The organism is Listeria aquatica FSL S10-1188 (assembly GCF_000525795.1).
Classification (GTDB): Bacteria; Bacillota; Bacilli; order Lactobacillales; family Listeriaceae; genus Listeria; species Listeria aquatica.
In genome coordinates this window covers 1-115,343 of record NZ_AOCG01000012.1, presented here as the reverse complement: position 1 = coordinate 115,343, position 115,343 = coordinate 1, and the positions used below count along the sequence as shown (strand labels likewise).

83 protein-coding genes, 1 other RNA gene, 31 pseudogenes, 1 riboswitch and 1 other annotated feature (1 of these 117 running past the window's edge) are annotated in these 115,343 nt (G+C 39.8%); of the genes and pseudogenes, 25 read left to right on the top strand and 90 right to left on the bottom strand.

Annotated elements, in window-relative coordinates; translation table 11 throughout:
* A protein-coding gene (locus MAQA_RS09610; protein ID WP_036073450.1) for a M3 family oligoendopeptidase crosses the window boundary here: on the top strand, positions 1 to 806 show its final stretch. Its footprint begins 997 nt before the window's first position; the window shows 806 of its 1,803 coding nt (coding positions 998-1,803); the start codon falls outside the window, past its left edge; it ends in the stop codon at positions 804 to 806.
* A gap of 51 nt (positions 807 to 857) precedes the next feature.
* Here MAQA_RS09610 and MAQA_RS09605 read toward each other — a convergent pair whose 3' ends face one another.
* From MAQA_RS09605 to MAQA_RS09570, 7 genes and pseudogenes are all read right to left on the bottom strand, one after another.
* A complete protein-coding gene (locus tag MAQA_RS09605; RefSeq protein WP_036073742.1) occupies positions 858 to 1,562 on the bottom strand; it encodes a 5'-methylthioadenosine/adenosylhomocysteine nucleosidase in 705 nt (234 codons plus the stop codon).
* A gap of 44 nt (positions 1,563 to 1,606) precedes the next feature.
* Positions 1,607 to 2,251: a YrrS family protein gene (locus MAQA_RS09600; protein ID WP_036073447.1), complete on the bottom strand. Its 645-nt coding sequence runs from the start codon at positions 2,249 to 2,251 to the stop codon at positions 1,607 to 1,609.
* A gap of 36 nt (positions 2,252 to 2,287) precedes the next feature.
* A complete protein-coding gene (gene greA, locus MAQA_RS09595; protein WP_036073444.1) occupies positions 2,288 to 2,767 on the bottom strand; it encodes a transcription elongation factor GreA in 480 nt (159 codons plus the stop codon).
* 176 nt (positions 2,768 to 2,943) lie between these two features.
* Positions 2,944 to 3,583: pseudogene (gene udk / locus MAQA_RS09585) on the bottom strand (uridine kinase).
* A pseudogene (locus tag MAQA_RS09580) lies at positions 3,580 to 4,219 on the bottom strand (O-methyltransferase). The pseudogenes udk and MAQA_RS09580 overlap by 4 nt, the downstream one beginning before the upstream one ends.
* Positions 4,220 to 4,252: 33 nt before the next feature.
* Positions 4,253 to 5,320: pseudogene (gene mltG / locus MAQA_RS09575) on the bottom strand (endolytic transglycosylase MltG).
* Between the two features lie 137 nt (positions 5,321 to 5,457).
* Positions 5,458 to 5,658: a hypothetical protein gene (locus tag MAQA_RS09570; protein WP_036073442.1), complete on the bottom strand. Its 201-nt coding sequence runs from the start codon at positions 5,656 to 5,658 to the stop codon at positions 5,458 to 5,460.
* A gap of 147 nt (positions 5,659 to 5,805) precedes the next feature.
* On the opposite strand from MAQA_RS09570, the pseudogene MAQA_RS09565 reads away from it, so the two are divergent.
* Positions 5,806 to 6,463: pseudogene (locus MAQA_RS09565) on the top strand (DedA family protein).
* Positions 6,464 to 6,504: 41 nt separating this feature from the next.
* Here MAQA_RS09565 and MAQA_RS09560 read toward each other — a convergent pair.
* The 6 genes and pseudogenes from MAQA_RS09560 to MAQA_RS09535 form a co-directional block, all read right to left on the bottom strand.
* On the bottom strand, positions 6,505 to 6,828 hold the full coding sequence (locus MAQA_RS09560) for a DUF1292 domain-containing protein (protein WP_036073439.1): 324 nt from the start codon (positions 6,826 to 6,828) through the stop codon (positions 6,505 to 6,507).
* Positions 6,829 to 6,839: 11 nt separating this feature from the next.
* Positions 6,840 to 7,260, bottom strand: a pseudogene (gene ruvX, locus MAQA_RS09555) (Holliday junction resolvase RuvX).
* Positions 7,257 to 7,529, bottom strand: coding sequence for an IreB family regulatory phosphoprotein (locus MAQA_RS09550; protein ID WP_036073437.1), 273 nt, complete (start codon positions 7,527 to 7,529; stop codon positions 7,257 to 7,259). Before MAQA_RS09550 ends, ruvX begins: the two are co-directional and overlap by 4 nt.
* Positions 7,530 to 7,671: 142 nt before the next feature.
* A pseudogene (alaS, locus tag MAQA_RS09545) lies at positions 7,672 to 10,309 on the bottom strand (alanine--tRNA ligase).
* A gap of 290 nt (positions 10,310 to 10,599) precedes the next feature.
* Complete coding sequence (locus MAQA_RS09540) at positions 10,600 to 11,295, bottom strand: ABC transporter ATP-binding protein (RefSeq protein WP_036073739.1); 696 nt, start codon at positions 11,293 to 11,295, stop codon at positions 10,600 to 10,602.
* 8 nt (positions 11,296 to 11,303) lie between these two features.
* Positions 11,304 to 12,861 (bottom strand): annotated as a pseudogene (locus tag MAQA_RS09535) (ABC transporter permease).
* 153 nt (positions 12,862 to 13,014) lie between these two features.
* On the opposite strand from MAQA_RS09535, the gene pieR reads away from it, so the two are divergent.
* Together pieR and pieS are read left to right on the top strand one after the other, a co-directional pair.
* A complete protein-coding gene (pieR, locus tag MAQA_RS09530) occupies positions 13,015 to 13,713 on the top strand; it encodes a two component system response regulator PieR (RefSeq protein ID WP_036073435.1) in 699 nt (232 codons plus the stop codon).
* A gap of 6 nt (positions 13,714 to 13,719) precedes the next feature.
* A complete protein-coding gene (pieS, locus tag MAQA_RS09525) occupies positions 13,720 to 15,153 on the top strand; it encodes a two component system sensor histidine kinase PieS (RefSeq protein WP_036073433.1) in 1,434 nt (477 codons plus the stop codon).
* Positions 15,154 to 15,267: 114 nt separating this feature from the next.
* Here the strand turns inward: pieS and recD2 are convergent.
* The 7 genes and pseudogenes from recD2 to MAQA_RS09490 form a co-directional block, all read right to left on the bottom strand.
* Positions 15,268 to 17,660 (bottom strand): annotated as a pseudogene (gene recD2, locus MAQA_RS09520) (SF1B family DNA helicase RecD2).
* A 22-nt stretch (positions 17,661 to 17,682) separates the two neighbouring features.
* A complete protein-coding gene (locus MAQA_RS09515) occupies positions 17,683 to 18,351 on the bottom strand; it encodes a tetratricopeptide repeat protein (protein ID WP_036073430.1) in 669 nt (222 codons plus the stop codon).
* A complete protein-coding gene (locus tag MAQA_RS09510) occupies positions 18,344 to 19,090 on the bottom strand; it encodes an alpha/beta hydrolase (RefSeq protein WP_036073429.1) in 747 nt (248 codons plus the stop codon). Before MAQA_RS09510 ends, MAQA_RS09515 begins: the two co-directional genes overlap by 8 nt.
* A 112-nt stretch (positions 19,091 to 19,202) precedes the next feature.
* Positions 19,203 to 20,318, bottom strand: a complete 1,116-nt coding sequence (gene mnmA, locus MAQA_RS09505; RefSeq protein WP_036073426.1) for a tRNA 2-thiouridine(34) synthase MnmA — start codon at positions 20,316 to 20,318, stop codon at positions 19,203 to 19,205.
* Positions 20,315 to 21,478 (bottom strand): annotated as a pseudogene (locus tag MAQA_RS09500) (cysteine desulfurase family protein). Before MAQA_RS09500 ends, mnmA begins: the two are co-directional and overlap by 4 nt.
* Positions 21,479 to 21,589: 111 nt before the next feature.
* Positions 21,590 to 21,779, bottom strand: a non-coding RNA gene (gene ssrS / locus MAQA_RS09495) — 6S RNA.
* 70 nt (positions 21,780 to 21,849) lie between these two features.
* The gene (locus tag MAQA_RS09490; protein WP_036073422.1) at positions 21,850 to 23,124 is read right to left on the bottom strand and encodes a replication-associated recombination protein A; all 1,275 of its coding nucleotides are present in this window, start codon (positions 23,122 to 23,124) and stop codon (positions 21,850 to 21,852) included.
* Positions 23,125 to 23,268: 144 nt separating this feature from the next.
* Here MAQA_RS09490 and cymR point away from each other — a divergent pair, with 144 nt between their 5' ends.
* On the top strand, positions 23,269 to 23,700 hold the full coding sequence (cymR, locus tag MAQA_RS09485; RefSeq protein ID WP_036073420.1) for a cysteine metabolism transcriptional regulator CymR: 432 nt from the start codon (positions 23,269 to 23,271) through the stop codon (positions 23,698 to 23,700).
* A 69-nt stretch (positions 23,701 to 23,769) separates the two neighbouring features.
* On the opposite strand, the pseudogene MAQA_RS09480 reads toward cymR, so the two are convergent.
* A pseudogene (locus MAQA_RS09480) lies at positions 23,770 to 25,924 on the bottom strand (MMPL family transporter).
* Positions 25,925 to 25,976: 52 nt separating this feature from the next.
* Positions 25,977 to 26,579, bottom strand: coding sequence for a TetR/AcrR family transcriptional regulator (locus tag MAQA_RS09475; RefSeq protein WP_036073417.1), 603 nt, complete (start codon positions 26,577 to 26,579; stop codon positions 25,977 to 25,979).
* Positions 26,580 to 26,780: 201 nt separating this feature from the next.
* On the opposite strand from MAQA_RS09475, the gene MAQA_RS09470 reads away from it, so the two are divergent.
* Both MAQA_RS09470 and MAQA_RS09465 read left to right on the top strand, forming a co-directional pair.
* On the top strand, positions 26,781 to 27,989 hold the full coding sequence (locus MAQA_RS09470) for an ammonium transporter (RefSeq protein ID WP_036073415.1): 1,209 nt from the start codon (positions 26,781 to 26,783) through the stop codon (positions 27,987 to 27,989).
* A gap of 165 nt (positions 27,990 to 28,154) precedes the next feature.
* Positions 28,155 to 28,535 carry a hypothetical protein gene (locus MAQA_RS09465; protein WP_036073414.1) on the top strand — a complete coding sequence of 127 codons (381 nt, stop codon included), beginning with the start codon at positions 28,155 to 28,157 and terminating at the stop codon, positions 28,533 to 28,535.
* Positions 28,536 to 28,610: 75 nt separating this feature from the next.
* Here the strand turns inward: MAQA_RS09465 and aspS are convergent.
* Together aspS and hisS are read right to left on the bottom strand one after the other, a co-directional pair.
* Positions 28,611 to 30,381: pseudogene (aspS, locus tag MAQA_RS09460) on the bottom strand (aspartate--tRNA ligase).
* Positions 30,381 to 31,662, bottom strand: a pseudogene (gene hisS, locus MAQA_RS09455) (histidine--tRNA ligase). Before hisS ends, aspS begins: the two co-directional pseudogenes overlap by 1 nt.
* A 72-nt stretch (positions 31,663 to 31,734) precedes the next feature.
* Positions 31,735 to 31,957, bottom strand: a binding site (T-box leader).
* Between the two features lie 147 nt (positions 31,958 to 32,104).
* Here hisS and MAQA_RS09450 point away from each other — a divergent pair.
* Positions 32,105 to 33,388, top strand: a complete 1,284-nt coding sequence (locus tag MAQA_RS09450; protein WP_036073412.1) for an N-acetylmuramoyl-L-alanine amidase family protein — start codon at positions 32,105 to 32,107, stop codon at positions 33,386 to 33,388.
* A gap of 54 nt (positions 33,389 to 33,442) precedes the next feature.
* Here the strand turns inward: MAQA_RS09450 and dtd are convergent.
* The 29 genes and pseudogenes from dtd to MAQA_RS09300 all read right to left on the bottom strand — a co-directional run bounded on the left by dtd (position 33,443) and on the right by MAQA_RS09300 (position 68,231).
* Positions 33,443 to 33,900 (bottom strand): annotated as a pseudogene (gene dtd, locus MAQA_RS13780) (D-aminoacyl-tRNA deacylase).
* 13 nt (positions 33,901 to 33,913) lie between these two features.
* Complete coding sequence (locus tag MAQA_RS09435; RefSeq protein WP_036073408.1) at positions 33,914 to 36,130, bottom strand: RelA/SpoT family protein; 2,217 nt, start codon at positions 36,128 to 36,130, stop codon at positions 33,914 to 33,916.
* A gap of 132 nt (positions 36,131 to 36,262) precedes the next feature.
* Complete coding sequence (locus tag MAQA_RS09430; RefSeq protein ID WP_036073406.1) at positions 36,263 to 36,784, bottom strand: adenine phosphoribosyltransferase; 522 nt, start codon at positions 36,782 to 36,784, stop codon at positions 36,263 to 36,265.
* 28 nt (positions 36,785 to 36,812) lie between these two features.
* A pseudogene (gene recJ / locus MAQA_RS09425) lies at positions 36,813 to 39,124 on the bottom strand (single-stranded-DNA-specific exonuclease RecJ).
* Between the two features lie 26 nt (positions 39,125 to 39,150).
* Positions 39,151 to 39,567 carry a LapA family protein gene (locus MAQA_RS09420; protein WP_077913593.1) on the bottom strand — a complete coding sequence of 139 codons (417 nt, stop codon included), beginning with the start codon at positions 39,565 to 39,567 and terminating at the stop codon, positions 39,151 to 39,153.
* A gap of 78 nt (positions 39,568 to 39,645) precedes the next feature.
* Positions 39,646 to 41,913, bottom strand: a pseudogene (gene secDF / locus MAQA_RS09415) (protein translocase subunit SecDF).
* A gap of 215 nt (positions 41,914 to 42,128) precedes the next feature.
* A pseudogene (locus MAQA_RS09410) lies at positions 42,129 to 42,377 on the bottom strand (post-transcriptional regulator); the annotation flags it as partial.
* A 147-nt stretch (positions 42,378 to 42,524) separates the two neighbouring features.
* Complete coding sequence (yajC, locus tag MAQA_RS09405; RefSeq protein ID WP_036073404.1) at positions 42,525 to 42,860, bottom strand: preprotein translocase subunit YajC; 336 nt, start codon at positions 42,858 to 42,860, stop codon at positions 42,525 to 42,527.
* 38 nt (positions 42,861 to 42,898) lie between these two features.
* Positions 42,899 to 44,038 (bottom strand): tRNA guanosine(34) transglycosylase Tgt, encoded by a 1,140-nt coding sequence (gene tgt / locus MAQA_RS09400; protein WP_036073402.1) that lies wholly within the window; start codon positions 44,036 to 44,038, stop codon positions 42,899 to 42,901.
* 95 nt (positions 44,039 to 44,133) lie between these two features.
* On the bottom strand, positions 44,134 to 45,162 hold the full coding sequence (queA, locus tag MAQA_RS09395) for a tRNA preQ1(34) S-adenosylmethionine ribosyltransferase-isomerase QueA (protein WP_036073400.1): 1,029 nt from the start codon (positions 45,160 to 45,162) through the stop codon (positions 44,134 to 44,136).
* Entirely contained in the window at positions 45,163 to 46,170 is a 1,008-nt protein-coding gene (ruvB, locus tag MAQA_RS09390; protein WP_036073398.1) for a Holliday junction branch migration DNA helicase RuvB, read from the bottom strand.
* Between the two features lie 11 nt (positions 46,171 to 46,181).
* The gene (gene ruvA, locus MAQA_RS09385; RefSeq protein WP_036073395.1) at positions 46,182 to 46,784 is read right to left on the bottom strand and encodes a Holliday junction branch migration protein RuvA; all 603 of its coding nucleotides are present in this window, start codon (positions 46,782 to 46,784) and stop codon (positions 46,182 to 46,184) included.
* A 170-nt stretch (positions 46,785 to 46,954) separates the two neighbouring features.
* A pseudogene (locus MAQA_RS09380) lies at positions 46,955 to 48,302 on the bottom strand (aldehyde dehydrogenase).
* Positions 48,303 to 48,358: 56 nt separating this feature from the next.
* Positions 48,359 to 49,084, bottom strand: a complete 726-nt coding sequence (locus MAQA_RS09375; RefSeq protein WP_036073392.1) for a YebC/PmpR family DNA-binding transcriptional regulator — start codon at positions 49,082 to 49,084, stop codon at positions 48,359 to 48,361.
* 115 nt (positions 49,085 to 49,199) lie between these two features.
* Entirely contained in the window at positions 49,200 to 50,762 is a 1,563-nt protein-coding gene (gene rny / locus MAQA_RS09370; RefSeq protein ID WP_036073389.1) for a ribonuclease Y, read from the bottom strand.
* Between the two features lie 324 nt (positions 50,763 to 51,086).
* A complete protein-coding gene (recA, locus tag MAQA_RS09365) occupies positions 51,087 to 52,136 on the bottom strand; it encodes a recombinase RecA (RefSeq protein ID WP_036073387.1) in 1,050 nt (349 codons plus the stop codon).
* 240 nt (positions 52,137 to 52,376) lie between these two features.
* Positions 52,377 to 53,644: pseudogene (locus MAQA_RS09360) on the bottom strand (competence/damage-inducible protein A).
* Positions 53,645 to 53,751: 107 nt separating this feature from the next.
* Positions 53,752 to 54,331, bottom strand: a pseudogene (gene pgsA, locus MAQA_RS09355) (CDP-diacylglycerol--glycerol-3-phosphate 3-phosphatidyltransferase).
* A 95-nt stretch (positions 54,332 to 54,426) separates the two neighbouring features.
* Positions 54,427 to 55,429, bottom strand: a pseudogene (locus MAQA_RS16615) (helix-turn-helix domain-containing protein).
* Positions 55,430 to 55,470: 41 nt separating this feature from the next.
* Positions 55,471 to 56,202: an elongation factor P 5-aminopentanone reductase gene (gene ymfI, locus MAQA_RS09345; protein ID WP_036073385.1), complete on the bottom strand. Its 732-nt coding sequence runs from the start codon at positions 56,200 to 56,202 to the stop codon at positions 55,471 to 55,473.
* 107 nt (positions 56,203 to 56,309) lie between these two features.
* Complete coding sequence (gene yfmH / locus MAQA_RS09340) at positions 56,310 to 57,599, bottom strand: EF-P 5-aminopentanol modification-associated protein YfmH (protein ID WP_036073384.1); 1,290 nt, start codon at positions 57,597 to 57,599, stop codon at positions 56,310 to 56,312.
* Positions 57,592 to 58,863 (bottom strand): EF-P 5-aminopentanol modification-associated protein YfmF, encoded by a 1,272-nt coding sequence (gene yfmF / locus MAQA_RS09335; protein ID WP_036073382.1) that lies wholly within the window; start codon positions 58,861 to 58,863, stop codon positions 57,592 to 57,594. The genes yfmH and yfmF overlap by 8 nt, the downstream gene beginning before the upstream one ends.
* A gap of 135 nt (positions 58,864 to 58,998) precedes the next feature.
* Complete coding sequence (locus tag MAQA_RS09330) at positions 58,999 to 59,949, bottom strand: ABC transporter permease (protein ID WP_036073729.1); 951 nt, start codon at positions 59,947 to 59,949, stop codon at positions 58,999 to 59,001.
* Positions 59,950 to 59,951: 2 nt separating this feature from the next.
* The gene (locus MAQA_RS09325; RefSeq protein ID WP_036073381.1) at positions 59,952 to 61,013 is read right to left on the bottom strand and encodes an ABC transporter permease; all 1,062 of its coding nucleotides are present in this window, start codon (positions 61,011 to 61,013) and stop codon (positions 59,952 to 59,954) included.
* Positions 61,006 to 62,547 (bottom strand): ABC transporter ATP-binding protein, encoded by a 1,542-nt coding sequence (locus MAQA_RS09320; protein ID WP_036073380.1) that lies wholly within the window; start codon positions 62,545 to 62,547, stop codon positions 61,006 to 61,008. Before MAQA_RS09320 ends, MAQA_RS09325 begins: the two co-directional genes overlap by 8 nt.
* 337 nt (positions 62,548 to 62,884) lie before the next feature.
* Positions 62,885 to 63,946: a BMP family lipoprotein gene (locus MAQA_RS09315; protein ID WP_036073379.1), complete on the bottom strand. Its 1,062-nt coding sequence runs from the start codon at positions 63,944 to 63,946 to the stop codon at positions 62,885 to 62,887.
* A 249-nt stretch (positions 63,947 to 64,195) separates the two neighbouring features.
* The gene (locus tag MAQA_RS09310; protein WP_036073378.1) at positions 64,196 to 66,520 is read right to left on the bottom strand and encodes an FtsK/SpoIIIE family DNA translocase; all 2,325 of its coding nucleotides are present in this window, start codon (positions 66,518 to 66,520) and stop codon (positions 64,196 to 64,198) included.
* 144 nt (positions 66,521 to 66,664) lie between these two features.
* On the bottom strand, positions 66,665 to 67,237 hold the full coding sequence (locus MAQA_RS09305; RefSeq protein ID WP_036073376.1) for an ATP-dependent Clp protease proteolytic subunit: 573 nt from the start codon (positions 67,235 to 67,237) through the stop codon (positions 66,665 to 66,667).
* 76 nt (positions 67,238 to 67,313) lie between these two features.
* Positions 67,314 to 68,231 carry a YitT family protein gene (locus tag MAQA_RS09300; protein WP_036073375.1) on the bottom strand — a complete coding sequence of 306 codons (918 nt, stop codon included), beginning with the start codon at positions 68,229 to 68,231 and terminating at the stop codon, positions 67,314 to 67,316.
* A gap of 258 nt (positions 68,232 to 68,489) precedes the next feature.
* On the opposite strand from MAQA_RS09300, the gene trhO reads away from it, so the two are divergent.
* Positions 68,490 to 69,458, top strand: a complete 969-nt coding sequence (trhO, locus tag MAQA_RS09295; RefSeq protein WP_036073374.1) for an oxygen-dependent tRNA uridine(34) hydroxylase TrhO — start codon at positions 68,490 to 68,492, stop codon at positions 69,456 to 69,458.
* A gap of 20 nt (positions 69,459 to 69,478) precedes the next feature.
* Here trhO and fni read toward each other — a convergent pair whose 3' ends face one another.
* Together fni and MAQA_RS09285 are read right to left on the bottom strand one after the other, a co-directional pair.
* Positions 69,479 to 70,570, bottom strand: a complete 1,092-nt coding sequence (gene fni / locus MAQA_RS09290) for a type 2 isopentenyl-diphosphate Delta-isomerase (RefSeq protein ID WP_036073373.1) — start codon at positions 70,568 to 70,570, stop codon at positions 69,479 to 69,481.
* 15 nt (positions 70,571 to 70,585) lie between these two features.
* Positions 70,586 to 70,948 (bottom strand): DUF1033 family protein, encoded by a 363-nt coding sequence (locus MAQA_RS09285; RefSeq protein ID WP_052008557.1) that lies wholly within the window; start codon positions 70,946 to 70,948, stop codon positions 70,586 to 70,588.
* A gap of 128 nt (positions 70,949 to 71,076) precedes the next feature.
* Here MAQA_RS09285 and MAQA_RS09280 point away from each other — a divergent pair, with 128 nt between their 5' ends.
* From MAQA_RS09280 to yidC, 3 genes are all read left to right on the top strand, one after another.
* Positions 71,077 to 71,358: an acylphosphatase gene (locus MAQA_RS09280; protein ID WP_036073372.1), complete on the top strand. Its 282-nt coding sequence runs from the start codon at positions 71,077 to 71,079 to the stop codon at positions 71,356 to 71,358.
* 86 nt (positions 71,359 to 71,444) lie between these two features.
* Positions 71,445 to 71,726 (top strand): hypothetical protein, encoded by a 282-nt coding sequence (locus tag MAQA_RS09275; protein WP_241463201.1) that lies wholly within the window; start codon positions 71,445 to 71,447, stop codon positions 71,724 to 71,726.
* Between the two features lie 23 nt (positions 71,727 to 71,749).
* Positions 71,750 to 72,571 carry a membrane protein insertase YidC gene (yidC, locus tag MAQA_RS09270; protein ID WP_036073369.1) on the top strand — a complete coding sequence of 274 codons (822 nt, stop codon included), beginning with the start codon at positions 71,750 to 71,752 and terminating at the stop codon, positions 72,569 to 72,571.
* 46 nt (positions 72,572 to 72,617) lie between these two features.
* Here the strand turns inward: yidC and MAQA_RS09265 are convergent, their stop codons facing one another.
* The 4 genes from MAQA_RS09265 to MAQA_RS09250 form a co-directional block, all read right to left on the bottom strand.
* Complete coding sequence (locus MAQA_RS09265; RefSeq protein WP_036073366.1) at positions 72,618 to 74,108, bottom strand: HAMP domain-containing sensor histidine kinase; 1,491 nt, start codon at positions 74,106 to 74,108, stop codon at positions 72,618 to 72,620.
* Complete coding sequence (locus MAQA_RS09260) at positions 74,105 to 74,785, bottom strand: response regulator transcription factor (RefSeq protein WP_036073363.1); 681 nt, start codon at positions 74,783 to 74,785, stop codon at positions 74,105 to 74,107. The genes MAQA_RS09265 and MAQA_RS09260 overlap by 4 nt, the downstream gene beginning before the upstream one ends.
* 208 nt (positions 74,786 to 74,993) lie before the next feature.
* The gene (gene gndA / locus MAQA_RS09255) at positions 74,994 to 76,412 is read right to left on the bottom strand and encodes an NADP-dependent phosphogluconate dehydrogenase (protein WP_036073360.1); all 1,419 of its coding nucleotides are present in this window, start codon (positions 76,410 to 76,412) and stop codon (positions 74,994 to 74,996) included.
* 117 nt (positions 76,413 to 76,529) lie between these two features.
* Positions 76,530 to 77,630: a M20/M25/M40 family metallo-hydrolase gene (locus MAQA_RS09250; RefSeq protein ID WP_036073357.1), complete on the bottom strand. Its 1,101-nt coding sequence runs from the start codon at positions 77,628 to 77,630 to the stop codon at positions 76,530 to 76,532.
* Between the two features lie 120 nt (positions 77,631 to 77,750).
* On the opposite strand from MAQA_RS09250, the gene prli42 reads away from it, so the two are divergent.
* Positions 77,751 to 77,846 carry a stressosome-associated protein Prli42 gene (prli42, locus tag MAQA_RS14470; RefSeq protein WP_115752573.1) on the top strand — a complete coding sequence of 32 codons (96 nt, stop codon included), beginning with the start codon at positions 77,751 to 77,753 and terminating at the stop codon, positions 77,844 to 77,846.
* 140 nt (positions 77,847 to 77,986) lie between these two features.
* Here the strand turns inward: prli42 and MAQA_RS09245 are convergent, their stop codons facing one another.
* From MAQA_RS09245 to MAQA_RS09145, 22 genes and pseudogenes are all read right to left on the bottom strand, one after another.
* Complete coding sequence (locus MAQA_RS09245; protein WP_036073355.1) at positions 77,987 to 79,285, bottom strand: dihydrolipoamide acetyltransferase family protein; 1,299 nt, start codon at positions 79,283 to 79,285, stop codon at positions 77,987 to 77,989.
* Between the two features lie 17 nt (positions 79,286 to 79,302).
* On the bottom strand, positions 79,303 to 80,286 hold the full coding sequence (locus tag MAQA_RS09240) for an alpha-ketoacid dehydrogenase subunit beta (protein ID WP_036073353.1): 984 nt from the start codon (positions 80,284 to 80,286) through the stop codon (positions 79,303 to 79,305).
* Between the two features lie 3 nt (positions 80,287 to 80,289).
* Positions 80,290 to 81,288: a thiamine pyrophosphate-dependent dehydrogenase E1 component subunit alpha gene (locus MAQA_RS09235; RefSeq protein WP_036073351.1), complete on the bottom strand. Its 999-nt coding sequence runs from the start codon at positions 81,286 to 81,288 to the stop codon at positions 80,290 to 80,292.
* Positions 81,289 to 81,321: 33 nt separating this feature from the next.
* A pseudogene (gene lpdA / locus MAQA_RS09230) lies at positions 81,322 to 82,750 on the bottom strand (dihydrolipoyl dehydrogenase).
* A gap of 14 nt (positions 82,751 to 82,764) precedes the next feature.
* Positions 82,765 to 83,130: pseudogene (locus MAQA_RS16170) on the bottom strand (butyrate kinase); the annotation flags it as partial.
* Positions 83,118 to 83,783: a butyrate kinase gene (locus tag MAQA_RS09225; RefSeq protein WP_277619972.1), complete on the bottom strand. Its 666-nt coding sequence runs from the start codon at positions 83,781 to 83,783 to the stop codon at positions 83,118 to 83,120. The pseudogene MAQA_RS16170 and the gene MAQA_RS09225, both read right to left, overlap by 13 nt.
* Positions 83,784 to 83,999: 216 nt before the next feature.
* Positions 84,000 to 84,817, bottom strand: a pseudogene (locus MAQA_RS09220) (phosphate acyltransferase).
* A 174-nt stretch (positions 84,818 to 84,991) separates the two neighbouring features.
* Positions 84,992 to 86,683: a DNA repair protein RecN gene (recN, locus tag MAQA_RS09215; protein ID WP_036073725.1), complete on the bottom strand. Its 1,692-nt coding sequence runs from the start codon at positions 86,681 to 86,683 to the stop codon at positions 84,992 to 84,994.
* Positions 86,684 to 86,700: 17 nt separating this feature from the next.
* Positions 86,701 to 87,150, bottom strand: coding sequence for a transcriptional regulator AhrC/ArgR (ahrC, locus tag MAQA_RS09210; RefSeq protein WP_036073348.1), 450 nt, complete (start codon positions 87,148 to 87,150; stop codon positions 86,701 to 86,703).
* Between the two features lie 219 nt (positions 87,151 to 87,369).
* Positions 87,370 to 88,206, bottom strand: coding sequence for a TlyA family RNA methyltransferase (locus MAQA_RS09205; RefSeq protein WP_036073345.1), 837 nt, complete (start codon positions 88,204 to 88,206; stop codon positions 87,370 to 87,372).
* 4 nt (positions 88,207 to 88,210) lie between these two features.
* Positions 88,211 to 90,106, bottom strand: coding sequence for a 1-deoxy-D-xylulose-5-phosphate synthase (dxs, locus tag MAQA_RS09200; RefSeq protein WP_036073343.1), 1,896 nt, complete (start codon positions 90,104 to 90,106; stop codon positions 88,211 to 88,213).
* 203 nt (positions 90,107 to 90,309) lie between these two features.
* Complete coding sequence (locus MAQA_RS09195; protein ID WP_036073340.1) at positions 90,310 to 90,510, bottom strand: cold-shock protein; 201 nt, start codon at positions 90,508 to 90,510, stop codon at positions 90,310 to 90,312.
* Between the two features lie 167 nt (positions 90,511 to 90,677).
* A pseudogene (locus MAQA_RS09190) lies at positions 90,678 to 91,554 on the bottom strand (polyprenyl synthetase family protein).
* A 5-nt stretch (positions 91,555 to 91,559) separates the two neighbouring features.
* On the bottom strand, positions 91,560 to 91,790 hold the full coding sequence (gene xseB / locus MAQA_RS09185) for an exodeoxyribonuclease VII small subunit (protein ID WP_036073338.1): 231 nt from the start codon (positions 91,788 to 91,790) through the stop codon (positions 91,560 to 91,562).
* Positions 91,762 to 93,132, bottom strand: coding sequence for an exodeoxyribonuclease VII large subunit (gene xseA, locus MAQA_RS09180; protein ID WP_036073723.1), 1,371 nt, complete (start codon positions 93,130 to 93,132; stop codon positions 91,762 to 91,764). The genes xseB and xseA overlap by 29 nt, the downstream gene beginning before the upstream one ends.
* Positions 93,104 to 94,003, bottom strand: a complete 900-nt coding sequence (folD, locus tag MAQA_RS09175) for a bifunctional methylenetetrahydrofolate dehydrogenase/methenyltetrahydrofolate cyclohydrolase FolD (protein ID WP_036073336.1) — start codon at positions 94,001 to 94,003, stop codon at positions 93,104 to 93,106. Before folD ends, xseA begins: the two co-directional genes overlap by 29 nt.
* A 108-nt stretch (positions 94,004 to 94,111) precedes the next feature.
* Positions 94,112 to 94,495 carry a transcription antitermination factor NusB gene (gene nusB, locus MAQA_RS09170; protein WP_036073334.1) on the bottom strand — a complete coding sequence of 128 codons (384 nt, stop codon included), beginning with the start codon at positions 94,493 to 94,495 and terminating at the stop codon, positions 94,112 to 94,114.
* Positions 94,496 to 94,526: 31 nt separating this feature from the next.
* Positions 94,527 to 94,934, bottom strand: a complete 408-nt coding sequence (locus MAQA_RS09165; RefSeq protein WP_036073331.1) for an Asp23/Gls24 family envelope stress response protein — start codon at positions 94,932 to 94,934, stop codon at positions 94,527 to 94,529.
* Positions 94,935 to 94,936: 2 nt separating this feature from the next.
* Entirely contained in the window at positions 94,937 to 96,301 is a 1,365-nt protein-coding gene (gene accC / locus MAQA_RS09160; protein ID WP_036073329.1) for an acetyl-CoA carboxylase biotin carboxylase subunit, read from the bottom strand.
* A 13-nt stretch (positions 96,302 to 96,314) separates the two neighbouring features.
* Positions 96,315 to 96,795 (bottom strand): annotated as a pseudogene (accB, locus tag MAQA_RS09155) (acetyl-CoA carboxylase biotin carboxyl carrier protein).
* 139 nt (positions 96,796 to 96,934) lie between these two features.
* Positions 96,935 to 97,493 (bottom strand): annotated as a pseudogene (gene efp, locus MAQA_RS09150) (elongation factor P).
* 102 nt (positions 97,494 to 97,595) lie between these two features.
* Positions 97,596 to 98,657, bottom strand: coding sequence for a M24 family metallopeptidase (locus MAQA_RS09145; protein WP_036073326.1), 1,062 nt, complete (start codon positions 98,655 to 98,657; stop codon positions 97,596 to 97,598).
* A 154-nt stretch (positions 98,658 to 98,811) separates the two neighbouring features.
* Here MAQA_RS09145 and MAQA_RS09140 point away from each other — a divergent pair, with 154 nt between their 5' ends.
* The 4 genes from MAQA_RS09140 to MAQA_RS09125 all read left to right on the top strand — a co-directional run bounded on the left by MAQA_RS09140 (position 98,812) and on the right by MAQA_RS09125 (position 101,174).
* On the top strand, positions 98,812 to 99,774 hold the full coding sequence (locus MAQA_RS09140) for a DUF1385 domain-containing protein (protein ID WP_036073324.1): 963 nt from the start codon (positions 98,812 to 98,814) through the stop codon (positions 99,772 to 99,774).
* A 1-nt stretch (position 99,775) separates the two neighbouring features.
* Positions 99,776 to 100,045: a hypothetical protein gene (locus tag MAQA_RS09135; RefSeq protein WP_241463178.1), complete on the top strand. Its 270-nt coding sequence runs from the start codon at positions 99,776 to 99,778 to the stop codon at positions 100,043 to 100,045.
* A 60-nt stretch (positions 100,046 to 100,105) separates the two neighbouring features.
* On the top strand, positions 100,106 to 100,486 hold the full coding sequence (locus MAQA_RS09130) for a rhodanese-like domain-containing protein (protein ID WP_036073321.1): 381 nt from the start codon (positions 100,106 to 100,108) through the stop codon (positions 100,484 to 100,486).
* Positions 100,487 to 100,676: 190 nt separating this feature from the next.
* On the top strand, positions 100,677 to 101,174 hold the full coding sequence (locus MAQA_RS09125) for a pentapeptide repeat-containing protein (protein ID WP_052008556.1): 498 nt from the start codon (positions 100,677 to 100,679) through the stop codon (positions 101,172 to 101,174).
* Between the two features lie 40 nt (positions 101,175 to 101,214).
* On the opposite strand, the gene gcvPB is transcribed toward MAQA_RS09125, so the two are convergent.
* The 3 genes from gcvPB to gcvT are packed head-to-tail and all read right to left on the bottom strand — an operon-like array spanning position 101,215 to position 105,152.
* Entirely contained in the window at positions 101,215 to 102,675 is a 1,461-nt protein-coding gene (gcvPB, locus tag MAQA_RS09120; protein WP_036073317.1) for an aminomethyl-transferring glycine dehydrogenase subunit GcvPB, read from the bottom strand.
* A complete protein-coding gene (gene gcvPA / locus MAQA_RS09115; protein WP_036073315.1) occupies positions 102,672 to 104,030 on the bottom strand; it encodes an aminomethyl-transferring glycine dehydrogenase subunit GcvPA in 1,359 nt (452 codons plus the stop codon). The genes gcvPB and gcvPA overlap by 4 nt, the downstream gene beginning before the upstream one ends.
* 33 nt (positions 104,031 to 104,063) lie before the next feature.
* Positions 104,064 to 105,152, bottom strand: coding sequence for a glycine cleavage system aminomethyltransferase GcvT (gcvT, locus tag MAQA_RS09110; RefSeq protein ID WP_077913604.1), 1,089 nt, complete (start codon positions 105,150 to 105,152; stop codon positions 104,064 to 104,066).
* 82 nt (positions 105,153 to 105,234) lie between these two features.
* Positions 105,235 to 105,325, bottom strand: a riboswitch (glycine riboswitch).
* Positions 105,326 to 105,677: 352 nt separating this feature from the next.
* On the opposite strand from gcvT, the pseudogene comGA reads away from it, so the two are divergent.
* The 6 genes and pseudogenes from comGA (at position 105,678) to comGF (ending at position 109,168) form a co-directional block, all read left to right on the top strand.
* A pseudogene (comGA, locus tag MAQA_RS09105) lies at positions 105,678 to 106,689 on the top strand (competence type IV pilus ATPase ComGA).
* Entirely contained in the window at positions 106,676 to 107,707 is a 1,032-nt protein-coding gene (gene comGB, locus MAQA_RS09100) for a competence type IV pilus assembly protein ComGB (RefSeq protein WP_036073313.1), read from the top strand. The pseudogene comGA and the gene comGB overlap by 14 nt, the downstream one beginning before the upstream one ends.
* A gap of 17 nt (positions 107,708 to 107,724) precedes the next feature.
* Positions 107,725 to 108,037: pseudogene (gene comGC, locus MAQA_RS09095) on the top strand (competence type IV pilus major pilin ComGC).
* On the top strand, positions 108,027 to 108,461 hold the full coding sequence (gene comGD, locus MAQA_RS09090) for a competence type IV pilus minor pilin ComGD (RefSeq protein ID WP_052008555.1): 435 nt from the start codon (positions 108,027 to 108,029) through the stop codon (positions 108,459 to 108,461). The pseudogene comGC and the gene comGD overlap by 11 nt, the downstream one beginning before the upstream one ends.
* Entirely contained in the window at positions 108,448 to 108,735 is a 288-nt protein-coding gene (locus tag MAQA_RS14570; RefSeq protein ID WP_036073308.1) for a hypothetical protein, read from the top strand. The genes comGD and MAQA_RS14570 overlap by 14 nt, the downstream gene beginning before the upstream one ends.
* Positions 108,695 to 109,168: a competence type IV pilus minor pilin ComGF gene (gene comGF / locus MAQA_RS09080; RefSeq protein ID WP_036073305.1), complete on the top strand. Its 474-nt coding sequence runs from the start codon at positions 108,695 to 108,697 to the stop codon at positions 109,166 to 109,168. Before MAQA_RS14570 ends, comGF begins: the two co-directional genes overlap by 41 nt.
* Before the next feature lie 192 nt (positions 109,169 to 109,360).
* Here the strand turns inward: comGF and MAQA_RS16425 are convergent.
* From MAQA_RS16425 to rpmG, 6 genes and pseudogenes are all read right to left on the bottom strand, one after another.
* A pseudogene (locus MAQA_RS16425) lies at positions 109,361 to 110,244 on the bottom strand (YqgU-like beta propeller domain-containing protein).
* Positions 110,245 to 110,571: 327 nt separating this feature from the next.
* Complete coding sequence (locus tag MAQA_RS09070; protein WP_036073303.1) at positions 110,572 to 111,552, bottom strand: ROK family glucokinase; 981 nt, start codon at positions 111,550 to 111,552, stop codon at positions 110,572 to 110,574.
* The gene (locus MAQA_RS09065) at positions 111,527 to 111,787 is read right to left on the bottom strand and encodes a YqgQ family protein (RefSeq protein WP_052008552.1); all 261 of its coding nucleotides are present in this window, start codon (positions 111,785 to 111,787) and stop codon (positions 111,527 to 111,529) included. The genes MAQA_RS09070 and MAQA_RS09065 overlap by 26 nt, the downstream gene beginning before the upstream one ends.
* Positions 111,784 to 113,345, bottom strand: a pseudogene (locus tag MAQA_RS09060) (rhomboid family intramembrane serine protease). Before MAQA_RS09060 ends, MAQA_RS09065 begins: the two are co-directional and overlap by 4 nt.
* A gap of 115 nt (positions 113,346 to 113,460) precedes the next feature.
* Positions 113,461 to 114,000 carry a 5-formyltetrahydrofolate cyclo-ligase gene (locus MAQA_RS09055; RefSeq protein WP_036073300.1) on the bottom strand — a complete coding sequence of 180 codons (540 nt, stop codon included), beginning with the start codon at positions 113,998 to 114,000 and terminating at the stop codon, positions 113,461 to 113,463.
* A 48-nt stretch (positions 114,001 to 114,048) separates the two neighbouring features.
* A complete protein-coding gene (gene rpmG, locus MAQA_RS09050; protein ID WP_003719608.1) occupies positions 114,049 to 114,198 on the bottom strand; it encodes a 50S ribosomal protein L33 in 150 nt (49 codons plus the stop codon).
* Positions 114,199 to 114,394: 196 nt separating this feature from the next.
* Between rpmG and MAQA_RS09045 the strand changes: the two genes are divergently transcribed.
* On the top strand, positions 114,395 to 114,778 hold the full coding sequence (locus tag MAQA_RS09045; protein WP_036073297.1) for a hypothetical protein: 384 nt from the start codon (positions 114,395 to 114,397) through the stop codon (positions 114,776 to 114,778).
* 46 nt (positions 114,779 to 114,824) lie between these two features.
* Positions 114,825 to 115,309 (top strand): annotated as a pseudogene (locus tag MAQA_RS16420) (endolytic transglycosylase MltG).
* Positions 115,310 to 115,343: the final 34 nt, after the last annotated feature.

Below are 115,343 nucleotides of genomic sequence, written 5' to 3'. Positions count from 1 at the left end.
CCAAGATGGCTGAATTTGCTAAACATGCTTTTTCAAATCGCTGGATTGAGGCAGAAGATCGGGATAATAAACGTCCAGGCGGCTTTTGTACAGATTTCCCAGTAGAAAAAGAAAGCCGAATTTTCATGACTTACGATGGTGCGCCGTCAACGGTTGCCACTCTGGCGCATGAACTTGGACACGCCTTCCACTCTTATGTGATCCGAGATGAGCCTTATGAAAACACAGATTATGCAATGAATGTGGCCGAAACAGCTTCCACTTTTGCAGAAATGATTATCGCGGATGCTTCCGTAAAAGAAGCAGCGACAAAAGAAGAAAAAATCACTCTTCTTGAAGATAAAATTGGTCGAAGTATCGCCTTTTTCATGAACATTCATGCACGTTTTCTTTTTGAAACACGCTTTTATGAAGAGCGCAAGAAAGGGATTCTCTCAGTGGACGATTTGAATCGCCTTATGGAAGAAGCCCAACGTGAAGCTTACTTGGATTCGCTTGAAGAATATCATCCGCAGTTCTGGGCATCTAAGCTTCATTTCTACATTGCAGATGTGCCATTTTACAACTTCCCTTACACTTTCGGATACCTCTTCTCGCTTGGCATATACAGCCGGGCAATGAATAGTGGTGAAAGTTATGAAGATGCTTACATCGCGCTTTTGAAAGATACCGGCGCCATGACAACTGAAGAACTAGCGAAAAAACATCTCGATGTCGACCTTACAAAACCCGATTTTTGGCGCGAAGCTGTCGATATTACAATGAAAGATGTGGAAGAATTCTTGGAACTTACGAAGGATATTTAAATTGGCATAAAGAAACGCGACAAGGTGCTTGTCGCGTTTCTTTTTATATGTTTAGATACCTTTACGCAGGAGCGCTAAAATTGACTCAGATGAAGCTTTAGCAGCGATTTCTAAAAATTCATCAAACGACATCGCGGCTTCTTGGTCAGCCACATCAGAAATAGCTCGAATCACTAAAAATGGAACTTTGAACCGGTAAGCTACTTGAGCAATGGCCGCTGCCTCCATTTCAACTGCACACATATCCGGAAATGAAGCGAATAAAGCCTCTCTTTGTGTTTCTTGTGAAATGAACGAATCGTTCGTTACAACGAGTCCGTAAACTGCTTTATTGCGAGTCTCTTTAAAATGTTCCTCGTATATTTGCTCTGCTTTTTTTAGTAAAGCACGATCGCCTTCATAAATAGCAGGCATTTGCGGAACTTGACCAAAGCGATAACCAAAAACTGTGGCATCAACATCGCCGTATGTCAGGCGATCAGATAAGATGACATCCCCTACTTTCAAATCTGATCCGATTCCACCGGCAGATCCAGTATTGATGATCACTTTTGGCGTGTAGCGATCACAAAGGATAGCTGTTGATACAGCAGCATTTACTTTTCCAATTCCAGATTCGACAAGGACAACTTCTTGCCCTTCAAGTTTCCCTTCATAAAACTGTGCACCTGCAATTTCAACGGTTCTGCGTTCGGTCATAGCATCGCGCAAAATTTGGACTTCCTCTTGCATGGCACCGATAATTCCAATCATTATGATCCTCCTCATGAAAACAAAAACGCCAGGTCGCAACCAGACGTTTATCGCTTGTCGTTTTCTTTCAATTTTTCAACCTTTTTTGGTTCCCAGCCTTTACCATCTTTCCACTTAATGTAAACACGGTATGTTTCATCTGGCTTATCTTTGCTTGAAATCGTACCAATCGATTCCGTTGCTGGGTCTTTCCCTCGTCCGACAAACCAAAGTGTCATATTATCGCTTGCAATATCTGTTGCCTCAGAAAAAGCTTTAATCTTCTCTTTCCAGTCCATGCTTGTTGCGTCATAAGAATTGATATGTTCCCCCGATTGACTCGTTCCAACCGGTTTCCAGTTTTTCTTGATTACTTCTGAAACATTGGGGTCATCGCTTTTCGAGGTTGTTTCTTTCTCACTGGATTGATCTTTTTCAGATTTGGCTTGTTCTTTTTTATCCTTGTTTGAAAGATTGGCATCTTCCTTCTTTTGAACGGAAGATGCCGTTTTTGTTGCGGGGGCGTCATTTTTATTTTCAGTCGCAAATATGACAAAATAAACAGAACCAATAATCAGTAAAGAAACAATGATGATTAAAATATTTAAAACCAAATTTGTTTTCTTACGCTTGGTATTCGTTTGTACACGAGAACCTTCTACATTGTTTTGTTTAACCCAGCGATTTTTATTTTTAGATTGTCTTTCAACCATAGGATTTCACCACCTTATTCGCATGTACCTAGGAATTTAAGCTTCGATTTTAATGATTTTAACAGTCATTTCACCGCCTGGAGTTTGAATCGCTACTTCTTCCCCTACATTATGTCCTAAAAGTCCCTTAGCGATCGGTGAATCATTAGAAATGCGTCCGTTGAATGGATCAGCTTCTGCACTGCCGACGATTGTATAGGATTCTTCATCTCCATCAGGGATTTCTGTAAACGTTACTTTTTTACCAAGAGTAACGGTATCATTGTCAACTTCTGAGCCATCAATGATGTGAGCGTTGCGGAGCATATTTTCAAGCGTCGTGATTCGTCCTTCAACAAAAGCTTGCTCGTCTTTTGCAGAATCATACTCAGAGTTCTCAGAAAGATCCCCAAAATCACGCGCGATTTTAATCCGTTCTACAACTTCCTTACGTTTTACCGTTTTTAGTTCATTTAATTCTTGTTCTAATTTTGCTTTCCCTTCAAGCGTCATGGGATATACTTTTTCAGTTGCCAAATTTGTTCTCTCCTTTGATATCGTATCGATAAGTATAGAAAAGTACGGAGATCAGCGCCCCGCACTTTTTTGAAAATCTGCTGTTCTAGAAAAAGCATCTGCTTTCTCAAAGTCATTATCTTATTTACTATCAGCATTTTACCGCAAACGCTCTGCTTTTTCAAGCAAGCATCTTTCTAGCGATGAAGATTTTCTTCCAAAACAACAGCAATCTTTGTTGTCATCAGGTCGATCGCAACATGATTTTGTCCGCCTTCTGGAATAATAATATCCGCATATTTTTTTTGTTGGTTCGATAAACTCATTATGCATTGGTTTTACGACGTTTAAATATTGATCAATAACAGAATCAAGCGAACGCCCGCGGTCCTTAATATCACGCATTAAACGCCTGATAATCCGAATATCATCATCGGTATCAACATACACCTTGATATCCATCAAGTCCCGCAATCGCGGATCTTCTAAAATCAATATCCCTTCTAATATGATAACTTCACGTGGTTCCTGATGAATCACTTCATCTGAACGATTGTGAACTGTATAATCATAAACAGGCTTTTCGATTGCTTCATAACGTAAAAGTTGTTGCACATGTTCAATCAATAAATCCGTATCAAAAGCTAGCGGATGATCATAGTTTGTTTGAAGTCGTTCATCAAAAGATAAATCTGACTGGTCTTTATAGTAAAAATCCTGTTCCAGCATCAAAATGGAGCATTCTCCAAAATGCTCATAAATTTTTTTGCAGACACTCGTTTTTCCTGAGCCAGAACCGCCAGTTACCCCAACGACCACTGGTTTTCTTTTCATCATCCGTCTCTCCTTCTCGTGACCGCGAGTCCGTCTCCAAGTGGAATGATACTCGTTACAAACTCGGGCTGATCCATCAAAAAGCCATTAAACTTGCGCATTTTTTTTCGCGATTCTCGCCTTCTTCTGCACTTCAGGAAGTTCATCCAGTGCAAGTCCTTTAAATAGAACATTGTCACTATAAATCACGCCTTTAGCGGTCAGATGTGGACTATATAAATCAAAAAACTTTTCATATTGAGCTTTGGCAGCATCAATAAAAATCGCATCGAAAGGTCCTTTGCTTCCAAGCTTTTCAAAATCTAAAAGCGCATCTCCAAGCACAAGCTCCACTTGGTTTGTCCCAAATCTCTCTACATTTTCTTGTGCAACGGAAAAACGATCTTCATCACGTTCAATTGTAATAATTTCTGTTTCGGGCAATACTTCTTGCATTCTAAGTGCCGAATAACCAATTGCAGTACCAAGCTCCAAAATTCGTTTAGGCTGCTGAATAGCCATAATTTGAAGCATGGCATGCAGTGAATCTTTTTCCATAATTGGAACCGCTTCTTGCTTTGCATACTCTTCTATTTCAAGAAAAAAAGGTGAGCTTGCGGGAATCTGTTCCAATAAATAATCATGAATGAACGCATCCATCAGTTTAAAAATCCCTTCCATTCTGTCTAAAAATCAATTTCCATTGATGTGCTCTTCTTTTAATTTGTTATGTTCTTCAAGTGTCTTTGAAAAATAGACCTTTCCTGTTTTGGTGTTTGCTAGGAAATACAAGTAATCTGTTTTAGCAGGGTAAAGCGCTGCTTCAATAGACGATTTCCCGCTATTAGAAATAGGACCTGGCGGCAAGCGTTATTTAAATACGTATTATAGGGTGACTCAACTTTTAAATCTTTATATAAGGTACGAGATTTATGCTTTCCAAGTGCATAAAGAACAGTTGGATCTGTTTGCAAACGCATTTTTTCATCTAGCCGATTATAAAATACACTTGCGATCGTTTTCCGGTCAACATTTTCTGTAGCTTCCTTTTCGATAATGGAAGACATCGTTAACAGTTCATGGACACTCTTCTTTTGTTTTTTAAGTTCTTCTCGGTAAGGCGCAAGATTTAGTTGTGTCGCTTTTACCATTTCTTCAAGAATAGTATCAATTTTCGGCTCTGCTTCTTTAAATTCATATGTCGCCGGGTAGAGATAACCTTCAAGTGGATGCTTAATAGCTTGATTCAACACATCTTTTGTCACCGTATCAGGATAACTTTCTATCATTTTCTCGACAAAAGTGTGATCGTCCATTTTGGCTAACACATCTTTTTTCTTGAGTGTCGGTGCATATTGAACAATCCGATCTGCAATTTGATCGAGTGAATAGCCTTCTGGAACTACTAACCGTTCTGGGACTGCCGTTTTTCCAGATTTTAAGACATTGACAATTTTTTCAGTATCCATGGAAGGACTTAATTCATATCTGCCTGCTTTTAAATTCATTTCATTGGTATACTTTACATAATAAGAAAACAAAGTCGCACTGTTGATGACTTTTTCATCTTCTAAAATGTTCCCAATTTTTTTTGGCGTTTGCCCCAGCAGGAATTTCTACCACTATTTTTTCTTTGCTATCCGAATTTTTGGCATCCAGTTGTTTTTTTACATAAAAATAGCCTGCAATCGTGATTATAACAAGAATGAGTACGATGAGTGAGATAATGATCGTAATCCTTTTACCCTTTGAACTTGCCAAGCATGATCCCTCATTTCTTAATCTTTGTTCAGTTTATTATAACGATTTTTTTTCTCGTGTGACTATCTCTTTTTCGACTAAACACGAAAATTTCTGAAAGAGTCTTCCCCTTTCAGAAATTTTAAACGCCTATTAAATTACGCATCCATTGATTCAACGGATTCGATGTTTCGTTTATAAAGTCGAATTGAGCGCCCCATATCGTCGTCAATCAAGAAAGTTCCTTCTCCTGTTGGTACAAGCGCATCAGTGATCGCTCGCTTTTGTGATTCACTCTCGACGGTTTTTTCATAAGAACGTCCGCTTACCATATGTACAGTTACTACAAATTTTTCCATTTTTAGCCTTCTTTCTTCGAATTTCGACTATATTTATACTAACAAAGATTCTCTTATTCGTCACTTCAAAAAGATTCCATCGTTTTTTTTTACATTTGTGCTATAATAAAAAAAGTTAACAACTGAACACATTAAAGGAGTCTTGTCATGTTACACACGTTAATCCAAAGCCTGCAAGATTTTGTCATGTTTCTGATCGATACTCTTGGTCATTTCGGCATTTTTCTTGCCATGTTGATCGAAAGTGTTTGCATTCCGCTTCCAAGTGAAGTGATTATGCTTTTTGGTGGTTTTATGGCGGAAGCAGGAAAACTGAATTTTTGGCTAGTCGTTTTTGCAGGTATCCTTGGAAATCTTGTCGGATCTTGGATTGCTTACTACATCGGGAAAAAAGGCGGTCGCGCACTCGTGCTTCGATTCGGGAAATATATTTTCTTAAACGTCAAACACCTCGATCAAGCTGAGCACTGGTTTACTCGCTACGGGGCATCTGCTGTTTTTTTTCGGCCGAGTCTTACCAGTTATCCGAACTTTTATTTCCTTACCAGCAGGTATTGCTAAAATGAATTTAACCAAATTTACCATTTATACGATCTTAGGCTGTATTCCTTGGAATATTTTCTTAACGTGGCTTGGATTTACCCTCGGATCTAACTGGTCTGTTGTTGAAAAATACACACGGCCTATCAGCTACCTTATTCTCGTACTGTGCATCGCTTTCGTTGTCTGGTTAGCTTACAAGATTTGGAATAAACGAGCTCGTAAAGAAACAAAAAAAAGACATGTAGCTTCTGATGCGGCTTGAGATACTCAAGCCGTGTTTTCTTGAAGCAACATGTCTTTTGCTTATTCTTCGTCTTCGTCTGCTAAAAAAGTAGCAAGAAGCTCTTCAATCATATCCCACTCTTCGTCCGTTTCAACGGGTTTTAAGTTACCCTCTTTCCCGTTTTCACTTTGTTCATAGGAAGATGCTAAAATTTCGATTTCTTCATCCTCAGATGCCCCTGCAGGGAAATAAAGCACGTAAGATTTTCCGAAATCATCTGAATCAAAGTCAAACAAAATTTCGTATTTTTCTTCTACGCCTTCTTCGTTTGTAATCCAAATGATGTTTTCTTCTTCCCCATGATTATGTTCATGGTTGTGCTCGTGGTTATGGTTTTCTGCCATTACTTTTCACCTCATTTATTATTTGCATCCAAAAAGGATTGTAAAATCATCACTGCTGCAAGCTTATCAATCACAAGCTTGCGTTTTTTTTCGACTGACATCCGCTTCAAGAAGAGTTCGCTCGGCAGCTTGTGTTGTCAATCGTTCATCCCACAAGACCACCGGAATCCCCGTTCTTGCTTCAAGAACTTCGGCATATTTTTTTGAGCTTTCAGCACGGCTTCCAAGTGAATTATCCATATTTTTCGGAAGACCAACGACAATTTTTTCAACGTCATTTTCTTCTGCAAGTTCCTTCACTCGGTTATAACCAAACTGTTTAGCAACTTCGTCAATTGAAATGGTTTCAATTCCCTGGGCCGTCCAACCGAGCGCGTCACTAATCGCAACACCAACTGTTTTCGAACCCACATCCAGTCCCATAATCCTCATTTTTCACCAATTTCATTGTTTTTAAGATAAGCGCGGACAAGCTCTTCGATGATTTCGTCACGTTCTAACTTGCGAATCAAATTCCGCGCGTCTTGATGCCTTGGGATATAAGCCGGGTCGCCAGAAAGAAGATAACCAACAATTTGATTAACTGGATTATAGCCTTTTTCCTGCAATGCAAGATAAACTTGCTTCATAATTTTTCGAACATCTTCTTCGATTGAATCGTCTCCAAAATTATAGAACATGGTTTGATCTTTTGTACCCATAACGTGTCTACACCTCTATTCCTTCACTTTCCCATCTATTTTACACTAATCTTTCGACATTGACAAAGGAATACGCCACACTTAACCTAATTTTAATATTTCAAGAAAAAAAGAACGCAAATTCGCGCTCTTCTTTCCGAAATTAGCCTTGCATATTTTGAATAATAGTAGGAACTTCAGCAAGTGCTTTTTCTAGCTCCGCTGGGTTTTTCCCACCAGCTTGCGCGAGATCAGGTTTACCCCCGCCATTTCCGCCACAAAGTTGTGCAACTTGTTTGATGATGTTCCCCGCATGAAGTCCGCTTGCCATTGCGTCTTTTGAAACAGCGGCAATCAAATTAACTTTTTCGCCAGAAGTAGCCCCTAATACAAGAACTCCTCCGATATTTTTTTCTTTTCCAGTTATCAGCAAATTGACGTAACGCTGCCATATCTTTTGCCGCTACTTGTTTAGCAATCACATTGATGCCACCAATGTCTTCCCCACTTTCAAAAATAGCACCACTTGCTGCATTTGCCAGTTTTGATTGGAGCGATTCATTTTCACGGCGCGCCTCGCGCAATTCAAGCTGCAATTGTTCGATTTTTGTCAAGACTTCTTTTGGACTCGTTTTAAGTTTTGCTGCAGCATCTTTTAATTGCTGTTCTTGTTCTGTTACAAAGTGATAAGCCGCTTCTCCAGTTACTGCTTCGATTCTCCTTGTTCCAGCACCAATCCCCGTTTCTGAAAGGATCTTGAATTGCCCGATTTCAGATGTGTTTTTGACGTGCACACCACCACAAAGTTCAATGCTATAGTCTCCAATTTGAACAACGCGAACAATGTCGCCGTATTTTTCACCAAAGAGCGCCATTGCACCAAGCGCTTTTGCTTCATCGATCGGCATTTCATCAATCGAAACGGTCAACTGCTCCCAAATTTTTTCGTTTACAATTGCTTCCATTTGTTGTAGCTCTTCTTCTGTAATTTGTCCAAAGTGCGAGAAGTCAAAGCGCAGGCGATCTGGGGCAACAAGCGATCCAGCTTGATTCACATGCTCACCTAATACGTCTTTAAGTGCCCGGTGAAGCAAATGAGTTGCGGTATGATTTTTCACCGTTTTTCTTCGCTCTTCCGCGTTAACTGTAAGTTTCACATGATCCTGCGATTTCAAAATACCTTCTTCTACAACGATTCGGTGAATATTTTGCTTGTTAGGAGCTTTTTGAACATCTTTTATATAAGCAAGACCCGTTTCACTTTGAACAGTTCCGTGATCAGCTACTTGCCCACCACTTTCAGCATAAAATGGCGTTTCTTTAAAGATAGCTTCCACTTCTTCACCAGCTTTTGCTTCTTCAACAAGTTCATCGTTTTGAATCAAATAAAGAATTTCAGAAGCATGAACCGTTGTTTCATAGCCGACAAAAACACTTTCTTCCGTTAGACTTTGTAAAAGTTCACCTTGCACTTTCATGGACTGCACATCTGCACGCGCTTTTCTCGCGCGCGCACGTTGTGCTTCCATTTCTTTTTCAAAGCCCGCATGATCCACTTGTAGCGAATGATCAAGCGCGTATTCCTCAGTCAATTCAACCGGGAAGCCATACGTATCATAAAGTTTGAAAATGTCTTTTCCTTCAATAATTTGATTCCCTGTTTTTGCTTTTGCAATCAGCTCTTCAAGAATTGCAAGCCCTTCATTAAGCGTTTCATGGAAGCGTTCTTCTTCTGTACGAATCACTTTTTCAATAAAGTCTTGTTGATTCTCTACCTCTTTATAGAACGAATTCATGATTCTACCGACAGTTGGTACGAGCTTATACATAAACGGTTCATTAATACCAAGAACTTTTGCATAACGAACAGCTCTACGAAGCAAACGACGAAGCACATAACCTCTACCCTCGTTCGATGGGAGCGCCCCGTCACCAATAGCAAAAGCAACAGTCCGGATATGATCAGAAATAACCTTAAAGGCTACATCTTTTTCAGGAACCACTCCATATTTTTCGCCAGAAATTGTTTCAACTTCACGAATGATTGGCATGAACAAATCTGTTTCAAAATTAGTTGGTGCATTTTGGATAATCGAGACCATACGTTCTAGTCCCATCCCCGTATCAATATTTTGTTTAGGTAGTTCCGTGTAGCTTCCATCTGTATTGTGATTAAATTGCGAGAAAACCAAATTCCAAATTTCTAGGTAACGTTCATTTTCGCCACCTGGATAGAGTTCTGGGTCATTAGGGTCATTTCCAAACGCTTCACCGCGATCATAGAAAATTTCACTATCTGGTCCACAAGGTCCGCCCCCAATGTCCCAAAAGTTATCTTCAATCTCCACAATACGGTCACTTGAGAGCCCAATTTTTTCTTTCCAAATCTTTTTCGCTTCAGTGTCTTTTGGATAAACGGTCACATATAACTTATCAGCGTCAAAGCCAATCCACTCTGGACTAGTAAGAAATTCCCAAGCGAAAGTAATCGCCCCTTCTTTAAAATAATCTCCGATCGAAAAATTCCCTAACATTTCAAAAAAAGTATGGTGTCGAGCCGTTTTCCCGACATTTTCGATATCATTTGTACGAATAGATTTTTGTGCATTTACAAGACGCGGATTATCTGGAATTACAGAACCATCAAAATATTTTTTCATGGTTGCAACCCCACTATTGATCCATAAAAGAGTCGGATCATTTACCGGAACAAGTGATGCACTCGGTTCAACCGTATGTCCGTGTTGTTTAAAATAGTCAAGAAACATCTGTCTAACTTCACTGCTTGATAAAGTTTTCATTTCATTTTCCTCCCTTAACAAATAAAAAAGCCTTGCAATCGTTGCATCAGGGACGAAATTTTCGCGGTACCACCCTGTTTGCAACGACACAAGACTTGTATCATTACCTCTTCATGTCTTTAACGCAAGACTTACGTTTTTTTTTGCGCAAGAGAGCAATTTTAGTTCTTCCCTACTTTTCTTTCAGCCGTGGAAAAGTTCTCTTCTGAGGTTCAATTACTAAAATCATATTCTTACAAAAATAACCATAATTTCTATATCTAAAATTATAGAGAAGCTTATGCTTGTTGTCAACTGTTAATTATAGCAGAATCTTTCATTCCTACTGTTTGAAATTGTCCATTTCGAAGTGTTAATTTCACGTCGGAAACTTTGGCGATTTCCGGATCATGCGTCACCATGATCACTGTTTTCCCATCTACATGTGCGAGATCTTGAAACAGTTTCACAATTTCCTTACTAGTTCGCTCATCTAGATTCCCTGTTGGCTCATCTGCAACGATTAAATTTGTCTCTGTGCTGAGAGCTCGTGCAATCGCGACGCGTTGTTGCTGTCCACCGCTTAAAGTCAGTACTTTTTGCCTTGCTTTGACTTCATCAATCCCAACTTTTTCAAGAAGTTCAAGTGCGACTTCTTTCTTATTTGGATAGGAGACTTTAGTAATTTCCATAGCCGTTATCACGTTTTGTAGCGCCGTCATATATGTCAACAAATTATAGCTCTGAAAAACAATAGAAACAAATTGATTACGATAAGTTGAAAGACCAATCTCTAGAAGTGAACATCCTTCATAAAAAATTTCTCCTTCATTAGGTTTATCAAGACCACCTGCAAGTGATAAAAAAGTCGTTTTTCCAGAGCCAGAACTTCCCACTACTGTATAAAAAGTTTCTTCATAGAAAGAAAAATCTAAATCCTCAAGAATTGCTTCTTCCTTTGTTTTATACCAATAACCAATTTTTTCAAAGGTTAAAATTTTCTTCATCTTCATCACTACTCCTGTTTAGTCAATATCGTTTTAGGATTCATACGTAAAATGCTCGTCCCTGGAATCACAACAGAGATGAAAGCAATTAAGAATCCAATTCCTGCCATCTTACCAATTTCAGCCGGAGTCACCTGAATATCCAATTTCTTGATTTCCTCTTGATTTTTCGTCAAGTTTTCGAAACTGCTAGAGACACTTCCAAATGGGCCTCCCCCACTAGGACCATTCCCACGATGATCTTGGCCACTTTGTCCTGTTGAATTCCCCGACGTTGAGTTCGTTTCCGCTGTTTGACTATTCTCTTGATTAAGTAATTGATTTCCCGCTACTTGTGCCACAAACGGACTAGCAAGACCTGCCACAATAAACGAGATCATTGCTACAATAAAAATCTCTACAAAAAATTGCCCTAACAATTTTGTTTTCTTTTCACCAATGGATAGCAACACGCCCATTTCATATTTTCGTTCGCGAATTTGCATCATCACGAGTAGCGCCAACATCAAAACACCTGCAATAGAAACGATATAAACGACATTTTTTGAAAAAGATGCGACGTTTTCAATAGGTCCAATCATCTGCTTATATAAACTGTCGTTTGCATCAAGCTTAAACTCATCCCAATCAATTGTATTCATCTTTTTCGCTTCTTTTTGAAAGGCAGTGATATTAGTCGCATCATCCATCGTATAAACTGCAGAGTCAACTGTTCCTTCATATTTGGCACCCTTAAGCGTATTAGCGATGGTATAAGGTACGTAGATTTTATTGTAGGGATTTAAAAATGAAAAATTATTTGCCATTCCATTATTACTACTTGAAGAATCACTTGATTTGTAAATGCCAACGATTTTTAAAGTAACAGAAGTTTTTTCATCACTGGACTGAATTTTAATGGAATCACCAATTTTCCACTTATTTTGGCTTGCAAGTGTCTTTTCAACAAGTACAACTTTTTTTATTTTCATCTGCTTTTGTTAACGCTCGACCACTTGTTAATTTTGCAGACTTTTCACTAAAATCTGTAGAACTAGCCGAGTCGAGTACGCCGCTTACGCTTAAATCTGCTTGAATCATCTGCGGACGATTTTCAGTTGAATTTCCGCCTCCAAGCCTACCCTCTTCACCCGTATTATTTGCAGAATCACTACTTTCCTCTTGCGAACTGTCACCACTTGATTTCACTGGATCAAAATCCTCCGCAAGCGCTTGGGTACTTGAATAAAGATTGTAACTCGTTACATGATTTAATTTTGCCAAACTTTCAGCCGCTGAAGTCTTTACAGGAGTTGTGTTAAACGAAGGAGCTTTTCTTTCACTAGAATTAGAAGATGAGTTTTCTGAATTTTGTTCTGCTTGCTCCATCTGTTTTTCTCTATCGTAGCTAAGGGTCACTGTTCCCCTAAGTTCTTTTCTTGCTAACTCGCTGGCTTTATTCGCAGCTGATTGAATTGTAAAACCAGATAAAACTAAAACGGAAACAATCGTAAAAATAATAAAAAGTAAAATAGACCGCCCTATTCTCGCTTTTAAACTCCAATAAGCACGCTTGATAAAATTCATATTCGTTCCTCCATTTCTTCGGTTACAAATTTTATCTTAAGCACCATTTATGAAAAAAGCATGAACAAATTGTGGTTATACTTTTAAACTTATCGTAAAGACTTGCGAAATGAATACTTTTAAGATACTTTTAAAGAGTAAGGAGTGTAGCTGATGCGACTATTAATGATTGAAGACAATGAAAGTGTTACTCAAATGATGGAATTATTTTTCTTAAAAGAACAAATTGATGTGACTTTTGTTCATGATGGTAAAGTGGGCTATGAGCGATTTTTGAAAGAAACATTCGACTTATTGATTATAGACTTGATGCTCCCCTCGATGGATGGTATGACGATTTGTCGTAAAGTTCGAGAAGTAAGCGATATTCCGATCATCATACTTACAGCAAAAGAATCTGAATCAGATCAAGTACTTGGACTTGATCTCGGGGCGGATGATTATGTGACAAAGCCATTTAGCCCGCTTGCATTAATCGCCCGAATCAAAGCTGTTTCAAGGCGTTTAGCCCCAGCCTCTAATGACGATAAGATACTGAGCGGAACGACACATTCACTTCAAACCGAATACTTTCAAATTGATAAGACAACCCGTGAAGTTCTTTATAAAAATGTCCCACTTGAAGCACTTACACCGAAAGAATTCGATTTATTTTACTTTTTGATAGAGCATCCTCGCCAAGTTTTTTCACGCGAACAATTACTAGAGCGAGTTTGGGGGTATCAATTTTACGGAGACGAACGAACTGTTGATGTACACATTAAACGTCTCCGCAAGAAAATCGCAACGGAGGAACATTTATTTTTGCATACCATTTGGGGGGTAGGCTATAAATTTGATGAAACGGATTGATGTGAGTTGAAATTTAAATATGTTTATCAACTGTTTGCAACGCAATTTATTATTTTGCTGGCGACTTGTTTACTTATCGGCTTGCTTATCTCTAATTTTCTAAAAGATTATTTATACGAATCACAAGTGGAGCTATTAACAAAATATGGAGAAAAAATCAGTAGTGAAATTCGTTTTGCTGGAGATGAGAACATGCGGACGACTTCACTAGAAGCTTATCAGCACGCACTTGATGTTGACCATATTCGATATACAATTCTTAATAATCAAGAACAAATTGTGTTTCCCACTTCCGACAGACCACTCCCGCCCGATTTTAAAATTTCAAAAGAGGCTTCTAAAAATCTCAAAAAAGGCGAAACCGTAACGATTAAAGTCGATAATCGTTTTAATCAAGAAATGTCTGTTGTGTATGTCCCGATTTTATCAGGCAAAACCTTTCTTGGCTCAGTTATTTTGAACTCTCCGATCAGCGGGACAGAAAAAGTCATCGGAGCAATTAATCGTTACATGTTTTTCACGATTCTTTTATCGGTAATCATCGCGCTTGTTTTAAGTGCTATTTTAGCTAAATTGCAAGTGAATCGAATTAATCGCTTACGTGAAGCAACAAAACGAGTGATTAGCGGGGATTATGAAACGCGATTAAACGAAAATAACTGGGATGAAATTGGCGCACTTTCCTCAGATTTTAATAAAATGACAGAAACCTTAGCCACCTCAAAGGAGGAAATAGAACGTCAAGAAAAACGGCGCCGACAATTTATCGCAGATGTTTCTCATGAAATGCGAACACCGCTTACAACCATTTCCGGACTCACTGAAGGACTTGTTAATAATGTCATTCCAGAAAGTGAAACTAATCGTGTTATTCATCTTATTGATAAAGAATCACGTCGTTTGACAAAGCTTGTTAATGAAAACTTGGATTATGAACGAATCCGTGCCAATAAAATCAAACTGGAAAAATCTCGCTTTTCCGTTCAGGCTTTATCAGAAGTATTAGTTGAACAGCTTGAACCACTTGCTCAGCTGAAAAGTGATAAGCTTATCCTTGACATTGAAACCAATCTCCTTGTCTTTGCTGATTATGATCGTCTTACCCAAATTTTATTGAACATTTTAAAAAATAGCATTCAATTTACGGAGAATGGTACCATTACATTATGCGGACGAAGCGATTATAAAGAAACGATACTAGAAATTACTGATACTGGAACTGGCATGGACCCAGAAGAATTGGAACAAATTTGGGACCGCTTCTATAAAGCAGACTTATCTCGCACAAATACGAGTTTCGGAGAATCAGGTATTGGTCTTTCCATTGTAAAACAACTCGTAAAAGCACATGACGGCAGTATTACTGTCACAAGTAAACAAGACCAAGGCACCACTTTTGTAATTCGATTGCCAAATTTTTCTGATCTAGAAGAATATTAAAAAGAAGCTGAGACAAGAAATGAGACTAACTAGCCAAAAGTAAAAGAACAGCAATCGTTCAATGAAATGACATCATTGACGATTCTGTTCTTTTTTGTTTTCGGTCTAAATTCTTTATGCCATAAATTCATAAGGCGAAATCTCATTCATTCCAATCATCGGATCAATTTCAGTCAAATTTTCTGTAGTCAAAATTTTGAGGCTCGACTGCCTTGCAAGATCTTCTTCACTCACAAGCCTGCTTTCAAGCGTTGTTTTGCGCGAAGTATCATTCACACGTTCTACTCCCATCCGAAACGCCTCTTCTTCTCCGCAAAGAATCAAAAATTGTTGACTTCTCGTCACTCCTGTATAAAGTAAATCTCGGCGAAGCATTCGGTAATAGCTACGCACAACGGGCATTATCACAATCGGGAATTCACTCCCCTGCGCTTTATGAATCGAACAGCAATACGCATGTGTAAGTTGATTAAATTCCTGCTTGTAATAACTCACCTCTGTTTGATCGAACTGAACTGTAATCATATCTTGCTTTTCTGTATTTTCTTTAGCATATTGCATCGAAACGATTTCCCCAATGTCTCCATTAAACACGTTTTTCTCCGGTTGATTGACAAGTTGTAATACTTTATCATTCACACGATACTTGACATCGCCATAAGAAATCTCCTTGCGCTTTCCTGAATCATTAGGATTAAAAATTTCTTGTAAATTTCGATTCAAAACGTTAATCCCTGCAGGACCTCGATACATCGGAGCTAGAACTTGAATATCACGAGCGCGAAACCCTTTTTCTTTAGCGTTTTGTACAACCTGATCGACAACCTCAGCAATTTGATTGACCGAACAATGAAAAAAAGAACGATCTTTACTATTTTTAGTGAAATCTGCTGGTAAAAAACCTGCTTTAATATCGTGTGCCATTTGGATAATGGAGGACCCGTCTTTTTGACGATAAATATCTGTCAACTCAACTGTTGGCGCAATTTCAGAACGCAAAATATCACGTAACACTTGGCCGGGACCAACTGATGGTAATTGGTCTTCATCTCCAACAAGAATCACTTGGATATGACTTGGAAGCGCTCGGAATAGCTGATTGGCAAGCCAAATATCGACCATTGACATTTCATCAACGATCAAAAGTCGCCCTTCAATCGCCCGCTCAGAATCATCACTTAAATCCTCTTGCCCATTCATCCCCAGTAACCGGTGAATGGTCATGGCCGGAAGACCCGTTGATTCACTCATTCGTTTAGCAGCACGCCCGGTTGGAGCAGCCAGTAAGACGGGAAATGCGTCTCCATCTTTATAAGCATGGGGATCAAGGCTGACCCCGTGCAGTTCACTAAAGAGTTCTACAATTCCTTTAATTACTGTCGTTTTCCCAGTCCCTGGTCCACCAGTTAATACTAGCATTGGAGAAGTTAAAGCTGTTTTTTAAAGCTTCTTTTTGGGAATTCCCATAGGAAACCCCGATTCGCTCTTCAAGTTCACCAAGTGCAAGTAAAAATTCAGATTCTGGAAATTGTTCTTCGTACTCTGTTTGCTTCATAATTCGTTTCATGTGGTGCGCGAATCCGCTTTCGGCAAAATAAAGGGATGGCAAATAAATTCGCGTATTTTCCATTACGACTTTATCTAGGTCTCCTAGGGCGGTTAATTCTCGGTCTATTTCTTCTTGCAAAACTGGTTCTGGTGCGCTTTCCATTAGCAAACTTCGTGTTTTTTCAATCAGTTCGTCTCGTTCCGAATACACATTGCCATCACGAATAGAATCCGTATCAAGCGAAAAAAGCAAGCCAGCACGAATTCGGTCGGGGTGATTTCCATTTAAGCCTAGTCTGCGTCCTAGTTCATCCGCTCGCTGAAAGCCAATTCCTTTCACATCTTCAATCAACTTATAGGGGTTTTTTTCAAGTATTTCAAGTGCATTTTGTTTGTAAACTTGAAAAAATTTTCATCGAAAGTTGTGGTCCAAAACCGTAGTCATTTAAACCAATCATGACATGTTCTAATCCTTGATTTTCGCGTAGAGTAGCAAGCAATGAATCTGCAGTGTTTTTCGGTAACTTCGGCACTTCGCTAAGCCGATCCGGATCATTTAGCATAATGCTGATCGCATCTTCACCCAAAACAGCTACGATATTCTCCGCTGTTTTTTTGCCGATTCCTTTAAAAAGTTCCCCTGAAAGATAAGCAACAACACCTTCTCTTGTTTGTGGCATCTCTTTATGAAACCGCTCTGCTTTAAATTGTTGTCCAAATTTCGCGTGTTCTTGCATTTTTCCATAAAAAAGATAAACTTCTTGTGGTTCGAGCTTCGGAAAAACTCCCGTTACGATGATATCGCGCTCATCCCAGTCCGTGTTCGTTTCTTTTACTTCAATTCGCGTTACAGAAAATAGATTATCAGGATTATGGAAAATCATCTGCAAAACTTCGCCCTTTATGAACTTTTCATCTGCTTCATCACCAAATAGAGCAAGTGTTTCTTGATTGTTCATTTTCCCATCTCCTTTTCCATTTTTATTCTGTGTCGTTTGGAAGCTCACGAATAGCATCTAAAGCATTCTGCGCAAGTAAATGCTCTGGCTCACTTTGAAGCGCTTGTTCAAAGTATTCCTCTCCCAGTTTCAAATCGCCTTGCCATGCAAGATAAACAGCACCAAGATTATAAAGGGCATCCGCATCCCCTGGCTTAAGCATCAATGTTCGTTCAAGTTGTGTCACGGCTTCTTCATAAACACCTTCTTTTGCAAGTGCGATCGCATACTGAAAGACAGCTTCACCGTCCTCTTCATTAAGTTCTACACTTCGTAAGAAATACGGGAGCGCCAGCGCATTTTGATCCATTTTCGTAAAACTAAGTCCGAGCATAAAAAAGACATCACTATTTTCCATTCCTTCAGTGGTAGCTTCTTTAAAAGCATTGGCCGCATCTTCATAGCGCTCTAGTTCGAAGTAAAGATTTCCTAAACTATAGTAAGCTGCTGGAACATGATCATCGAGTTCAATAGCTCGTTTATAAAACTGTTCCGCTCGGTCAAAATCATCGAGTGACAATAAGACATTTCCAAAATTAATATAGCCAACTGGGTCACTTGGATTTTCTTCGATCACTTCCGTAAACATTTTAACAGCTTCCTCTAGTTTTCCTTCTTGCATATATTTAATTCCTACTTGATTTTTATCCATTTGTCTGATCCCTCATTTCATCGTACTTGAGCCACGAAATAATCGCAGCGCTCGTTTCCTTTGTTTGCTGTTCTACAGAAATTTTTGCTTTCCGGTCTCCATTTTGTTTACCATAAGCGCCAAACTGCGCGTGATTCCCACCCTTTATTTTGAAAAACGTGGTCTTTTTCGGCAAGTAGCGCTTATTTTGACCATATTTTTTCCAATTCAAAACACCATCATTTGTTGCTGTAATCGAAAGGGCCTCGAGTTTTGTTTCTTCAAGGCTCCCCTTTTTATCTGGATAGCTCGCAAGATAGAAAACGCCTTGTAAGTCTTTTGCGTGCTCTTTTGCAAAACGCGAAGCCATCACGCCTCCAAGTGAATGTCCACCAATCACAAAATGCTCGTCACTATTTTGTTTGATAATCTCTTCCGCTTTGTTTTTTCCAAATACTGCCAAATCAAGCGGCATCTCAGGTATATAGGTTTTATAGCCAGCATCTGCAAGCGAACGAGCAAGTGGTGCATAACTAAGGGCATCTACAAAAGCGCCTGGATATAAAATAACACTTGTTTTCTTGGCGCTTCTTTTCGGTTCAAAGATCAAAGTATCATTGGACTCAAAAATAGCCACCTGCTTTGTTTCTTGTGCTTTCTTTTCTGCATAATCACTTGATGACGTATTAAAATAAAAATAGCCCCACGCAATAAGCAGGACAAGAACAACAATACTTGAAAGCCCGATTAATTTTTTCATATCCAACCTCTTTTCACCTGTTCGTTTAACATTTTACCATATTTCACCTCAAAAAGCCGTGAGCTAGGCACAAAAAAAAGGAAATCCACTTTAAAAATGGATTTCCTAATCATCAACCTACATAATCTAATTGCTTTGTATCTTTCCAAACCGTATCAATCGTCGCGCCGCCAAGACAGATTTCCCCATCATAGAATACAACAGCTTGACCAGGTGTAATTGCTCGTACCGGTTCATCAAACACGACTTTTGCCTTCCCATCTGCTAAGAGATTGACCGTTACACCAGTATCTTTTTGTCTGTAACGGAATTTAGCAGTCGCGCGAAAAGTAGCAGGTTTAGGTTCATTCGATGTGAACGAAACATCTGTCGCTATTAACGAACTAGAATATAAGCTGTCATCGTGGAACCCTTGTACCACATAAAGAACATTTCGTTTTAAATCTTTCCCAGCAACGAACCACGGGTCACCGTCTCCACCAATTCCAAGGCCATGACGCTGTCCAATCGTATAATACATTAGTCCATCGTGTTTACCCATTTCTTTTCCGTCAAAAGTCTGCATAGAACCAGGTTTTGCAGGTAGATACTCACTCAGAAATTCCTTGAAGTTTCGTTCTCCAATAAAACAAATTCCCGTACTATCTTTTTTCTTAGCCGTTGCAAGTCCTGCTTCTTCAGCAATTCGTCTCACTTCACTTTTTTCCATACCACCAAGCGGAAACATTACGTGAGAAAGTTGTTCTTGAGAAAGTTGATTTAAAAAGTAAGTTTGATCCTTATTTTCGTCTACGCCACGAAGTAGCTTCACTTCACCATCTACTTTTTCAACACGCGCATAGTGCCCTGTTGCCACATAATCCGCCCCGAGGCTTTCTGCATGTTCCAAAAATGCTTTAAATTTAATTTCTTTATTACACATGACATCAGGATTTGGCGTTCGCCCAAGTTCATATTCCGCTAAAAAGTAACGGAACACCTTATCCCAATATTCTTTTTCAAAATTGACTGAGTAATAAGGAATACCGATTTGATTAGCTACACGGATGACATCTTCATAGTCTTCCGTTGCCGTGCATACACCAAATTCATCCGTATCATCCCAGTTCTTCATAAATATACCAATCACATCATATCCTTGCTGCTTTAACAGATAAGCCGTAACAGAAGAATCCACTCCGCCAGACATGCCTACAACAACACGAATTTGATTGTTCGCTTTTGTCACACTCGCTCTTCCTTTCTTTTTGCAAGTCGCAACACCACTTGACTAATCGTCTCAGCAGCCTGCGTAATTTCTGCTTGATCGTTTCCAAGACCAAAACTGATTCGTAACGTTTCTGTAATGCCGGGATGATCTTCTCCAAACATTGCAACGAGTACATGCGAAGGGTCGACCGAACCGGCCGTACAAGCTGACCCACTCGAAGCTTCAATTCCTTCCATGTCCAAATTCATGAGCAGTTGCTCAATTTGAACACCAAAGAATCGTACACTAAACACATGTGGGAGCGTTTCCTCATCTAGTCCGTTTATTTCAAAAGCCAAACCATTTTTTTTGAAAAATAGCCGCCATATTTTGTTTAAAGTCACGGTAAAGTTCTACCTTAGCAATTCGTTCAGCCCGCATAATAGCTAAAGCTTCCTTAAATCCAGCAATTCCCGCTAGGTTTTCCGTTCCTGCCCGACGTTTTCGTTCTTGTTCGCCGCCATGAAACGGAAATTCAAGTTTTGTTCCTTCTTTGACATATAAAAAACCAACGCCGCGCGGGCCATTTATTTTATGAGCGGATACAGAAAGCAAATCAACCCCAAGCTTACTAACCTGCAAAGGGATAAGACCAAAAGCTTGAACAGCATCCGTATGGAAAAGCGCCTGATGATTTTCCAGCAACTCGCCGATTTTAGCAATCGGCTGCAATGTGCCCATCTCATTATTCCCATACATGATAGAAACTAAAATCGTATCATCTGTGAGTGCTTCTTTAAAAGCTTGAAGCTCTATTTGACCATTCGAATTGACTGGCAAATACGTCACCTGGAACCCCTTCTTCTCCAAATATTCCATCGCGCGTAAAACAGCATGATGTTCAATCTTTGAAGTGATGATGTGCCGTCCATTCGTAGAATTCGCAAGTGCAGCTCCAATTATAGCTGTATTATCACTTTCCGTTCCACCACTTGTGAAGACAATCTCTCGCTCCTCGGCTCCAATCTCCTCCGCAAAAACTGTCTCGCTTCATCTAGTTTTTTTCGGGCCGATCTTCCTGCCGCGTGAATGCTTGATGGATTCCCGTATTCATTTGTCATCACATCAAGCATAACCTGACTCGCATTTGGATGGATCGGACTGGTAGCCGCATGATCAAGATAAATTGTTTTTTTCACAACACATCGCGCCCTTCCTGTGATTCATCATTTTAATCGTTTTTTATTGTAACAACAAATCCTTTTGAAAGCAATCTTATTCGCTTACAAATTGTTAGTTAGAAGACAAAAAGAAACCCCAATCGTACCGTTTGGAGCCCCATCCTTTGAACCCGCCGTATAAGCAGGTGGGTACTCTGTCGAGCGTTTTGCAAGTCCTCGTGAAAAGGCATGTGCGCCGCGTTCGAACACCGAGTTCCCAAGGTAAGAAAGATTGTTCGGTTCAAAAATAGTAGGCACTATACGTATACATTAGGGTTTCTTTTTATATGGTTAGAATAGCACAAATTCTCTAAAATAGCAATTTTGGAAAACTATAAAAGTAGTTTAATTTACTTCTTGTTTTGATTAATCTTTTGGTAAACTTCTGCGAGCGTTTGTTCAAACTTCGAATTTGTTTTGGGCTCATAGTAATGCTGATGCTTGATCGAATCCGGCAAGTATTGTTGATCCACCCAAGCATTTTCATAGTTATGCGGATATTTATAGTCAAGCGCTCTTCCCAATTTTTTCGCGCCCGAATAATGACCATCACGCAAATGATCGGGAACTTCTCCACTTTTACCCGCTCGAATATCACTAAGAGCTGCGTCAACAGCCATAATTGCCGAATTCGATTTTGGAGAAAGACAGAGTTCAATAACAGCATTTGCTAGCGGAATCCTCGCTTCAGGTAACCCAACTTTTTCAGCCGTTTGAACAGCCGCAAGAGTGCGTGCCCCCGCTTGCGGGCTCGCCAGTCCGACATCTTCATAAGCCATGACAAGTAAACGTCTAGTGATACTCACGAGATCCCCTGCCTCAATCAATCTTCCCATATAATGAAGCGCAGCGTTCACATCGCTACCTCGAACAGATTTTTGGAAAGCACTTAAAACGTCATAATGGGCGTCACCATCTTTATCGTGAGCAAGGCTTTTTCGTTGTAAACATTCTTCTGCAACTTCTAGCGTCACATGAATACTTCCTGATTCATCTGCTTGAGAAGAAACAACGGCAAGCTCCAGTGCATTTAGCGCGCCACGAACATCTCCATTACTCGCTGTCGCAAAATGCGTTCTTGCCTCATCATCTAGCACAACCGCGTATTCCCCGAGCCCCCGCTCAGAGTCCGAGAGCGCCCGGTCAATAGCTAGTTCGATCTCTGAGATGGCTAGTGGTTTTAATTCAAAAATCTGCGTTCGGCTACGAATCGCTGGATTAATAGCGATATAAGGATTGCTCGTTGTCGCGCCAATCAAGATGATCGCGCCACTCTCCAAATGAGGTAGCAGAAAATCTTGTTTCGCTTTATCAAGTCGGTGCACTTCATCTAAAAGCAAAATAACCGTACCGCTCATTTTAGCTTCTGCTGCTACGATTTCCATATCTTTTTTATTGTTCGTCACCGCGTTCAGTGTACGAAAAGCATATTCTGTGCTTCCAGCAATCGCACTTGCAATCGATGTTTTTCCGATTCCAGGCGGACCATATAAAATCATAGACGACAGCTTTTTTGCTTGTACCATGCGGTAAATAATTTTGTCTTTTCCAACCAAATGCTCTTGTCCAATTACTTCATCAAGCGTTCTTGGGCGCATTCGGTAAGCTAAAGGTTCCATTGCCATAACACTCAATTCCTCCATTTTTTCTCTTCATTCCATTATATCATAAGAAAACCAGCAGTTCTTTCATTGAAACTGACTTCTCACTTCGCTATAATAAATATGAATTCAAAGTTTACTTATCTGAATTATGGAGGTTTATCGAAAATGAAAATCACTACTAAGGGCCGCTACGGGTTAACCATCGCGCTTGAGCTTGCGCGTGAAGTTGGAAATGGACCGATCTCCCTCCGAAGCATCGCAAAGAAAAAGAACCTGTCTGAGCACTATCTGGAACAGCTTATCGGTCCGCTTCGAAACGCAGGACTTGTAAAAAGCATTCGAGGCGCGCATGGCGGCTATATTTTAAACGGTGATCCAAAACAAATCACTGCAGGCGACATCATTCGGACACTTGAAGGACCGATTGTACTTGTCGAAAGCATTGAAAACGAAGAAGCTGCTCAGCGTGAACTTTGGACACGCATGCGGGATGCCGTAAAAAATGTACTCGACCAGACTTCGCTTGCTGATTTAATCGCACATGAAAATACGTCGGAAGAAACCACACTACAAGAGGGTTATATGTTCTATATTTAAGCTATTTAAATAAAAGACAAGAAGTTCCAAGAGGGCTTCTTGTCTTTTTCCTTTTATCATAAAAAAACATTATCTTGATTTGAAAAGTCTTTTAATGCTTGGCCAAAAAGCCCATTTTCCAAGTAGAACGGTAAGCGCCGGCACAAGTAAAGGTCGAATAAGAAAAGTATCAACTAGAATACCCAACGCTGTTATCAAACCAAATTGCACAAGAAGCTCAATCGGGAGTGTAGTCAAAACAAGGAATGTTGCCGCTAAAATAACTCCGGCAGAAGTAATTACTCCCCCAGTTTCATGTACTCCTTCTTGTACAGCCTTACTAATCGGCATTTTATATGCATTCTTCCAAATGCTCGAAACCATAAATATATTGTAATCCTCGCCAAGCGCTACGATAAAGATAAATGCATATAATGGAATCAAGCCTGAAATGGCGTCAACCCCAAAGAAGTTATGCAAAATTAGCCACCCCATACCAAGAGAAGCAGCATAGGAAAAGAGCACTGTCAAAACAAGATATATCATAGCGACAATAGACTTCAAATAAATAAGCAACAAAACACTAATAAGTACTATAACAAGTGGAATTACTATTTTTTCATCAGTTTTTGAAACAGAACGCTCATCAAATTGGGTAGCAGTTTGTCCAGATATATAAACTTGGCTATCATCCCCCTTTATGGCTTGTTTTAATTTAGGGATTTTGTCCATCGCTTCTTTACTATAAGGGTTTTCATTCAAAATGACTGAATACTTTACAAAAGATTTATTTTTCGAGCTAGGTTCAGCTGAGCTTACTGATTTCACACCTTCGATTTCTTGAAGCGCCTCCTGATCACCACTCTGCCCATTTTTCACTATGACGGTAAGAGGGGCAAGATAACCCGCTCCAAAATGGTCTTCAATTAATCGAAAGCCTTCCTTAGAAGGCATGTCATCCGGGAAACTCGAAAGTGTATCATAACTATAATTAATTTGCGTAACCTGAAATGAAGCCATTCCAAGAAGTACAACAGAGAAGAGTATAATGATAATTGGATGCCTAACTGCTATTTTACCGATCATATCCCACACTCTATTCTCCTTCTTATTTTCTTTTGATGGATGTGGGACAAAAGGCCAAAAGGAAACGCGACCAAAAACTCCTAAAAGTGCTGGAACTAAACTTAAAGAAGAAAGTAGCATAACTAAAATAGCTAAACTAAAAGGAATTGCGAAATTATGGAATGAGCCGTATCTTGCAGCAAGAAGTAGTAGCAAAGCACACATCACTGTTAATCCGCTGAGAAGTATAGCTCCTGATACACCTCTAAAAGCCAAACGTAAAGATTTAAATCGATCCTGTTCGATTTTCAGAAAATGTCGGTACCTTGAAATCAAAAATAAACAATAATCAGTCCCTGCTCCAAATAGTAACACAGTCATAATCGAAAGCCCTTGAGAACTATAAGTTATAATTCCTTCTTTTCCGAGAAAACCAAGAATAGGCGTTATAATTAAATAAGCCATCCCAACAGCAATTAGAGGAATCAATGCTAAAATAGGAGAACGATAAATTAATAATAAAATAAGTAATACAATACACACTGTAGCAATTAATAAAGAAACATCTGCATCCTTAAAAAGTTCTGAAGCATCTACGCTAATTCCCGCTGCCCCAGTAGCGCGTGCAATCAGTTTCTTTTCACTATCAAGATTTGTCTCAAAAGGGTTATTTTGAAATATATCATCTGTTCTTTTTTTTTAATTCACTAATAGCTATTTTTATTTTTTCTGAACTAGTTCCTTCATCCATAATCACAGTTTGGATAAAAGATGTTTTATCATGAGAGAGTTGCTTCAAAAGGACTTGTGGCGGTACCTTTTCAAGTGAAACCAGCTGATTTTGATTTGGAATTGGTTTGTTTTGTAAAGAGGCATTCAGTTCTTGAATCTTCTCCAAATCGGATACTGAAAGACCTTCGTTTCTTGTCCACGTTATCAATAAAGGAATTCCATTATTTTTTTTAAAATAATGATCTTCAACTTTTTCTGCAACTACCGAGGGTTCCGACTTCGATAAATCATGCGCTGTATCTTCTTTATATGTTGAGGCATTTGGCAGGATGAATTGCAAACCTAAAGCTACAACGATCCAAATAGCAATGATTGCAAAACGCCCTTTTTTTCCACTAATTATTTTTGCTATCCCGTCTTTAATTTTCAAAATAAATCCCCCCCTTATTCTATTCATTTATCAATTGATAAATGAATGGTTAAAAAAAAGAAGCACTTTACTATACCTCTTTTTTCATAAATCCAAACAAAATCAAATAGATCCTTTTCGATACTTTTTCTCTAATTTCCTTAGTCGATAGCAAATTTACAGGCATAAAAAGTGGAGTAATTGCTGACAAAAAATATTCTGTCGCTTCTTTAGATGTAAGCTGGCTTTCTATATCTCCATTTTTAACAAAATCTGCAAAAATTGTTTCTATAGGTAAAAAATAGCTTCTATACCATAAATCATATAATACTTTCTGGTTTTCTTTTTTCAACTCATTTAAAATATCATGGACCATTAATAAAATATTAGTTGGATGTTTTTCAATTAAATTTAGTACAACTATATTAAGTTTAGCTTCACAATTTATCTTTTTATCTAAAATGTTCTTCATGTCAGATTGAATGTCAGCAGTTAGATTTTTCACAACCTCAAGATAAAGAACTTCTTTATCTTGAAAATGATGATACAATGCCGGCTGAGTAATTTTAGCAGCCAAAGCTATCTCTCTAGTAGTTACAGCTCGATAGCCTTTTTTCATAAAAAGAGTCTTCCCAGCATCTAAGATTTTCAAACGGGTTTGAACCATTTCTTCCGCTCGACTTCTTCTAGCCATCTTAACCCCCTCCTTTTTTATTTCATCTTACCTTCTATAATGTTTTTTTTTCAAACCAGCCTACATTTATGTTATATATTCTAACAAAAATAACAAGAAAACAAATAATACTTGCAAATATATTTTTATTATGTATGATTATATCATGAAGAAAAATCATTCATGTTATATAATATAACATAGAATAAAGGAGAGCTGATTATGGAGTCTGTTTTTATGTTTTTCTGCACATTATTAGTTTGGATAATGACACCAGGAATTGCATTATTTTACGGAGGAATGGTTCGACGCAAAAACGTGCTAAGTACTGCGATGTATAGTTTTAGCTCCATGGCCATCGTTTCTATTCTATGGATTTTAATCGGCTATTCGCTTGCCTTCTCACCAAATAACGCTTTTATAGGCGGTCTCGAGTGGAGTTTTCTTCATGATGTTGGTTTTTCCAGTTCAACACTTTACAGCGATTCAATCCCACACTTGTTATTCATGATGTTTCAAATGACATTTGCCGTTTTGACGGTTGCAATCATATCTGGTGCTTTCGCTGAACGAATGAATTTTCCTGCCTATCTCGTATTTATTCTTCTTTGGTCTTTACTCGTTTATGCACCCGTTGCACACTGGGTCTGGGGCGAAGGTGGGTTCTTGCGTGAGCTTGGAGCACTTGATTTTGCAGGTGGCAACGTTGTCCATATCAGTTCTGGCGTGACGGGACTTGTTCTAGCCATCATGATTGGTCGCCGCAAAGAAGCGGATACTGCCTCCCCTCATAATTTACCTCTTGCTTTAATCGGCGGTATCCTTGTCTGGTTTGGGTGGTATGGCTTCAACGTTGGAAGTGCCCTCACCATTGATCACGTAGCTATGACTGCTTTCGTCAACACAAACACGGCCGCTGCAGCGGGAATTATCGGTTGGGGAACCGTTGAATGGATTATGCATAAACGCCCTACTATACTCGGTACCATTTCTGGAGCTATCGCTGGACTTGTATCCATCACGCCAGCAGCTGGCTTTGTCAGCATAATAGCGTCCCTTCCTATCGGCTTTATCGGTGGAATGCTTTGCTTTTGGGGCGTTTCTTGGTTAAAAGGAAAAGTGAAATATGATGATGCGCTTGACGCGTTTGGATTACATGGAATAGGTGGCATTTGGGGTGGCATCGCAACCGGCTTGTTCGCTTCAACCAAAATCAATCCAAACGGAGCAGACGGCCTTTTCTCTGGTCATTACGCTCTACTTTTTAAACAAATTGCTGCAATCAGCGTAACCGTTATATTCGTTTCTATTCTTACGATCATCATCGTTGCTCTCATCCGCTTATTTATTCCTATCCGAGTCAATGAAGAGCAAGAAACAAACGGACTCGACTGGACTTTACACGGAGAAAATGCTTACCACGACCGCTAAACTTTAAAAATTAGATATAAAAAAGAGATTTCCATGAGTAAATCCTCAAAAACGCCTTTCAATTCTAAAAAAACAATGAGAAATCGCTTGTTTCTCTTCCCAGAAGCCATTTATGCGTTATAATGGGATAGAGATGTTATTAGATTGGAGGCGCAAAGAAGTTATATGCGTAAAATCCCTATATTTACGCTGATTGCCATTTTGCTACTTGGCGGAGGTTACTTTTACTATCAACACGCTTCTTCAAAAGTAAATTTAACGTTTAGCTTTAATGTCAGCAAAAAAGACACGGATAAAAAAACAATCAGCGGTACAATTGACGGTGCAGGAAGTACGATCGTTACCCTGCCTGTTTCAAAAAATCTTTTAAATTCCGTAAAAAAAGGAAATCATTATAACATAGAAGCGACATTCTACAATAAGAAACATGTCGATAAAAAAACCAGCAAAAAACTGGAAGGACCATTTTGGTCGAATGAAAACAATAAAGGCTTGCTTGTCAATAAAGTAAAAGTTGACAATTTAGAAAAAATAACCAATCAATAAAAAAACGTGAGTTGCGGGAACTCACGTTTTTTGTTTGACAAAAAAAGCATCGGCTGAACTAGCCGATGCTTTTTATTAAGATTCTTCTTCTACTTCTAAGCCTAATTCTTTTAGCTGTGCATTGCTAACCGTACTAGGTGCTTGAGTAAGGAGATCAACCGCACTCCCCGTTTTAGGGAATGCGATGGTATCACGCAAATTGTTGCTTCCCGCTAAGATCATTACAATTCGATCAAGACCAAGTGCGATCCCGCCGTGAGGAGGAGTACCATATTCGAGCGCATTCATCAAGAACCCAAACTGTGCTTCTGCCTCTTCATCACTGAATCCGAGCGCACGAAGCATTTTTTTGTTGGACCTCTTTTTTGTAAATCCGAAGTGACCCCCCGCCGATTTCGTAACCATTTAAAACAATATCATAAGCTTCCGCCATCGCATCTGCAGGGTTTGACTCTAGTTTTTCAATATCTTCTTCTCGTGGTAGAGTAAATGGATGGTGGGCAGAGACAAATCGCTCTGCTTCGTCATCATATTCGAATAACGGCCAATCCGTTACCCACAAAAAGGCGAGTTCCTTTTCATCATAAAGCTCCATGTCTTTCCCTAGTTTTGTTCGAAGGGCACCAAGTGAAGCCGCTACTGTTTCTTTTGTGTCTGCCGCAAACAACAATAAGTCGCCTGCTTCCGCTTCAAGAACCTGCCGCAACTCGTTTTGCTTCTCAGCATCAAAAAACTTCGCAATCGGTCCTTTTAGTTCTTCTTGCTCTACTTTCATCCAAGCAAGACCTTTTGCCCCATAAGTCGCAACAAATTCACCTAGTGCGTCAATTTCTTTACGCGAATACTTTTCAGCAGCTTGTTTAGCATTAATCGCTTTAACTTCCCCGCCTGCTTCAAGCGCCCCAGTAAAGACTTTAAATGAAACGTCCTTCACAACTTCTGAAACATCTGTAAGTTCTAGCCCAAACCGAACATCTGGTTTATCACTTCCGAAACGTCTCATCGCCTCTTCATAAGTCATTTTTTGGAAAGGTCGAGGAATTTCAATCCCCTTCACTTCTTTTACAACTGCCGTTAGCATAATTTCCGTTATTTCTTGAATTTCTTCTTTACTCAAGAAGCTTGTCTCTAGGTCCACTTGCGTAAATTCAGGTTGACGATCACCTCGAAGATCTTCATCTCGGAAACAACGGACAATTTGATAATACTTATCAAATCCGGCCGTCATCAGTAACTGTTTCAAAATTTGCGGTGATTGAGGTAATGCATAAAAACTACCTGGATAGATCCGACTAGGAACTAAATAATCACGTGCACCTTCTGGCGTACTCTTCGTCAAATAAGGCGTTTCAATATCATAAAACCCTAATTCATTCAGTTTTTCACGAAATACACGGGTAACATGATGACGCATTTTAAAAATAGCCGTCATTTCTGGGCGTCTAAGATCTAAATAACGATATTTAAGTCGCAGTTCGTCGGAAACATTTATTCCATCTTCAATGTAGAAAGGAGGAGTTTTCGAGCGATTTAAAATCGTCACTTCACTTGCAAGAACTTCAATCTTCCCTGTTTTAAGCTTGTCATTAACCGCTTCTTCACGTCTTAATGCCACTTCTCCTTTAACCGAAATGACGAATTCAGAGCGGATCTCTTCTGCAACTGAGAGCGCTTCACTAGAAAGCTCAGGATTGAAAACGACTTGAACAATCCCCTCGCGATCCCGTAAATCGATAAAAATGAGTCCTCCTAAATCACGGCGTTTTTGTACCCAACCATGCAGGGTAACGATTTCACCTTGATTTTTTTCAGTTAGTTCTCCACAATAAGTCGTTCTTTTTTCCATTATTTGTCCCCCTCAGCTTGTTCTTCAAGCGTTGTAATTAATTCAGTTTCAGTAACGAGGAACTGCTCACCCGTAGCCATATTTTTCAAGCTATATTCGCCTGTTCGAATTTCGTCTTCACCGATGATTACTGTATATCTTGCTTTCTTGCGATCCGCATCTTTAAGTTGTGCTTTTAATTTCCGTTTTTGGTAATCTTTTTCGGCACTTATATCGTGATTTCGAAGCGTGCTAACTAGTTGAACAACTTTTTCATCTGCTTCCTCTTGTGCGGAAATCACATAACAAATGAGCGGGTTCGATTCCGGGATCTCTACTTGAGCTTTTTGAAGCGCAAGCAAGACACGTTCAACACCCATCCCAAAACCAATCCCTGGTGTATCTGGTCCATCAAATTCTTGCACAAGACCGTGATAACGACCGCCACCGCAAAGCGTTGTCTTAGCACCAAAGCCTTCTTCATCACTCATAATTTCAAATGTAGTGTGATTATAGTAGTCTAATCCCCTTACAAGCGTCGGATCCACTGTATAAGAAATCCCAATCGTATCGAGAAATTCTTTTACCTTTGAAAAGTATTCCTCAGACTCTTCATTTAAAAAGTCCAAAATAGAAGGAGCGCTTTTCACAAGCGGATGTTCATGATCCGTTTTGCAATCAAGGATCCGAAGCGGATTTTTATAAAGTCGTGCTTGGCAATCTGAGCAAAATTCATCAATTTGTGGTTCAAAATGTGCAATTAACGCTTCTCGGTGTTTTAAGCGACTTTCTTTATCTCCTAGGCTATTAATGACAAGAGAAATGTTTTTCAGGCCAATTGAGCGGAAAAAAATTCATAGCAAGTGAAATCACTTCTGCATCAATGGACGGGTCATCGCTCCCAATTGCTTCAAGGCCCATTTGTGTGAATTGACGCTGCCTTCCACCTTGTGGGCGCTCGTAGCGGAACATAGGACCATTATAATAAAGTTTTATGGGTTGGTTTACTTCACCAAACATTTTATGTTCAACAAAAGAACGAACAACTGAAGCAGTTCCTTCAGGACGTAGTGTTAGACTTCTTCCTTTTTTATCTTGAAAAGTATACATTTCTTTTGTCACGATATCCGTTGAATCACCCACGCCACGCTCAAAAAGTTCGGTATGTTCAAAAATTGGTGTTCGAATTTCGCTATAACGATAAGTTTCGCAAATCGAACGAAATTTATTTTCTAAAAAGTGCCAACTGCCAATCTCATTTGGTAAAATGTCTCTTGTTCCGCGAGGTAATTGAATTTCCATGGTTGTTTCCTCCTTAGTTCAATCTAATTTTATTCAAACATATAAAAACTCCCGCCCCTTGTCATTTAACTAACAAGGGACGAGAGAGAAATTCACCCGTGGTACCACCCTAATTGGAATCCTAGATTCCCACTTTTCCATAACGCTGGATTCGCGTTTCAGTCTACTTTACATCCTTCGACTGAAACCTCAGAAGTGTCTTTCCATAACCTTTCACCACAGATTTCTTTCAGCCAAATGAAATCCTCTCTTTTCTGGGAGTGAAGCTTGTACTTTTCTTCGTCACTGGTCAGTATATGAATTATTTTTAGATTACTAGAAAACGGCAAGAAAGTCAATATCAGCCAAGTTTTTTCTAAAAAGTAGTTTAAGGTTTCACACAAACGCATTTTATGGTAACATTTGAATGAGTTAACTTTTACTTTGGGGGTGTTTCGATTTCGTGCGAAAGAATTTCATATTGATTTCGATTTTATCGACAGCACTCATTGCAGCTGGAATTTTAGTGACCTTTGCAATGGCCCATGCCAATTCGGTCAGCGTCGAAGCTGACGTTGTCAACGTTCGGAGCGGCCCTGGTCTTGCCTATGATGTCACAAGTCAGGTTCGGAAAAATGATGTGCTTCAGGTAATCGGAGAAGAAAATAAATGGTATAAAGTTCGTCTTGAGGACGGAAATAGCGGCTGGGTAGCGAGCTGGCTCGTTAAGAATACATCAGTTAGTGCTGCAAGTAACAGTATCGCCGTAGTTTCTTCTGAAGGTGGATTAAATGTAAGAGAAAAACCGAGTACCGACAGTGCCGTGCTTGGCATGTTAAATACAAATGACCAAGTCAACGTTGTAAGTGAACAAAATGGTTGGGCTCAAATTCAATACCAAGGTCGAAACGCTTGGGTAAGTTCAGATTACATAACGATTCGAAACTCTACGACAAAAAGCGCTTCAAAAGACCTGCAAAGCATTTCGATTCGTGAAAACGAAACGAATATTCGCAATAAGCCAGATCTAAGCGGCAGCGTTCTTGAAAAAGCTGATTCTGGGGAAACTTATGAAATCGAAGGCGTTCAAGGCGATTGGTATCAAGTCAAAACTTCAAATGGAAGTACCGGATACGTGGCGAACTGGGTTGTTGATATTTCTTCTGGAGGAGAGACGCCACAAAAATCAAAAACAACAAAACTTTCGGAAGCAACTATTGTTCTCGATCCGGGACACGGTGGGAATGATCCAGGTGCAAAAGGCGATAAGGGAACCGTTGAAAAAAGCGCAACCTTAAAAACTGCTAAAGCAATTCGTTCCAAGCTTGAAAGTGCTGGTGCTAAAGTTGTGATGACACGAAACAAAGATGAATATGTTTCGCTTCGCGATCGCAATAAAACCGCTGCAAAAAATCAGGCTGATGTCTTTATTAGCATCCACTTTGATAGCGTTGAAGATAGCGCTGATGGAAGTGTTAGCGGACAAACCACTTATTATTACAAAAAACGCGATAAAGAACTGGCGAATACGATAAACGATAGTTTAGGTGATGCGTTATCTATTTCTAACCGGGGTGCACGAGTTGGTGATTACTATGTAGTACGTGAAAACGAACAACCTGCTCTCCTTCTTGAACTTGGCTATCTTAGCTCACGTCAAGATGAAGATCGAATCAATTCAAGCTCTTACCGCAATCAAATTGCAGATGCTGTAACAGAAGGTTTAGCCAATTACTTTACCAACTAAAACTAAAAAAAAGTAGCGCTTCTCATAAGCGCTACTTTTTTTTGTATCTATATATTATTTAGCAAGTTCATCCGAATCGAGCATAATGGTAACAGGGCCATCATTTGTAATCGTGACTTGCATCGAAGCACCAAAAACCCCAGTTTCCACATTTAAGCCAAGTTCTTGTTCAAGTTTTTCATTAAAGAGTTGATAAAGTGCCTCTGCTTCATTTCCAGGCGCTGAATCTGTAAAACTCGGTCGCCTTCCCTTTCGAACATCGGCATAAAGCGTAAACTGAGAAACACTTAAAATGCCAGCACCAACATCTAGAAGTGATAGATTCATTTTCTCATTTTCGTCTTCAAAAATACGCAATCCAGCAATTTTTTTTCACCAATACATCAATTTCTTTTTCTTGTATCTGTATGAGTGAATCCAACTAGCAGACAAAGGCCGAATGGGATTTCCCCTGTAATTTCACCATCAATCGTAACACTTGCTGATTTCGTTCGCTGAAGTAAGACACGCATTTTATCTCCTCCTTTAATTCATCAATCTTCGTACCGTATAAACATCAGGAATTTGTTTGATTTTATCGACTACCCGTTGCAGGTGGGCGATATTATGAATTTGAAGTGTCAAAACAAGAGTCGCCATTTTATTTTGATCTACCTTGGCGTTAACCCCATTGATATTCGACGTCAAGCTATTCACAACTTGCAAAATATCGTTTAATAAGCCACTCCGGTTATAGCCAAATACTTCAATATCAACATTATAATCCGTTTTTGATTTTTCATCAGCATCTTCCCACTCTACGTCAATCAAACGATCTGTTTCCGTAGACTGGACATTTGGACAGTCTTTCCTGTGAATAGAAATTCCCCGTCCTTTTGTAATATAGCCGACAATTTGATCACCTGGAACTGGATTACAACAACGAGATAATCGAATTAATAAATTCCCAACGCCCTGAACCACAACCCCTGCATTGTGTTTAATTTTAAGTTTCTCATTGTTTTGCTCTGCTGAGTTATTCTTTTGCTCCGCCTGTGTTAATAGTTTTTCTGTTTGTTCTTCTTGCTCTCGCTCTTTCCGTTCTTTTTCCGAAAGGCGATTCGCAACTTGGAGCGCTGTAATGCCGTTATATCCAACAGCAGCAAACAAATCGTCTTCCTGAGCAAAATTCAATTTGTCGATAATGCGTTTCATATTTTCTTGCGTCATAAATTTCTTCGGTTCATAATCCATTTGCCGAAGTTCTTTTTCAACCATGTCACGGCCTTTTTCGATATTCTCTTCTTTATCTTGGCGTTTAAAGAACTGACGGATTTTGTTTCGCGCTTGTGAAGTTTGAACAAGTTTGAGCCAGTCACGACTTGGTCCATAGGAATGTTTGGACGTCAAAATATCAATGATATCGCCTGTTTTTAATTTATAATCAAGCGTCACGATTTTCCCGTTTACTTTCGCACCAATCGTTTTATTTCCAATTTCCGTATGAATTCGATAAGCAAAATCAAGTGGCACAGAACCATTTGGAAGCTCAAACACATCGCCTTTTGGAGTGAAAACATAAACCACATCGGAAAACAAATCTAGTTTGAGCGATTCCATAAATTCTTCCGCATTATCTGACTCATTTTGATATTCAAGAATTTCACGGAACCACGTCATTTTGTTATCGAAAGAAGTTTTAGAATTCACGACTTTGCCTTCTTTATAAGCCCAGTGCGCAGCAACCCCGTACTCTGCAATTTGATGCATTTCCTGCGTTCTAATTTGCACTTCAAGTGGCTCACCTTGTGGTCCAATAACTGTCGTATGAAGCGATTGATACATATTTGATTTTGGCATAGCAATGTAATCTTTAAAACGCCCAGGCATCGGTTTCCATCTCGTATGAATCACACCAAGGACGGCATAACAATCTTTGATGCTACTGACGAGAATTCGAACAGCCAATAAGTCATAGATTTCATTAAACTGTTTATGTTGTTCTGACATTTTTCGATAAATGGAATAAATATGTTTTGGACGCCCTGAAATATCCGCTTCAATATGCAATTCTTTTAAATTTTCTTCCACCCCGTCAATCACATCTTGTAAATAGCGTTCCCGCTCACCACGTTTTTGCTTCATCAAATGAACAATCCGGTAATATTGTTGCGGATTTAAATAGCGCAGTGCCGTGTCTTCAAGCTCCCACTTAACACGACTGATCCCAAGCCTATGAGCAAGTGGAGCAAAGATTTCAAGTGTTTCTGTCGCAATTCGGCGCTGCTTTTCAACTGGCAAATGTTTTAACGTCCGCATGTTATGCAAACGGTCCGCAAGTTTGATTAAAATGACACGAATGTCTTGCGCCATCGCAATAAACATCTTCCGGTGATTTTCTGCTTGTTGTTCTTCATGCGATTTATATTTAATTTTCCCGAGTTTAGTCACCCCGTCGACAAGCATCGCTACTTCCTCACCAAAAGCCTCACGCAAATCATCAAGTGTCACCTCCGTATCTTCCACAACATCATGCAAAAAACCAGAAGCAACCGTTTGTGGATCCATATGAAGCTCGACTAAAATACCGGCGACTTGTACCGGATGAATAATATAAGGCTCCCCTGATTTACGAAACTGTTCGCTATGTGCATCACGGGCAAATTTATAGGCTTTTTCAACTATAGAAAGATGTTCCTGATTCATATAGTGAGAAGCCATTTCAATCACTTGTTCAGCCGTTAAATTTTGATCTTTCGCCATTTTTATCCACCCCTTTTGTTCAGCCAGAAAAGATTCTTGCTTTCATTATACACGACTAAATATTCTTTAGAAAGCAGTTTTAAAGTCTGATAAAGAAAAAACCACTTTCTAAACGAAAATGGTTTTCTTTCTTTAAAAATCCATCAAAATTAAACGATCATAACCATTTAATTTTTCATGCCCATGAAGTTCTGTTAATTCAATCAAGAAGGCACAACCGGCAACTACGCCACCAAGTTTTTCAACTAGCTTAATCGTCGCTTCAATCGTTCCACCAGTTGCAAGCAAATCATCCGTGATCAGCACTCGTTGCCCCGGCTTAATCGCATCTTTGTGCATCGTAAGTGTATTCGTCCCGTATTCAAGCGCATATTCCATCTCAATCGTTTCGCGAGGTAATTTTCCAGGCTTGCGAACAGGAGCAAAGCCGATGCCAAGTGCATAAGCGACTGGACACCCAATGATAAAGCCACGCGCTTCAGGTCCAACAATCAAATCAACTTCTAGTTTTTCCGCATATTTCACGATTTGATCAGTCGCAAATTTATAAGCTTCTCCATCATTCATAAGTGGTGTAATATCTTTAAAGACAATGCCTTCTTTTGGCCAGTCCTCAACAATCGCCACATAATTTTTCAGTTCATTTAAGTCCATGTTTGGTTTCCTCCAAGTTTTAGAGCTATTACTCCATGATCTGCTTCATCCAATTGAGTAAATCTGAATAACTGGCGTAAAGCAGTTTTTGTCGTGTTTCCAGTTCGCGTTCTTTCCGCTGATACAGTTCCGCTTCCTCTAAGTTTCGTTTCCCTGCTGTTTCTTGAAGCGTCATCACATCACCTTCCATTTTAACAAAATTCAGTTCAAAAAACACGCCTGACATAAACTCAATTTGTTGTTTGCTCCATCCAAATTTTCGGGTCAATGCTTCTTCATACTGACTTAGCGAAAATGGTTGGAATTTTTTAATGAGTCCGTAAAGCGAAGCGAATGCTTTTCTGTCAGGCAAGCGATCCATCTCATTATTTTCTCCAGAATTAAAATGAAAGTAAATTTTTTCTGGCTGAATTTCCTGCACTATACGTTCAAGCTGACCCACTTCTTGTGGAATATCAGCAAAAATGACTTCCTCAGATTTGGGTAGTAAAGACGGGTCAACTGAATCACTAAACGCAACCACCGTTTCTTCCAAATTCGCAAGCGCTTGTTTACTTGACTCTTCAAAACAGATAAAAATACGCTCACTTTTTTTTCTCGCGAAGTAATTGATTCCATTCCGTGCGGTTCCGGACATCAAACACTTGCCAGTGCGCAACAGAAAGGTCCACAAGACGTAGCTGCGGCTTTCGCACATTATTCCACTCATTAACCGAAAGTTCCCCGACAACATCCACTTCCGCAGCCGGAGAAAGCTCAGACACAAGGTGACCGATGTTAAATCCAACCGCATCTAATGAAACTCCATCTTTTTTCAAGAAGGTTTTTAAGATGCGTCTTATCCGCTCCAATTTGCTTCGTCCCCTCAAGATGCACACCTGCAAATTTGAATAGCGGTTTGGGGTTCCCAGTTCCAAACGGTGCCATTTGTTCCACCATTTGAATGAAAGATAAACTAGCTGTTTCAAGTGAAATAGTATCTTCAATAAGAAGCGCCGGCTTCAAATCTTCTTGAGAAAGCTTGGCGGCTTGCTTTTCCATATTTTCCGTAAACTCAAGGATTGCATCCACACGTAGCGTCAGTCCAGCAGCCATCGGATGCCCTCCAAATGCTTCTAAAAGGTCGCGGTTTTGATCAAGCTCTTGATAAAGGTGAAAAGCCGGAACACTTCGTCCCGAACCTTTGGCAAGTCCAGTTTCTTCATCAATTGCAAGACAAATCGTTGGCCTTCCAAATTTCTCAACGAGACGCGAAGCAACAATTCCCAAAACCCCCGCGTTCCAGCCCTTAGCAGACACAACAATCATGCTTGGCATTTTCACCATCTCTTCAACCATTTGAGAAGCCTGTTTTGTCATATCTTGAACGAGTGCACGGCGCTCTTTGTTCGCTTCATCAATCAATTGCGCGAGTTCATCTGCTTCTTCGTCCATCTGCGCAAGAAGGAGTTCACAAGCTGGATCTGCATCTCCTAGCCTTCCCACCGCGTTTAGTCGAGGCGCGAGGCTAAAACCAATCGTTTCCTCAGTCGCTTCATGTAACTTAGCTCCTGCCTTTTTAGCAAGAGACTGTAGTCCAAGATTCGGAGTGCTCCGAAGAACTTGAAGTCCTTTTTGAACAAGTAACCGGTTCTCATCAGTTAATGAAACAAGATCTGCGACCGTTCCAACCGCAACAAGGTCAAGTAACTCTTCAGGCTCTTCGCCAAGCAGTGCGTGCGATAACTTATAGCTAACCCCCACTCCCGCTAGATCATGAAAAGGATACTCTGAAAGCGGGTGGCGCGGATGAATCACAGCGACGGCTTTCGGAAGGGTTTCTCTTTTTTCGTGGTGATCAGTCACAATCACATCCAAATCGATTTCTTTTGCAAAGTCCATGACATCAAGCGCCGCAATTCCGTTATCCACTGTGATTAAAAGGTCATATCCTTGATTTTTAATCATTTGAAAGGCCTCTTTATTAGGTCCATATCCTTCTGTGAAACGGTTGGGAATATAAAAATCGACTTGAGCACCTAATTTTTCAAGCGACTTAAATAAAACGGCAATGCTTGTCACACCGTCTGCATCATAGTCCCCATAGATCATTATTTTTTCATTTTGATGAATAGCTTGTTTAATTCGTTCCACTGCAATATCCATTTCTTTCAGTAAAAATGGATCGTAGGCAGAAAATTTATCTGGATGGAAAAATTTATCTAGCTGCCCTTTTGTTGTAACTTTTCGCTTCGAGAGCATTTCTGCGAGAACAGGCGAAACGCCCAACTCTTCGGCAAGTAAGGCTATTTTATCTTTCGCGATTTCTTCTGTTTTCCAAATGTATTTTGAATGAATCACAATCGTTCCACCTTTCAACCCTCCTATTATACCGAACTTTCCCTTATTTTGACAGCAGAATTTCTTTTATAAGGAAACAAAAAAAGCCAAACCCTTACAGGGTTGGCTTTTTTTGTTTCTTCTTTCGTTTCTTTTTTATCCCCAACGTCAATCGTTGACTTTTTGCCATGCATAGCTTCGGCCGCTGCAAGTTTGCGAGATAGCTCCGTATTTTCTTCTTTCAAATGTTTGATTTGTTTATTTCCGCTTCGTACCTTAGCAATATTCAAGAAGAAAATGATCAAGCAACCAATTAAAACTGATCCCAAAATAACTAATACAAGTGGCCACTCAGCCTTGGCAAATAAGAAATTCACCTGGACTGAATCCACATTGATCACCGCAAAAATCGCGATAAACAGCACTAACAATATTCCCAAAATAACTTGCCACTGGTTTTTCATATGACTCCATCCCCCAAAACAATAAATTTGAAAAGCGAAAGCCGAAAAATATTTTTCGGCTTTTCACTTTACACTATTCTATACCACAGGTTGACCTGGGTTACGCTTTTTTCTTTTTTCTTCACATTTTGAATCGGACCTTTTTTCTTCACTTGATGTGATTTAAAGACGTACCAAAGTTGCATTGCCATGAAGATCGAAGAGAACACACTCGATACCAGTCCAACAAGAAGCGCGATCGAGAAGTTCAAAATTGATTCGCTTCCGAAAAGTACTAAAGCAAGCACCGTGAAAATGACAGTCAAGATTGTATTAATTGACCGTGTAAAGGTTTGTCTTAGACCATGATTCACAGCGAAAGCGACATCGTCTTTCGTCTTGTAGGTCTTCATTTTTCTACCAATATCGCGAATCCGGTCAGCGGTCACGATCGTATCATTGATAGAATACCCGATAACCGTAAGCACGGCGGCAATGAAGGTGATATCAACCTCCAGCCTGAAAATACTGAAGAAGATGAAAATCACGAAAGCATCAAATAGCAAGGAAAGAATAGCAGCAATTCCCATATAGAATTCGAAACGAATCGCAATGTAAATCACAATTAAGATGGATGCAATAGCAAGTGCATACAAGCCATTTTTAGCTAATTCTTTTCCGACAGTTGGTGTTACCGTGCTAATGCTTGGTTCATGTTTATACTTGTCATCAAAATGCGTTTTAAATTTCGCAATTTCCGACTGGCTTAGCGCCCCTTTAAATGACACAACAGCCGTCGTCGAATTCTTACCTTGGAACACAATATCATCTGAAGGCATCTTAATTTCATTTAAGTCCTTCTTGATTTGTTGTTCCGTTAGTTTCGAATCCGAAGTCACTTCAGCACGTGTACCACTCGCAAAATCAATTCCAAGGTTCAATTTGAATACACTTAAAATGATAATGCCCGCAATCGTAATTGCCGCAAAAATACCAAGGAACATCCGGTGATTCTTGACAAAATCGAACCGGTCAAAATGCGTTTTCAAATCATAGGTGCTAACGCCGTCGTGTAAGTTATGAATATCTCTTGGATTCACGGTAAAGAGACGTGGTTTATTGTTTAAAACATTGCTCTTAACAAGCAGTCCCAGTAGGACACGCGAACCCCAAACAGCTGTTAAGAAGCTGACAAGAATACTGATGATCAGTACCGTTGCAAATCCTTTTACTGAGCTTGTTCCAAAATAGAACAAGACAACTGCAACGAGTAGTGTTGAGATATTTCCATCAAAGATCGCACGGAAGGCTTCTTTTCCGCCGACTTCAAAGGCCGCTTTTGTCGACCTTCCGACTTTAAGCTCTTCCTTGATCCGCTCGTAGGTGATGACGTTCGCATCGACCGCCATCCCAATCCCGAGAATCAGCCCGGCAATACCCGGGAGCGTAAGCGTCGCATTTAAGAGCGCCAGAATCAAAAGTACGATATACGTATAAGCTGTTAATGTAATACAAGCGATGATACCAGGAATACGGTAAACAACGAGCATAAAGATAAAGATCGCTGCAACCCCGATAATTCCCGCAAGAATTGTTTGATTAAGCGCATCTTGACCAAACTGAGCACCAACGGAAGTGGAGTACACTTCTTTCATCTTAACTGGTAGTGCCCCAGAATTTAACAAGTTCGCTAAATCTTTTGCTTCTTTTGTTGTAAAGTTTCCTTCTATTTGTACATTGTTATCGTCAATCACTTTGCTGACATTTGGTGCGGACAAGTAAGCTGGATCTTTTTTTCGTTTTTTCTTCTTCATATTTCTGTCCTTTTTTCCAGTCCAACCAAATAACCAGTTGATTATTTGGTGCTTCACCAAGAATATCTTTTGTTACTTTCGCGAATTTATCCGCACTTTTTAGTTTTAAAGTAACAATTGGTTGGTTAGTGTCCGTGAAAGCTTGTTTTGCTCCACCAGGAACAAGATCAGACCCATCAAGCATCAATTTGTCTTTCGCATCTCTAAACGATAATTCCGCTGTTGTCGAAAGCATTTTTCTGGCTTGGTTTTGGTCTGTAACTCCCGCAAGCTGAACGCGAATGCGGTTATTTCCTTCAATTGTGATAACCGGTTCAGCAACACCAATGCTGTTAATCCGGCGATCGAGTGCACTTACAGTATCGGTAAGTGTTTCTTTTGTGACTTTACCTTTTCCACTCGCAGGTTCGACTTGATATAAAACTTCAAAACCACCCTGGAGATCGAGTCCTAAATTAATTTTGTCGAGCACCATTTTCGTTGTTCCAATGACGACACCGAAAATAATGGCGACGATTAGGAAAAAGGTAATCAACTTGCTCTTTTTAACCATTTTTGCTTTTTTCCTCCCTCATCAAAACCATTAACACTGCACGCAGGCGATACTTACTTTTCTTCTGTTGTATCCTCTATTTTGCTTTCTTCTTGATACTGTTCTTTAGATTCGTCTTCAACAGAAAAAGAATCTTGAACGGAATCCCGTTCTTCATGCGCTTCGGCTTCATTCGTATTTTGAAGAACTTCCTCTACAAGTGCTTGATCAAGTGTGTGCGTATTTTCTTCTGGTCTTTTTGATTCCTTTGTAATAAATTCCATTAATTGTCCAATGTTCATTTGCATAATATCATTCACGCGCTCATGCAAATTCGGAGAAGGCTTCTCGACCCACTTCACATCGGTCAGGAAATCCCAAATGTGTTCCGGTTTAATTTCCCGGTAGCCCAAGAGATGAAAGTCCTTAACTCTAATGGAGATGGCTGGCGTTAATAAATCATACCATTCTTCAAGTGTTTTCATTTTACTCCCCTCCCACTTTACAATCAACTATCCTTATTCTATCTAAAACTCGGCTAAATGAAAAGTGGAAATGCAAAAATACCACTAAATTGACACATTTAAATACAAAAAAAACCGCTCCAATAGACTTGAGAGCGGTTGATTTTTTTATTTATTTTCTTCTTTTGCGTCTTCAGAAACTTCTTCTGTAGCTTTTGGTGCAGCAGGTTCTGCAGCAACTGTACTTCCTTTTTCAAGAACCGTACGAATCGCATTGCGATCAAATGTTAATTTGGCATTCCCGCATTTCAAGATGACGATACCCTCTTCAATTGCATCGACAACCCCATGTAAACCACCAATTGTGATGATTTTGTCTCCCTTAGAAAGACTGTTTTGCATATTCGCAACTTCTTTTTGACGCTTTTGTTGTGGTCTGATAAGTAAGAAGTAGAACAAAACAATCATCAAGATAATTGGAAGAAATGTTAATAAACCGTTCAAAGACTTTCAGCTCCTCTCAAGATATCCAAATAAATTTATTAAAAATTTTTCGCATTCGGACCATTAAATCCGTATTGCTCAAAAAATTCTTCACGAAATTCAAGTAATGCATCTTCACGGATGGCATTTCGAACCTTTTCCATCAAGTTTAACAGAAAATAAAGATTATGATAAGTTGTAAGCCTTATTCCAAAAGTTTCATCACAACGAATCAAGTGACGAATATAAGCCCGCGAATAATGGCGACAAGTGTAGCAATCACAATTTTCATCAAGCGGTCCGAAATCGTGCGCAAACTTAGCATTTTTAATGACTAGTCGACCATTAGAAGTCATACACGTTCCATTTCGAGCAATTCGCGTTGGTAAAACACAGTCAAACATATCAATCCCACGAATCACACCATCAATTAGTGAATCTGGAGATCCAACACCCATCAAATAACGAGGCTTGCCGCTTGGAAGCAGTGGCGTCGTGTATTCTAGAACTTGATTCATCACATCTTTAGGTTCCCCGACTGAAAGTCCTCCAATGGAGTATCCCGGGAAATCAAGTGAAACAAGCTCTTTAGCACTTTGTGTGCGTAAATCCTCATAAGCGCCACCTTGAACTATTCCAAATAGCCCTTGCGTCTCAGGCTTCATGTGTGCCTTAAGACCGCGCTCAGCCCATCTAGATGTTCGTTCAACAGAGCGTTTCATATAGTCATGCGTAGCTGGATACGGTGGACATTCATCAAAACTCATCATAATATCGGCACCAAGCGAATTCTGAATTTGAATCGCTTTCTCCGGAGATAAAAATAATTTGTCTCCGTTTAAATGATTCCTAAAATGCACGCCTTCTTCTTTGATATCACGCATGTCACTTAAACTAAAAACTTGAAAGCCACCAGAATCAGTCAAAATAGGTTGATCCCAGTTCATAAAGCGGTGTAACCCACCCGCTTCTTCCACAAGCTTTTCACCTGGACGAAGCCAGAGATGATACGTATTACTTAAGATTACTCCAGCACCCATTTGTTTCAACTCTTCAGGAGACATCGTTTTCACAGTAGCTTGTGTCCCAACAGGCATAAACATTGGTGTTTCAAACGTGCCGTGCGGCGTATGTAGCTTTCCTAAACGCGCACCCGTCTTCTTATCCGTTTTAATTAATTCATAAGAAATTGCAGCCATTTCAAACCTCTTTCTGTTTTACTCTACTGAATAGCATAACGAAAAAAAAAGAGAGAACTCAAGCCTTTTCAGAAAAAAATCCTCTTTTCTCTTCCTTAATGAATAAACATGGCATCACCGAAACTAAAGAAACGGTATCGTTCACTTACAGCATGTGCATAAGCTTTTAAAATAATTTCTCGTGATGCAAGCGCAGAAACAAGCATGATTAAAGTAGATTTAGGCAGATGGAAATTCGTAATTAAGGCATCTACAGCTTTAAATGTATACCCCGGCGAAATAAAAATATCCGTCCAGCCCGAATCAGCTTGAAGACGCCCATCAAATTTTGATGCAATCGTTTCAAGTGTGCGAATCGAAGTCGTTCCAACTGCAACAATTCGACCCCCATTTTGTTTCACTTCATTTAAAATAGCAGCTGTTTCTTCCGTTAAGCGATAAAATTCCGAATGCATCTTATGATTTTCGGTATCCTCAACGTCGACAGGACGAAAGGTTCCAAGCCCCACGTGAAGTGTTAAAAAACAAACTTTGACACCTTTCGCTTTAATTTCATCCAACAACTCCTCAGTAAAATGCAGTCCAGCAGTGGGAGCCGCAGCCGAGCCATTTTCTTTTGCATAGACCGTTTGATAGCGATCTCCATCCTCTAGTTGCTCTTTAATATATGGCGGAAGTGGCATTTCCCCAAGTTGTTCCAAGATTTCATAAAAAATCCCTTGATAATGAAACTCTAAAATTCGTCCACCGTGTTCTAATTCTTCGAGACAAACCGCTTCAAGTTCACCATCCCCAAACCTAATCTTCGCTCCCTTGCGAATTCGCTTAGCAGGTTTCACGAGCGTTTCCCAAGCATTTCCTTCTTGCTGCTTGAGCAAGAGCACTTCAATATGAGCTCCTGTTTCTTCTTTAATCCCGTGTAACCGTGCTGGTAAAACTCTCGTATCATTTAACACAAGCGCGTCACCTGTGTGTAATTCCGAAACAATGGCTTTAAAGGTGTCATCTTTTAATTCGCCGGTTTCTTTATCCACAAGCATTAAGCGACTTGCAGTTCGGTCAAGCAGTGGAGTTTGCGCAATCAATTCCTCAGGCAAGTCAAAATCAAAATCTTCTACTTTCATCTATTCAGCACCCTTTTCTTCCATTCCTAAATGTTTATAAGCAAGCGACGTTGCTAGTCGTCCACGCGGCGTTCGCTGTAAAAAACCGATTTGAAGTAAATAAGGTTCATGCATGTCTTCAATCGTTTCTCGTTCCTCACCAATACTCGCAGAAATCGTATCAAGCCCAACAGGCCCCCCGCGAAAAGAACGAATAATCGTTTCAAGCAACCTCTGGTCAATCGTATCAAGCCCGCGCGGATCCACCCGAAGAAGTGTCAAGGCTTCCTCTGCAATTGCAAAATCAACAAGACCGTTTCCTTTTACTTGGGCAAAATCTCGGACACGCTTTAACAGCCGATTAGCAATACGCGGGGTTCCCCGTGACCGTCTTGCAATTTCAAGCGCCCCGCCATGATTAATTTCTGTCGACAAAATCTTGGCTGTACGAACCACAATATCCTCAAGCTGATTTTCTGTATAAAATTCCAGATGATCCACGACGCCAAAACGATCGCGGAGCGGCGCAGAAAGCTGACCTGCACGCGTTGTCGCTCCAATTAGTGTAAATGGTGGCAAATCCAGTCGGACAGATTTAGCAGTGGGTCCTGTCCCGATCACGATATCTAAACAATAGTCTTCCATGGCAGGGTAAAGGATTTCTTCAACCGCTTTTGAAAGTCGATGAATTTCATCAATGAATAAAACATCGCCTGGTTCTAGAGCTGTTAAAATCGTAGCAAGGTCTCCTGGCCGTTCAATTGCCGGCCCACTTGTCGTTCTAATATTTGTTCCAAGTTCATTTGCAATCACCATCGCAAGAGTCGTTTTCCCAAGTCCAGGAGGTCCATAAAGAAGCACATGATCTAAGGCTTCCTCACGTTGCCTAGCAGCTTCAATAAAAATCGCCAAGTTTTGTTTGACTTTATCTTGACCGATATATTCAGTAAGAAGTTGTGGCCTTAGGCTCGTTTCAAACGAAATCTCTTCCTGATTCACATTTTCTGACGAAACAATCCGATCTTCCACTTTTTAGCCTCCTAACTGGTCATCAAGCGAAGCGCAAGTTTAATCGCTTCATCGCTTGAGAGTTTTTCTTCTTTCAATTTTGGTAGCACTTTCTTAAGCTCCCGGTCACTATAACCAAGCGCCTGGAGCGCAAGCAAAGCTTCTTCAAGTTCTGGCGAAAGCCCGTCCGTTAGTTCTTGCTTCACCGGTTCGATATGAATTTCGTTTACCGCTACATCACCCAGTTTTCCTTTTAAATCGAGGATGATTTGCCTTGCCGTTTTCTTACCAACACTTGGGAATTTCGTTAAGAAAACATCATCTTCCGCTTCAATCGCAGAAATTAGTTTGGCCGCATCTCCTGAAGCAACGATCGCAAGCGCACTTTTCGGGCCAATGCCAGAAACACTTAATAGCTTTTTAAATAAAAACCGCTCCTCAAGCGTTTTAAAGCCAAACAGCGTTAAACTATCTTCTCGTACATTTTGATACAAATAAACCTTTGTTTCCTTACCTTCAAGCGCAGAGAAGGAAAACGGATTCCCCGTAATGATGCTATAACCAATCTGCCCTGCCTCTACGACAATATACTCAGGCGTTACCGCCGTAATAGTTCCCTTAATATAATCGTACACATGATTTCGTCCCTTCTAAAGTACCGTTAAAAACAATAATAGCACAAGTCGAACATTCGTGCTACTTTCGCAAGAACCCGCAAGCTCCCTTCCGCTACTTAAAGCCCTTAAACGGTTTCACCTTTTCATTGTACAAAAAAGCGAGCGCCCCGCGCAAGAACCCCATTTTCTCATTTGAAAATCAGACGTAAAAATTTCCCTCGCCACTTTGAACTAGGATATCGAAATCCAAAATCTAACCAATTAGGTTGCCTCAGAACACTTTTTTGATGAGAAAACGTTTCAAAACTCTGGTATCCATGGTAACTTCCCATGCCGCTCGCACCCACACCACCAAATGGTAAATAAGGCGTGGAAATTTGCATCAGCGTATCGTTCACACAAACACTACCAGATGACGTTTCAAATAACACCTTTCGTTCTAATTCACGATTTTTCGTGAATAAATAAAGCGCTAAAGGTTTCGGACGTTCCTTAATAAACCGAAGAACATCCTCTAGATTTTGATACGAATAAAGAGGCAAAATTGGACCAAAAATTTCCTCTTGCATGACAGAACTATCCGGATCAGGATTTTCCAACAGAAATGGAGCCATTTTTAGTGTCTGCTCATCCATTTGAATCCCATCTACGTAACTTCGAAGCCGCTTAAAATGAGCCTGATTAACAATCCGCCCATAGTTCTTATTTTCAAGCGGATTTTCCCCATAAAGTTCGCGAATGGCTATGATAAGTTCTTGCTTAAACTGGTCATAAACTTGTTGATCCACAAATGCGTAATCAGGGGCAATACACGTCTGCCCAGCATTCAACCATTTTCCAAAAGCCACACGTTTTGCTGCGAGCTTTAAATCCGCATCTTTTGAAACAATCAGCGGGCTCTTCCCACCAAGTTCAAGTGTTACTGGCATAAGCTGCTCGGCTACTTGCCCCATGATGAGCTTACCAACACGACTCGAACCCGTAAAAAAAACAATAGTCAAACGGCTCCTGTAAAAGCTTAGTGGTTTGAAGAGCATCTCCTAAAACCACCGCGATAATCTCTTCACGAAACTTAGATAATACTTGAAAAAGCATATCCGATGTTTTCGGAGCAAGCTCAGAAGGCTTTAAAACCACAGTATTGCCACTCGCGATAGCTCCGATTAGCGGCGTTAACGCAAGTTGATAGGGATAATTCCAAGGTGAAATCACAAGCACAGCCCCGTAAGGTTCATGGATGGTCCACGCTTTCGAAGCAAGATGGGTCATTGCAGTCTTCACAGATTTCGCTTTCATCCATTTTTTCAAGTGACGCTTCATAAACCGAATTTCTTCATAAACAATGCCAATTTCCGTCATAAAAGCTTCGTCAGCACTTTTGCCAAGGTCTGCCTCTAACGCTTCTAAAAAATGCGCCTCATTTTTCTTTAACAGCCCTTCAAGCAGCCGAAGCGTTTCCAAACGATGCTCAAGCGTCTTCGTAGCATTTCCTGCAAAATATTCTTTTTGTCTCCGCACAATTTCCGAATATTCCATTTCGCCAGCCCTCCATCTAAAAACGCCTTACTTGTAAATAAGCAAGGCGCTTTTTATTATCCTTCTTTTGCATTCGTATACACTTCTTGCACATCGTCATCATCCAAAAGCGCATCCATCATCTTTTCAAATTGAGCTTCCTTACCTTCAGGAACTTCATTATAAACAGAAGGAATCATACTCAATTCCGCTGCAGCAAATTCGTACCCATCCTCACTCAAAGCATCCTTAACACTCGTAAAATCTGCAGGTTCCGTATAAACTTCAAAAGCTTCTGCACTACTCTCTACATCAGATGCACCAGCTTCAATAGCTTGGAGCATAAAATCATCTTCAGTTACATCTAACCCTTCACGCTCTATAACAAGATAGCCCTTCCGCTCAAACATGTAAGCGACGCTCCCAGTTTCGCCAAGACTTCCACCATTTTTATTAAAAGCAACTCGTACATTGGTTGCCGTTCTATTTTTATTATCCGTAAGCGCGTGCACAAGGACAGCAATTCCTCCTGGTCCGTATCCTTCATAAGAAACCTCATCATAATTTTCAGCATCATTATTTCCAGCTGCTTTTTGAATAGCACGTTTCACATTATCATTAGGCATATTAGCAGCTTTTGCTTTATCAACAACAAGTCGGAGTGCCGGATTCAAGCTTGGGTCCGGACCGCTTTTTGCTGCCATGTAAATTTCTTTTGCTAACTTTTGAAAAACCTTAGCTCGCTTTGAATCTTGAGCATTTTTTCTACCTTGAATGTTTTTCCATTTTGAATGTCCTGCCATAACCTGTCACCACTCCTTTTCTAATAAAAGTGTAACTGAAATAAGTAGGAATCGCAAGGTCCTGGTTTTCACACAAAGAAAAACCCGCGAAATAAAATTCGCGGGTAACTACTTCTTATTTTGCGTATTCAACAGCTCTCGTTTCACGAATAACCGTTACTTTGATGTGACCAGGGTAATCCAGCTCCTCTTCAATACGCTTCCGAATATCTCTCGCTAAGCGGTACGAAGCAAGATCATCAATCTCATCGGGTTCAACCATAATCCGTACTTCACGACCAGCTTGAATCGCATAAGATTTTTCGACGCCCTCATAGGACTCTGAAATTTCTTCTAGTTTTTCTAGTCGTCTGATATAGTTTTCAAGCGTTTCACTACGCGCACCAGGCCGAGCCGCAGAAAGTGCATCTGCAGCAGCAACTAAAACAGCGATAACAGAAGTTGGTTCTGTATCCCCATGGTGGGAAGCAATACTATTAATCACTACTTCATTTTCTTTGTATTTTGTAGCGAGTTCCACACCAATTTCAACGTGACTGCCTTCAATTTCATGGTCAATTGCCTTCCCAATATCATGCAAAAGACCTGCTCGTTTTGCAAGTGTCACATCTTCGCCAAGTTCTCCTGCGAGTATTCCTGCAAGTTTTGCCACTTCTAGTGAGTGGTTTAAGACATTTTGTCCGTAACTTGTACGATAGCGCAAACGGCCAAGAATTTTTATCAGATCAGGGTGCAGCGAGTGGATGCCCACTTCAAATGTTGCTTGCTCTCCAACTTCGCGGATATGCTCATCAACTTCTTTACGAGCCTTGTCAACCATTTCTTCAATTCTCGCTGGGTGAATCCGTCCATCTTGCACTAATTTTTCGAGCGCAATCCGAGCAATTTCCCGGCGGATTGGATCAAATCCAGAAAGAATAACGGCTTCAGGCGTATCATCAATGATCAAATCAATCCCCGTAAGCGTTTCAAGCGTCCGAATGTTACGTCCTTCGCGACCAATGATTCTTCCTTTCATTTCATCGTTTGGAAGAGTAACAACTGACACGGTCGTTTCAGCAACATGATCGGCTGCACAACGTTGGATGGCAAGTGATAGAATATTTTTCGCCTTTTTGTCCGCTTCCTCTTTCGCCTTGTTTTCTGATTCTTTCACCATGATTGCTGTATCATGAGAAAGCTCCTCTTCAACTTGGTTAAGGATGATATTTTTTGCTTCATCTTTCGAAAGTGCGGAAATGCGTTCCAATTCATCTTGCCCTTTTTGAATCATCTCGTCAATTTTGCTTTCCTTCTCTTCAATATGTTGTTGTCGTTTACTGATATTCTCCTCTTTTTTCTCAAGTGTAGCTTCTCTTTTACTTAAAGAAGTATCTTTACGGTCGAGGTTTTCCTCCCTTTGTAATAAGCGATTTTCTTGTTTTTGTAACTCTCCTCTTCGCTCACGAAGTTCATTTTCGATTTCAGTACGTACTCGATGACTCTCTTCTTTTGCTTCAAGCATCGCTTCCTTTTTAATTGTTTCTGCTTCTTTCTTTGCATCCTCAACAATGAGTTCAGCGGTGCCACGTGAAGCCACTAACTTCTTTTCAGAACTAGCTTTATAAATCAAAGAGCCCACAACTAAACCGACGATAAAGAAAAGCAAGCCGGAGATGATAGCGACTGTGATAACCATCCTTACACCTCCTTTGCTATTCAATTTTTTGTCATTATTATGTCGGTAGCCAAATAAATGGCACAAGTGTATTTTCCATCATTAATCAGAGCAATCGTGCTACTCTGACTACTACTAAAAAACGTTTTAAAAGGTCTTTTTTGTTTTTCAGCAATGTAAAATATACAATTCAATTCTATCGGTGTTCCAAGCGATTGTCAAGAAAAGGCTCGTGTTTTCCTTATAGAAAATCCCGTCTTAGAATCAAGAAAAAAAACGCTCTCTTAAAAGTTGGATTTCACTCCACTTTCAAGAAAACGATTTTTCTATCTAACCTTATCTTTTTTATTCATCTTCAAGTAAGTTAAACTCGTCTGTTTCATCTGGTGTATCAACATCTTCAAGTTTCGTATCAATTTCATAAACCTCACGAACTCGTTTAGAAATCTCTTCGCGAATTTCCGGATGATCCTTCAAATATTGCTTCGCGTTTTCGCGACCTTGGCCAATCCGCTCTTCATTATAAGAATACCACGAACCGCTCTTATTGATGACATCCACTTCAGCTGCCATATCAACAAGTTCACCTTCACGAGAAATCCCTTCTCCGTACATGATATCCACTTCAGCCACACGGAATGGCGGCGCCACTTTATTTTTTACCACTTTGATTTTTGTTTTGTTCCCCATCACTTCAGTACCTTGCTTTAGCTGCTCTGCACGACGAACTTCAAGACGAACTGTCGAATAGAATTTAAGTGCACGACCACCAGGTGTTGTTTCGGGGTTACCGAACATCACGCCGACTTTTTCACGAATTTGGTTAATAAAAATCGCGATTGTTTTGGACTTATTAATAACTCCAGATAATTTGCGCAAAGCTTGAGACATTAAACGGGCTTGCAACCCAACATGCGCATCACCCATTTCACCTTCAATTTCTGCTCGTGGTACAAGTGCTGCAACAGAGTCAATAACTAGGATATCAATCGCACCACTTCGGACAAGCGCTTCTGCAATTTCAAGGGCTTGTTCCCCTGTATCTGGTTGCGAAAGTAGCAACTCATCAATATCCACTCCCAAGTTTTTCGCATAAGTTGGGTCAAGGGCATGCTCAGCATCAATGAAAGCTGCTGTACCGCCTTGTTTTTGTACTTCTGCTATTGCATGAAGCGCAACTGTTGTTTTACCAGAACTTTCTGGACCGTAAGTTTCAATAATACGGCCACGTGGATATCCCCCTACGCCAAGGGCAATATCTAATGCTAACGAACCACTTGATATGGTCGATATATTTTGATCGCTATGTTCCCCTAATTTCATGACGGAACCTTTACCAAATTGTTTTTCAATCGATTTTAAAGCTTGATCTAAAGCCGCTTGACGATCGTTCACGTTATTTCCTCCTTCATTACCTACTACAGTTTATGCAGGTAGTAAATAATTCTCTTTTTTCATCTCTAAAAATACTATATCTTATTCGAAATAAATAATCAAGCAAAAAGCGAATAAATGTTCGTATTTTTTTAAATCACTTTTCAATTCTTTTTCATTATAGCCCGATGAAGTGAATCCGTCCAACCTTTTTTTGAAGCGAAAAACGAGAATTTACAAGGCTTTCTTGCCGTTTCTTGCTTAGGCATTCTTCCATTTTTCGTCAATAAATTGATTTATCAGTTGGAATCCTTGTTTTACTGAACGAGCGCGGTTGTGGTTACGGTCTCTGCCAAAGTGAAATAGAAATGTTTCTGTCGGAAATCCTTCCACGCTTAGTCCAATAAATACTGTCCCAGCTGGATATCCCTCAAGCTCTCCTGGACCAGCTACTCCGGTAAAACTGATGCCCATTTGTGTCCCAAATTTTTCACGAATTTTTTCCGCCATCTCCTTCGCACAAGCCGCACTAACAACACCTTCCTGTTCAATCACTTCAGGGGAAACACCTAAAAGTGTCTGCTTTGTCTCCGTTTGGTAAGTCACCATTCCACCTTTAAAAAATTTCAGACACGCCAGAGTGCGCACCTAGTTCTGCTTGAAAGGCACCTGCTGTTAAACTTTCTGCTGCCGCTATTGTAATCTTACGCGAAAGGAGTTTTCTCACGACGACATCTGCTAGAGTTTCATCACCATACCCATAAATAAATTCGCCATCACGTGCACTTATCTCCGCTTCGACTCCATCTAGTAGTTGATTAGCTTCTGCTTCTGCTTTTGTTTTTGCACTTGCCGTAAGACGAATTTCGACTTCATTATCCGACGCATACGTTGCAATCGTTGGATTGGCTTGTTTTGTAATCAAATCATTTAAATCATCCGCTAAATTTGATTCTCCAATACCAAAAAAAATGCAAAATGCGAGACTCTAAGTGAATCAGGTCACCATTCATTGAAGCAGCAAGCAATGGCTTCGTGTAAGTTTTAAACATGGGCTTCATTTCCGACGGGGGACCAGGCAAAAGAATGTAATTTGTCTCGTGCTCTGTAAACATCATCCCAGCCGCAAAACCGAAGTCATTTTTTAGCACTGTGGAATCTTTAATGACGAGGGCTTGTAATTTATTATTTTCTGTCATCTTGCGACCGCTAGTGGCAAAATACTCTTGTATTTTATTAAGATGTCCTTGATCCATCACAAGTTCTTTTTCCAAATGCTTCGCTACAATTTGTTTAGTTAGATCATCTTCTGTTGGCCCAAGCCCTCCAGTGAAAATTAAAAGATCGCTCCGCTTTTCAGCAATTTGAATCACTTCTTCCAGTCGCTTCGGGTTATCCCCGACAACCGTATGAAAATAGACATATATGCCCAGTTCAGCCAGTTCACGCGATAAAAAAGTAGCATTTGTGTTTGTGATTTGTCCCATTAAAATTTCTGTTCCAACTGCAATAATTTCAGCTTTTTTCATGTTTTCACATCCCTTTTAAAATAGCCAATAAAAGAAGCTTCCTCCAAGGATTTGTTACACACCTCTAGAGCGCGCAACAAGTCTTAAAGGAAGCATTCCATTTTCACTTACATAGAACCTTTAAAAACACCTCTGTTTTTGTAGAAATAATCGATTCCCGACCAGACTGCAAAAAAGGCACAGACATAAAGGAAAATTAAATCTACACGAATTCCTGTCCAAGCAAATGGAAAGTTGTTCAAGAAAAGAAGCGGAATCGCAATCATCTGTGTAAATGTTTTTAATTTTCCCTAGTTGTCCAGCTGCAAGAACTTCTCCGCCTTCTACAAGTAACAATCGCAATCCAGTTACTGCGAGTTCCCGGCTAATAATCAAAATGATTACCCATGCAGGTGCAATATTCATTTCAACCAAAATAATAAATGCGGCAGTTACTAGTAATTTATCAGCCATCGGATCAGCAAACTTGCCAAAGTTCGTAATCAAATTATATTTTCTTGCCAAATGGCCATCAAACCAGTCAGTTAGCGCAGCTACAATGAAAATAATGGTTGCAATAAAGCTTGTTACTGGGATTGCTGAACCCAGCCAGTAAAGCTCACCAAGATGAAATGGCGCAACGCAAAGAATCACAAAAATCGGAATTAAAATGATTCGTGCGACGGTTAATTTATTTGGTAAATTCATTTTCCCCTCTCCAATCCCTAATCAAATAAAAATTATGTATCCTAAAAGAAAAGAAAGTATAGGCAAGACGACTCTCACCTATACTTCTTGATTCTTCATTGTGCGCTTTCGCTATCGTTAGCAGAAGAACTATCTGAATCACTAGACGAATCATTACCGCTTTCATCCAGTTTAATTGTGAGAACTTGTTTAACAAGCGTTGGTGCTAGTTCAATTTTTTCACCATTGACTTTTACAGTTGTAACAGGCGCATTACCCACAACGATAGAAACCGTTTTGTTATCCTTTGCATCAATTTCATCCGAACTCGAGCCATCTTTTACGATTCCGTTATAAATATTGGCCCCAGCTGCAGTTGAAACCCCAATCCAAGTGTCTCCACCAGAAGCAGAAATTTCAAGGCTTAGTTTATCGGCATTTGAAACTGTATAGCTCGTAGCATTTCCAGATGTTTGGCCTTTTTCAATTGCCACTTTTTTTATCTTTTATCTTCTTCTTTTTTCTTATCCTTCGGCTTTTTTCTTTTCAGCCGCTTTATTTTCATCTGCTTTTTTTCTTTTCAGCAGAATCTTTATCTTTGCTAGAGTCATCTGATTTTTTCGTTGATGAGCCTGTGTCATCTTTGACTTTTACAGTTTGCTCTGAATCATTAGGTGTTTCTACTGTTTTGTCATTTCCACGCGCAAAAACGAAATACCAAATGATAAATAAGATAAATAAAATAAATACAGCAATAAGAATTTTTGGTAAGACATCAAAAAAGCGATTTCTCGTTGAGCTTTGTCCTCCAACTGAATGTGTCGTAAGAGGGGTAGCTTTTTTCCGAGCTCGACTTTGTTCTTGTTCAACTACCTCCTGCTGAGACTCAGGAACCTCAGAATCAAAGTCAGCAAAAAGCTGTGCACTATCAACATCTACCGCCTCAGCGTATTGCTTGATGAAAGCACGCGTATAAAACTTACCCGGCATTACCGAGTAGTTGCCTTCTTCAATTGCGACGAGGTACCTTTTTTGGATTTTTGTAATTTGCTGCAAGTCATCTAAACTAAGACCTTTTTCTCTGCGGGCAGCTTTTAGTTTGTCGCCTAATTCAGTCAATATTAAACACCTACCATTAAATTAAATCAATTCTTGTTTTTTTACATGTGCCATCCGCCATTAACCCCTAAAATCTGCCCAGTAATATATCCCGATTCATCTCTCACAAGAAAAGCGGCTGCATTCGCAACATCCTTAGGATTTCCAAGTCGTAATAAAGGGATCTCCTGTATAAATTCTTGTTTTTCCTGTTCAGAAAACTGAGCAAGCATCGCTGTATCAACAGCACCTGGTGTTAAGGCATTTACAGTAATACCGTTTCCCGCTACTTCCTTGCTGAGCGCTTTTACAAAAGCAATTTGTGCTCCCTTCATCGTCGAATAAGCTACTTCCATCGCAGCCCCAACTTCTCCCCAAATCGAACTGATGAAAAGAATTCTTGGATGACTCGAGCGTCTTAACTTAGGTAAAAAGGCACGAATAAAATAAAGCGGCGCCCCGACGTGAATATCGTATAAACACTGCAGCTTCTTGTCTGACAGATCTGTAAACAGACCATATTCGCTGTTTCCGGCTGCATGGATAAAAACATCAAGTTCAAAAACATTTTCTGTTATCTTCTCTAAGTCAGCCCTACTAGAAAAATCTCCTTGGAGTACCGTCACTTCTACATCACAATTTTGCAATTCTGTAGCAAGAGTTCGCATGATTTTTTCGTTTGAATGATAGTGTAAGTAAAGATTAAAACCATCATTCGCTAATCGCCGTGCAATCGCTTTTCCGATTGCCCCACTTGCCCCTGTGATAAAGGCAGAACGGTTTCTATTTTTCAAGATAAAGACTCCCTAAGATAACATTTCTTTCATCATAGCATGACTGTAATAATAATACCATTTTTTCTTTAAAAAAGCTTTTAATAACTTTAAAACTTAAGATTTCTTTAATTTTCCTCAGGAATGAGTTGGAATGTCGTTATCCGCTCTTCATTAGCAAGGGATTGAATGAAAGCCTCAACTTCTTGAACAGTAATTGATTCAATCGCTTTTGGAAGATCAAATAAAGACGCTTCTTCTAATATATATTGGCTGAATTGATTCGCAATAAACTCAGGTGAATTAAGCGCACGAAGAAACTGCCCAGTTTTTTTTCGTTTAACCAGTTCAAGGTTTTCCTTTGAAATGCCCTTTTCAGAAGCTTCAAACCATGCTTCCTCGATCCGCTTTGCCTGTTCATCCGGATTAGTAGCATCGCCCCCGATTAAAACAAATGAAAAACTATCTGAAAGTGTATAATCGTAACCGAATGAATCGTCAATGATCCCTTCATTGTAAAGCTTCAAATAGTTTTCAGAAGTGGTTCCAAATAAAAGCTCTAATGCCAAATCCGCTATCATTTCATGCTTTACAGCTTCGAAGCCTCGAAGCAAACCAATATCTTCTTTCATCCCCACTAAATTTTTCGCGATTTGAACAGGAAAAGCCAATTTTTTCTTTTTGTGAGCAACTTCGCGAGGTTCATCAGGAAACGAACGTTTAATTTCAGCTTCTTTTTCAAAATGCTTAGCTGCTTGATTTTCCCGAATTTCTTCCATCATTTCATGTGGATCTAGCTGCCCAACAACAAAAAGCACCATGTTGCTAGGATGATAAAACGTATTGTAGCACAAGTAAAGAAGATCTTTATCAATGTCTGCAATAGATTCAACAGTCCCCGCAATATCAATTTTCACAGGATGATTTTGATACATATTTTCAATTGCTCCAAAATAAACACGAAAATCCGCATCGTCATCGTACATTCTAATTTCTTGTCCGATAATCCCCTTTTCCTTTTCAACCGTTTCCTCCGTAAAATACGGTTGTTGGACAAAATCAAGCAATGTCTTTAAATTCTCCATTACATAAGAAGTGCTGGAAAAAAGATAAGCCGTTCTTGTAAAGGAAGTGAAAGCATTCGTAAAGGCACCCTTTTCACCAAATTTAAAAAATACGTCCCCGTCTTCTTTCTCAAACATTTTATGTTCTAAAAAATGTGCAATTCCATCAGGAACACTTGTTAATCCATCTTCACCAATTGGCACAAAAGTGTTATCAACTGAGCCATAATTCGTCGTGAAAACTGCGTAAGTTTTATTATAATCCTTCTTAGGAAGTAAGAAAACACGCAATCCGTTTTCAAGCGTTTCACTGTAAACCGTTTCTTCCACATTCTCAAAGCGTGTTTCATTCATTGCCTGTTACCTCCTTACTCAAGAAATATAGTGTGTTCATTTCAAAAACTTGTGCAGCTTTTGTGACTTCGTCTTTTGTGGTTTGCTTTATTTTTTGAATCCAATTTGCAAGATCTAAATCTGCTTGTTTCAACAAATTATTATAAGTCAGTTCAATTAGCCCTTGTGCACTATCATTTGCTTCTAAAAGTTGGTTGATATACATTTTCTTCGTTTGTTCTAACTCTTCTTCTGTGAAATCACCACGCTTCATTGCTTCCACTTGTTCTTCAATAATCTCACGTGCTTGTTTATAATTCTTTTCATCAATTCCAGCAGAAATCAGCATAAAGCCTTTGAATGAATCCATTCGACTAGAAGCATAATAAGCAAGGCTTGCTTTTTCACGGACATTAATAAAAATTTTGGAGTTCGAATAACCACCTAGTAGTCCATTAGCAAGTTGTAAGGGAACAAAATTCTCATCGCCAAAATAAACCCCTGTATGATAACCAAGTGCTAGCTTCCCTTGATTAATGGGTTGATTCTCGAAAACTTCGTGCAAACTAGTTCGATAAGTCTCGCTTCCATTCTTGCCTAAAGTTTTTTCTCTTTCTGAAAAGGACAGAGCTTCAACTTGTGGGATGAGCTCATCACGTGTAATATCGCCACAAACGAGAAGATCAATTTGATCTTCTTTTAAGAAACGTTGGTAATACTGATACAGGTCAGTTGCACCAATCGCATCAACATCTTCAAGCACACCAGAAGCCGGATATTTAAAAACATCTTCTGAGAACATTTCTTCAATCAAACGCTTGTTAGCATACCGAATTTTATCATCAAAGACCGATTCAAGCCGACTTTTTAAATTAGCTTTTTCGCGTTCAAGTGTTGCCTCATGGAATGCTGCATCTGAAACATTCGGAAAGAAAAACACTTGTTCAATAAACTGAAAAGCCTCCTTTAGAAGTTTTTCTCCGTCCTTTACAAGCTTTCCATTTACAAGATCAAACACCGCTGTAATAATGTGCTCATTTCCTTTTTTCTCGACTGTGGTATAAAAGTTAGCCCCATATAAATAAGCTAATCGACGTCTAAATTCTGTTTGTGTTTTATACAATTCATTATTCGTTTCAAACAGCATCGAAAGAAGCGTACGTTTCGTTATCGTTTCCCGCTCAAGCGGCGCACGAAATTTAAATACAATTTTGCTCGACTTAAACTTTTTCGTTTCAAGAAGGGTCAAGCGAACAGGTCCGATTTTTTCTTCATAAGTTTGCATGAATCAAGCTCCTCTCATTTTCTCCATTCTTATTGTAGCTTAATGCCACAACAAGTACAATCATAATGCCGCATCGCACTTGCTTTTAAATAAAAAAGTCTTCCGCAGAGTTTCCTCTTTCGGAAGACCAAAACTTTATTTACCTTTAATATAATTCACTCCATCTGCTTTTGGAGCTTCTGATTTTCCAATAAAGCCAACAAGGGCTAGAATCGTCAACACGTAAGGTGCGATTTGCAAGTAAATATCTGGGATTTCTTTAAAGAATGGAAGCGAGCCGCCGGTAATAGCCAGACACTGTGCAAAACCGAAGAAAATCGCTGCTCCCATAGCACCAAGTGGGTTCCATTTCCCAAAAATCATCGCTGCAAGTGCCATGTACCCTTGTCCAGAAATCGTTGCGTGTCCAAAGTCTAACGTAAAGGATTGCGCATAAACCGCTCCCCCCAGTGCACCAAGAATCCCTGAAATGATTACACCTTGATAGCGCATAAATTTCACTTTGATTCCCATCGTATCAGCAGCAAGTGGATGCTCCCCAACTGAACGAAGACGCAAGCCAAAGCGTGTTTTATAGATAATAAACCAAGAAACAATCGCAAAAGCAATGGCTACATAACTCATCACCGGAACGTTCCGAAAGAAAATATCTCCAATAACTGGAATATCCTTTAAAACTGGAATATCTGGTTTACCAAAGTAATGAGAAATTTGATCTGTTTGTCCCTTATCGTAAATGACCTTAACAAGGAAGAGCGCAAGTCCCGTAGCAAGGAAGTTTATTGCAACCCCGGAAATAACATGGTCCGCTCGGAAATTAATGGTTGCAACGGCATGTACTAACGAAAATAGTCCTCCGACGATCATTGCTGCAATTAAAGAAATCCACGGTGTAAGTGCCCCAAAAACGTGATCGAAAGTTAGGTTGAAGACAATCGCAGAAAAGGCTCCCATCACCATCATACCTTCGAGACCAATGTTAACAATACCACCTCGTTCGGAATAAACACCGCCAAGCGCCGTAAAGATAAGCGGACCGGCCATTAATAATGTACTAGAAACAAGTGTCGCAATGATTGCTGTCACTGTCATTCTGCCTTCGCTCCCTTCTTAAATTTCGACATCGCCCAGCGAATAATATAGCTCGAAGCTACGAAGAAAATAATCAAAGCGATAATCACATTTACAAGTTCATTTGGCACTCCTGCAACTGCTGGCATGTTGAGCGCACCGATTTTCAAGGCGCCAAATAGGAGAGCCGAGAAGATAATGCCGATCGGTGAACTTCCGCCAAGAAGCGCAACCGCAATCCCGTCGAAACCGATTCCTGGTGAAGCACTTAATACGTAAGCATTCCCATATGTACCAAGGCCTTCCATTACTCCACCGAGCCCAGATAATGCACCAGCAAGAACCATAGAAAGAATAATGGTTTTCTTCACACTCATCCCAGCATATTTGGAGGCATTTTCATTGAATCCAACTGCCTCAATCTCGTATCCGAATGTCGTTTTATTGAGCACCAGCCAGATGATAATAGCAAACCCGAGTGCAATTAAAATTCCCCAGTGCAGTGTTGAGTATTGTGTCATGTTTTGTAGAAAAACAGACTGAAGGGAGGCACTCTCAGAGATAGTTTTCGTCTTGTCGAGCCCATCTGTCAACATATTCTGTACGACATAGTTAAAAATATAAAGCGCCGTGTAATTAAGCATGATTGTGACAATAACTTCATTTACACGAAGAGTTGCTTTCAAAATACCTGGAATAAAAGCCCAGAAAGCCCCAAAAGCCATTCCCACAAGCACAGCAAGTGGCAAATGAATCCATTTCGAAAGCCCGTCAAATTGTAGGGCAACAATAACTGAACCAAGCCATCCCATAAGTAGCTGTCCTTCAGCTCCAATGTTAAATAGTCCTGCTTTAAAAGCAACCGCGACAGAAAGCCCAACAAGTATATAAGGCGTTGATTGTCGAATGGTTTCTCCAATATAGTAAGGTTGTCCAATCACACCATTAACGAGAGCTGAGTATCCGGCAATCGGATCATAACCGAAAATAAGCATGATAACAGCACCACAAATCAGACCTAAAAGAACAGCCGTAACAGGAATAACCAACGCATTTAAGATACTTTTTACTCTACTCATGCACCTTTTCCTCCGTTTCCACCTGTTCTTTTCTTGATCCAGCCATCAAAAGCCCGAGCTCTTGCTCCGTTGTTTCTTCCGGCTTCACAATAGCAACGATTTTCCCTTCATAAATAACCGCAATTCGGTCACTTACATTCATGATTTCATCAAGTTCAAACGACATCAGAAGCACCGCTTTTCCTCTATCACGTTGTTCGATCAGCCGCCTATGAATAAATTCGATAGCCCCAACATCAAGGCCACGAGTAGGCTGAGCAGCAATCAAAAAATCTGGATCGCGACTAATTTCTCGCGCAATGATAGCTTTTTGCTGGTTTCCCCCAGAAAGAGCTTTTGCAGGAACATACTCGCTACTTGTTCGAACATCGAACTCCTCGATTAGTTCTCTCGCAAATTCATACATTGCTTTATGATTTAAAAAACCTTTGCTCGAAAGCGGCTTCTTATAATAAGTCTGCAAGGCAATATTTTCGCCCACCGTCATTTCAAGCACAAGTCCGTGTTTATGACGATCTTCAGGAATATGACCGAGACCGGTTTCTGTAATTTTACGTGGTTTTTTATTTTCAATTGATTCCCCGTTTAATCGGATCGTGCCGTTCGTTACTTTTGTTAGTCCGCTGATTGCTTGAATTAACTCGCTTTGACCATTTCCGTCAACTCCAGCTATACCAACAATTTCCCCCGAACGAACCGTTAAGTTTAATCCGCGGACACTTTCCACTCCACGACTTTCTTTCACGATTAAATCTTTAATTTCAAGTACATTCCTCCCTGGATTAGCTGGCTTCTTTTCAGTTGTAAAAACAACCTCCCGACCAACCATCATATTCGCAAGCTCCTGAGGGTTTGTTTCAGAAACATTTACAGTTCCCATCCCTTTTCCCCTGCGAATAACCGTAACACGATCACAAACATCCATAATCTCTTTTAATTTGTGCGTAATCAAAATAATGGACTTGCCTTCTTTAATCAGCGCTCGCATAATTTGAATTAATTCATTAATTTCTTGCGGCGTAAGAACGGCTGTAGGCTCATCAAAAATCAAAATATCTGCACCACGATAAAGTGTTTTAAGAATTTCAACACGCTGTTGCATTCCAATTGAAATATCTCGTATCACTGCATTTGGATCTACTCGAAGTCCATAACGATCAGAAATCTCTTGAATTTCTTCAATCGCTTTTTTCTTTTCAATCACTCCGAGTTTGTTTGGTTCTTTCCCTAAGATGATATTTTCCGCAACCGTAAACTTGTCTACAAGCATAAAGTGCTGATGCACCATGCCGATCCCAAGTTCATTTGCTTTGTTCGGGTTATTGATCACTTCTTTTTGACCACGAACGCGGATTTCGCCACCATCGGGCTCGTAAAGACCAAAAAGAACATTCATCAGTGTCGACTTTCCAGCTCCATTTTCACCTAGCAAAGCATGGATTTCTCCCTGCTTCAACTGTAAGGTAATGTTATCGTTAGCTACAAAACCAGAGAATTCCTTCCTGATTCCTAACATTTCAATAACATAATCCACATTCTCACTCCCTTTATCGCGTTTATTACAGAAAAACAGCTCGACATTATTTCTCACGAAAAATGTGGCCTCTCCAGATTTTTCCTCAACTGGGTAAACCTGTTTTTTATCTGTCTGATGGTTCAGTTTGTAAGCAACAAATTTCTAGCTTTTAATTCGCCAAAAAATGATGTCACTTTATTTTATTTCTATTTGTCGTTCATTGCAATCTTAATTTAGAAAAAAATAAAAAAATAGCTAAAAAACATCTTAGTAAAAGGGTTTACTTATTGCAGTAAGCGGTTTCAACTTATTTTGAAAGAAAGCCGGCAAAAAAGCCGGCTCCAAAATAAGATCATCAAGGTTTTTCTGGAACTTTAATGTCTCCATCTACAATTTTTTGTTTATATTCATCAACTTTTTGAAGAACATCTTTCGAGATATTGTCTTGGTGAGATGAAAGTCCTACAGCATCTTTATCAAGACCATATTCGATTTTTTCTCCACCAGGGAAGTCGCCTTTTTTAGCACGCTTAGAAAGATCTTTTACAGCAACATCCACGCGTTTAATTTCAGAAGTAAGTGTTACGTTGTACTCCTTGCCATCATTTGCTGTTACTTTCCCTTCATCCCACTGGTCACGGTCAACACCGATTACCCAAACGGCACGGCTTGGATCTTTTTTCTTCAAGTTTTTCGCTTCTGCGAACACACCATTTCCTGTTCCACCAGCAGCATGGAAGATCACGTCTACTCCACTTGAATACATAGTGGACGCAATTTGTTGTCCTTTATCTGCTTTTGCAAAGTCATTGGCATATTGAACATCAATTTTCGCATCAGGATTTACAGCTTTCACGCCTTCAACAAATCCAGCTTCAAAGCGGTCAATAACTGCTCCTTTTACGCCGCCAACAAAGCCAACTTTATTTGTTTTAGTCGTAAGACCTGCCACAACACCAACAAGGAATGAACCATCGTTGTCTTTAAAGCCGATACTTGCTACGTTTTTACGATCATTAATCACATCATCTACGATAGCAAAGTGATTATCAGGATTTTGCTTAGAAACCGTTTCTAGCGCTTCTTTTAATTTGTAACCAATCCCAAAAATCAAGTCATAGTTCGAACGAACAGCAGTGTTCAAATTTGTTTTGTAGTCTGCTTCAGAAGCTGATTGCAAATAATTGTAACCATCCTGCCCTTTTTTCATGTCGTTCTCTTTACCAAATTCTTTAAGACCTTCCCAAGCTGATTGGTTAAACGAACGATCATCAACTCCGCCAGTATCAGTAACCATCGCTACTGTGAAGTCCTTGTCACTGCCTTTACTTCCTGAATCCTTTGAACCACATGCGCCAAGAACGAGTGCAGAAGCAAGAATCAGTGTGAGTGCCAAAGCAAATGTACGCTTTTTCACTTGTAAACCCCTCCCAAGAGATAAATTGTGTGCTAGATTTAACGGTTTACAACGAACATTTTCTCCCAATGACGATATGTATATTCGGTTTGATATTGGAAGAAAACTATCTCTGAAACCGTATTCTCCAACTCTTCTTAATATACCATGTTATCACTTAGAAATAAATTCATAATTTTGCTTTTCTTAATGCAAGTTAATTCAGAAAATTATTCACTTTGAAAAACAAGCCTTTTAAAGGCTTGTTTTTCATTCCTCTTGATTGGATTCCCCAAGCGATTCCACATTCACGCGGCGCGGTTTGCTTCCTTCGTGTGGTCCAACAACTCCGCGCTGCTCCATCTCATCAATTAAGCGAGCTGCTCGGTTATAACCAATCCGAAACTTCCGCTGTAGCATCGAAACAGAAGCAGTCTGCATTTCCACAACAAGAGCTACAGCTTCATCATATAACTCATCTTCTGATTCCTCTGTATGTTCAGGAATGTCATCGGGAATCATTTCTTCATCATATTGCGCTTTTTGTTGTGAAATCGTGAAGTCAACAATGTTTTCAACTTCCTCATCCGACAGAAAAGCCCCCTGCACCCGAGTCGGTTTGCTTGATCCAACTGGTAAAAACAGCATATCCCCGCGGCCAAGCAATTTTTCTGCCCCGCCCATATCTAAAATTGTTCTAGAATCCGTTGCACTTGAAACCGCAAAAGCAATCCGTGACGGGATATTAGCTTTAATAACCCCAGTAATTACATCAACAGATGGCCTTTGTGTTGCGATAATTAAGTGAATCCCAGCTGCTCGAGCCATCTGAGCAAGCCTTGTGATAGCATCTTCCACATCATTTGATGCCACCATCATCAAGTCGGCTAACTCATCTACAATGACCACAATATATGGAAGTTCGGCTTGCTTTTCTTCATTTTTCTCATTGTGCTTGCGTACTTGCTCGTTGTAGCCTTCCATGTTTCGCGTTCCTGTGTGAGAAAACAAGTCATAGCGTCGCTCCATCTCCGCGACAATTTTTTGCAGAGCTTGTGCTGCTTTTTTGGGATTGGTTACAACTGGTGCAAGCAAGTGAGGAATGCCGTTATATACATTTAGTTCTACCATTTTCGGATCAATCATCATCATTTTCACTTCATGTGGCTTAGCACGGAGCAAAATACTCGTGATGATTCCATTGATACAAACGGACTTTCCGCTTCCTGTTGAACCAGCTACAAGTAAATGCGGCATTTTATTTAAATGTGCCAAAACAGCTTCTCCAGAAATGTCGCGCCCAAGTGCGATTTGGAGTTTATCTTCAGGGTGATTCTGGCTATTATTTTCAAGCACTTCTCGAAGTGTAACCATTGCCACTTGTTGATTCGCAACTTCAATCCCAATCGCGGATTTTCCAGGAATTGGTGCTTCAATTCGAATGTCTTTCGCTGCAAGCGCAAGGGCGATATCATCACTGAGAGAAACAATTCGACTCACTTTTACTCCAACAGCAGGCTGTACTTCATATTTTGTAACAGCAGGCCCCAAATGAACCTGTGTAATTTTCGCTTTCACTCCAAAGCTATCAAACGTTTCCTCTAACTTCCGTGCATTGGCTTCAATTTGCTGATATTCCTTAGATTGATCAACTGATTTAGCTTCATTTAAAAGCGATAGCGGTGGAAGTTGATAGATTTCATTTTCAAACGATTCCTGTTCGAAACGCATTTCTTGAATCGACTCTTCTTCCTCTTCTGGATCTTCTTTTATTTCAGCTGAATTACTTGCCTTTGCCGTATCCATTTGCTTTTTAGCGGCATTGAAATTCGATATAATCGGAGGCTTACTCTCTTTTTCTTCTTTTACCACTTTTTCTGTAGTGGTTTCCACATTGCTACTTGGTTCTACTTTGGAAAGCTCTTTTTCTTGTTTCTTCAGTTCTTGCTTTGCTTTACGAGCTTCTGCTTTTTCCCTCGCACTTTGAACTTTTTCCTTCAAACTAGCAAAGACAGCACGCAACTTCTCAAAAACCACACTTAAAGGTACGCCAGAAGCAAGCGACAAACCAAAAACAACTAAAAAGAGCGCAAAGATATTCGTTCCGACGGAGGAAATCAAAAAGTAAGTGATCGCTGTAATCGCAGCACCAACCATTCCCCCGCCAACAGAAGCAACTTGTTCTGGATGGAGGATATTTTGAAAGGCCAGATGACTTGAAAATCCTAAAATCGTTTGATCTGCGGGAAGAGCTTTTAACATGAAACTCATATGTAATAACACGGCTAATCCAATCGCAATTAAATACACCCCGACCAGTCGTTTGGCAAAAAACTTAGGCGATGTTCTTTTAAATAGTAAAAATCCTCCACAAAAGATAGCACCTAACAATAAGCCATAACTAAGCGACCCAAGAACAAATTCACCAACCGTATAAATGAAAGTTCCGACAAACCCGAGCTGGAATAAACCGAGTAAGCCGACAACAATTAAAATAAATCCGCTAATTTCTTTTCCATAGTGGTTTTGTTTTTTCTTTGAGCGTGTTCCCTTGCGCTTCCCTGCCGCATTCGTCTTTTTCTTTTGTGCAGCCAAAAAATCTCCTCCCCATTCTAGTCAACATAATGGTCTTATTATAGCACATGAAGAAAATGACTAACTCCACCAAAAGACCTATTTAGCAAACAAATGTACGTAAAAACTGGGCCTCCCTAAAAATGAGAGCCCCAGTTTATAAGCTTATTTGACTTCACTTTGATTTTGAATAATCTGATTGACAATCCCGTAATCAATGGCTTCATTTGCTGAAAGCCAGAAATTCCGATCTGTATCTTCCACAATTTTTTCAAAATCTTGACCCGTCGCATCGCTAATCAATCGATTAATTCTTTCACGCATCCGTACAATCTCACGCGCTTCAATTTCAATCTCACTGCTTTGACCTTGAACGCCACCAAGCGGCTGGTGAATCATGTACCGAGTGTTAGGAAGGCTATAACGATTTTCTTTTTTCGCAGCCAGATAAATCGTAATTCCTGCACTTGCCACCCAGCCCGTTCCAATAATTCGAACTTCTGGTTTAATATATTGAATCATATCATGAATCGTATCGCCAGATTCAACGTGCCCGCCTTGGCTATTGATAAAAATCGTAATCGGTTCATCGCTTAAAGCCGCTAGCAGTAAAAGTTGGTTTGACACTTCTTTAGCTAGGTCTTGATTGATTTCTCCGTAAAGTAAGATGGTACGAGTATCAATCATTTTTTCAGTCAGAATCTGACTCATTTCTTTTGATTTGTTTTCTTCTGCCATTTTGACACATCCTCTCTTTGGTCCACATTTTTATTTTAACTGTTTGGTCAACAAAGGTCAAAAGAAAACATCTGCGTCACAAATGAGGTGTTCGCTTCTTCATCATTTTTCCACCTTTGACTTCAGACATACTTCCACCAACGGCGAGAAAAGCATCCGGATCGATTTCATCTAAAATAGATTTTAGTTTAACTTCTTCAAAGCGCGATATAATGACGAAAATCACTTTATTCATTTCTCCAGAATAGCCGCCCGTTGCATCAATATACGTCACACTTTTTCCGAGTTGTTCCATGATTTCAAGGCCGATTTCTTCATAATATCTGCTAATAATAAAAGCACTTTTGGATTCATCCATTCCTTGAATTACAATATCAATGACTTTATAAGCCAAAAAATAGGTAATCAGGGAATACATAGCCCGGTCCCAGTTAAAAGCAAAGCCAGCTACTGAAAAGATTAAAATATTGATCACCATAATAATTTGCCCTGTTGAAAAAGGCGTTTTGCCATTCACAATAATCGACACAATTTCTGTTCCATCAAGTGCCCCACCATTACGAATAACAAGACCTACTCCAAGCCCAAGCGTTACCCCACCAAAAACCGTAGCTAACAAGAGATCATCTGTAACGGGATCAGCAGAATGAAGAAGTAACGTCACAGTTGACATGACGGCAATCCCGTATAAAGTAAAAAGAGCAAAAACTTTACCAATCTTCCGGTATCCAATGATAAAAAAAGGAATGTTCAAAACAAAGGTAAGTACACCAAGGGGTAGCGGTGTAAGTTGAGATACAATAATCGAGATCCCAACAACTCCACCATCTAGAATCTGATTATTTACGAGGAAAAGCTCAAGACCGATTCCCATGAGGATGGCACCGATCGTAATCATTAAAAAGCGGTATGTAAACCATTTCCATTTTCTACGGCGATAAAGCATCACTTCTTGTGCGGCTTTTTCTTCTAGCAATAAGCTGTCTGACTTCATAGTTTGTCACTTCCTGTCACTTTACAATTTGCTCATTTATCAGAAAACATTTTTTTCGTTTTATTAAATTTTTTTACTCCTCTCAAGTATAGCATAAGCGATCTGTACTTGTCTTTTTTTTGCCGCCTTGTGCAGGAATTTTTTTCTTGCAGGCGGCTACTTATCTATAGTATAGTTATAGTTGCGCAATGTGCGGAGATAATTCATACGCTGCACTTTTCACAAGCAAAACTCAAAACTAAAAGGTGGTAAAAAAATATGAGTGACTATCAAGTGTTGTTATACTATAGATACACGACAATTGATGATCCAGAAACCTTTGCAAAAGAGCATCTTGCTTTTTGTAAAGAAATTGGACTAAAAGGACGCATTCTCGTTGCTCGGGAAGGCATTAATGGAACCGTTTCGGGGACCACAGAAGCAACTGAAAAGTATATAAATGCCATGCATGCAGATCCAAGATTTTCTGACATGGTATTTAAAATTGATGAAACTGATCAACATGCCTTCAAAAAAATGTTTGTTCGTCCACGTGAAGAGATTGTTTCCCTTCATTTGGAACACGATCTCAGCCCGCTTGAAGTAACCGGAAAATACCTTGAGCCTGAAGAATTTCGCGAAGCCTTACAAGATCCGGAAACAGTCGTGTTAGATGCAAGAAACGACTACGAGTTTGATCTTGGACATTTTCGTGGGGCTATTCGTCCAGACATCAAAGCTTTCCGTGAACTACCAGGTTGGGTCGAAGAAAATCGTGATAAATTCGAAGGTAAAAAAGTGGTCACGTACTGCACAGGTGGCATTCGTTGTGAAAAATTCTCAGGTTGGCTAAAAACAGCCGGTTTTGATGATGTTGCTCAACTTCACGGTGGGATTGCTACTTACGGAAAAGACGAAAAAACAAAAGGTGAGCTTTGGGATGGCATGATGTATGTTTTCGATGAACGGATTTCCGTCCCAATCAATCGTGTCGAACATAAGGTTGTAGGTAAAGATCACTTCGATGGGACACCTTGCGAGCGCTACATCAATTGTGCCAACCCGCATTGTAACAAGCAAATTCTCGCTTCCGAAGAAAATGATGAAAAGTATCTGCATAGTTGCTCACATGAATGTCGCGTCAATCCAGATAATCTTTACGTAAAAAAACATGGACTTACTGAAGAACAACTTAAAGCTCGCTTAAATGCGATTGGTGAAAGTTTAGAAGCTTCTTCTGCAAAATAAATAATTAAAAAAAAGCGATCTCACTCTTTGAGATCGCTTTTTTCAGGGTTAGCCAAGACTTTATAATCAATCAGTCGCGCCTCACAAAAATCTTTTAACTCGCCTGAAACGATTAATGGAACTTGTTTGACCTCGCTTAAATTTTTGGAATCTAGTAAAACAAATAAAGACACTAAGCTTTCTTTTAATTGCTCAATTTCTGAAACAGCCGCTTCTTTTCCCTCTTTTTTCAAGCGATATAAAATCTTCCCAGCCATACCTGCACTTCTTGCGCCTAAGCGGTAAGCTTTTACCATATCAAGGGCTGATTTAATACCCCCAGAAGCCAAAATTTCAACATCCATACTTTTTTCATTTTGCAAGTCAAGTAAACTTTCTGCAGTTGTAAGTCCCCAGTCTGTCAAGAAATCAAAAGCATGATCCCGGCGCCGATCATTTTCGATTTGAGCAAAATTTGTACCGCCTTTTCCACCAAGATCGACCGTTTGAATACCAAGTTCACGAAGCCTTGCCACCGTTTCTTTTCGCATGCCAAACCCGACTTCTTTAACAACAATCGGAATATCTACTTCTTCCACATAGCGTTTTAAACTCTCGATCCAGTGACCGAATTCACGGTCGCCTTCTTTCATCACGAGTTCCTGAGCCGGATTGATATGAATTTGAAGCAAATCTGCTTCAAGCATTTCAATTGCTCTTTTGGCTTTTTCAACTGGTACCTCTGGACTCACATTGGCAAATAACTTTCCCGATGGATTAACTTCCCGGGCAACACGAAAAGTTGCTTCAAGTTCTTGATTTTTAAGGGCCGCAGATTGTGAACCAACTGCCATTGCAATTTCTGTTTCTCGAGCAATTTCCGCTAGCTCTTGATTGATTTTTTTCGTATGAGCACTTCCACCAGTCATCGCATTTATATAAAACGGCCACTTAAAGTGAAGTCCAGCAAAGCTTGTTGTAAGATCAACATCACGAACGCCTATTGTAGGGAGCGACGTCCCTAGGATTTTTAAATCGTTAAAGCTTGTCCCTTGTTTCTTGTAGCTATTGTAAGCAAGTGTTACGTGCTCATCTTTTCTACGCTCTCGCAAAAGATCTTCTTTATTGTCCAAAGTTCTTCCCCATCCTTAATCTGCAAGCTTTGTCTCAAAAGCTGCTATTTCACTAAACCAAATATTTTTTTCTTCTGGCTGCGGAGCATAAACGACTCCATCTGCTAGTAAAATCAAGCCGTGAAAAGTTTGAATATCATCCTCGCAGTCTTCGCAATACTCGATTTCTTCTTCGTTCCAAGCAGCAAATAATACTTGTTTTTTTAAAGCGTGGTGCGGATAATTTTGAATCAATTCTTCCGCAAGTATTTGGTATTTCCTGAAAGCTTCTTCTTTTTCTTCAAAACAAAAACGGTCAAGAACCGTTTCTTCCCAGTCTTCAAAAAACCACCAAGGCTCATATTCACCTTTTGTTTTAATGACTGTCCACTCCGTCAAAGCGACCATCTCCTAGTCTATTCACTATCCCGATTATAGCAAGCTCAAACAGGAATGTAAATTTTTGAAACTCAAACTAAAAAAAAGCTACACTAGTGTTAAAGAATAGTGGAAAGAAGGGATTTTCTATGGCTACTGAAACAGCAATAATTCGTGTAACTGGGCTTGTTCAAGGTGTTGGTTTTCGGTACACGACAAAACATTTGGCTTATAAATTTGAAATAAGTGGCACTGTGAAAAACTTGGATGATGGCTCGGTTGAAATTGGTGCCCGTGCCGAGTCCAACAACTTAGAAAAATTTATTGATGCGATAAAACAAGGGCCATCTCCTGCTGCACGCGTAAATGAAGTGTTTATCTATAAAGGGGCGCCCGTTCCCGAGCGAAAAACTTTTGATATTGTCTATTAAATTAAGCCTTGAATTCCTCCTTTATTTGGCTTATAGTTAAGGAATGACATGAACCACGGAAAGGAGCTGATCGTACCGTGGGGATAATGGCTCAAATGTTTTCGGAACCTGAATTCATTTCCATTTCCGTCACTTTTCTGTTAACGCTCGCCATTTTTCGTTTTTGGCCAGCGATTCGCTTTTTAAAACCAACAATGACGACTCACGTTCGAGCGATTCAAGTTTTTCACCTTCCAATTGGGAAAGTGAAAATAAGTGCTTTGCAACCTCTTAATTTTGTTGTAAATTGGATCGTTGTTGCCCTTAAAAAAACACAGCCAAGTGATGATGAAACACATTGTTCTTCCCTTTCCAGCTATGTAAATTGAAATTTTAGGAGGAAAAAAGAACAGTGAAAAAGAAACATATACTTTTAATCAGCCTGCTTCTTATTGGACTCGTTGTCCTTTCTGGATGCAGCATGGATCCTTCACAAAATCAAGATGGATTCTTCTATAAATATCTAATTTGGCCGCTTACTTGGTTTATCCAGTTTGTCGCATCCTTTTTTGGTAACAATTACGGAATTGCTATTATCATCACTACGTTAATCATTCGGGCTGCTATTATGCCCCTTAACTTGCGGACAGCGAAAGCGCAAATGGGAATGCAATCGAAAATGGCCGTTGCCAAACCTGAAATCGATGATATTCAAGCTCGTCTAAAACGGGCAGCTACTAAAGAAGAGCAAACGAAAATCCAGCAAGAAATGATGGTTGTCTATCAAAAATACAATATTAATCCGATGCAGATGGGCTGTTTGCCACTACTTATCCAGATGCCCATTTTGATGGCCTTTTACTATGCTATCCGAGGATCTGATGCGATTGCTTCGCATACTTTCTTGTGGTTCAATCTTGGCTCACCTGATACAATCCTTGCGGTAATCGCGGGGCTTGTCTATCTTGGTCAGTATTACGTTTCAATGATTGGCTACACACCAGAACAGAAAAAACAAATGCGAATCATGGGACTCTTGTCTCCTGCAATGATTCTATTTATCTCTTTCTCGGCTCCGTCTGCCCTTGCGCTTTACTGGGCTGTCGGTGGGATTTTCTTAGCTGGTCAAACACTTCTTACGAAAAAACTTTACATGAATAAACATCCAGAAATCAAAGAAATGGAAGCTAGCGAAAAAGAATTTGAAGAAACCGTGGAAAAACAAAAGAAATAATTTAAAAAAGCGCGGAGTGAGCAAACTCACTTCGCGCTTTTTTATATCACTCTTTTTTTGTTTCTGTTTTTTTGCTTGAAGGCTCTTTTTCGATGAGCGGGAGCGTAATAGTGATCGCTGTTCCGCTTCCTTCGACACTCTCAGCACCAATTGTTCCTAAATAGCCTTCAACCAGTTGTTTCGCAATAGCAAGTCCGAGGCCGTTTCCTCCTCGCTCCCTGCTTCTTGCTTTATCCACTCGGTAAAAACGATTAAAGACTTTTTCAATTTCATCTTCAGAAATCCCAACTCCGTGGTCACGAATCACAATTTTTACTTGATCTTTATTTTTCAGCAATTGCATATTTACTTCTTTTGAATCGCCGGAATACTTGACTGCATTATCCATCACGATAATCAACAGCTGTTCGAGATGATTATGCTGAATAAGCGCAAATAAATTCTTTTCAGGCTCTTCAAGGGTAAATTGAAAATCTTCATACATAATTTCAAAATTACGTCGCACTTGTTCAACGGTGTCATTAATACTCGTGATTTGCAGTTCTTTTGTCTGCGAAACTTGCTCAGCTCTTGAAAGATCGAGCATTTCCTGAACAAGTCGCTTCATACGCTCAAGTTCAGTGAGTGAAGCTTTAAGAGATTCATCAAGAACCTCCGGATCATTTTTCCCCCAGCGATCCAGTAGCTTGAGGTGACCTTCCATAATTTGCACTGGCGTCCGAAGTTCATGCGAAGCGTCTTCCACAAATTGCTTTTGTTGTTCAAAACTATTTTCAATTCGAGTCATCATGTCATTAAAAATAACCGTTAATTCGGTGATCTCATCACGCGACTTCGAAGTTGTTTCAATTCGTTTTTGGAAACCGTTACTACGAACATCGTTCATTCCTTTCGCTAGTTTCGTTAGTGGCCGTAAGAAGTTTTGTGCAAGTAAGTATCCGAGCATACCGCTAATGAAAAGCGCCACAGCACCGAGAAGAAACATCGTAAGTAGCAAACGCTCCATGATACGGTTATAACTTGTTAGCGGATTGATGATTTGAACATAGCCAATCACCGTAGAATTGTCCTCTATGGAAGTGATCGGGCCTTGTGAGATTAGCATTTTATCACCGCTAATCGTTGGCTTACTCGTCACTTTATCACTTATATCTGTATGAAAATACTTCGTAAAATCATTATTCGCTGTTTTTTGGCTAGAGGTAAGGAAATACTTATCAAGTTGATTCCCCTTGTCATCATAAATGGCGATGACTTGGTCTTGAATTTTACGACTGATACTTGGACTTTTATCAAAGACTTCCTTTAACAAATCAGCGTTATCCAAATTTCCCGATTTCAAAACCTGATTAGAGGTAGTTTCCGCGAGAAGCGTATTCACTTTTTCCTCTTCTTCATTTAAGAGCATCTGGCCAATCCCTTGGTAAATCGCATAAGAAAACAAAAAGAATGTCAGAAAAATCGCAGCTGTTGCCCCGAAAGTCCATTTGAATTTCAATGAACGGCTCTTTAGTGAAAAATTGCTAACTCCTGTCATGTACGCATCACATATCCAGTACCACGAACAGTTTGAATATAGCTTTCCTCATCGTCGTGGTCAATTTTATTCCGTAAATAGCGGACATATACATCGACAACGTTAGTTTCAACTTCTGTTTCATAGCCCCAAACTTTGTTTAATAGCACTTCTCGTGTAAGAACGATGTTCACATTTTCCATCAGGGTTAAAAGAAGCTCATATTCACGTTTAGTTAAATCAATTACTTCTTCCCCGCGTCTTACAATTCGGCTTTCCTTTTCCACTACTAAATCACGGTATTCAAGCGTCGTCTGCTTAGCAGATTGCTCCGCCGTTTCCACACGTCGTAAAAGTGAACGAAGTCGTGCAAGCAGTTCTTCAATTGCAAAAGGCTTCACGATATAATCATCGGCACCATGATCAAGACCCGAAACTCGGTCAATAACAGAATCACGTGCTGTAATCATAATAATAGGTGTTTGTTTCACTTGACGAATTCTGCGGCAGACTTCCATTCCATTTAAATGAGGCAGCATTAAATCAAGTAAAATTGCATCCCATTCCTCATTAAGCGCAAGTTCTAGCCCTTCACGGCCATCATTCGCCACCGTTGTTTCATAATTTTCATGTTGAAGCTCAAGTTCTATAAAGCGAGCTAAGTTTTTTTCATCTTCAACTATCAGGATTTTGCTCATCCAAAAAACCTCTCTTTCGAGTCATGACTATACATCTATTTCTATTGTATCGAACTTTAAAGATAAAACAACTCTTAACCGCTTGTTCCAGCTATTTTTTAGCAAATTATTATTTAAATCCTTTATATTCTCATGTATTTTTCAGAAAACAGGAGAAAAAAAGAGACGCATTCTTTCATGAAGAAAAAATGCGTCTTTCCATCAATTTTTATTCGTCCACTTCTGGCCATTCAGTGTGGAACGTTCCAGGTTTATCGACACGTTCATATGTGTGCGCACCAAAATAATCTCGTTGTGCTTGAATCAAGTTTGCAGGAAGCACACTCGAACGATAGCTATCGTAGTAGCTAATTGCTGCTGAGAAGGTTGGAACTGGAATTCCAGCTTTCACAGCTTCTGCTATTACTTCGCGAAGCGCACCTTGATAGTTGTCTGCAATTCCCTTGAAATAAGGATCAAGCAACAGGTTGTTTAAGTTTTTATCGGTATTATACGCATCTGTAATTTTTTGCAAGAAGCGTGCACGAATAATACAACCCGCACGGAAAATCTTAGCAATTTCCCCGTATTGTAAATCCCAATTATATTCATCACTTGCGACCTTCATTTGAGCAAAACCTTGCGCATAAGAAGCGATTTTACTGAAATAAAGAGCACGACGAACAGATTCGATAAAGGCTTTTTTATCGCCGTTAAATTGATAACTTGTTGGTCCTGTTAAGACAGAGCTTGCTTGAACACGTTCTTCTTTTAGCGCCGAAATGTAACGTGCAAAAACGGACTCAGTAATAAGCGAAAGTGGAACACCTAGGTCAAGCGCACTTTGACTTGTCCATTTGCCGGTGCCTTTTTGGCCCGCTTTATCCAAAATCACATCCACGATCGGTTTACCAGTGACATCATCACGAACTTTCAAGATGTTTTTAGTAATTTCGATCAAGTAGCTGTCTAATTCGCCTTCGTTCCATTCTGCAAACACTTCAGCAAGTTCATCGTGACTTAAGCCAACGATGTCTTTTAAAATTGTATAGGCTTCTGCAATCAGTTGCATATCCCCGTACTCAATCCCATTATGCACCATTTTTACATAGTGTCCCGCTCCGTCTGGGCCAATATACGTAACACACGGTTCCCCATCAGCCACCGCAGCAATTTCACGTAAGATGGGAGCCACTAAGTCATAAGCTTTACGCTGACCGCCAGGCATGATAGAAGGACCTTTAAGAGCACCTTCTTCCCCACCAGAAACACCCGTTCCGATGAAGTTAAAACCTTCTTCGCTCAGTTCTTTGTTACGACGAATGGTATCTTTGAAAAAGGCATTTCCGCCATCAATTAAAATATCGCCTTCTGTAAGGAAAGGTTTTACGGCTTCGATCATCATGTCAGTTGCTTCACCAGCCTTAACCATGATGAGGATTCGGCGCGGAACTTCGAGCGATTCGACAAACTCCTCTAAACTATATGTCGGAACCAATTTTTTATCGGGATGCTCTTCCATAACCGCTTTCGTTTTTTCAGACGAACGATTAAAAATGGAGACAGTGTGACCACGGCTTTCAATATTTAAAGCGAGGTTACGTCCCATAACGCCCATTCCGATTACTCCAATTTCTTGTTTTGCCATTTGAAATATTCTTCCCTTCCTGCTTTTTTTCCAGGCAGAAAACCTGTCCTGCTTTCTTTCAACCCCTTAACTATACCAAAATCGAGCGTTACGAGCAAATGAATCTTCTTCGCTCACTCATTTTTTGAAAAAGGTGGTAACGACTTCCATCCCCCTGCTTGAAACTAATAAATCTAAGATAAACTGAGTTAAAACAAGGAGTGAGTCTTGTGTAATTTGTTCGTTTTCCGAATGCGCCTTTTCATAGCCGACAGAAAGGAGTAGCGTTTCAAATCCACGATCATTCAAAATATTGGCATCTGAACCACCAGCAAATCGCACTTCTGCCCCAGTTAAGGATTGCTTCTTAAGCGCTCTTTTAGCGAGTTTCACACTTGGATGAGTCTCTTTTATTTCAAATCCGGGATATATGACATGCAAATCTGATCCAACCTTCACGCCATATTTTTGCTCTGCTTGAGTAAACGCAAGTTTCACATTTTCCATTTCAAGAAGCAACTCCTCAAGCAGAAAACAGCCAGTTAGTTCAAGCTCCACCTGAACAGCTTCTTCTCCCTCTTCACTGCATTCTCCTTCAAAGCGAGTCATTTCCAAATGAAACTTGGCAGGTAATTTGAGCTGCTTGATATGATGTAAAATGGTCCGAGCCACATTGATTCCCGACACATTACTCGTCAAAAAGCGTTGTACCACTCGAAAATCCATCCGTGCTCGAGTATCCGAAAGTCGCTGGAATGACCCTACTTCCCCGGGGGCATCGAGACAAAAACCATATCTTGCAGAAAGACGATTTAATTCAAGCATCTTCACGCCCTGCAAGCCACTTTCCTCTTTCGTAGTAAAAATAAATTCAAGAGTGCCGTGCGGTATCTCCATTTCCTTTAGAGTAGCAATAACTGCAAGAAGAGCAGCAACTCCAGCTTTGTCATCCGCTCCTAGAAAACCCGCTTTCGCTTTATAAATCCCTTCTTCAAGAATTACTTCCGGTTCACTTCCATTCGAAGCTGTATCCAAATGCGCCACGAAAAAAAGGGCTGGATATTCCTCACTTGTTGCAGGAATTCGAGCAATTAGCCCCCCAGCGCCATTATAAATCAGCGGAACCTCTTGTCGACTTAGCTCCGCTTCGAGGTACTGAATTAGCGCATCTTCTTCACCAGAAGGAGAATAAATACGCGCGATGTTTTCAAAATAGGAATGTACATCCGAAATTGCCATGGTAAGCCTTCTTTCTTTTTCAGCTCTCTATAAAAGTCATTTCCTTCTTGAAGAACTGAGCAAAAATTGTTAGAATCATACTAATAGAAAAGTTTTCGAGAGAGGAGCCATATACGTCCTATGTCAAATAAAAAAGTTGTCCGCTTTGTTGTCATCTTGATGCTCATCGCCATTGTGCTATCAAGTGTTTTAACAGGTGTGCTCATGGTTCTTTAAAAAGTCGAACGAGTTCGGCTTTTTTTATTATAAAAAAAGAGCAGCACCCAGTGGGTACTACCCAAAAATAGCTAGGGAGTTTAGGGGTATAAATTCTAGATGTAAGTTTAGTACCCCCAAACCAAGTGTTTCAAACATTGTTAGTAAATCGGCGTATTGTCTTTCGAAATTTCTTCGACTTTTTTCTTGATTGCTTGTAAGAATCTTCCAGCCATAAGGCCATCTAAAATACGATGGTCGATCGACAAGCACAAGTTGACCATATCACGAATTGCGATCATGTCGTTAATCACAACCGGCCGCTTCACAATAGATTCTACTTGCAAGATTGCTGCTTGTGGATGATTGATAATCCCCATTGACTGAACAGATCCGAATGAACCCGTACTATTTACAGTGAAGGTTCCACCCGACATATCTTCTTGCGTTAATTTATTGTTTCTTGCCTTAGCCGCAAGCTCACTAATTTCACGAGCAATCCCCTTGATGGATTTTTCATCTGCATTTTTGATGACTGGTACATAAAGCAAGTCATTTGCTGCAATTGCAATCGAGATATTCACATCTTTATGTTCAATGATCTTATCAGTTGCCCAAGTGCTGTTTAATGTAGGGAATTCTTTCAGCGTTTGCGCAACAGCTTTGATAAAGAAAGCAAAATACGTTAAGCTGAATCCTTCCTCTTGCTTAAATTTATCTTTTAAGCTATTTCTATACCGCACAAGACTCGTCGCATCGGCTTCTGTCATCATCCAAGCGTGTGGAATTTCGTGTTTGCTTTCAACCATATGTTTTGCAATCGCTTTACGGACTCCACTAACCGGTATTTCTCGGTCGCCATTTGCGGCTTTTGGAACTTGAACAGCCTCTTTTTCTTGCTTAGGCGAAGAAGATGTCACAGCTGGCGTTTCAGATTGAGCTACTTGTTTTTCTGAACTTGCCCCGCCGCTTTCTACAAACTGCAAAATGTCTTTTCGTGTGATTCGGCCACCTTTTCCGCTACCTTCCACCTGATTTAAATCAACGCCATGTTCAGCAGAAAGACGTAAAACTGCGGGAGAAAGACGAGCACCAGATGGCGCATTTGCTTTCGCTTGCTGAATGTTTCCTCCACTACTTTGGCTAAGTTGAGCAGATTCTACTTCCTTTGTAGGCGCTCTTTCTTCCGTAGAGGCAGCATCCTGCGTTTCACCTGCTTCTTCTGTTTCAATCGTGCAGATAACCGCTCCAACTTCAAGCGTTTCATCTTCTTTTGCAATCAGTTCCTTAATCGTTCCAGAATATGAAGAAGGCACTTCCGCTGTTACTTTATCCGTGAGCACTTCTGCAATTGCATCATATTTTTCAACTTTTTGTCCCGGTTCTACTAACCAAGAACTAATCGTTCCTTCTGTTACACTCTCACCGAGCTTTGGCATCGTGATTTCCATAATCGCCACATTCGTTCACTCCTTCATTAGAATTCAGCTAGTTCACGCATTTTTTCCAGTACTTTATCCGGATTAATCATGAAGAATTTCTCCATCGTCGGTGAAAACGGCATCGCAGGAGAATCCGGCCCTGCTAATCGCATAATCGGCGCATCTAAATCAAACAAACAATGTTCCGCAATAATTGCAGAAACTTCCCCGATAATACTTCCTTGCAGATTGTCCTCTGTAACAAGTAACACCTTTCCAGTCTTTTTAGCCGCTTCAATAATTGCTTCCTGATCAAGCGGGTAAATCGTCCGTAAATCAAGGATATGGGCTTCGTAGCCATCGCTAGCAAGTCTTTCCGCAGCCTGCTGAGCAAACTCAACCGCAAGTCCATAAGTAATCACGGTGATGTCACTTCCTTCACGGACAACGTTTGCTTTTCCAATCGGCACCGTGTAATCCGTTTCCGGAACTTCACCTTTTAACAAACGGTAAGCCCGTTTATGTTCGAAGAATAAAACCGGATCATTATCACGAATCGCCGCTTTTAATAATCCTTTTGCATCATACGGATTCGAAGGAATTACAATCTTAAGCCCAGGTTGACCGAAAAAGACCTTTTCAACTGACTGAGAGTGATAAAGCGCACCGTGGACACCGCCGCCAAACGGGGCGCGGATAACCATTGGAACACTCCAATCATTATTCGAACGATAGCGAATCCGTGCCGCTTCAGAAATAATTTGGTTCACAGCTGGCATGATGAAATCCGCAAACTGCATTTCAGCAACTGGACGGTAGCCGTACATAGCGGCACCGATTCCAACACCTGCGATCGCAGATTCAGCTAGTGGTGTATCAATGACGCGTTTTTCACCAAACTGATCATACAAGCCAGCAGTTGCTTTAAATACGCCGCCTTTTTTCCCGACATCTTCTCCCAAAATAAACACTTTTTCATCGCGTTCCATTTCTTCGCGAAGCGCCATTGTAATAGCATCAATATATGAAATGACTGGCATCCTTTATTCCTCCCCCGTACGTTCTTCATACACAAAACGAAGTGCTGATTCAGGTTCCGAGTAAGGTGCATTTTCAGCATACTCGGTCGCTTCATTCACTTCTTTTGCGATTTCTTTTTCAAGTGCTTCCACATCTGCTTCCGTTAAAAAGCCTTCTTCAAGTAGTTCATTTTGGAAAATCGTTAACGGATCACTTGCTTTAGCATTTTCTACTTCTTCGCGCGAACGGTAAGAGCGATCATCATCATCTGAGGAGTGCGGAGTAAACCGGTAAGAAATCGTTTCAATAAGAGTTGGCCCTTCCCCTTTTCTTGCCCGGTCTGCTGCTTCTTTAAATGCAAGATAGACTTCCGTCATATTGTTTCCATCCACACGAACACCAGGCATTCCATAACCAAGCGCACGATCTGACAATTTTTCCGCAGCATATTGTTTTTCAGCTGGAACACTAATCGCATATTTATTATTGTGGATCACATAAACAACAGGCAATTTATGAACACTCGCGAAGTTGATCCCTTCATGGAAATCTCCTTGGTTTGATGAGCCTTCTCCTGTTGATGTATAACAAACGATATCATCGCCAGCCATCTGAGCTGCTAAACCAATTCCAGCTGCATGCGGGAACTGCGTTGTAACCGGTGAACTTTGCGTTACAATCCGATTTTTCTTTTGTCCAAAGTGAGAGGGCATTTGGCGACCCCCTGAATTTGGATCTTCCGCTTTGGCAAAAGCAGAAAGCATAATATCGCGTGCAGTCATTCCAAAAGCAAGAACCACTGCCAGATCCCGGTAATAAGGAAGACAATAATCCTTATCTAAGTCAAATGCGTAAGCCGCACCAATCTGAGCAATTTCTTGTCCTTGTCCAGAAATCGTAAAAGGGATTTTCCCCGAACGATTTAAAAGCCAAATTCGTTCGTCTAGTCTTCTTGCAAGTAAAGTTGTTCGAAACATTTCATGTAACTTTTCTTTTGACAACCCTGTATCTTTTAAAGCCATTATCGTTCCTCCTATACTTTCCAACATCATTTTTTAGCCATGAATTTGATTGCCATCAACAGCAAGCGCTGCTTCCCCGAACGCCTCTGAAAGCGTTGGATGCGGGTGAATCGTCTCTCCAATTTCCCAAGGTGTAGCATTTAACACTTGTGCAAGCGCCGCTTCGCTGATCATGTCAGTCACATGTGGGCCAATCATTGAAACGCCTAGCAAATCATCTGTCTTTTTATCTGCAATAACTTTAATAAAACCATCTGATTCCCCGAATACGAGCGCCTTTCCGATCCCACGGAAGAAAAATTTCCCTTTTTTCACTTCGTATCCACGCTCTTTGGCAGTTTCCTCACTAATACCAACACTCGCGATTTCAGGGGAAGTATAAATACAACGCGGTACAAGGTCATAATCTAGTTCTTCTACCGCTTCGCCAGCAATATAGCTTGCTGCAATTATTCCTTCATGCATGGCAACATGCGCAAGTTGCAAAGTCGGAATGCAGTCCCCAATTGCGAACATGTGACTTTCTTTCGTTTGGAAGCGTTCGTTAACTTGAATAAAGCCACGATCCACGACCACATCTGTATTTTCTAATCCGATATTTTCCACATTTGCAGCTCGACCAACTGAAACAAGCATCTTTTCAGCCGTAAAGCTTTGCGTTTCGCCTTTTACAAGTGCATTAATTGTAACTGATCCAGTTTGTTTGACAAGTGAATCTGGTTGAACCTCGGCACTTGTCACCATCTTAATTTTCTTTTTCTTAAAGAGTCGGGTGAGCTCTTTCGAAATTTCTTGATCTTCTGTTGGCACGATCCGGTCTGCGTATTCGAGCACCGTCACATCCACACCGAAATCATGTAGCATTGACGCCCATTCCATGCCAATAACCCCGCCTCCAACAATCAAAATTGATTTAGGCAGTTCCTCCATTTGCAAGGCCCCATCAGAAGAAAAGACATCTTTTTCATCCAGTTCAAGCCCTTTTAAAGAACGAGGTCTCGATCCCGTTGCAATAATCAAGTTTTTTGGGATGATCATTTCATTTTCGGAGCCATCATTAAATTCAATCGAAATCGTTCCAGCAGTTGGTGAAAAGATCGACGGCCCAAGAATTGTTCCAGTCCCTTCATAAAGATCGATTTTACCTTTTTTAAACAACTGATGAATTCCATTTGTTAGCTGATCTACAATTTGGTTTTTGCGTTCAATTGCTTTAAGAAAATTAACAGATGAACTTCCTTCCACTGCAACACCAAACTCTTCTGCTCTTTTCACAGTTTGAAAAACTTCAGCCGACCGAAGTAGCGCCTTGCTTGGAATACATCCACGGTGCAAACAAGTTCCGCCTAGACGATCTTTCTCAACAACAGCCACACTAAGGCCTTTTTTTAGCTGCCTCAATTGCTGCTACATATCCTCCGGTTCCGCCGCCTAAAACGACAACATCATATTCTTTTGCCATTCTTGTTCCTCCTTTTAATATTCTTTCGCTTTTTCTTCTTTTGCAAGAACCCGCTGAGTCCCTTCATTTAACGCGAATAACTCATCTTCTCCGGGCGAAATAATCACTTTTTCAATCCAAGAAACAAGTTCTGAAACTTGCTGCGTAAATCTCGTGCTCTTCGCAAGACCGCCAGTTAAAATGATGGCATCTAGATTCCCTTTGAAGTGAACAGAGACTGCTGAAATTTCTTTGGCGACTTGATACGCCATCGCTTTAAAAATAAGTTCTGCTTCTTCGTCATGAGCCTCAATGCGCTCTTCAATTTCAAGCATGTTATTCGTCCCAAAATAGGAGACCATGCCACCTTCCCCAATCAATTGTTTTTCTAACCTTTCTTTTGTAGCGCCTTCTGTAAAGCAAGCATCAAGAAAGGCAGATAACGGAAGTGTCCCAGAACGTTCTGGCTAAATGGCCCTTCACCACCAAGAGCATTATTAACATCAATGGCTTCACCGTTCATATGAGCAGCAACAGAAATCCCACCGCCAAGGTGAGCAATGACAAAACGACTTTCCTCATAGCTTTTCGAAAGTGCTCGTGCTACTTTACGAGCAGTTGCTTTATGATTCAAAGCATGGAAAATACTAATGCGCTCATAATCTTTATGACCAGAGATTCGTGCTACAGGGATTAGTTCATCCACCACGACAGGATCAACAATATAAGCTTTTTTGCCAAGAGGCTCACTTAACTCTCTTGCTATTAATCCACCTAAATTACTGGCATGCTGACCAGATACACCAATCTGTAAATCTTTCACCATCTGGTCGTTTACTTCATAAGTACCTCCCTTTAACGGTCTAAGCAAGCCGCCTCGACCAACAACGGCATCTAACTCTTCCAGATAAAAATCCCGAGCTGCAAGCCGTTCAAGAATCTTACTTTTACGAAACTCCAGTTGTTCTAGGATACTGTCAAAGTGTTTTAACTCTTCATATGAGTGACGCATTTCCTCCTCAAACCGAAGTTCTTTTCCATCATAAACCGCCATCTTGGTTGACGTTGAACCAGGATTGATCGCTAAAACTGTGTGGCTCATGTTATACCCCCTTTATTTTTCAGGTGAATCTTCAGAATCAATCGAATTTGTGAAATTTGATTGATGTTGTCAGTCTATTCAGCACTATTGTAACATGGGGATTTAGAAGAAAAAAAGGCTTTGCTTCTAAATCAAAGAAAACGCTTTATTCACATTTGTTTATCATATTCAGACCATTCTGCCAGTTAACAAAAAGGATAACAATTTATTTTCAGCAGAATCACTTCGTGAAGAAATGACAACTGGCGCTTTAGCACCGATTACAGAACTCGCAACATGAGCGTTTCCAAAGTAAACGAGAGACTTATAAAGGGCATTTCCTGTTTCGATGTTCGGGACAATGATAATATCTGCATCTCCTGCTGCAGCATTTTCAATGCCTTTATGTAACGCAGCTTCCTTCGAAATCGCAGCATCAAAAGCAAGTGGCCCCGCAGCTTCGATTTCCGGATAGGTTTCCTTCACAAATTTAACAAGTTCAGCGGCATCGACAGTAGAAGGCATTTTTTCAGTCACTTGTTCAACGGCACTTAAAAAAAACGACTTTAGGTGAAGAAACTCCAAATTTACGAACGGCTTCAATCGCATTCAGCGTAATTTGCTTTTTTTTCTTCAAGTGTCGGCGCAATATTCATCGCACAGTCTGTGATAAAAAGTGGTTTTGGATAGTTAGGCAGTTCAAACATCGCGATTTGTGACAATAGCTTATCTGTTCGAAGTCCAGTTTCTTTCGCAAGCACAGCACGAAGAACAGTCGCTGTTGGTACAAACCCCTTCACAAGCACATCTGCTTTTCCAGTTCGAACTGCATGGACAGCAAGTTTAGCTGCTTCTTGGTCTGAGTGAGCATTAAAAACCTTCACTTTTTGTTCATCATAGTCAAGTTCTCCAGGTCCGAATAAAAGAAATTCTCCCAAGTCATTTTGCAATGCCAAATCAACCGTTTGCTTAATTACAGGATCGCTAGCCCCCGCCACTGCATAAATTCGTTTTTTCGCAAAACTCGTTTTTTAAAACCGACTCTTTTTCCAACATCTTTCCCCCTTTGGTAGATACACAAAAAAGGCTTGTTTGGAATTAGCATCTGTTTTTATGACCTGGTGATAAAAAACACCTTTTCATTTTAAACAAAAACTCTTCCATATGCAAGCCGTTTTGTTTTATTCATTGTTTTTCTTGATGGCGTTTGCTTGCTCAATCATTTCTTCCGCATGTTGCTTAGCAAGTTTTGTAACCTCTGTTCCGGCGATCATTCGACCAATTTCAAGCACTTTCTCCTCGCCTGTAATTTTTTCCACACGAGTATTCGTCCGATCGTTTTGGACTTGTTTTGTGATATAAAAATGGTGATCTGCCATTGCTGCTACTTGCGGTAAGTGAGAAATACAAAGTACCTGAGACCCCACTGAAACCGCATAAATTTTTTCTGCAATCGCCTGAGCAACTCGTCCACTTACCCCAGTATCAACTTCATCAAAAATAATCGATGTAATCCCTTGATGTCTGGAAAAAATCGTCTTAAGCGCGAGCATCATACGCGAAAGTTCACCGCCAGAGGCAACTTTTGATAGCGGTTTTGCTGGCTCCCCAGGATTCGTTGAAATATAAAATATGACTTCATCCTGTCCAGTTTCCTGAAATTCTGCCATTTTTACAAAATGCACTTCGAAAATGGCTTTTTCCATATACAATTGATTTAACTCTTGTTTAATTTGCTTTTCTAATTTCCTAGCTGCCTTATGGCGAATTTCAGTTAATACTTCTGCTTGTTCTTTTGTTTTCAACTTCCATTCTTCTACTTTTTCTTCTAGCTTTCCAACGCTTTGTTCACTATTTTCAAGTTGATCAATTTCGATTTGTATTTCTTCATAATAACGAATAATATCATCAATCGTTTTCCCATATTTGCGTTTCAACTGACTTAGTTCAGCCAATCGGTTTTCAATTTCATTCAGTTCATCTGGCTGAAACTCTAACTGATCAAGCGCTTGACGAATTTCTGAAACGGCATCTTCAAGTTGATAAAAACTCGAAGCAACGTTTTCCCCAAGTGCACGATATTCATTCGTAACGGAACTTGCTGCTTCTAGTTCGCGCATCGCTTCCCCGGTAAACGTTAGTCCTCCTGGTTCTCCGGTTAAAGCATTATAAGCCGCACTTAAACTTTCTGAAAGCTTTTCGAAATTGACTAAACGATTTTTTTGTTCAGTTAATCGTTCTTCTTCACCACTTTCAAGATTCGCAGCAGTAATTTCCTGCTCTTGAAAGCGCAACATATCAAGGCGTTGAGCAAGCTCACGTTCATTTTGAGTAAAGTGGTGGAATTCTCTTTCAGCTTGTTTATAATTGGCAAAGGTTGCTTTGTAAGCCTGAATGGGTTTAGAAAGTGTTTGACTTGCAAAGCGATCAAGCAAGCTTAAATGAAATTCATCTTGCATAAGTTCTTGATGCTCATGTTGTGTATGAATATCCAATAATTTTGCACCAACATCTCGGAGCAAACCTGTTGTAACTAACTTTCCATTAACACGACAAACGTTCTTGCCAGATTTAAAAACTGTCCGTTCAAGTACCACCATCCCGTCAGAAAAATCAATACCACTTTCAGAAAGCAAGTCCTCTAACGGTCGATTTTCACTTGGAAGATGGAACAACCCTTCAAGTGAGAGTTTATCTTCACCATGTCGAATAAATTGACTCGACCCTCTTCCACCGACTAAAAGGCCAAGCGCATCAATGATAATAGACTTTCCAGCTCCTGTCTCCCCAGTTAAAACGGTCATCCCTTCCTCAAAAGAAAGGGAGAGGGACTCGATGATCGCAAAATTATGAATGGTTAATTCTTGTAACATCCCTTTATCACCTTCCATTAAAGCATTTCGACTAATCGTTCTGCCACTCTTTTTGCTTCTGCATCTGAACGGCAGATAATAAGACACGTGTCATCTCCGCAAAGCGTACCAGCCTTTTCTGGCCAGTTCAAATTATCAAGCAGAGCACCAATCGCATTTCCGTTTCCCGGCATCACTTTTAAGATCAAAATAAATTGCACAGTATCTACACTAATAAAGCAATCTACTAAAGCTCGTTTTAACTTTTGCTGCGGATTAAACTTATTATCAGCAGGTAAGCTATATTTATAAGTTCCATTTTGCGTTGGCACTTTAACCAGATGGAGTTCTTTAATGTCACGCGAAATCGTAGCTTGCGTAACTTTCACTCCACGTTCTTGAAGTAAATCAACGAGTTCTTCTTGCGTGTCGATCTCATTTGAAGTAACGAGTTCACGAATAATAATATGACGATGCCCTTTATTCATAATTTTTTCACCTCACGAAATTTTTTTCTATCTCCATCTTATCTAAAAAAACGCATAAAGTCACGAATTTAACGTTAATAGCTTTTTAAAATAAACAAAGAGATTTTATTCATCTTGATACATGAAAATCAAAAATAGCGCTTAAAAGATTACATCTAAAAACCATTTTTATCTTTCTAGCAAAAAATGAACACCACTTTTTACTGTGGTGTTCATTCACTATTTCTTTTTATCTAGTTCAAAGTGAGCCGTCTTCACAACTTCATCAACTGCATCTGCGGCAAGCAAATACTCTCCTGGCTCCTTTTCACTTCCCGTCCAAGTCAAGTGAGCAATGAATTCAATATTGCCCTCTCCACCAGTTATTGGTGAGTAATCTAAGCCACGAATCGTATAGCCGATTTTTTGGGAGAAAGTCAAAATTTCATTTACAACCGCCGCATGAACCTTTGGATCTCGGATAATGCCTTTTTTACCAACTTGCTCTTTTCCAGCTTCAAACTGTGGTTTAATTAAAGTCATGACATCTCCACCTGAGACAAGCACAGTCCGAAGCACCGGCAAAATCAGTTGAAGCGAAATAAAAGAAACGTCAATCGTTGCAAATTCCGCAAGTCCTTCTTCAAAATCTGCTTGCGTCACATGCCGGAAATTTGTTCGTTCCATGACTGTCACACGGTCATCGCTCCGGAGTTTCCAAGCGAGCTGGTTATAACCAACATCTAGCGCATAAGAATGTTTAGCTCCATTTTGAAGAGCACAATCCGTAAAACCACCCGTTGACGCTCCAATATCAAGCATCAATTTATCCTTGACGTTAAAATCAAAAACTTTTAAGGCTTTTTCAAGTTTTAATCCACCGCGACTGACATAAGGAATCGTTTCTCCTTTAATTCGAAGCTCGCTATCTACCGGAATTTTCTCTCCTGGCTTATCTACGCGCGTATCCGTACGGTACACAATTCCAGCCATAATAGCCCGTTTCGCTTTTTCTCGCGTTTCAAATAGCGCTTGTTCGACAAGCAGTACATCTGCGCGTTCTTTTTTTACATTCATTTTCTTAGTTCGCCTCTAGCTTTCCGAAATACGCGAGCATTTCTAGCAATTTCCGTTCAATCGCGTCCTGCGAAATCCCATTTTCTTTCAGCAACAAATCTACAGAGCCATGGCTGATAAAAGCGTCTGGCAACCCAATACGGTGAATCAGCGAGTCCAAATGTCCTTGCTCTTCAGCAAATTCAAGAACACTACTACCAAAGCCTCCTGCAAGAACGGCCTCTTCAACCGTTAAAATAGCAAGCTTCCGCTCTAAGAAAGTTTGAAGTAACCCTTCGTCCAGCGGTTTTATAAAGCGCGCGTTCACAACTCCTACACCAAGACCACGTTTATTTAATTCTTCAGCCGCCGCTAGTGCCATATCAATCGTTGTTCCAAAAGTTAAAATAACTGCATTTATCGGTTCAATGAGCGTTTCCCAGCTACCGATTGGAAGTGTTGCTTTATCCTTTTCAATTGTCACACCAGATCCGGAACCTCGCGGATAGCGTAACGCAAAAGGCCCAGAAAATGCGTGTGCCGTTTGAATCAAATGATAAGCCTCATTTTCATCTTTTGGCATCGCAATCACCATATTAGGAATGCTCCGCAAGAAAGCAATATCAAACACCCCTTGATGTGTTTCACCGTCTCCACCAACAAGTCCTGCTCGGTCAATCCCGATCAAAACACTTAAATTTTGGCGTGCCACATCATGGATGACTTGATCATACCCTCTTTGCAGGAAGGTCGAATAAATCGCCAAAAATGGTTTGAGACCATCTGCCGCAATACCAGCAGCGAGTGTTACAGCATGCTGTTCAGCAATCCCGACATCGAAAAAGCGATCAGGAAACGTCGCTGCAAATTTTTCAAGTTTAGAACCAACTGGCATCGCCGGTGTAATCGCAACAATCCGCTCATCTTCTTTTGCAAGCTCTAAAATGGTATCGCTGATCACTTCACTCCAAGAAGGTGCCATAATCGCGGGCTTAATAAAATCACCAGTTTCAATTTTGTAAGGACCAGTCCCATGCCAAGCGCCACTTGTATCCGTTTCAGCTGGGGCATAGCCTTTCCCTTTTTTCGTTACAACATGAATCAAAGTTGGTCCTTTTACTTTTTTAGAAAACTCAAAGTTTGTAATCAAGTCCTGATAATCATGCCCATTCACAGGACCAAGGTAGGTAAAGCCCATTTCCTCAAAAAAGGTTCCTTGAACAAGCAAATATTTGATACTATCTTTAATTCGCTCCGCAGCATTTGCAATATGTTCACCAGCTTGCGGAATGCGTTTCATCGCTCGTTCTACATCCTTTTTGGCACGTTTAAACTTGCCTGATGTTCGCAACTTTCCAAGCATATTGTGCATGGCGCCAACATTTGGCGCAATCGACATATTATTATCATTTAAAATCACAATCACTTCTTTTCCCATATCGCCAATGTGATTAAGCGCTTCAAGGGCCATCCCACCCGTTAACGCACCATCTCCGATAATCGGGAGTACGTGATAATCTTCATGTTTAATATCACGCGCAATCGCCATTCCCGCCGCTGCTGAAAGCGAAGTCGAACTGTGTCCTGTTTCAAAGACATCATGCGGTGATTCTTTTCTTTTCGGAAAACCGTCCAGTCCGCCATGCTGGCGAAGTGTATCGAAACGGTCTGCCCTGCCTGTCAGTATTTTATGAACATATGACTGATGCCCAACATCAAAAATAAATTTATCCTGTGGGCTTGAAAAAGAATGATGTAAAGCAATCGTTAGTTCAACAACTCCAAGATTCGGCCCAATATGACCACCCGTAACAGAAGTCGATTCGATTAAAAATTTACGTATTTCTGCCGAAAGCTCTTCCATTTCTGGAATTGTCATCTTCTTCAAAAAGGCAGGATCCTTAATTTTTAAAAGATCCAATCCAAACCACTCACTTTCGCTCCAAATTAATCATCGTAAGAAAAAACGCCCAAAAAACAGGGCTTTTCTCGCTCTTTCCTTATTTACTTCAACCATTATATCATTTCTAAAGCTTTTCCACCAAGAAAATCCAATAATTCTTTACAAACAAAAAAAGACAACCCTGCATGAACAGGATTGTCTTTCAAATTATACGATTAAACTTACGCTTTGTTAACGTTCGCTGCTTGTGGTCCACGCGAACCTTCTTCGATATCGAAAGTCACTGCTTGACCTTCTTCAAGAGTTTTGAATCCGTCGCCTTGAATAGCAGTGAAATGTACGAATACATCATCTCCACCTTCACGTTCGATAAATCCAAATCCTTTTTCTGCGTTAAACCATTTAACTGTACCTTGTTCCATCTTAAATTTCCTCCTCGTGCTCAGTGCACACTTTATTTGTACTATTCTTGCTTAAGGCACGAGACGGAAAAGTTGTTTCAACTATCGAATCTTTACCCACAAAAATAATGCCATTTAAGAATAACATGCTTTATCCAGAAAAGCAAATGACTCGACTGAATCAAACATCAATAGTTGCGCCTTACAATCCAATTTGCAATTTCAAGCAGTCTAGTTTTCCGAGAATCAAAACCTGAAAGGGCTTCAACTGCTGCTAAGTAACGTTCTTCTAGTGCTTCTTTCGCACCTTCTAACGTAAGTAAACTTGGATAGGTACTTTTTTTCGAGTAATACATCCGTTCCAGCTTCCTTACCTAACACATCAGTTTCTCCTGTAACATCTAAAATATCGTCACAAATTTGAAAAGCAATCCCGATATTTCGAGCAAACTCCTGCAATTTAATGCGCTCATTTTCCGTTGCGTCTCCCACGATACTTCCTGCAAAAACTGCCGAACAAAGAAGCGCCCCCGTCTTCCGGCTATGAATGGATGCTAACTGTTCAAGGGAAAGCTCTTGTTTCTCGCCTAAAATATCTGCTTGTTGTCCCCCGACCATGCCAAGTGCACCGGCTTGCTTCGCCAGATCCTGAATGATTTTTAGCCGTTTAACTTCGTCTAGCTCAGTTGCATTTGCGATCTCTGAAAAAGCAAGCGTCAAAAGAGCATCACCCGTTAGAATTGCTGTCGCCTCACCAAAAACTTTATGACTTGTTGGCTTGCCCCGTCGCAAATCATCATTGTCCATTGCCGGCAAATCGTCGTGAATCAAGCTATATGTGTGAATCATTTCCAGTGCACTAGCAGCAGGAAGCGCAAGTTCTGCGTCTTTTCCAAGCGCTTCTACCGTCGCAAAAACTAAAAGTGGACGAATTCGTTTTCCTCCAGCCATCAAAGAATAGAGCATCGCTTCCTTTAAATGGGGCTCAATATGTGAATCGACAGCTTCTTCTAAGCGCTTTTCAGTTAGCCATTTGTAATGCTTTTGAAATTCTTGAAACTCCAACTAGTTCATTCCCCTTCCACATCTAAAGGCGCCTCGTTTCCTTCTTCATCAACAACTTTAGCCATTTTATCTTCCGCCGTTTTCAGTTTTGTTTCACAAAGCTTCGATAATTCAATACCACGCTGATACATATTGAGTGATTCTTCGAGCGTTGCAGTTCCACTTTCAAGCGCTACAACAATTTCTTCTAGCTCTTTTAAGGCTTCTTCAAATGTCTGCTCCTTTTTCGTTGCCAATTTCCATTTCCTCCTTTGCCGTTACATTTGCTTGAAATTTCCCGCCATATATTCGAACAGAAACCTCGTCACCTAACTCAATTTCATCAATATGCTTAACGAGCGTATTTTCCTTATAAGTAAGTCCAAATCCTCTTTTAAGCAAAGATAATGGGTTTAAATATTCAAGCGCTTCTATTTGTCTCACAAACTGATGCCGCTTATCCTTAACAGTGACAGCCGCTGCCGTTTGGAGCCGTCTTGTAAGTTCATTTAGCGTTTGCTCGCTTTTTCTTAGCTCATAAACCGGCGAGTGACTTTTTAGTCTCCCACTTACTCGTTCAAATTGAAACTGTTTGCGTTCAAGTTGTTGCTTCATCGCTTGTTCTAGCTTTAAACGGTCAAAATCGAGACGCTCTATTTGATTTTCAAGTAAGCGTCTAGGCCCGTAAAACTGAAGCTTTTCTTTCAGAGCAAGGAGATCAGCTTGTCTACGTTCAAATATTAAATTAAGCGAATGAGTGAGTCGATATTTCCGCTCACTTAGCCTTTCTAATAAGTCTGCTGCATGCGGTACAGCAAGTTCAGCCGCCGCCGTTGGAGTTGCCGCCCTCACATCGGCCGCAAAATCTGAAAGGGAGAAGTCTGTTTCATGCCCCACGGCTGAAATAACCGGAACATCAGAGTCGTAAACAGAGCGAACTACCACTTCTTCATTAAACGCCCACAACTCTTCGAGTGAGCCACCACCACGGCCAATAATCATCAAATCAATATCATTACGCTGATTGATTCTCGCGATATTTTGCGCCACTTTCTGAGCTGAGCCTTCCCCTTGTACAAGCGTCGGGTAAACAAGGACTTCAACGCATGGCATTCGTCTGTGAATCGTTGTAAGGATATCCCGAACAGCCGCACCTGTCCGACTCGTAACAACAGCAATTTTAGAAGGGAAAGAAGGAAGCACTTTTTTATGCCCCGCATCAAAAAGTCCTTCCTTTTCCAATTTCGCTTTTAACTGTTCAAATTGCACATAAAGAGCGCCGATTCCATCAGGCTCCATACCTTCAGCATAAAATTGATACCTTCCTGCTTTAGTAAAGACAGAAATTCGTCCAGTTAAAAGAATATTCATGCCATCTTCAGGCTTAAAGTTCAATTTTTGGACAGATTTTGCAAACATCACGACACGAATCATCGCGGCTTCATCTTTCAATGTAAAATAAAGATGACCACTTGCTGGCATTTTTAAATTTGAAATTTCTCCCTTAACAAAAACTTGTTTTAAGTATGGATCCGCTTCAAACTTACGCTCAATATATTTGGTTAGTGCCTCAACTGTTAAGTACTTTTCTTGCAAAATCATCACTTCCGTCTAGCCTTGTTTGGCAAATAATTTTTTTTGCAGCGGTTAGTGTATTTTTTAGAAGCATCGTAATCGTCATCGGACCAACTCCACCTGGAACAGGTGTAATAAATCCAGCTTGTTCAAATACATCTTCATAATCCACATCACCGCAAAGCTTGTTATTTTCATCGCGATCCATTCCAACATCAATCACAATCGCACCAGGTTTCACAAAATTCTTTTTAACAAATTTTGCCCGTCCAGTCGCAACAACTAAAATATCAGCTTCGCTCGCAACTGCCGGCAAGTCTTTTGTTCGACTATGCGCAATCGTAACAGTCGCATTTTCTTGAAGTAAAAGTTGAGCCACAGGCTTTCCAACAATATTACTTCTACCGATCACAACTGCGCGTTTACCTTCGATTGATTCGCCCGTTGATTTAATTAACTCAATGATCCCTGCTGGTGTACAAGGAACGAGCGTTTCTTTTCCAATAAACAAATTTCCAACATTTAAAGGATGGAAACCATCAACATCTTTTTCTTGGCTGATTGCATCGATGACTTTATCTTCTGAAATATGTTTTGGGAGTGGTAGTTGTACGAGGATCCCGTGAATCGAATCATCTTGATTTAAATCTTCCACTTGCTGAAGCAATTCTGCTTCACTAACCTCTTCTGGTAGCTCGATTAAAACGGACTTCATTCCAGCTTCTTCTGTCCGTTTTTGCTTATTTCTAACATATGTACGGGATGCCTGATTATCACCAACAAGCACAACCGCAAGACCGGGTTGCTTTCCTTTTTTAACGAGTTCGCTTACTTCTTTTGTTACGCTTTCCTGAATCTCTTTTGCTAATTTCTTTCCGTCAATTACTTGTGCCATTTCAAATTGCCCCCTTAAAAACTTATGATGAAGTAAGACGAAGACACGCAAAAGAAGGAAGAATTTCTCCTTCACTTTCTCTCGCTTCCCTCGCTTACAGTCAAACCATTAATCGTTTTTCGCAATATTTGCCAGTACACCATTAATAAACTTGCTAGCTTTTTCGTCGCTATACACCTTAGCAATTTCAATTGATTCATTTAAACTCACGCGATCGGGTACATCGTCTAAAAACAACATTTCAAATGCGCCCACTCGCAAAATCGACAAATCGACTTTATTCAAGCGATCTAACTTCCAATTATCCAAATGTGCCGTAATTTTTTCATCGAGCGCTTGTTTATGCTCGGTCACTCCAAAAACTAACTTCTCAACATAAGCCTCTTCTTCCCCATCCATGATGTTTTCAATGGCTTGTTCAGCAGTCATTTCATTTAGCTCCATCTGAAACAAAGCTTGAAGTGCGCGTTCGCGTGCTTCTCTTCTTTTCATTTTCGTACTCCTTTTCTCTTTCAAAACTTGCTTAGAAGGTTAAATCATCGAGAGAAAACGGTTCCGTCTTTTCAAACTGAACGCCTACAACATGAACATTAACTTCAAGAACATTAAGCCCTGTCATATTAAAGATCGCACTGCGAACAGCATCTTGGACATTTTCAGCTACAAGCGGAATACTTGCACCAAACAAAACCGTACAATAGAGATCAACCAAAATACCATCGTCTACGAGATCAATTTTTACGCCCTTACGATAATTCACCGCTCCACCAAAACGCTCACGCATTTCAGTAGCAAATCCACCCTGCATGGAAGCGACTTGTTCGACTTCACTTGCAGCAAGTCCAGCAATAACTCCAATAACCTCTGGAGCGATTTCAATTTTACCAAGGGGTTCATCTTGCCCTTTTCTAAGATCTCTTGTATAGGCCATGATTATTCCTCCTCGCTTTTATTCATAACGTCATGTTGTTCAAGAAACTTCGTATTAAAGTCTCCTGAACGGAATGCGTCTGTTTCTAAAACATTTAAATGGAAAGGAATCGTTGATGGAATCCCATCAATTGCAAATTCGCTTAAAGCCCGTTCCATTTTAGCAATCACTTCTTCCCGAGTATCCGCATGGCAAATCAATTTTGCGATCATCGAATCATAGAAAGGCGGTATCTTGTAGTTCGGATAAGCCGCTGAATCAATTCGAACGCCATTTCCACCTGGTGGCAAATAAAAAGTGATTTCGCCTGGAGCAGGCATGAAATTCCGTGCAGGATTTTCAGCATTAATTCGACATTCCATCGCCCAGCCATTCATCTTAATGTCCTGTTGCTTAACAGAAAGCTCTTCCCCAGAAGCCACAAGAAATTGTTCTTTCACAAGATCTACCCCTGTAACAAGTTCTGTTACCGGATGCTCCACTTGAATTCGGGTATTCATTTCCATAAAGTAAAACGATTTTTGTTTAGGTTCGTAAATAAACTCAATCGTTCCAGCTCCTGAGTAGCGCACTGCTTTCGCCGCTTTCACTGCCGCTTTCCCCATTTTCTGACGCATTTTTTCGTCAAGAGCAGGAGACGGGCTTTCTTCAATAAGCTTTTGCAAGCGTCGCTGTATCGAGCAGTCTCGTTCACCTAAATGGATAACATTCCCGTGATTATCTGCCATCACTTGGATTTCAACATGGCGGAAATCTTCGATATATTTTTCGATATAAACACCTGGATCTCCAAATGCTGCTTCCGCTTCTTGTTGTGTAGTTTGAATGCCACTGACTAACTTTTCTTCATCTTCTGCAATCCGAATGCCTTTCCCGCCGCCGCCTGCTGTTGCTTTAATGATCACTGGATAGCCGATTTTTGAGGCGATTTTCTTGCCTTCTTCGGCATCCGAAACGATTCCATGTGATCCTGGAACAACAGGGACTCCAGCTTTACGCATTGTTTCCCGCGCAACATCTTTTGTTCCCATCTGCGAAATGGCTTCCGCACTTGGACCGATAAAAGTAATATTACAATCCGAACAAAGATCTGCAAAATCTGCATTTTCAGCTAAGAAACCATAACCGGGATGAATAGCATCACAATTCGTTAAAACAGCGACACTAATAATATTCGACATATTTAAGTAACTATCTTTAGACGCCGCGGGCCCAACGCAGTAAGCTTCATCCGCAAGCTGACTATGTAAAGCATCGCGATCCGGTTCTGAATAAATCGCTACCGTTTCGATTCCGAGTTCTTTTGCCGCGCGGATAATTCGAACAGCGATTTCACCACGGTTTGCCACTAAAACTTTTTTAATCATATCGAAGAACTCCTTACTGTTTTCTTACTTTAAAGAGCGGTTGACCATATTCAACTAACTCTCCGTTTGAAACAAGAATTTCTGCAATTTCTCCGCTTACATCTGCTGTAATATCATTGAAAAGTTTCATCGCCTCTACAACGCAGACAACCGTACTTGCTGAAACTTTAGAACCCACTTGCACATAAGGTGCATCATCTGGGCTACCAGCCGCATAGAAAGTCCCGACCATTGGGGAAGTGATCACTTCAAGGTCCTCTTCAGTTACTTTTTCTGCTGCACTTGATTGTGCAGGGCTTGCTGCTTCACTAACAGGACTTGCTGTTTCTATTGCTGGAACAGCAACAGGACTTTGTTTTTGCGGAATAACAGCTACTGCCCCGCTATTTTTTTTGTAAATGAATTTTTGTATCGTCAACTTCTAGTTTAAGCTCATCCAAATTGGACTCATCAATCAGCTGAATCAGCTGTTTAATTTCATCAAATGATAGCATTTCATTCTACACTCCTTAATCCTCTATATAGATTATATAATACCATCAACATTGTATCATATTTCATGTTGAAAAAGTATTACTCCGCCTGAATTTCATCAAAAAAGCACTTGCAAAAAAGCAAGTGCTCAAGGAAAAATCAAGCTCGGGAAACGTAAGTTCCTTCTGTCGTATTGATCACAAGCATGTCTCCTTCATTTACGAAGAACGGCACTTGCACAACAAGACCAGTTTCAAGTGTAGCTGGTTTTGAACCCCCAGAAGAAGTGTCTCCTTTAATACCTGGTTCTGTTTCTACAACTTTTAGCTCAACTGTGTTTGGAAGATCTACGCCAATTGTTTCACCTTGATACATAATCACGTTGATTTCCATATTTTCTTTCAAAAATTTAAGTTCATATTCAATTTGCGAACTTGGCAATTCAATTTGTTCATAATTTTCATTATCCATGAAAACATGATTATCACCATCTGCGTATAAATATTGCATTTTACGGTTATCGATTTGCGCTTTTCCGACTTTCTCGCCACCACGAAATGGTTTTTTCTTGAATTGCTCCAGTACGAAGATTGCGGAGTTTCGAGCGAACAAACGCAGCGCCCTTACCTGGTTTTACGTGTTGAAAGTCCATAACGCGCCAAATACCGCCATCGACTTCGATCGTAAGCCCCGTTTTAAAATCATTTACTGAAATCATCTTTTTTCCTCCTGTTAATAAGCCAAGATCTTGGAATCCAAGTTTCGTAAACTATATCCTATCTTATTTAACCATAAAACCGTTAAACTTACAAAGAAAACTTTATAAGATAATTAGTTCCTTAGGCGAGTGAATAAGAACTTCGTTTCCTGTTTCCGTAATCAAAAGATCGTCTTCGATCCGAACGCCACCAATTTCAGGCAAATAAATCCCAGGTTCATCAGTGACTACATTTCCAGGGACAAGCGCTTTTTCACTTTTCATCGAAAGGTTCGGTCCTTCATGAATTTCAAGACCAATCCCGTGTCCAAGTGAGTGTCCAAACGCTTCCCCGTACCCATATGAAGCAATGTGATCCCGTGCAATTTTATCCGCTTCAATCCCAGTAATCCCTGGTTTTAAAGCTTCAATAACTTTCAACTGTGCATCCAGTGTGATTTGATAGATTTCTTTAAGTTTAGAATCCGGTTCTCCCATTGCTACCGTACGCGTCATATCCGAACAGTACCCATTATAGTAGCAGCCATAATCCATCGTTACAAAGTCGCCTTCTTCGATTACTTTATCTGAAGCCACTCCATGTGGAAGCGCCGAACGAAGTCCACTTGCAACGATTGTATCGAAAGAAGAAGAAGTGGCTCCATTTCGTCTCATGAAAAATTCCAATTCATTGGAAACTTCAATTTCTTTCATGCCAACTTTCATAAATTTAATAATATGGCTAAACGCTGCATCCGCGATTTCACAAGCCGTGCGGATTTCCCTCATCTCAGCTTCTGTTTTCACTTCACGCATCGTTTCGAAAAAGCCTTGAATGGGTGCAAGTTCTGCTTGAAAAGTTTGTTGCATTGATTTAAACTCTGCAACCGTCACATAGCTTTCTTCAAAGTGAAGCGTTGTTACTCCATTTTTCTTAAGGAGCTCATTCACCGTTTCAAAAATAGGCCCCGTATGTTTGACAATTTCATAACCAACCGCTTGTTTCGCAGCTTGTTCTGTATATCTAAAATCTGTAATAAAATAAGCCTTATCTGGTAAAAGAAGTGCGACTCCACTCGTGCCAGTGAATCCAGACACATAGCGACGATTATATTCGCTCGTTACAAGAACCGCTTGGTAATTCGCCTTTTGAAGTGAACCTTGAATTTTCGACAGTTTATCCATTTTCTTTCCTCCCTAGCTTTCTCATTCTTCTGTTATTGTAGCATAAAAATTCGCTTGGTAATATGATTTTGCGCCGAAACCCGCTCCGTTTCTAGCTTGTCAAAATAGAAAGTGCTATAATAATACTTTAGAATTCTTGAAGGCTGGTGAATACATGAAACAAACTCCAAAACCGATTTATGGTGGTCAAGCCGTTGTTGAAGGCGTCATGTTTGGCGGCAAAAAACAAACGGTCACTGCCATAAGACGAATAGACGGTTCATTTGATTATTTTTATCTTGAAAAAAATAGCCCACTTTGGGTAATGAAATTAAAACGGATCCCCTTTCTTCGCGGTATCGTTGCTTTAGTCGAATCAAGTGCAATTGGGTCGAAACATTTAACCTTTGCAACAGATCGCTATGAAGAGGATCCAAATGATCCAGCAGAAAATCAGCAAGTCGTAAAGAAAGAATCCAAACTTGCTATGTGGTTAGGCGTTGCTGTCATTGGGGTCCTTTCATTTATTTTCGCCAAATTTATTATGACGCTCATCCCTGTGTTTCTAGCCCAGTTTTTCCGTTTTCTCGTTCCGAGTAACACCGGACAAGTTTTACTAGAAAGTTTTTTTAAGCTTCTTTTATTATTAGGTTATATTTTTGCAGTTTCGCAAACCCCTATTATCAAACGCGTTTTCCAGTATCACGGTTCCGAGCATAAAGTGATTAACTGCTTTGAAAACAGGCTTCCACTAACCGTAGAAAATGTCCAGAAACAGTCACGCCTTCATTATCGTTGTGGTAGCAGTTTTATTTTGTTCACAGTCGTAGTTGGTATGTTTATCTACTTCTTAGTTCCAACCGATCCACTTTGGTTACGAATTCTAGATCGGATCTTGCTTATCCCTGTAGTTCTCGGGGTATCTTTTGAAGTCTTGCAGCTCACCAATAAATGTCGAAATATCCCGGTCTTGCGCTTTCTTGGCTATCCTGGACTCTGGCTTCAACTCCTCACAACAAAAGAACCTGCAGACGATCAAGTTGAAGTTGCTATCGCTTCATTTAGCGAATTACTTCGCGTCGAAAAAGAAGGCGTACCGGTTCAAAATGACGTTTCCGACTTGGAACTGGCGGAATGAGATGAAGATGAAAAAAAGTTCACTCGCCGTTCTTGTCATAATCTTGCTTTTATGTGTAGTTGGTCTTTTGACTGGAAAATGGACCACTTTGTTTTGGTTAATACTTTCTGCAGGTATTTTTGCCACTTTGTTTTATTTTATCAACCGAGGAACAGAGCGTAAAGAAACAGATTCCGCTTACAAGCGAGCTGTAAAGCAATCTAAAGCGATTCGAGAAGCAAAGTCCAAACCAGCTAAAAAAAAAGAAAAAATCTTCCTTCAAAGTCATTGATGGTGGCAAAAAATAAGGTATAATAGTTATGATGCTTTTTTTAGGAAAGGAGTTTAGAATTTGGGTAGTTGGATTTTAGCAATCGCGATCTTGCTGATTTTATTCATTTATGAAGTTTATCAATTTGTAATGCGTAAAAAAGCGCGTACGGTATTGACAGAAGAAGAATTTAAAAACGGGTATCGTAAAGCGCAACTGATTGATGTTCGTGAACCGAATGAATTTGACGGTGGTCATATCCTTGGCGCGCGTAATATCCCTGTTACGCAGCTTAAACAGCGTACGTCAGAAATTCGAAAAGATCAGCCAATTTATTTGTACTGCCAATCTGCTCAGCGCAGCAATCGTGCAGCAATCATGCTCTACAAACGTGGCTACAGAGACATTTACCAGTTAAAGCGTGGCTATAGTAAATGGACTGGAAAAACAAAGGCCAAATAATTTTTAATAAGTCGTACCCTCAAAAAAAGGGACGACTTATTTATTTCTAGGAGGAAATTTGCCATGAAAATTACAGCACCAAAAATTCCAGAATTATTGACGGAACAATCTCTCCTCACTTATGATGACCCTTTTTTTTAGCCAAATTGCCTTTTCAGGCGCCTTCCCTCTTGCAGAAGAGGAGCATTACATGATTGACCATTCTCGTTTTCAAAACACTTATTTTGAAAATCGTTTCTATCCACGAATTGAACTAAGCGATGTTTCTTTTGAGAAAAGTGATTTATCAAACCTTACTCTTTATTCGAGCTCTGTCCACCGTGTCACTTTTTCCGACTGTAAACTGACAGGCATTGACTTTTCTGAAACAGTGTTCCAAAATGTTACATTTCAAAACTGCCGACTGAACTTGGCTGGTTTTAATTTTAGTCGTTTCAAGTCAGTCGCCTTTACCGACTGTGACCTAAGTGGTGCTGAGTTTGATGGTACAGAATTCAAACAATTTATGTTCACGCGTTGCAATCTTGATGAATGTCTATTCGCCAATACCTCTTTACTAGGACTCGATTTTACAGATTCCACTTTTAATAAAATAACAGCAACTGTCCCTGCATTAAAGGGGCTAAAAGTAAATCGTGAACAAGCGCTCAGCCTATCAACTATTCTTGGAATTATCATTGAAGAATAAAAAAAGCCCGAAAGCAAACATCGCTTTCGGGCTTTTTTTATTAGCTTTCGTGCTCGTAACGCAAAACAGGTTTTCTTGCTGCTTGTGTTTCATCTAGCCGCTTCACATAAGTATTATGTGGAGCTTCTTGCACAAGTTCAGGATCTTCTTCTGCTTCCCGTGCAATTTCAAGCATCGTATCAATAAACTTATCTAAAGTTTCCTTCGATTCTGTTTCAGTCGGCTCAATCATCATCGCTTCATCAACAATTAATGGGAAGTAAACCGTTGGCGGATGGAAATTATGGTCAAGTAAGCGCTTGGCGATATCGGTTGTTCTCACGCCAAGTTTCTTTTGCCGATTGCCGCTTAAGACAAACTCATGTTTGCAAATTTGACCATAAGGTAAATCAAATGCTTCTTCTAAACGACGCATCATGTAATTAGCATTTAAAACGGCATACTCCGTCACTTTTTTCAATCCCTCAGCGCCCATTGTCCGGATATACGTATACGCCCGAACATTGATCCCGAAGTTTCCATAAAACGGTTTTACGCGTCCGATTGATTCCGGGTAATTATAATCAAATACATAGCGATCATCTTGTTTTTTCAAAACAGGTGTTGGTAAATAAGGAATCAAATCTTTTTTGATTCCAATCGGACCTGAACCTGGCCCACCGCCACCATGCGGACCTGTAAACGTTTTGTGTAAGTTTAAATGCACGACATCAAAGCCCATATCTCCGGGACGTGCCTTCGACATAACTGCATTCAAATTGGCCCCATCATAGTAAAGCTTCCCACCAGCATCATGGATGATTTCAGCAATTTCAACAATATCTTTTTCAAACAAACCAAGCGTATTTGGATTGGTTAGCATCAAAGCAGCCGTATCCTCTCCTACAACACTTCGCAAATCTTCAACATCGACAAGCCCCTTGTCATTTGATTTTACCGTCACAACTTCGAAACCCGCTACTGTTGCAGATGCAGGGTTTGTTCCGTGGGCGGAATCCGGAATAATCACTTTTGTACGTTTATCGTCATTATTCGCTTCATGGAAAGCTCGAATTAGCATCAATCCAGTCCATTCCCCTTGAGCTCCTGCAGCCGGTTGAAGCGTCACTTCATCCATACCAGTGATTTCAACGAGGCTTTCCTGCAAGTCATACATCAGCTCCATTGCCCCTTGCACCGAGCTTTCAGGTTGATAAGGATGAACATTTGCAAAGCCCGGGAAGCGAGCCACTTTTTCATTCATTTTCGGATTGTACTTCATTGTACAAGAACCCAGTGGATAAAAGCCAGAATCCACACCAAAATTATGGTTAGATAGTTCTGTATAGTGACGCATAATTTCAAGCTCGCTTAGTTCAGGTAAGTCTGCTTTTTTCGAACGAATCATTTTTTTATCGAAAATCTGACTTAGATCTGTTTCAGGCACGTCTTGTTCAGGTAAGCTAAATCCGACTCTACCAGGAACTGAACGTTCGAAAACTAAAGGCATTATTTCACTCATTTGACTCCCTCCAGACTGTTAACTAGCGTTTCCACAAATTGATCAATTTCTTCTTTACTGCGCATTTCAGTGACGGCAACTAACATATGATTTTGATACTTTGGATAGTACATCGAAAGGTCATAGCCACCAATAATTTCATGTTTTAAAAGCGCTTCGTTAACTTCTGAAACCGGATTATCTAACTTCACGACAAACTCGTTAAAAAACGCTTCGCTAAACAATACTTCAAAGCCAGCATCTTCGAATCGTTTTCTTGCATAATGAGCTTTGTCAACGTTTTGTTTAGCCATTTCTGGCAATCCATTTTGTCCAAGTGCTACCATGGCAACAGAAGATGCCAGTGCATTTAACGCTTGGTTGGAGCAAATGTTCGAGGTGGCTTTATCACGTCTAATATGCTGCTCCCGTGCTTGAAGCGTCAATACGAAACCTCGTTTTCCGTTTTCATCAACCGTTTCCCCAACTAACCGTCCTGGAACTTTACGCATCAGTTTTGTCGTGACTGCAAAATAGCCGCAATGCGGACCGCCAAACGATTCGGAAATGCCGAAAACTTGTGTGTCCCCAGCAACAATATCTGCACCAAACTCGCCAGGTGGTGTCAAAATGCCAAGTGCAAGCGGATTGCTTGAAACAATCAACAAGCCTTTCTGTTCATGCACAATCGGTTCGATCGCAGCAAGATCTTCTACTTGACCAAAGAAATTAGGATACTGAACAACCACACCTGCTACGTCATCATTCATTTCTTTTTGAAGAGCTTCTAAATCTGTTAGCCCTTCTTTTTCTGGAATCAACTTCACTTCAACATGGTGCCCCTTGGCATAGGTTTTTAATACATTGATAGATTCCGGGTGGACCGTTTCAGAAACTAAAATTTTCTTGCGTTTCGTGTGTCCCGCAGCAAGCATTGCCCCTTCTGCAAGCGACGTCGCACCATCATACATCGAAGAATTGGCAAGATCCATGCCTGTTAATTCAGCAATTAATGTTTGAAACTCGAAAATAGCTTGAAGTTCCCCTTGTGAAATTTCAGGTTGGTAAGGCGTATAAGCCGTATAAAATTCTGAACGTGAAATCACATGGTCGACAATCGTTGGGATGTAATGCGAATAGGTTCCTGCGCCTAAGAATGAAGCAGCATCCTGCGTATTAACATTTTTTGCAGCTAACCGACTGAGTTCTTTTAATAAATTCGGCTCAGATAGCGGTGGTTTAAGATCATATTCTCTTTTAAACCGCACTTTTTCTGGAATGTCTGCAAACAAATCTTCAATTGAATCTGCACCAATGGCCTGAAGCATCTCTTTTTTATCTTGCTCTGTCATTGGTAAATAACGAAATTTCGCCATTTTCCTTCCTCCTTTTCATTGCATAACTACTCCCTAGTTCTCACGTTTGTAAAATGGTGTTTCAACAACTTTTGCTTGAAGCTTTTTATTTCTAACCTCAACTTCAACGACTTGTCCCACATTCGCAAATTCTGTTTTCACAAGTACAAGCCCAAGGTTTTTACCAAGAGTGGGTGACTGCGTCCCCGATGTAACTTCTCCAATTTCGCGACCATCCACAAAAACTTCATACCCGGTACGCGGAATGCCGCGATCGATCATTTCGATGCCGACTACTTTACGCGGAATGCCTTCTTCTTTTTGTTTAATTAGTGCTTCTTTTCCAATAAAGTCAGCTTCTTTTTTCAATTTCACCGCAAAGTTAAGACCTGCTTCTAGCGGCGTGATATCTTTCGAAAGTTCTTGACCATAAAGTGCAAAATTTGCTTCAAAACGAAGTGTATCACGTGCACCCAGCCCAATCGGTTTTACTCCTGCTTGAAGAAGTGCTTCGAAAACATCTGCCACATCCTGGGCTTTTGTATAAATTTCAAATCCATCTTCCCCTGTATAACCAGTACGTGAAACAAGTGCCGATTTCCCAGCTACTTGCACATTTTCTTTAAACCCAAAAAATGGGATGGCAGATAAATCTGTATCTGTAAGTGTTGCTAGCAATTTTTCAGCTTCAGGACCTTGAACAGCCAGCTGTCCGTACTCACTAGAAACATTGGAAACTTTCACATCTTCTGTTACATGATCTTTTAACCAGTTAAAATCTTTCTCAGTATTTGCAGCGTTTACGACAAGCAAATATTTTTCATCTGAAAATTTATAAGCTACTAAATCATCCACTGTGCCCCCCGTTTCGTAGCAAACAATATTATATTGTGCACGTCCAGCTTTTAGCTTCGAAACGTTGTTAGTAAGCACTTTATCAAGATATTCAGTACTTTCTTTACCTTCTACTAAGATTTCCCCCATGTGTGAAACATCAAAAACGCCAGCATGTGTTCGAACTGCTTCATGCTCCTCTTTAATCCCTGAAAACTGAACGGGCAAGTCCCATCCCCCAAAATCAATTGTTTTTGCTCCGTATTTCGCGTAAAGCGGGTGAAGCGGTGTTTTTAAAAGCTCTGTCAACATGAAAACCTCCTCTTGAATTTGTGCATAGGAAAAAGGCTTACCAACAATAAGCCCTGTCGCAAATTCCACTCCAGAGTTGCGTCCTGTAAACATCCTTTTGCCTGAGAGTTTCACATAGTCTATGCTTTCCCCGTCGGCGCTGTTCAAACAGTCTCTCCGTTTACATTCAACCGCTTTTTTCTATGTACCCTTTCCTTTTCTCTAGCTTACCATGACACAGATTGTTCGGCAAATGATAAGTTTTTACGGATATATCACAAATCATCTTCTTTAATGTTCGTAATGAAAAGGCTTAACTTTATTATTTTTTACAAAACGTCCGTATTGTTTATTTTTTCACAATCTTTTTTACGAACAAAAAAAATTTTTTTCTAGGATTTTCTTAAGAAATCGTACTAAATAAATATTAAAAAATTCTTATTCCTCATGAACTTAGAAAATACACTGTGTTTTTTCTGATTTTGCTAAAAGAGGGATTGGATTAAACTTGGCGAACAAGAAAGCAAGGAGGTGAGATAAATCTTGCCAAAACAAATTTTAGCAAACCTACTTCAACAAGCACTTTATTTAAACTCAAGTGATATTCATATTCATCCTGCTCAAACAGGGTCACTTATCCGCTTGCGCATTTCTGGGGAACTTTATCCCTTCAAAGTTTTAAATAACAGTGAAACTGAGAAACTGATCTTATTCCTAAAATTTCAATCCGGTCTTGATATCGGAGAAAAGCGATTACCACAGTCTGGAAGCTTTGAAAGCCAAGTCGGAGATGAAAAAATAGCTCTACGCGTTTCAACGCTCCCTCACGTCAATGCTAACGAAGGACTAGTCATCCGCCTTTTTCGGTTCAATCACTTTATTCCATTTCTAAAGTCCTCTATTTTTTCGAACGAGTCAAGCCAAATTTTAAAATGCTGCCATAATAAGACAGGACTTTTTTTATTTTCTGGGAGCACTGGAAGCGGAAAGTCTTCTTCTATGTATGGTCTAGCTGAATTATTTTTAGCTGAAAAGTTACAAAGTATCGTCACAATTGAAGACCCAGTTGAGCATTTAAACGGAAATTTTTTGCAAATTGCTGTTAATGAAAAAGCTGGTCTCACTTATAGCGAATTGATTCGCGCTGTTTTACGTCATGACCCAGATATTCTCATTGTAGGCGAAATTCGCGATCAAGAAACCGCTGCAATTGTGCTTCGAGCTGCCTTAACTGGACATCTTGTTTTGAGTACGGTTCACGCAGATAGCTTAGCTGGTATTTTGACACGACTCCAAGAATTTGGTCTTCCAGAAAGCTATCTCACTCAAGCTTTACTTGGAATCAGTCACCAAGTTCTTAAACCTCTATACTGTCCGCTATGCTATGGAACGTGCTCTCTATTTTGCACGCACCTAAAGGAAAAACGAACCGTCCTTTATGAACAAGCCACTCGAAAAGAGACAATCCATTCACTTTTTTTTAGATAAAAATTGCGTAGATGGCCACAGTATTGAAAAACAAATTCAGAAAGGAAAATATTATGGCTTTTTTTAATCAGCGACAACTTGAGCAAGACGGAGATTTTTTGGCACGGATCGCCACACTACTCGAACAAGGCTTTTCTATTGAAACTGCGATTTCATACCTTACTATCTCTAGTCCCAAACAAGCCAAACGGTATTCAACCGTACTCCATCATTTACAAGAAGGAAATTCATTTCAAGAAGCGTTGAAACAAGCAGGATTTCCTAATTTTATATTTGCTCCTATTTATTATGCAGCTGAGCACGGTTATTTCACAAAAACACTTGCAGAATGTGGAAAACTTTTAAGAAAAAGAGCAGAACAAGAAAAGACACTTAAAAAGACTTTTCAGTATCCCTTGATTCTCTTTGTAACTGTCATCGTAGTTTTTTTCTTATTACGTGTTTTTCTATTGCCAAAGTTTGATTTATTGTTTAGCCAAATTAGCGATCAAAAGAATCTCTCCACAACTTTTGTCTTTTTCTTGCTTAAACAGCTTCCGTTAATTTTATTTTCCCTTGTCATGTTGATTTTCCTTACTGCCCTTTTTGTTATGAGAAGAAGCAAGCGGCAAACCGCATTTGAACGTGCTAAAGCTTTTGCTCGGATTCCGATTTTTTCAAGCTTCATACGAATCCACTATTCGCAACTTTTTGCTAGAGAATGTGGTTATTTATTAAAAAGCGGCTTATCCGTTCAAAAAACACTAACTCTTTTTGTAAGTCCAGACGCCCCTTCCTTTTTTCAAGAAATCGGGAAAAGGTTAGTTACAAGCATTGAAAAGGGGCTTCCTTTTGCGACTTCTGTTTCTAAATTAAAACTTTTTGAATCAGAACTCATCGCCATCATCCAACACGGTGAACAAAACGCTACCATTGCAGATGAACTACTATTTTATTACGAACTTTGCTATCAAAAATCCATTGCCAAAACGGAGAAGTTATTCGGATACATTCAGCCATTTGCTTTTTTAGTTATCGGTATTTTGATCATTTCGATCTATTTATCAATTCTCTTTCCAATGTTTAACATGGTCGATCAAATTTAATAAGGAGTGTATCTATAATGAAAATAAACTGGCGAGATGAGCGTGGCTTTACTTTAGTTGAAATGCTTGTAGTTCTGCTTGTTGTGAGTGTTTTGCTTCTTTTAATTATTCCGAACCTCACAAAGCAAAGCAAGTCGATCAATGACAAGGGCTGTAGTGCTTTTATTTCAATGGTGGAAACACAAGTACAAGCTTATGAACTCGAATATCATAACGTGCCTTCTTTTAATGATCTTTTAAGTAAAGGATTTCTCTCAAACAAACAAAAAAAAATGTCCAAATGGAAACTCAGTAACTATCGATAGTAGCGGAAATGTCCATGAAAAATAGTCGAATAAAGAAGAATGGTTTTACACTTGCAGAAATGCTTCTCGTGCTCGCCATTTTTCTTTTGCTAGTTAATCTTTCAGTCCCTCTTTCACTTAGCACACTCAGGAAAATCGAAGAAAAACAGTTCTTTCAAATTTTAACAGCAGATATTTACCTTGCTCAATCCGAAGCATTACTTCAACTTAATGAGCCCGTTGAACTTCACTTCAAGCAAGACCAACTCGTGATTCAAAGAATAAACAAGCGAGAATTAATCGAGCACTATCCAAAAAGCATACGTATTGAAAAAGAAGAAACTTTTAAATTTCTCCCCCAAACAGGAAATATCAATCGATTTCGCACAGTCAAGTGGAACGGAAAAAAGCGATCCTATAATCTTAAATTTCAAATCGGGAAAGGACGATTTCACATTGAAGAAAATTAATGGTTTCTCACTCATCGAAAGCCTCCTCTCTCTCAGCACACTACTCTTAATTTGCACCGTTTTATTTCCCTTTTTATGGAATTTAATTCAGCGATTAGATAGCGAACGTGAAACAACAATGCTCTATCAAAGAATGTATGATGAAGTGAAACTTTTTTCCAATCACCCAGAAAAAGTTCATTCAGCAAATGAAGAAATAGAAATAAAAGTTGCTAAAGGAGGTTGGGTTGTTTGTGGAAAAACAAAGCGTCAACAAATTTGTCTCCCCTTCTAGTCAAGTTATAGAAAATGGCTTTACTTTAATCGAAGCACTTTTATCCCTTTTAGCGGTTACTTCAATTTTCTCGCTTCTACCACTCGCCCTTCAAGTAGAACAAAAAATTATTCAAGCAAGCGAAGTGGCAACATCAACTGAATGGCACATTTTTCTAAAACAGCTTGAAGAAGAACGCAAAAATTATCCAATTTCCTCTGTCACGCCGGATGGTTTTTGTTTTATTAAAGATACAAAAGAAGTTTGCTATTCAAAATACCAATCCATTATTCGTAAGCAAGTTGAAGGCCGGGGACATGAACCCATTTTAACAGAAATTGAAGCTTTCCAAACTAAAGCATCAGCTAATTATTTGGAAATAACCGCAGTGTCTAAAGCTCATCATCTTTTTCAAACTAAAATCCCGCTTCAAGGAGATCAGAAAGATGAATAAAAACGGCTTTACTTTACTGGTTACACTTTGCTTACTTTCCTTAACTTTAATGACAGTGACGACTGTGACCATTCTTTTTGAAAGACAAATAACATTTGAAAAGAGTTGGCAAGATTACTACCGGTCTAAAATAAAAAAAAGAAACCTCCCTTGAATAGCTAGTAATGAGCTCAATTCAAGTGAGATATCTTTTTAATAGGTTTGATCGTCTTTCTTTATAAAATCCTCTACTTCTTTTTTCGAAAGACTAATTATTTTTTCATACTGATAACCATACAACAAATAATTACCATCCGGCGAACTTAAAAGCGGCTGATTGTCCAGCAACTCGAGAATTGTATGTTTCTTTCCAGTATTCGGATCAATTCGAACTAATTTATATTCACCTTGCACAGGACCGATTTCACGACTTTCGTATGGCTCAAAACTCACAAATTGCTTTCTTGAAAAATTCAAGTCAAAATATGGGATAAAAGTGCCCAGTTTATCATATTCACGTGGCATTTCATACTTTGAAATTGACTGAAAGCCACTGGAGCGAAAGTTATAAGTAACTTCCTCATCAGCCCCCCCTCTTCAATTGTTAATAAGAGGTTACGGTTAGTTGCAAATTCAAAGATATTTGCTGCAATTAAATCTTTTTCTGATTCCGAATGAATATTCTGCAGATATAAATTCCCAAGCTCACTTTGATCACTTTTTTGATTGGCTAAATATAAATTATCGCCATACCAAGAAACAAGGGCTGAGGGAAGCGAAACCGCCTGATAATTATCCTTTAGAAAATCATAAACATAAGCTGAATAAGAAAAATTCTGTTCATAAACAATAACCATAATTTTTTCTGGTGAATCCGGATTCCAGTGAAAATTGGCTGCCAAAGGCTGCATGGCATGACTTTTGATTTTTTGGCCAGACTCACTGTTATAAATCGTTAAAGCGACCTTATTTTCTATCGAAACGCCGTAAATGAAAAAGTATTGACGGTCAGGACTTATTTTGATTTCCGAAATAATATCTGTTGTTTCAAACAACACATCATTTTCACCAGTAAAAAGGTGATATTTAATCAGCATCGTCTTTTTTGCACTTTGTTTTTGAATTAAAACCGTATCATTCGACAGCCAACCTACAGCACGGATAAAACCATTTTTTTCTGCATCAATCGGTTTAATTGTTTTCGTTTCTTCCTTATTATCTTTATTGTCTTTTTGTTCTTTACCAGAACTGTTATCATCCTGCTTGCATCCGGAAAAGATGAAAAGAATGCCTAATAGCGAAATAAACAGCAACCAAAATGTTTTCCTTTTCATCTTTTTCCTCCATTCTGATTGTATTCATTTCTACCAATTACCCTTTTTGAAGTGAATCAAACCCAATAGAATAGAAGCTTGGACAAAAAATTAAAGACTTGTTTCTTCGTCTTTTGGAAGCGCAAGCCATGCTGCACCGATAACGCCTGCATCGTTTCCTCGTGTTGCAATAGACAATTTTGTAGATTCTAGTACCGTTGGAAATACCATTGTTTCAAAATAAGTTTTAACCGGCTGGAGCAAAGCATCCCCAGCAGCCGAAACGCCCCCACCAATAATGATCTTCTCAGGGTTTAGCATGTTTCCAATATGACTAAGTGCTAAGGCTAAATAAAATGAAATCCGGTCCACCACTACCTTTGCAAACGGATCGCCATCTTTCTCATAATCAAAAATTAATTTTGAACTGATTTTAGAATCCTTTTGAATTAAACGAACAAGCTTTGAATCACCTTTATATGTTTTAGCAAGATCTTTTGCGACACGCACAATGCCAGTAGCAGAAGCTACCGTCTCAAGACATCCCGTTTTTCCACAAGTACATGGATATCCATTTTCTGGAACAACAGTCACGTGGCCAATTTCGCCAGCTGCTCCTCTAACCCCGTGAAGAATCTTTCCTTCTGCGAAAATTCCACCACCAACGCCTGTACCAAGCGTGACAAAAACAACATTTGCTCCACCTTCACCAGCGCCTTTCCAGCGTTCACCAAGCGCTGCAACATTGGCATCGTTGTCAAGCTGAATAGAAAGTCCGGTAAGTCGTTCTAGTTCTTCTGAGACATTTTGTTCTTCAACCCAATTTAAATTATAGGCTCCTTTTACTGTTCCAGTTTCATAGTTCACTGTCCCAGGCGTTCCAACGCCAATTCCGTAAAATTCACTGTTATCCATTTGCAGTTCAGTTAACTTTTGGTTGACGCTGTCTCCAATCTCACGAACAATATGAGATCCCTTATCTTCTGTGTTCGTGCGGATGCTCCACTTCTCTTCAATTTCACCATCTTTTGTTAAAACCGCAATTTTTGCTGTTGTTCCACCAAGATCAACGCCAATCAATTTCTTTTCCATTTGCGACTTGCTCCTTTTTACTGCTCAAAGGCAGCTGTTTTTCTTTTTTTTCTTTGATCAATTCTTGCTTTAAAATACTTCGAGCCCTTGCATATATTTCTCTATCCAATAGTTGATGTTTAAACAACCCTGTAAGTTCATGTTCCATCATTTCAATATCATATTCGCGTTTTCCTAGATAGACAAAAATCCCATATTTTTTAAGTAACTGTTGGACATCGTACACTGAATTCATAGCGATCCCTCTGGTTTCTTTTGATTATTTTGCTGTAGTCCGTGAAATAAATCCTCATAAACCTTTTCAGGCGAAAGATTTTTTGCAATCTCCGCTTGCTTTAATGCCTCTTTCCGGTTTCCATCTTGTAAATAACAAATTGCAAGTATATAATGCGGCTGTGGCAATTGATTATTCACGCGAATAGCTTCTTTTCGCCTTTTCTTTTGCTATATTAAATTCTTTTTTTTTCGAGTGCTTGACCAGCCATAAGCGTGTACGAGTATTCATCAGCGCTGCGACTCTTTTCTAAGTAGCGGAAAAGCTTATCCGCTTCTTCTTGCTTATTTTGTTTTAAATAGTACTGCGCAATTCCATTGGCAGTTGCTGGATCAGTTGGCTCATCCGCACGGTCAAATCCCATGTACAGAAAAAGAGCCGTTAAAAGAAGCATAGCTGCACCATATAGTATTCGACGTAGATTAAAGTATTGATGCGGAACGGAAAAAGCACCTGCTAAAAAGAAGCCTCCAACAAGCCCGCCAACGTGACCTGCTAAATCAACACTTGGCATAAATAAATCGAGTACAAGATTTATAGCAACAAGAACAGCAATATTCACTCCTATTGTTTTCGCATATAAATGTGGTTTTAAAACAACGAGATAAAAGTAAACAACCAAAAAGTGCAAAAACAGCTGTGCTTGACCCCACTGATACGCTATTGTTCAGCGCAAAACTTGCAATATTTCCAGCAATTCCACCTAAAATAAGAATGAAAGCATAGCGAACTTTTCCATATAACCGTTCTGCCCATGGTCCAACAATATAAATCATTAAACAGTTCGCTGCAATATGCATGAGTCCTGCATGAAGAAAAATTGGTGAAATAAAACGCCACCACTCTCCTTCATAAATAAGTGGGTTGAATTTTGCTCCCCACTCTACAAGTGTATAAGTATTCAAAGAACTGTCTTTCAAAAACACCCAAATAAAGTATAATGCTTGCAGTAAAATGAAGCCATAAGTGACATACGGTTTCGATTTTCTTGTTTTCTGTTCTTCATCATTAACTTTTTTTTGTGATATACGTAATAACATTTTGCCGTTCATTCACGACTTGTTCCTCTGTTATATCTGATTCAGCCAGAAACGTTTCTTTTGGAATTGCAAGCTGCTCTTCAAGTGTGTTGAAATCTGTTTGAAGGCGTTCAGATGAAACAAGTAAGTTTTGAATGCTAATTTTTCCATTCTTATTTTTAGTTTGTTCATTAAATAACGTTTCCTCCCCAACTGGAGCAAACGGAGTAATATAAATATTTGCAACTTGAAGAAACGGAGCGCCTATTTGCTTCCGTAAATTTTCAGCTACATTAAATGTATGATTCATATCCCGTTCAACAACACTCGTCCATCCCATTTCACGGATTTGAATGCGTATTACTGGGCGTTTTTTTTTGACTGGGATTTTCTAACCACAATTCATGCTTTTCTTCGTGCAGATGAATCAAACGATAATTTTCCTGCTCTAAAAAGTAATTAGTCAATCGCCAGAAAATATAATTTTCTTGGAGACTCAAACAATTCCCTGCTTTCTATCTAAATTGCTGATTATATTTACTACTATACGCAAAAAAACAGGCGTTGTAAATAACGGGGCCTGTTTTTATGAAAATTTATCACAATCTCTATTCATCAAACAACTAAGACTTTTTGGACGGGAATATCATGATCTTCTATAACAAGTTCTTCATTGACTTGCTCGTAGAAAGCTAAGGAAATAGTATCCCCAAGAAAATCTGTCAAATATCGATCATAAAAGCCCCCACCAAAGCCAATTCGGTACCCTGCAGAATTAAAAACTACTCCAGGAACAATCAGCAAAGACAACTGATTTTTTGGAACTAGTTTGGCCTCTTCGCTCGGCTCAAAAAGATCAAATTTTTTCTTAATCAACTGATCTCCTTTTTTATACTCACGAAATTGCATTTTATGACCAGGATAAATCGTCTCAGGTATCGCCACTGTTTTATCACTTTGCCAAGCTCTCCGTATAATGGCTTCTGTTCCAATTTCAGGATAGCGGGCCAAAGTAACGCCAACGAAATGAGCGCGCTTCCATTCTTCAGTTTCAAAAAGAAGCTCAGCTAGTTTGGACGACTTTTCGTCATGCTCAGCTTTATCAAGCGACGCGAGCAGTGCCAGTGTCTTTTTTCTAAGCTTGTTTTTCTCCATTTTTCTGAAACCTCCTTAAAAAGAAAAAGCAACAGGAGAGTCTGCTGCTTATTTCGTTTCGCGGTGCAAAGTCACACGACGTAATCTTGGACAATATTTTTTTAGTTCAATACGTTCAGGATTTTCACGTTTATTTTTAGTCGTAATGTAGTTGCGATCGCCACATTCGGTGCATTCTAAAGTAATATTCACGCGCATTGTTTTCCCTCCAAATCTTTGCGAAAGAGTATTTTATAACCTGTATAATGATACCATCTTTCCTATATTTCCGCAAGGTTCGACAGCTCTTTTTCTTTTTTATTTTCTTTACAAATCGTAATATTCATAGCCAAGAGATAAGATTTTATGTTATAAATGTAAGTATAGGAATAGGGAAAAGAGGTGTTACTCCATAATGACAGTCGTAATCATAATCCTTCTGATTGCTGCAATAGCACTGTTTGTTCTTTCTTTTATGCAAAAAGATGAAAGCAAACAGATTGAAACAGAATTAGAAGAAGTCGCTTCACAGTTGATGCATGAAAATTATGAGCTTAAAAAGCGGGTCTCTCTACTTGAAAAAGCTATGAACTTATCAAGAGAACCAGTCGAACAAGCTGATAGTGAAGCAGAGGCAGAAACAGAAGCTGAAAACGTAAGTCCAAAAATGAAATCTTTACTTAAAAAACAAGTAATTACCCTTTATACAAGCGGGATTTCTGTGGATGAAATCGTTGAACAAGTTACTCTTCCAAAAGAAGAGATTGAACAAACTATTGAAGAATATTTGGAACATTAAAATCCATTTTGAATAGAGAAAATAAGACAGAAAGGAGTATTCCCTTTTGAAAAATAATTTGCGTATGATTGCGCTTGGATTGCTTATTTCAGCAGCGGTTCTATTCGTTTTTAATCAGTTCTTTTCTGTGGATTCCAATGCAGCTAAAGAAACTAAGAAAACAACGGCACCGAGTAAAAACAGCGAAGAAAACAGCGCAACTTGGAAATCAAAATACGAAAAATTGCTCGCTAAACAAGAGTTAGACAAAAACAATAAAGACGAAGCCAAGCGTCTTGAAGAACAGAAAAAAAGCTGAAGAAGAAAAGAAGAAAAACGAAGTTAAAAAACTACAAACTCGTAATCGCAAAAGGTGATCCCTCTTCAAAAGCAAGTGAAGATCTTGAAAAGAATGGGATTGTCAAAAACGCTTCCGATTTCGAAAAGTATTTAAAGCAAAATGATTATGAAAAATATATTCGTGATGGCTCTTATGATCTAAATAGTAAGATGAGTTACGAGGAAATTGCTAAAAAATTAGCTCATCAATAAAAAAAAAAGATTGTCCCTCTTATGTTAGGGACAA

Bases quoted from the DNA above. Each gene is read 5' to 3' on its own strand.
- MAQA_RS09375 (WP_036073392.1), bottom strand. From the start codon at position 49,084: ATGGCAGGACATTCAAAATGGAAAAACATTCAAGGTAGAAAAAATGCT.
- MAQA_RS09540 (WP_036073739.1), bottom strand. From the start codon at position 11,295: ATGAAGAAAATTTTAACCTTTGAAAAAATTGGTTATTGGTATAAAACA.
- rny (WP_036073389.1), bottom strand. From the start codon at position 50,762: ATGGTTATCACAGTCGCTATCATCTCCGGCTTGCTTTTCTTTATCGTC.
- yfmH (WP_036073384.1), bottom strand. From the start codon at position 57,599: ATGAATGAAACACGCTTTGAGAATGTGGAAGAAACGGTTTACAGTGAA.
- MAQA_RS09260 (WP_036073363.1), bottom strand. From the start codon at position 74,785: ATGAGCAAAATCCTGATAGTTGAAGATGAAAAAAACTTAGCTCGCTTT.
- accC (WP_036073329.1), bottom strand. From the start codon at position 96,301: ATGATTAAAAAAGTTTTAGTGGCAAACCGTGGTGAAATCGCTGTTCGA.
- MAQA_RS09165 (WP_036073331.1), bottom strand. From the start codon at position 94,934: ATGGCCTATACAAGAGATCTTAGAAAAGGGCAAGATGAACCCCTTGGT.
- MAQA_RS09560 (WP_036073439.1), bottom strand. From the start codon at position 6,828: ATGGCAGAAAACCATAACCACGAGCACAACCATGAACATAATCATGGG.
- MAQA_RS09070 (WP_036073303.1), bottom strand. From the start codon at position 111,552: ATGGAAAAGAAATTGATTGGCGTTGATCTTGGTGGAACAACAGCAAAA.
- tgt (WP_036073402.1), bottom strand. From the start codon at position 44,038: ATGGCTGCAATTTCTTATGAATTAATTAAAACGGATAAGAAGACGGGT.
- queA (WP_036073400.1), bottom strand. From the start codon at position 45,162: ATGAAAGTAGAAGATTTTGATTTTGACTTGCCTGAGGAATTGATTGCG.
- rpmG (WP_003719608.1), bottom strand. From the start codon at position 114,198: ATGCGCGTGAATATTACTTTAGAATGCACCGAATGTGGCGATCGCAAC.
- MAQA_RS09300 (WP_036073375.1), bottom strand. From the start codon at position 68,231: ATGAAGTCAGACAGCTTATTGCTAGAAGAAAAAGCCGCACAAGAAGTG.
- MAQA_RS09140 (WP_036073324.1), top strand. From the start codon at position 98,812: ATGAAACAAACTCCAAAACCGATTTATGGTGGTCAAGCCGTTGTTGAA.
- MAQA_RS09240 (WP_036073353.1), bottom strand. From the start codon at position 80,286: ATGCCAGTCATTTCATATATTGATGCTATTACAATGGCGCTTCGCGAA.
- trhO (WP_036073374.1), top strand. From the start codon at position 68,490: ATGAGTGACTATCAAGTGTTGTTATACTATAGATACACGACAATTGAT.
- MAQA_RS09265 (WP_036073366.1), bottom strand. From the start codon at position 74,108: ATGACAGGAGTTAGCAATTTTTCACTAAAGAGCCGTTCATTGAAATTC.
- gndA (WP_036073360.1), bottom strand. From the start codon at position 76,412: ATGGCAAAACAAGAAATTGGAGTAATCGGAATGGGCGTTATGGGACGT.
- MAQA_RS09235 (WP_036073351.1), bottom strand. From the start codon at position 81,288: ATGGCTTTAAAAGATACAGGGTTGTCAAAAGAAAAGTTACATGAAATG.
- MAQA_RS09045 (WP_036073297.1), top strand. From the start codon at position 114,395: ATGACAGTCGTAATCATAATCCTTCTGATTGCTGCAATAGCACTGTTT.
- recN (WP_036073725.1), bottom strand. From the start codon at position 86,683: ATGTTACAAGAATTAACCATTCATAATTTTGCGATCATCGAGTCCCTC.
- MAQA_RS09435 (WP_036073408.1), bottom strand. From the start codon at position 36,130: ATGGCGAAAGATCAAAATTTAACGGCTGAACAAGTGATTGAAATGGCT.
- MAQA_RS09475 (WP_036073417.1), bottom strand. From the start codon at position 26,579: ATGGCTAGAAGAAGTCGAGCGGAAGAAATGGTTCAAACCCGTTTGAAA.
- MAQA_RS09145 (WP_036073326.1), bottom strand. From the start codon at position 98,657: ATGGATAAACTGTCGAAAATTCAAGGTTCACTTCAAAAGGCGAATTAC.
- nusB (WP_036073334.1), bottom strand. From the start codon at position 94,495: ATGAAAAGAAGAGAAGCACGCGAACGCGCACTTCAAGCTTTGTTTCAG.
- yfmF (WP_036073382.1), bottom strand. From the start codon at position 58,863: ATGCAAACTTATGAAGAAAAAATCGGACCTGTTCGCTTGACCCTTCTT.
- MAQA_RS09490 (WP_036073422.1), bottom strand. From the start codon at position 23,124: ATGGCAATGGAACCTTTAGCTTACCGAATGCGCCCAAGAACGCTTGAT.
- MAQA_RS09515 (WP_036073430.1), bottom strand. From the start codon at position 18,351: ATGGATAAAAATCAAGTAGGAATTAAATATATGCAAGAAGGAAAACTA.
- MAQA_RS09600 (WP_036073447.1), bottom strand. From the start codon at position 2,251: ATGGTTGAAAGACAATCTAAAAATAAAAATCGCTGGGTTAAACAAAAC.
- MAQA_RS09135 (WP_241463178.1), top strand. From the start codon at position 99,776: ATGAAGATGAAAAAAAGTTCACTCGCCGTTCTTGTCATAATCTTGCTT.
- MAQA_RS09195 (WP_036073340.1), bottom strand. From the start codon at position 90,510: ATGGAACAAGGTACAGTTAAATGGTTTAACGCAGAAAAAGGATTTGGA.
- MAQA_RS09125 (WP_052008556.1), top strand. From the start codon at position 100,677: ATGATTGACCATTCTCGTTTTCAAAACACTTATTTTGAAAATCGTTTC.
- MAQA_RS09055 (WP_036073300.1), bottom strand. From the start codon at position 114,000: ATGGAGAAAAACAAGCTTAGAAAAAAGACACTGGCACTGCTCGCGTCG.
- MAQA_RS09305 (WP_036073376.1), bottom strand. From the start codon at position 67,237: ATGGCAGAAGAAAACAAATCAAAAGAAATGAGTCAGATTCTGACTGAA.
- pieR (WP_036073435.1), top strand. From the start codon at position 13,015: ATGCGACTATTAATGATTGAAGACAATGAAAGTGTTACTCAAATGATG.
- MAQA_RS09275 (WP_241463201.1), top strand. From the start codon at position 71,445: ATGGCTCAAATGTTTTCGGAACCTGAATTCATTTCCATTTCCGTCACT.
- cymR (WP_036073420.1), top strand. From the start codon at position 23,269: ATGAAAATCACTACTAAGGGCCGCTACGGGTTAACCATCGCGCTTGAG.
- MAQA_RS09065 (WP_052008552.1), bottom strand. From the start codon at position 111,787: ATGAATTCAGTGTACGATGTCCAACAGTTACTTAAAAAATATGGGATT.
- MAQA_RS09465 (WP_036073414.1), top strand. From the start codon at position 28,155: ATGCGTAAAATCCCTATATTTACGCTGATTGCCATTTTGCTACTTGGC.
- comGB (WP_036073313.1), top strand. From the start codon at position 106,676: ATGGCTTTTTTTAATCAGCGACAACTTGAGCAAGACGGAGATTTTTTG.
- MAQA_RS09470 (WP_036073415.1), top strand. From the start codon at position 26,781: ATGGAGTCTGTTTTTATGTTTTTCTGCACATTATTAGTTTGGATAATG.
- gcvPA (WP_036073315.1), bottom strand. From the start codon at position 104,030: ATGGCGAAATTTCGTTATTTACCAATGACAGAGCAAGATAAAAAAGAG.
- MAQA_RS09205 (WP_036073345.1), bottom strand. From the start codon at position 88,206: ATGAATGTAAAAAAAGAACGCGCAGATGTACTGCTTGTCGAACAAGCG.
- ahrC (WP_036073348.1), bottom strand. From the start codon at position 87,150: ATGAATAAAGGGCATCGTCATATTATTATTCGTGAACTCGTTACTTCA.
- MAQA_RS09420 (WP_077913593.1), bottom strand. From the start codon at position 39,567: ATGAAAAACCAGTGGCAAGTTATTTTGGGAATATTGTTAGTGCTGTTT.
- prli42 (WP_115752573.1), top strand. From the start codon at position 77,751: ATGTCAAATAAAAAAGTTGTCCGCTTTGTTGTCATCTTGATGCTCATC.
- MAQA_RS09510 (WP_036073429.1), bottom strand. From the start codon at position 19,090: ATGAAAAAATTAATCGGGCTTTCAAGTATTGTTGTTCTTGTCCTGCTT.
- MAQA_RS09225 (WP_277619972.1), bottom strand. From the start codon at position 83,783: ATGGCGGTTTATGATGGAAAAGAACTTCGGTTTGAGGAGGAAATGCGT.
- MAQA_RS09280 (WP_036073372.1), top strand. From the start codon at position 71,077: ATGGCTACTGAAACAGCAATAATTCGTGTAACTGGGCTTGTTCAAGGT.
- comGD (WP_052008555.1), top strand. From the start codon at position 108,027: ATGAAAAATAGTCGAATAAAGAAGAATGGTTTTACACTTGCAGAAATG.
- MAQA_RS09570 (WP_036073442.1), bottom strand. From the start codon at position 5,658: ATGGAAAAATTTGTAGTAACTGTACATATGGTAAGCGGACGTTCTTAT.
- folD (WP_036073336.1), bottom strand. From the start codon at position 94,003: ATGGCACAAGTAATTGACGGAAAGAAATTAGCAAAAGAGATTCAGGAA.
- MAQA_RS09550 (WP_036073437.1), bottom strand. From the start codon at position 7,529: ATGGGTACAAAAGATCAAACCATGTTCTATAATTTTGGAGACGATTCA.
- MAQA_RS09325 (WP_036073381.1), bottom strand. From the start codon at position 61,013: ATGAGTAGAGTAAAAAGTATCTTAAATGCGTTGGTTATTCCTGTTACG.
- gcvPB (WP_036073317.1), bottom strand. From the start codon at position 102,675: ATGAGTGAAATAATGCCTTTAGTTTTCGAACGTTCAGTTCCTGGTAGA.
- MAQA_RS09250 (WP_036073357.1), bottom strand. From the start codon at position 77,630: ATGGCAATTTCGGATGTACATTCCTATTTTGAAAACATCGCGCGTATT.
- MAQA_RS09430 (WP_036073406.1), bottom strand. From the start codon at position 36,784: ATGGACTTAAATGAACTGAAAAATTATGTGGCGATTGTTGAGGACTGG.